This window comes from Sphingobium sp. LSP13-1-1.1 (assembly GCF_040676415.1).
GTDB lineage: Bacteria > Pseudomonadota > Alphaproteobacteria > Sphingomonadales > Sphingomonadaceae > Sphingobium.
On the sequence record NZ_JBEGHU010000023.1, the window covers coordinates 112,974 to 228,316 of the forward strand.

At 62.2% G+C, this 115,343-nt stretch carries 94 protein-coding genes, 2 tRNA genes and 1 pseudogene (2 of these 97 cut by a window edge); 54 read left to right on the top strand and 43 right to left on the bottom strand.

Going from position 1 to position 115,343, the window contains the following annotated elements:
* The 10 genes from tsaB to MRBLSP13_RS12575 all read left to right on the top strand — a co-directional run.
* Positions 1-131: the final stretch of a tRNA (adenosine(37)-N6)-threonylcarbamoyltransferase complex dimerization subunit type 1 TsaB gene (gene tsaB, locus MRBLSP13_RS12530; RefSeq protein ID WP_363734650.1), read on the top strand. 499 nt of this gene lie to the left of the window's left edge; only the last 131 of its 630 coding nucleotides appear in the window; the start codon falls outside the window, past its left edge; it ends in the stop codon at positions 129-131.
* Positions 128-607, top strand: a complete 480-nt coding sequence (gene rimI, locus MRBLSP13_RS12535) for a ribosomal protein S18-alanine N-acetyltransferase (RefSeq protein WP_363734649.1) — start codon at positions 128-130, stop codon at positions 605-607. Before tsaB ends, rimI begins: the two co-directional genes overlap by 4 nt.
* A 112-nt stretch (positions 608-719) precedes the next feature.
* Entirely contained in the window at positions 720-1,145 is a 426-nt protein-coding gene (locus tag MRBLSP13_RS12540; RefSeq protein ID WP_363734648.1) for a MucR family transcriptional regulator, read from the top strand.
* Positions 1,146-1,268: 123 nt separating this feature from the next.
* Positions 1,269-1,691, top strand: coding sequence for a Fur family transcriptional regulator (locus MRBLSP13_RS12545; RefSeq protein WP_133652157.1), 423 nt, complete (start codon positions 1,269-1,271; stop codon positions 1,689-1,691).
* A gap of 6 nt (positions 1,692-1,697) precedes the next feature.
* On the top strand, positions 1,698-2,438 hold the full coding sequence (locus tag MRBLSP13_RS12550; protein ID WP_363754739.1) for a lysophospholipid acyltransferase family protein: 741 nt from the start codon (positions 1,698-1,700) through the stop codon (positions 2,436-2,438).
* 27 nt (positions 2,439-2,465) lie between these two features.
* A complete protein-coding gene (gene miaB, locus MRBLSP13_RS12555) occupies positions 2,466-3,815 on the top strand; it encodes a tRNA (N6-isopentenyl adenosine(37)-C2)-methylthiotransferase MiaB (protein WP_363754741.1) in 1,350 nt (449 codons plus the stop codon).
* Positions 3,816-3,937: 122 nt separating this feature from the next.
* Positions 3,938-4,942, top strand: coding sequence for a PhoH family protein (locus MRBLSP13_RS12560; protein WP_363734645.1), 1,005 nt, complete (start codon positions 3,938-3,940; stop codon positions 4,940-4,942).
* Between the two features lie 26 nt (positions 4,943-4,968).
* Entirely contained in the window at positions 4,969-5,469 is a 501-nt protein-coding gene (gene ybeY / locus MRBLSP13_RS12565; RefSeq protein ID WP_363734644.1) for an rRNA maturation RNase YbeY, read from the top strand.
* Between the two features lie 99 nt (positions 5,470-5,568).
* The gene (locus MRBLSP13_RS12570) at positions 5,569-6,516 is read left to right on the top strand and encodes a hemolysin family protein (RefSeq protein ID WP_363734643.1); all 948 of its coding nucleotides are present in this window, start codon (positions 5,569-5,571) and stop codon (positions 6,514-6,516) included.
* Between the two features lie 104 nt (positions 6,517-6,620).
* Positions 6,621-8,108, top strand: a complete 1,488-nt coding sequence (locus MRBLSP13_RS12575; protein WP_414714712.1) for a DUF2142 domain-containing protein — start codon at positions 6,621-6,623, stop codon at positions 8,106-8,108.
* Positions 8,109-8,162: 54 nt separating this feature from the next.
* On the opposite strand, the pseudogene MRBLSP13_RS12580 reads toward MRBLSP13_RS12575, so the two are convergent.
* From MRBLSP13_RS12580 to MRBLSP13_RS12595, 4 genes and pseudogenes are all read right to left on the bottom strand, one after another.
* Positions 8,163-8,741 (bottom strand): annotated as a pseudogene (locus MRBLSP13_RS12580) (phosphatase PAP2 family protein); the annotation flags it as partial.
* Positions 8,698-10,095 (bottom strand): dihydrolipoyl dehydrogenase, encoded by a 1,398-nt coding sequence (gene lpdA, locus MRBLSP13_RS12585; RefSeq protein WP_363754745.1) that lies wholly within the window; start codon positions 10,093-10,095, stop codon positions 8,698-8,700. The gene lpdA and the pseudogene MRBLSP13_RS12580, both read right to left, overlap by 44 nt.
* Positions 10,096-10,123: 28 nt before the next feature.
* Positions 10,124-10,525 carry an acyl-CoA thioesterase gene (locus tag MRBLSP13_RS12590; RefSeq protein ID WP_363734640.1) on the bottom strand — a complete coding sequence of 134 codons (402 nt, stop codon included), beginning with the start codon at positions 10,523-10,525 and terminating at the stop codon, positions 10,124-10,126.
* On the bottom strand, positions 10,525-11,811 hold the full coding sequence (locus MRBLSP13_RS12595) for a pyruvate dehydrogenase complex dihydrolipoamide acetyltransferase (protein WP_363754747.1): 1,287 nt from the start codon (positions 11,809-11,811) through the stop codon (positions 10,525-10,527). The genes MRBLSP13_RS12590 and MRBLSP13_RS12595 overlap by 1 nt, the downstream gene beginning before the upstream one ends.
* 204 nt (positions 11,812-12,015) lie before the next feature.
* On the opposite strand from MRBLSP13_RS12595, the gene MRBLSP13_RS12600 reads away from it, so the two are divergent.
* Positions 12,016-12,471, top strand: a complete 456-nt coding sequence (locus MRBLSP13_RS12600; protein ID WP_363734638.1) for a universal stress protein — start codon at positions 12,016-12,018, stop codon at positions 12,469-12,471.
* Positions 12,472-12,531: 60 nt separating this feature from the next.
* On the opposite strand, the gene MRBLSP13_RS12605 is transcribed toward MRBLSP13_RS12600, so the two are convergent.
* The 4 genes from MRBLSP13_RS12605 to MRBLSP13_RS12620 form a co-directional block, all read right to left on the bottom strand.
* Positions 12,532-13,326: an ABC transporter permease gene (locus tag MRBLSP13_RS12605; protein ID WP_363754749.1), complete on the bottom strand. Its 795-nt coding sequence runs from the start codon at positions 13,324-13,326 to the stop codon at positions 12,532-12,534.
* Positions 13,323-14,255, bottom strand: a complete 933-nt coding sequence (locus MRBLSP13_RS12610; protein WP_363734636.1) for an ABC transporter ATP-binding protein — start codon at positions 14,253-14,255, stop codon at positions 13,323-13,325. Before MRBLSP13_RS12610 ends, MRBLSP13_RS12605 begins: the two co-directional genes overlap by 4 nt.
* A 68-nt stretch (positions 14,256-14,323) precedes the next feature.
* Positions 14,324-14,953, bottom strand: coding sequence for a class I SAM-dependent methyltransferase (locus MRBLSP13_RS12615; protein WP_363734635.1), 630 nt, complete (start codon positions 14,951-14,953; stop codon positions 14,324-14,326).
* Between the two features lie 95 nt (positions 14,954-15,048).
* A complete protein-coding gene (locus MRBLSP13_RS12620) occupies positions 15,049-15,927 on the bottom strand; it encodes a LysR family transcriptional regulator (RefSeq protein ID WP_363734634.1) in 879 nt (292 codons plus the stop codon).
* A 110-nt stretch (positions 15,928-16,037) separates the two neighbouring features.
* Between MRBLSP13_RS12620 and MRBLSP13_RS12625 the strand changes: the two genes are divergently transcribed.
* From MRBLSP13_RS12625 to mmsB, 3 genes are all read left to right on the top strand, one after another.
* Entirely contained in the window at positions 16,038-17,180 is a 1,143-nt protein-coding gene (locus tag MRBLSP13_RS12625; RefSeq protein ID WP_363734633.1) for an acyl-CoA dehydrogenase family protein, read from the top strand.
* Positions 17,181-17,194: 14 nt separating this feature from the next.
* The gene (locus MRBLSP13_RS12630; protein ID WP_363734632.1) at positions 17,195-18,277 is read left to right on the top strand and encodes an enoyl-CoA hydratase/isomerase family protein; all 1,083 of its coding nucleotides are present in this window, start codon (positions 17,195-17,197) and stop codon (positions 18,275-18,277) included.
* A gap of 107 nt (positions 18,278-18,384) precedes the next feature.
* Positions 18,385-19,347: a 3-hydroxyisobutyrate dehydrogenase gene (mmsB, locus tag MRBLSP13_RS12635; RefSeq protein WP_414714713.1), complete on the top strand. Its 963-nt coding sequence runs from the start codon at positions 18,385-18,387 to the stop codon at positions 19,345-19,347.
* Positions 19,348-19,512: 165 nt separating this feature from the next.
* Here the strand turns inward: mmsB and MRBLSP13_RS12640 are convergent, their stop codons facing one another.
* The 3 genes from MRBLSP13_RS12640 to folE all read right to left on the bottom strand — a co-directional run bounded on the left by MRBLSP13_RS12640 (position 19,513) and on the right by folE (position 21,827).
* The gene (locus tag MRBLSP13_RS12640) at positions 19,513-20,289 is read right to left on the bottom strand and encodes an enoyl-CoA hydratase-related protein (protein ID WP_363734630.1); all 777 of its coding nucleotides are present in this window, start codon (positions 20,287-20,289) and stop codon (positions 19,513-19,515) included.
* A 90-nt stretch (positions 20,290-20,379) separates the two neighbouring features.
* A complete protein-coding gene (locus tag MRBLSP13_RS12645) occupies positions 20,380-21,222 on the bottom strand; it encodes an SDR family oxidoreductase (RefSeq protein WP_363734629.1) in 843 nt (280 codons plus the stop codon).
* A complete protein-coding gene (folE, locus tag MRBLSP13_RS12650; protein ID WP_363734628.1) occupies positions 21,219-21,827 on the bottom strand; it encodes a GTP cyclohydrolase I FolE in 609 nt (202 codons plus the stop codon). The genes MRBLSP13_RS12645 and folE overlap by 4 nt, the downstream gene beginning before the upstream one ends.
* Before the next feature lie 154 nt (positions 21,828-21,981).
* Here folE and MRBLSP13_RS12655 point away from each other — a divergent pair, with 154 nt between their 5' ends.
* Positions 21,982-22,584, top strand: a complete 603-nt coding sequence (locus MRBLSP13_RS12655; protein ID WP_363734627.1) for a nucleotidyltransferase family protein — start codon at positions 21,982-21,984, stop codon at positions 22,582-22,584.
* Between the two features lies 1 nt (position 22,585).
* Here the strand turns inward: MRBLSP13_RS12655 and MRBLSP13_RS12660 are convergent, their stop codons facing one another.
* Positions 22,586-24,256 (bottom strand): MFS transporter, encoded by a 1,671-nt coding sequence (locus tag MRBLSP13_RS12660; RefSeq protein ID WP_363755246.1) that lies wholly within the window; start codon positions 24,254-24,256, stop codon positions 22,586-22,588.
* 194 nt (positions 24,257-24,450) lie between these two features.
* Between MRBLSP13_RS12660 and MRBLSP13_RS12665 the strand changes: the two genes are divergently transcribed.
* The 4 genes from MRBLSP13_RS12665 (at position 24,451) to pgl (ending at position 29,780) form a co-directional block, all read left to right on the top strand.
* On the top strand, positions 24,451-25,659 hold the full coding sequence (locus MRBLSP13_RS12665) for an acetyl-CoA C-acetyltransferase (RefSeq protein WP_363754751.1): 1,209 nt from the start codon (positions 24,451-24,453) through the stop codon (positions 25,657-25,659).
* Between the two features lie 135 nt (positions 25,660-25,794).
* Positions 25,795-27,972, top strand: a complete 2,178-nt coding sequence (locus MRBLSP13_RS12670; RefSeq protein WP_363754753.1) for a 3-hydroxyacyl-CoA dehydrogenase NAD-binding domain-containing protein — start codon at positions 25,795-25,797, stop codon at positions 27,970-27,972.
* A 67-nt stretch (positions 27,973-28,039) separates the two neighbouring features.
* Positions 28,040-29,044: a UDP-glucose 4-epimerase GalE gene (galE, locus tag MRBLSP13_RS12675; RefSeq protein ID WP_363754755.1), complete on the top strand. Its 1,005-nt coding sequence runs from the start codon at positions 28,040-28,042 to the stop codon at positions 29,042-29,044.
* 46 nt (positions 29,045-29,090) lie between these two features.
* Positions 29,091-29,780, top strand: coding sequence for a 6-phosphogluconolactonase (pgl, locus tag MRBLSP13_RS12680; RefSeq protein ID WP_363754757.1), 690 nt, complete (start codon positions 29,091-29,093; stop codon positions 29,778-29,780).
* Positions 29,781-29,783: 3 nt separating this feature from the next.
* Here pgl and MRBLSP13_RS12685 read toward each other — a convergent pair whose 3' ends face one another.
* A complete protein-coding gene (locus tag MRBLSP13_RS12685) occupies positions 29,784-30,047 on the bottom strand; it encodes a hypothetical protein (protein WP_133652184.1) in 264 nt (87 codons plus the stop codon).
* Between the two features lie 54 nt (positions 30,048-30,101).
* Here MRBLSP13_RS12685 and MRBLSP13_RS12690 point away from each other — a divergent pair, with 54 nt between their 5' ends.
* Positions 30,102-31,244 carry an aminotransferase class I/II-fold pyridoxal phosphate-dependent enzyme gene (locus tag MRBLSP13_RS12690; protein ID WP_363754759.1) on the top strand — a complete coding sequence of 381 codons (1,143 nt, stop codon included), beginning with the start codon at positions 30,102-30,104 and terminating at the stop codon, positions 31,242-31,244.
* Between the two features lie 87 nt (positions 31,245-31,331).
* Here MRBLSP13_RS12690 and MRBLSP13_RS12695 read toward each other — a convergent pair.
* A tRNA-Leu gene (locus MRBLSP13_RS12695) sits at positions 31,332-31,416 on the bottom strand.
* 231 nt (positions 31,417-31,647) lie between these two features.
* Here MRBLSP13_RS12695 and zwf point away from each other — a divergent pair.
* The 5 genes from zwf (at position 31,648) to MRBLSP13_RS12720 (ending at position 37,179) form a co-directional block, all read left to right on the top strand.
* Positions 31,648-33,108 (top strand): glucose-6-phosphate dehydrogenase, encoded by a 1,461-nt coding sequence (gene zwf / locus MRBLSP13_RS12700; RefSeq protein WP_363754761.1) that lies wholly within the window; start codon positions 31,648-31,650, stop codon positions 33,106-33,108.
* A complete protein-coding gene (gene edd / locus MRBLSP13_RS12705; RefSeq protein WP_363754763.1) occupies positions 33,101-34,942 on the top strand; it encodes a phosphogluconate dehydratase in 1,842 nt (613 codons plus the stop codon). The genes zwf and edd overlap by 8 nt, the downstream gene beginning before the upstream one ends.
* 104 nt (positions 34,943-35,046) lie before the next feature.
* Positions 35,047-36,012, top strand: a complete 966-nt coding sequence (gene glk / locus MRBLSP13_RS12710; RefSeq protein WP_363754765.1) for a glucokinase — start codon at positions 35,047-35,049, stop codon at positions 36,010-36,012.
* The gene (eda, locus tag MRBLSP13_RS12715; protein WP_363754767.1) at positions 36,012-36,629 is read left to right on the top strand and encodes a bifunctional 4-hydroxy-2-oxoglutarate aldolase/2-dehydro-3-deoxy-phosphogluconate aldolase; all 618 of its coding nucleotides are present in this window, start codon (positions 36,012-36,014) and stop codon (positions 36,627-36,629) included. The genes glk and eda overlap by 1 nt, the downstream gene beginning before the upstream one ends.
* Before the next feature lie 37 nt (positions 36,630-36,666).
* On the top strand, positions 36,667-37,179 hold the full coding sequence (locus tag MRBLSP13_RS12720) for a hypothetical protein (protein WP_363754769.1): 513 nt from the start codon (positions 36,667-36,669) through the stop codon (positions 37,177-37,179).
* A gap of 37 nt (positions 37,180-37,216) precedes the next feature.
* On the opposite strand, the gene MRBLSP13_RS12725 is transcribed toward MRBLSP13_RS12720, so the two are convergent.
* From MRBLSP13_RS12725 to MRBLSP13_RS12735, 3 genes are read right to left on the bottom strand one after another with little or no spacing between them, the layout of a single operon-like run.
* Entirely contained in the window at positions 37,217-37,816 is a 600-nt protein-coding gene (locus MRBLSP13_RS12725) for a gamma carbonic anhydrase family protein (protein WP_363734616.1), read from the bottom strand.
* A 1-nt stretch (position 37,817) separates the two neighbouring features.
* Complete coding sequence (hemB, locus tag MRBLSP13_RS12730; RefSeq protein WP_363734615.1) at positions 37,818-38,813, bottom strand: porphobilinogen synthase; 996 nt, start codon at positions 38,811-38,813, stop codon at positions 37,818-37,820.
* Between the two features lie 47 nt (positions 38,814-38,860).
* Positions 38,861-40,441 (bottom strand): M28 family metallopeptidase, encoded by a 1,581-nt coding sequence (locus MRBLSP13_RS12735; protein ID WP_363754771.1) that lies wholly within the window; start codon positions 40,439-40,441, stop codon positions 38,861-38,863.
* Between the two features lie 120 nt (positions 40,442-40,561).
* Between MRBLSP13_RS12735 and MRBLSP13_RS12740 the strand changes: the two genes are divergently transcribed.
* The 3 genes from MRBLSP13_RS12740 to MRBLSP13_RS12750 all read left to right on the top strand — a co-directional run bounded on the left by MRBLSP13_RS12740 (position 40,562) and on the right by MRBLSP13_RS12750 (position 43,492).
* Entirely contained in the window at positions 40,562-41,263 is a 702-nt protein-coding gene (locus MRBLSP13_RS12740; RefSeq protein ID WP_363754773.1) for a head GIN domain-containing protein, read from the top strand.
* A gap of 100 nt (positions 41,264-41,363) precedes the next feature.
* A complete protein-coding gene (locus tag MRBLSP13_RS12745) occupies positions 41,364-42,641 on the top strand; it encodes an ammonium transporter (RefSeq protein WP_363754775.1) in 1,278 nt (425 codons plus the stop codon).
* Complete coding sequence (locus MRBLSP13_RS12750) at positions 42,638-43,492, top strand: glycosyltransferase (RefSeq protein ID WP_363754777.1); 855 nt, start codon at positions 42,638-42,640, stop codon at positions 43,490-43,492. Before MRBLSP13_RS12745 ends, MRBLSP13_RS12750 begins: the two co-directional genes overlap by 4 nt.
* 126 nt (positions 43,493-43,618) lie before the next feature.
* On the opposite strand, the gene MRBLSP13_RS12755 is transcribed toward MRBLSP13_RS12750, so the two are convergent.
* Positions 43,619-44,950 (bottom strand): MFS transporter, encoded by a 1,332-nt coding sequence (locus MRBLSP13_RS12755; protein WP_133652197.1) that lies wholly within the window; start codon positions 44,948-44,950, stop codon positions 43,619-43,621.
* Positions 44,951-45,138: 188 nt separating this feature from the next.
* On the opposite strand from MRBLSP13_RS12755, the gene cyoA reads away from it, so the two are divergent.
* The 7 genes from cyoA to MRBLSP13_RS12790 are packed head-to-tail and all read left to right on the top strand — an operon-like array spanning position 45,139 to position 51,912.
* Positions 45,139-46,272: a ubiquinol oxidase subunit II gene (cyoA, locus tag MRBLSP13_RS12760; RefSeq protein WP_363734610.1), complete on the top strand. Its 1,134-nt coding sequence runs from the start codon at positions 45,139-45,141 to the stop codon at positions 46,270-46,272.
* A 5-nt stretch (positions 46,273-46,277) separates the two neighbouring features.
* Complete coding sequence (cyoB, locus tag MRBLSP13_RS12765) at positions 46,278-48,281, top strand: cytochrome o ubiquinol oxidase subunit I (protein WP_363754779.1); 2,004 nt, start codon at positions 46,278-46,280, stop codon at positions 48,279-48,281.
* A 5-nt stretch (positions 48,282-48,286) separates the two neighbouring features.
* Positions 48,287-48,910 (top strand): cytochrome o ubiquinol oxidase subunit III, encoded by a 624-nt coding sequence (gene cyoC / locus MRBLSP13_RS12770; protein WP_414714714.1) that lies wholly within the window; start codon positions 48,287-48,289, stop codon positions 48,908-48,910.
* On the top strand, positions 48,907-49,344 hold the full coding sequence (gene cyoD / locus MRBLSP13_RS12775; RefSeq protein WP_363754781.1) for a cytochrome o ubiquinol oxidase subunit IV: 438 nt from the start codon (positions 48,907-48,909) through the stop codon (positions 49,342-49,344). Before cyoC ends, cyoD begins: the two co-directional genes overlap by 4 nt.
* Positions 49,341-50,066, top strand: coding sequence for an SURF1 family protein (locus tag MRBLSP13_RS12780; protein WP_363754783.1), 726 nt, complete (start codon positions 49,341-49,343; stop codon positions 50,064-50,066). The genes cyoD and MRBLSP13_RS12780 overlap by 4 nt, the downstream gene beginning before the upstream one ends.
* On the top strand, positions 50,063-51,385 hold the full coding sequence (locus tag MRBLSP13_RS12785; RefSeq protein ID WP_363754785.1) for an ATP-binding protein: 1,323 nt from the start codon (positions 50,063-50,065) through the stop codon (positions 51,383-51,385). Before MRBLSP13_RS12780 ends, MRBLSP13_RS12785 begins: the two co-directional genes overlap by 4 nt.
* Positions 51,382-51,912 (top strand): response regulator transcription factor, encoded by a 531-nt coding sequence (locus tag MRBLSP13_RS12790; RefSeq protein ID WP_133652204.1) that lies wholly within the window; start codon positions 51,382-51,384, stop codon positions 51,910-51,912. The genes MRBLSP13_RS12785 and MRBLSP13_RS12790 overlap by 4 nt, the downstream gene beginning before the upstream one ends.
* Before the next feature lie 84 nt (positions 51,913-51,996).
* Here MRBLSP13_RS12790 and MRBLSP13_RS12795 read toward each other — a convergent pair whose 3' ends face one another.
* Together MRBLSP13_RS12795 and MRBLSP13_RS12800 are read right to left on the bottom strand one after the other, a co-directional pair.
* Positions 51,997-53,352, bottom strand: a complete 1,356-nt coding sequence (locus MRBLSP13_RS12795; RefSeq protein ID WP_363754787.1) for a DEAD/DEAH box helicase — start codon at positions 53,350-53,352, stop codon at positions 51,997-51,999.
* 110 nt (positions 53,353-53,462) lie between these two features.
* Positions 53,463-53,897 carry a hypothetical protein gene (locus tag MRBLSP13_RS12800; protein ID WP_363754789.1) on the bottom strand — a complete coding sequence of 145 codons (435 nt, stop codon included), beginning with the start codon at positions 53,895-53,897 and terminating at the stop codon, positions 53,463-53,465.
* Between the two features lie 78 nt (positions 53,898-53,975).
* Here MRBLSP13_RS12800 and MRBLSP13_RS12805 point away from each other — a divergent pair, with 78 nt between their 5' ends.
* The 6 genes from MRBLSP13_RS12805 to MRBLSP13_RS12830 all read left to right on the top strand — a co-directional run bounded on the left by MRBLSP13_RS12805 (position 53,976) and on the right by MRBLSP13_RS12830 (position 61,665).
* The gene (locus tag MRBLSP13_RS12805; protein ID WP_363754791.1) at positions 53,976-55,415 is read left to right on the top strand and encodes an FAD-binding oxidoreductase; all 1,440 of its coding nucleotides are present in this window, start codon (positions 53,976-53,978) and stop codon (positions 55,413-55,415) included.
* 139 nt (positions 55,416-55,554) lie between these two features.
* Positions 55,555-56,343: a SapC family protein gene (locus MRBLSP13_RS12810; RefSeq protein WP_363754793.1), complete on the top strand. Its 789-nt coding sequence runs from the start codon at positions 55,555-55,557 to the stop codon at positions 56,341-56,343.
* Between the two features lie 290 nt (positions 56,344-56,633).
* A tRNA-Glu gene (locus MRBLSP13_RS12815) sits at positions 56,634-56,708 on the top strand.
* A gap of 146 nt (positions 56,709-56,854) precedes the next feature.
* Positions 56,855-57,214, top strand: coding sequence for an Arm DNA-binding domain-containing protein (locus tag MRBLSP13_RS12820; protein ID WP_363735366.1), 360 nt, complete (start codon positions 56,855-56,857; stop codon positions 57,212-57,214).
* A 323-nt stretch (positions 57,215-57,537) separates the two neighbouring features.
* Positions 57,538-60,402 (top strand): TIM-barrel domain-containing protein, encoded by a 2,865-nt coding sequence (locus MRBLSP13_RS12825; RefSeq protein ID WP_363754795.1) that lies wholly within the window; start codon positions 57,538-57,540, stop codon positions 60,400-60,402.
* A 33-nt stretch (positions 60,403-60,435) separates the two neighbouring features.
* The gene (locus MRBLSP13_RS12830; protein ID WP_363754797.1) at positions 60,436-61,665 is read left to right on the top strand and encodes a glycoside hydrolase family 27 protein; all 1,230 of its coding nucleotides are present in this window, start codon (positions 60,436-60,438) and stop codon (positions 61,663-61,665) included.
* Between the two features lie 40 nt (positions 61,666-61,705).
* On the opposite strand, the gene MRBLSP13_RS12835 is transcribed toward MRBLSP13_RS12830, so the two are convergent.
* A complete protein-coding gene (locus MRBLSP13_RS12835; protein WP_363754799.1) occupies positions 61,706-62,503 on the bottom strand; it encodes a polysaccharide deacetylase family protein in 798 nt (265 codons plus the stop codon).
* A gap of 194 nt (positions 62,504-62,697) precedes the next feature.
* On the opposite strand from MRBLSP13_RS12835, the gene MRBLSP13_RS12840 reads away from it, so the two are divergent.
* A complete protein-coding gene (locus MRBLSP13_RS12840) occupies positions 62,698-63,651 on the top strand; it encodes an alpha/beta hydrolase (protein ID WP_363755250.1) in 954 nt (317 codons plus the stop codon).
* 53 nt (positions 63,652-63,704) lie between these two features.
* A complete protein-coding gene (galA, locus tag MRBLSP13_RS12845) occupies positions 63,705-66,599 on the top strand; it encodes a beta-galactosidase GalA (protein ID WP_363754801.1) in 2,895 nt (964 codons plus the stop codon).
* Positions 66,600-66,775: 176 nt separating this feature from the next.
* On the opposite strand, the gene MRBLSP13_RS12850 is transcribed toward galA, so the two are convergent.
* Together MRBLSP13_RS12850 and MRBLSP13_RS12855 are read right to left on the bottom strand one after the other, a co-directional pair.
* Complete coding sequence (locus MRBLSP13_RS12850) at positions 66,776-68,305, bottom strand: alpha-N-arabinofuranosidase (RefSeq protein WP_363734599.1); 1,530 nt, start codon at positions 68,303-68,305, stop codon at positions 66,776-66,778.
* A 284-nt stretch (positions 68,306-68,589) separates the two neighbouring features.
* Positions 68,590-69,330, bottom strand: coding sequence for a FadR/GntR family transcriptional regulator (locus tag MRBLSP13_RS12855; RefSeq protein ID WP_363734598.1), 741 nt, complete (start codon positions 69,328-69,330; stop codon positions 68,590-68,592).
* 406 nt (positions 69,331-69,736) lie between these two features.
* Here MRBLSP13_RS12855 and MRBLSP13_RS12860 point away from each other — a divergent pair, with 406 nt between their 5' ends.
* From MRBLSP13_RS12860 to MRBLSP13_RS12875, 4 genes are all read left to right on the top strand, one after another.
* The gene (locus MRBLSP13_RS12860; RefSeq protein WP_363754803.1) at positions 69,737-71,614 is read left to right on the top strand and encodes a glycoside hydrolase family 97 protein; all 1,878 of its coding nucleotides are present in this window, start codon (positions 69,737-69,739) and stop codon (positions 71,612-71,614) included.
* A gap of 232 nt (positions 71,615-71,846) precedes the next feature.
* The gene (locus MRBLSP13_RS12865) at positions 71,847-74,276 is read left to right on the top strand and encodes a glycoside hydrolase family 3 protein (RefSeq protein WP_363754805.1); all 2,430 of its coding nucleotides are present in this window, start codon (positions 71,847-71,849) and stop codon (positions 74,274-74,276) included.
* 24 nt (positions 74,277-74,300) lie between these two features.
* Positions 74,301-75,947 (top strand): DUF5597 domain-containing protein, encoded by a 1,647-nt coding sequence (locus MRBLSP13_RS12870; RefSeq protein ID WP_363754807.1) that lies wholly within the window; start codon positions 74,301-74,303, stop codon positions 75,945-75,947.
* Positions 75,948-75,967: 20 nt separating this feature from the next.
* Entirely contained in the window at positions 75,968-78,826 is a 2,859-nt protein-coding gene (locus MRBLSP13_RS12875) for a TIM-barrel domain-containing protein (protein WP_363754809.1), read from the top strand.
* Positions 78,827-78,901: 75 nt separating this feature from the next.
* Here MRBLSP13_RS12875 and MRBLSP13_RS12880 read toward each other — a convergent pair whose 3' ends face one another.
* Complete coding sequence (locus MRBLSP13_RS12880) at positions 78,902-80,476, bottom strand: alpha-L-fucosidase (RefSeq protein WP_414714626.1); 1,575 nt, start codon at positions 80,474-80,476, stop codon at positions 78,902-78,904.
* Positions 80,477-80,736: 260 nt separating this feature from the next.
* On the opposite strand from MRBLSP13_RS12880, the gene MRBLSP13_RS12885 reads away from it, so the two are divergent.
* Positions 80,737-82,641 carry a sialate O-acetylesterase gene (locus MRBLSP13_RS12885; protein WP_363754813.1) on the top strand — a complete coding sequence of 635 codons (1,905 nt, stop codon included), beginning with the start codon at positions 80,737-80,739 and terminating at the stop codon, positions 82,639-82,641.
* 30 nt (positions 82,642-82,671) lie between these two features.
* Positions 82,672-84,195: a carboxylesterase/lipase family protein gene (locus MRBLSP13_RS12890; RefSeq protein ID WP_363754815.1), complete on the top strand. Its 1,524-nt coding sequence runs from the start codon at positions 82,672-82,674 to the stop codon at positions 84,193-84,195.
* 10 nt (positions 84,196-84,205) lie between these two features.
* Here the strand turns inward: MRBLSP13_RS12890 and MRBLSP13_RS12895 are convergent, their stop codons facing one another.
* The 3 genes from MRBLSP13_RS12895 to MRBLSP13_RS12905 all read right to left on the bottom strand — a co-directional run bounded on the left by MRBLSP13_RS12895 (position 84,206) and on the right by MRBLSP13_RS12905 (position 89,417).
* Positions 84,206-85,783, bottom strand: a complete 1,578-nt coding sequence (locus tag MRBLSP13_RS12895; RefSeq protein ID WP_363754817.1) for a GH39 family glycosyl hydrolase — start codon at positions 85,781-85,783, stop codon at positions 84,206-84,208.
* 20 nt (positions 85,784-85,803) lie between these two features.
* Positions 85,804-88,374, bottom strand: coding sequence for a glycoside hydrolase family 2 protein (locus MRBLSP13_RS12900; protein ID WP_363754819.1), 2,571 nt, complete (start codon positions 88,372-88,374; stop codon positions 85,804-85,806).
* 359 nt (positions 88,375-88,733) lie between these two features.
* Positions 88,734-89,417 carry a hypothetical protein gene (locus MRBLSP13_RS12905; protein ID WP_363754821.1) on the bottom strand — a complete coding sequence of 228 codons (684 nt, stop codon included), beginning with the start codon at positions 89,415-89,417 and terminating at the stop codon, positions 88,734-88,736.
* A 146-nt stretch (positions 89,418-89,563) separates the two neighbouring features.
* On the opposite strand from MRBLSP13_RS12905, the gene MRBLSP13_RS12910 reads away from it, so the two are divergent.
* On the top strand, positions 89,564-90,286 hold the full coding sequence (locus MRBLSP13_RS12910; protein WP_363734586.1) for a hypothetical protein: 723 nt from the start codon (positions 89,564-89,566) through the stop codon (positions 90,284-90,286).
* Positions 90,287-90,504: 218 nt separating this feature from the next.
* On the opposite strand, the gene MRBLSP13_RS12915 is transcribed toward MRBLSP13_RS12910, so the two are convergent.
* From MRBLSP13_RS12915 to MRBLSP13_RS12935, 5 genes are all read right to left on the bottom strand, one after another.
* On the bottom strand, positions 90,505-92,022 hold the full coding sequence (locus MRBLSP13_RS12915; protein WP_363754823.1) for a tryptophan 7-halogenase: 1,518 nt from the start codon (positions 92,020-92,022) through the stop codon (positions 90,505-90,507).
* On the bottom strand, positions 92,019-93,548 hold the full coding sequence (locus MRBLSP13_RS12920; protein WP_363754825.1) for a tryptophan halogenase family protein: 1,530 nt from the start codon (positions 93,546-93,548) through the stop codon (positions 92,019-92,021). The genes MRBLSP13_RS12915 and MRBLSP13_RS12920 overlap by 4 nt, the downstream gene beginning before the upstream one ends.
* A 114-nt stretch (positions 93,549-93,662) precedes the next feature.
* A complete protein-coding gene (locus MRBLSP13_RS12925; RefSeq protein WP_363754827.1) occupies positions 93,663-97,064 on the bottom strand; it encodes a TonB-dependent receptor in 3,402 nt (1,133 codons plus the stop codon).
* Positions 97,065-97,328: 264 nt separating this feature from the next.
* Positions 97,329-98,339, bottom strand: coding sequence for a zinc-binding alcohol dehydrogenase family protein (locus MRBLSP13_RS12930; RefSeq protein ID WP_363754829.1), 1,011 nt, complete (start codon positions 98,337-98,339; stop codon positions 97,329-97,331).
* Positions 98,340-98,396: 57 nt separating this feature from the next.
* Positions 98,397-99,938 carry an alpha-L-fucosidase gene (locus MRBLSP13_RS12935; protein WP_363754831.1) on the bottom strand — a complete coding sequence of 514 codons (1,542 nt, stop codon included), beginning with the start codon at positions 99,936-99,938 and terminating at the stop codon, positions 98,397-98,399.
* A 147-nt stretch (positions 99,939-100,085) separates the two neighbouring features.
* On the opposite strand from MRBLSP13_RS12935, the gene MRBLSP13_RS12940 reads away from it, so the two are divergent.
* The gene (locus MRBLSP13_RS12940; protein ID WP_133652229.1) at positions 100,086-100,865 is read left to right on the top strand and encodes an IclR family transcriptional regulator; all 780 of its coding nucleotides are present in this window, start codon (positions 100,086-100,088) and stop codon (positions 100,863-100,865) included.
* Positions 100,866-101,045: 180 nt separating this feature from the next.
* Here the strand turns inward: MRBLSP13_RS12940 and MRBLSP13_RS12945 are convergent, their stop codons facing one another.
* The 7 genes from MRBLSP13_RS12945 to MRBLSP13_RS12975 are packed head-to-tail and all read right to left on the bottom strand — an operon-like array spanning position 101,046 to position 106,886.
* Positions 101,046-101,390, bottom strand: coding sequence for an L-rhamnose mutarotase (locus MRBLSP13_RS12945; protein ID WP_363734580.1), 345 nt, complete (start codon positions 101,388-101,390; stop codon positions 101,046-101,048).
* Positions 101,390-102,697 carry an L-fucose:H+ symporter permease gene (fucP, locus tag MRBLSP13_RS12950; RefSeq protein ID WP_363734579.1) on the bottom strand — a complete coding sequence of 436 codons (1,308 nt, stop codon included), beginning with the start codon at positions 102,695-102,697 and terminating at the stop codon, positions 101,390-101,392. The genes MRBLSP13_RS12945 and fucP overlap by 1 nt, the downstream gene beginning before the upstream one ends.
* A 51-nt stretch (positions 102,698-102,748) precedes the next feature.
* Complete coding sequence (locus MRBLSP13_RS12955) at positions 102,749-103,495, bottom strand: SDR family oxidoreductase (RefSeq protein ID WP_363734578.1); 747 nt, start codon at positions 103,493-103,495, stop codon at positions 102,749-102,751.
* Positions 103,492-104,715 carry a UxaA family hydrolase gene (locus MRBLSP13_RS12960; RefSeq protein WP_363734577.1) on the bottom strand — a complete coding sequence of 408 codons (1,224 nt, stop codon included), beginning with the start codon at positions 104,713-104,715 and terminating at the stop codon, positions 103,492-103,494. Before MRBLSP13_RS12960 ends, MRBLSP13_RS12955 begins: the two co-directional genes overlap by 4 nt.
* A complete protein-coding gene (locus MRBLSP13_RS12965; protein ID WP_363734576.1) occupies positions 104,712-105,023 on the bottom strand; it encodes a UxaA family hydrolase in 312 nt (103 codons plus the stop codon). Before MRBLSP13_RS12965 ends, MRBLSP13_RS12960 begins: the two co-directional genes overlap by 4 nt.
* Complete coding sequence (locus MRBLSP13_RS12970; RefSeq protein WP_363734575.1) at positions 105,016-105,846, bottom strand: amidohydrolase family protein; 831 nt, start codon at positions 105,844-105,846, stop codon at positions 105,016-105,018. Before MRBLSP13_RS12970 ends, MRBLSP13_RS12965 begins: the two co-directional genes overlap by 8 nt.
* 5 nt (positions 105,847-105,851) lie before the next feature.
* Positions 105,852-106,886: an aldo/keto reductase gene (locus MRBLSP13_RS12975; protein WP_363754833.1), complete on the bottom strand. Its 1,035-nt coding sequence runs from the start codon at positions 106,884-106,886 to the stop codon at positions 105,852-105,854.
* 684 nt (positions 106,887-107,570) lie between these two features.
* Here MRBLSP13_RS12975 and MRBLSP13_RS12980 point away from each other — a divergent pair.
* Positions 107,571-108,641 carry a glycoside hydrolase family 5 protein gene (locus MRBLSP13_RS12980; RefSeq protein WP_363734573.1) on the top strand — a complete coding sequence of 357 codons (1,071 nt, stop codon included), beginning with the start codon at positions 107,571-107,573 and terminating at the stop codon, positions 108,639-108,641.
* 200 nt (positions 108,642-108,841) lie between these two features.
* Here MRBLSP13_RS12980 and MRBLSP13_RS12985 read toward each other — a convergent pair whose 3' ends face one another.
* Complete coding sequence (locus MRBLSP13_RS12985; protein ID WP_363754835.1) at positions 108,842-110,734, bottom strand: NPCBM/NEW2 domain-containing protein; 1,893 nt, start codon at positions 110,732-110,734, stop codon at positions 108,842-108,844.
* 430 nt (positions 110,735-111,164) lie between these two features.
* Between MRBLSP13_RS12985 and MRBLSP13_RS12990 the strand changes: the two genes are divergently transcribed.
* Complete coding sequence (locus tag MRBLSP13_RS12990) at positions 111,165-112,289, top strand: mannitol dehydrogenase family protein (RefSeq protein WP_363754837.1); 1,125 nt, start codon at positions 111,165-111,167, stop codon at positions 112,287-112,289.
* A gap of 56 nt (positions 112,290-112,345) precedes the next feature.
* On the opposite strand, the gene MRBLSP13_RS12995 is transcribed toward MRBLSP13_RS12990, so the two are convergent.
* From MRBLSP13_RS12995 to ligK, 3 genes are read right to left on the bottom strand one after another with little or no spacing between them, the layout of a single operon-like run.
* The gene (locus tag MRBLSP13_RS12995; protein ID WP_363754839.1) at positions 112,346-113,233 is read right to left on the bottom strand and encodes an amidohydrolase family protein; all 888 of its coding nucleotides are present in this window, start codon (positions 113,231-113,233) and stop codon (positions 112,346-112,348) included.
* Positions 113,230-114,294: a 4-oxalomesaconate tautomerase gene (locus tag MRBLSP13_RS13000; RefSeq protein WP_363754841.1), complete on the bottom strand. Its 1,065-nt coding sequence runs from the start codon at positions 114,292-114,294 to the stop codon at positions 113,230-113,232. The genes MRBLSP13_RS12995 and MRBLSP13_RS13000 overlap by 4 nt, the downstream gene beginning before the upstream one ends.
* Complete coding sequence (gene ligK / locus MRBLSP13_RS13005; RefSeq protein WP_363734568.1) at positions 114,287-114,961, bottom strand: 4-carboxy-4-hydroxy-2-oxoadipate aldolase/oxaloacetate decarboxylase; 675 nt, start codon at positions 114,959-114,961, stop codon at positions 114,287-114,289. Before ligK ends, MRBLSP13_RS13000 begins: the two co-directional genes overlap by 8 nt.
* Positions 114,962-115,066: 105 nt before the next feature.
* On the opposite strand from ligK, the gene MRBLSP13_RS13010 reads away from it, so the two are divergent.
* Positions 115,067-115,343: the beginning of a LysR family transcriptional regulator gene (locus tag MRBLSP13_RS13010; protein WP_363754843.1), read on the top strand. The gene runs 875 nt beyond the window's last position; the window shows 277 of its 1,152 coding nt (coding positions 1-277); it begins with the start codon at positions 115,067-115,069; its stop codon lies off the right edge, out of view.

Consider the following 115,343-nt stretch of genomic DNA (forward strand, 5'->3'; position numbering starts at 1 on the left):
GCATGGCGGTCAGCCTTTATCCCGATGCCGCCGACTATCCATTGGTGGCAGGATTGGCTCCCCTGCCGCCCTCCCCCATTTACTGCCGTGGGGCCGATGCACGGCCTATGGCGGAACGGGCCGCACCATGACCCCAGGCCTGACGCTCCATTCCTATGAGGATGGCGAACGGAACGCCATGAGCGACGCCATGGAAATCATGGCGCGCGCCTTCGACCCGGCTTTTGGCGAAGCATGGACACTGCCGCAACTCGCCGGGGTGATGACGATGCCCGGAACATGGCTCACCATCGCCCGGATCGATGCCGCGCCGGTCGGCTTTGCCCTCGTGCGCTCGGTGCTCGACGAATGCGAATTATTGTTGCTGGCCGTCAGCCCGCTCTGGCGCGGAAGAGGCATTGGCGAGGCACTGCTGCGCGATAGCCTCAGAACGGCGCGCAAGCGGGGCATTACGTCGATGAATCTGGAAGTGCGCGCGTCGAATACGGCAATAAGCCTGTATGAAAAAGCCGGATTTGAATATGTACATCGCCGCCCCGGTTACTATCGCGGCAACGATGGACAACTTCATGATGCACTGAGCTTTCGTATCGATATGCTCAGGTGATTTTCATCCGCCCTTGCAAAACGTAAATCATCGGTATAGCTGACCCATACCGCTCCTGAAATGATTTTCCTCGGGCGGGTCGCGCAACCAATAGCCTTCGCAGGGAAAAGAAATGGAAATCGAATCAGCGCAGAGCGAACTGCTCATTACTTTGACGTCGGATATTGTCGCGGCCCATGTCTCGAACAACAGCGTCGCCGTCTCCGACGTATCTACCCTGATCCAGAATGTGCATGCTGCGCTTTCCGGCCTTGCTTCGCCGGCTGCGGTGCCTGAAGTGAAGCCGGAACCGGCGGTGTCGGTCCGATCTTCGATCAAGCCCGACTACATCATCTGCCTGGAAGACGGCAAGAAGCTCAAGATGCTGAAGCGCCACCTGATGACTCATTATCAAATGACGCCGGAAGATTATCGCGCGAAATGGAGCCTGCCGGCGGACTATCCGATGGTCGCTCCCAACTATGCCGAACAGCGCCGCAGCCTTGCCAAGAAAATCGGCCTCGGCACCAAGCGCCGTCGCGTCCGCGCACCCAAATAAGCGCGCAAACACAGGTAAAGCCCAAGGAAAAAGGGGAGCGCCCGATGGCGCGCCCCTTTTATAGTGGGAGGAAAGCCGCTAGGCTCTTTCCGGTCCACGTGAATTCCAGCCAAGTGAGCCTGCATGAACCGCAAGATCGACGTCGAAGCCCTTTGCCATGAAAAGGGCCTGCGCATCACCGAACAGCGCCGCGTCATTGCCCAGGTGCTGAGCGACGCGAGCGATCATCCGGATGTGGAGGAGTTGCACAGGCGCTCCGCAGCGATCGATCCGGGCATCTCCATCGCGACCGTCTATCGCACCGTCCGCCTGTTCGAGGAAGCGGGCATATTGGACCGGCACGATTTCGGGGATGGCCGCGCCCGCTATGAGGCTGCGCCCGAATCCCATCACGACCATCTGATCGATGTCGAAACCGGCAATGTCATCGAATTCGTCGATCCTGAACTGGAGCAGCTTCAGAAGCAGATCGCGGAAAAGCTCGGCTTTCGCCTGGTCGACCATCGGATGGAACTGTACGGCGTCGCGCTCGACCGCAAGAGCTGAGGCAGCTTGGCTGCATTCCGCCGCATCATGCGCCTGGCGGCCCTGGCCGCGAGCCTGCTGCTCTGCCTGATCCCACATCTGTTCTGGCGCGCGATCGGGCGCCGGTCACCCTGGCCGCCGCGCTTTCTGGCGTTGGCGGGCCGCGCCGTCGGAGCCCGCGTGCGGATCGATGGTCATCCCTTCCAGGGCGACAGCTTCATCATCGCCAATCATGTGAGTTGGGTGGACATATTGGTCCTGGGCGGCGCCACGGGCGCCGCCTTCGTCGCGCATGACGGCATAGCAGGCTGGCCGATCATCGGTTGGTTGGCAGCGCAGAACAATACGCTTTTTGTCGCCCGCGACAGGCGGGGAGCGCTTTCCTCCCAGCTCGACACCCTGCGGGCGGCCTTGGCCGGGCATCAACCGGTTGCGCTTTTCCCGGAAGGCACGACCAGCGACGGCAGCGGCCTCCTGCCGTTCAAGCCCGCCCTGCTGGCTGTACTCCTTCCCCCTCCGCGATCAGTCCGGATTCAGCCGGTCCATATCGACTATGGCCCGGCGACCGCCGAGATCAGCTGGCATGGCAACGAGCCGGCCGGGGCGAACGTCAAGAGACTACTGGAACGCAGCGGCAAGCTTGACGTCACACTGCGCTTCCTGGAGCCGTTCGATCCGGCAATCTGCCCCGATCGCAAGGCCTTGACTGCCATGGCACAGGAAAGAATAGCCAGCAGCATCATTGCGCACCTGGCGCCTTTTACTTGAGCCGCAGCCCTTGTATAGCTGGATCGCATGAATCGGTACGACGCCAAAAAGACTCCAGCGACATTCCACGTCAAATCCTTCGGCTGCCAGATGAACGTCTATGATGGCGAGCGCATGGCAGAAATGCTGGGAGAGCGCGGCATGACCGCAGCAGCCGAAGGCGTCGAAGCGGATCTGGTCATCCTCAACACCTGCCACATCCGCGAAAAGGCGGTGGACAAGGTCTATTCCGATATCGGCCGCATGACCCGCGAGGACGGCAGCCGCCCAATGATCGCCGTCGCCGGCTGCGTCGCGCAGGCGGAGGGCGGCGAAATCCAGCGTCGTGCCCGCAATGTCGACATCGTCGTTGGCCCCCAGGCCTATCATCGGCTGCCAGACCTGATCGACCAAGCGCGGCGCGGCGAGCAGGCCGTCGACACGGACATGCCGCTGGCGTCCAAGTTCGGCGCCCTCCCCGCACGCACCAAACAGGCGCGGCCCACCGCCTTCCTGACGATCATGGAGGGCTGCGACAAATTCTGCACCTATTGCGTGGTACCCTATACGCGTGGCGCGGAGATAAGCCGAAGCTGGTCGGCGATCCTGGACGAGGCGAAGGCGCTGGTTGACGGCGGCGTGCGGGAGATCACCTTGCTAGGCCAGAACGTCAACGCCTGGACCGGCGAGGACGACAAGGGACGGGCCCAGGGCATGGACGGCCTCGTCCGCGAACTGGCCAGGATCGATGCGCTGAAACGGATCCGCTACACCACCAGCCATCCCAACGACATGAGCGACGGACTGATCGCTGCCCATGGCGGCGAACCCAAGCTGATGCCCTTTCTCCACCTGCCCGTGCAGTCGGGCAACGACCGCGTGCTGAAGGCGATGAACCGCAGCCATAGCGCAGACAGCTATCTGCGCATCATCGATCGCGTGCGGGCGGCACGACCGGATATAGCGCTTTCCGGCGACTTCATCGTCGGCTTCCCCGGCGAGACCGAGGCCGAGTTCGAGGATACGCTGAGGATCGTGGAACAGGTCCGCTATGCGCAATGCTACAGCTTCAAATATAGTTCGCGCCCCGGTACGCCTGCCGCCGACATGGACGGGCAGATCCCGGCGGAGGTAATGGATGAACGGCTTGCCCGCCTTCAGGCGCTGATCAACCGTCATCAGGTCGAGTTCAATGCGGCCACGGTCGGCCGCCGCACCGACATCTTGCTGGAGCGCAAGGGCCGTCATCCGGGCCAGCTTATCGGCAAGACGCCCTGGCTTCAGTCCGTCCACGTCACTGCGCCGGAACTTTCCATCGGCGACATGGCGGAAGTCGATATCATCAGCGCCGGCCCGAACAGTCTGGCCGGACAACCCAGCAGGAGGAAGGCCGCTTGAACCTACTTACAGTCGTTCCCGTGACAACGGGAACCCATCTCCAGCCCTGTCCACCAGGCTTAGCCGACGGGAGATGGATACTCGCCTACGCGAGTGTGACTGATGAAAAGGGAGGCTGCTGAATGTCGAAAAAACCAAATCATACCCACCGGGCCGAAGTCGCCGAGCGCGCACGACTTGAAGTCACTTTCGACCGGCCGCACCTGCTGGGTGCTCTTTTCGGCCAATATGACCAGAATCTGGTAGCCATCGAAAACCGCCTGGGCGTCTACATCGCGGCCCGCGGCAACAAGCTCCAGATCGAGGGGGACGCCGAGGCTGCCGCGCGCGCGCGCGACGTGATGACCGGCCTGTACAACCGCATCGTCGCCGGCCAGGAAATCGATGCCGGTGCGGTGGAAGCCGTGATCGCCATGTCCGCCGAACCGACGCTGGACGGCATCATTCGGCATGACGTGGCCGAACCGCCCAAGGTCATGATCCGGACGCGCAAGAAGACCATCGTCCCGCGTTCTGCGACGCAGGTGACCTATATGGAAGCGCTCACCCGCAACGACATCATCTTCGCCCTGGGCCCGGCAGGCACGGGCAAGACCTATCTCGCGGTCGCGCAGGCGGTGAGCCAGCTCATTACCGGCAGCGTCGATCGCCTGATCCTCTCCCGCCCGGCCGTCGAAGCGGGTGAACGGCTCGGCTTCCTGCCTGGCGACATGAAGGAGAAGGTCGACCCCTATCTTCGCCCCATCTATGATGCTCTCTATGACACGCTGCCGGCCGAGCAGGTCGAACGCCGCATTGCATCGGGCGAGATCGAGATCGCGCCTCTCGCTTTCATGCGTGGCCGCACCCTGTCCAATGCATTCATCGTGCTGGACGAAGCGCAGAACACCACCGTCGCCCAGATGAAGATGTTCCTGACGCGTTTCGGCGAAGGCAGCCGCATGGTCATCTGCGGCGACCCCCGTCAGGTCGATCTGCCGCAGCCCGGCATTTCCGGCCTGGCGGACGCCGTTGCGCGACTGGAGGGGGTGGATGGCATCTCCGTCGTGCCTTTCGGCATCAGCGACGTGGTGCGCCACCCGGTCGTCGGCCGCATTGTCCAGGCCTATGAGGGCCCCGATGCCTGAAATCCGCATGGCGTGGAGTGCCCGAAATGATTGAAGTCGCCGTCCTGCACGAAGAGGGCTGGCCCGATACCGACTGGGAAATCCTGGCCCAGCGCGCTGTGACGGCTGCGATCGTCCACAGCCCCTATGCGTCCTTCGCGACGGACGAGGCCTTTTACGAGGTCGCGGTAAAGCTGACCGATGATGAAGAGGTGCATGGTCTCAATCGCGCCTATCGGGACAAGGACCGGCCGACCAACGTCCTGTCTTTCCCCATGGTTCAGGCCGACCTGCTGGAGGGCACGGCCAACACCGACGATGGCGAGGTGCTGCTGGGCGATATCGTGCTGGCGGAAGGAGTCTGCGCCAGGGAAGCCGCCGAGAAAGGTATCTCCATCGCCGATCATGCCGCGCATCTGATCGTCCATGGGACTTTTCATTTGCTGGGATATGATCATATGGAGGATGCCGAGGCCGAAGCGATGGAAGCGCTGGAAACCCAGTCGCTGATCAGTCTGGGCATTTCCGATCCCTATGGGGACCGTTGATATTGCACGGCATCGGCTTTAGCGGAAGGCCGTCTGCCCTTTGAGGGTCAGGGCAAGGTCTTTACACGCGATGCTTTGAACAAGGGAACAGGAAGTACAATGGCGGAAGGCGGTCCCAAGGACGGCAACGGTTCGAAGGAATCGGACAGTAGCAGCCACGAGGGCGGTTTATGGAGCGGCCTGAAGTCGCTGCTCTTTGGCGATGAGGAAAGCCACAGCCTCCGCCGCGAGCTGGAGGATGCGCTCGACGAATATGATGAGGAGGAGCAGGAGGAAGGCGCCGCCCCTCCTGCCAAGGGCGACCTGTCCGCCATCGAACGCCAGATGGTCCGCAACCTCCTGCATTTTTCCGAACATACGGTCGATGACGTGGCTGTCCCCCGCGCCGACATCGTCGCGATCGAGGAAAAGGCCAGTTTCACCGATCTCGCCGCGCTGTTCGCTGAAGCGGGACACAGCCGCATTCCGGTCTATCGCGAAAATCTGGACACCATCGTCGGCATGATCCACATTCGCGACGCCTTCGCCATATTGGCGGGCAAGGCGCCGGTGCCCGACACGCTCGAGCCGCTGATCCGCCAGCCGCTTTATGTCCCGGAAAGCATGGGCGCGCTCGATCTGCTCGCGGAAATGCGGGCCAAGCGCACCCATCTCGCCATCGTGCTCGACGAATATTCCGGCACGGAAGGGCTGCTCACCTTCGAGGATCTGGTCGAGGAAATCGTCGGCGAGGTGGAGGACGAGCATGATGAGGAACCCGAAGCGATGCTGGTTCCGCTGGAAGGCGGCCTCTGGGAAGCCGATGCGCGCGCCGAGCTGGAGGATGTCGCGAAGGAAATCGACGAAAGGCTGGCGGACATCGAGGAGGATGTCGATACGCTGGGCGGCCTTGCCTTCGTGATCGCCGGTCGCGTTCCCGAGCCGGGCGAAATCATCGAGCATGACCAAAGCGGCTGGAAGCTCGAAATCCTGGACAGCGACGGACGCCGCGTCAGCCGTCTGCGACTGCACCCGCCCGCAAAACGGGAAATCCGCGAAGAGGACTGATCCCGCCCTGACGCGGGCGCTACTCAAATTGTCGATGCAGATCAGCCATCGGCGCGAAATATTAAGGGCTTGCCGCTAGGCCACCCCGGGGCAGGGGGCAATCGATGCGACGGGACGGACGAATATCCAGCTTGGCAGGTCCGGTGACGGTGGACCACGCGCCATGGACCGGCCTGGAAAAGCGGCTCTATGCGTTGATCTGCATCTCGACGCTCTTCTTTGCCTGCGTCACGCCGCCCTTTCAGGCTCCTGATGAGAACCAGCATTATGTAAAGGCGCTGTTCCTTTCCGAGGGCGGCATACTGGCCCAAAGGCGTGGCGAGATGATCGGCGCGGACCTTCCTCGCTCGGCCATCGACCTGCACGATGTCCATTTTACGGCGCAAACCTCCCCCGGTGTTCGCCTGTTCCACCCTTCGATGCTGAAAACGGCATGGAATGAGGGGAAAACCCGTAGCGACGAGCGCAGCTTTGCCGATTTCCCCAATGTGGCAAATTATGCGCCCACCCTCTATCTGCCGGGCGCCATCGGGCTGACAATCGGTGAGGCTTTGGGCCTGCCACCTTTGGGTGCATTCTACAGCGGCCGGATCGTGAATGCGCTGTTTGCGCTGATCGCGCTTGCTGTTGCGCTCCGCCTCATGCCCTTCGGTCGCTTTGCCATGCTTGGTACGGCGTTGCTGCCGACCTTCTGTTATCAAAATGGTTCGCTCTCCCCCGATGCGGTCATCAACGGCACGGGCTTTCTGGGCCTCGCCCTGGCGCTGCGGGCGGGCTTTATGGGGTTTACGGCCAAGCGCGGCCTCGCCCTCCTTCTACTGGCGCCTTTGCTGGCGTTGGCGAAGGGCGTCTACTTGCCGTTGATGGCGGCTGGATTGCGCAGGCCAGAGAGCCGCCGTGATCTTCGCCCTTATTGCCTTCTTGCCGCGATGGTGGCCGGTGCGCTCGCCTTCCTTATGTGGATGAAGTTCTCCGGCGGGAGCCAGGCGCTCTACCATATTATGTCGCGCAAAACGGGGGAAATGGTCACGACAGCCCCGCTCGCCCGGCAATTTGCCGTGATCCTGCACGACCCGCTGGCCTATCTTCATGTCCTGGCGACCAGCGTGACAGAACGCGCGCCGGTCTATGCGTTTCAGATCGTGGGCCGCTTTGGCTGGAACGCTATCCTGCTGCCTTTGCTGGCCTATCCGCTGGCACTCGCGATGCTGGCCGGCGCGGTTTGCAGCGGGGCGGGCACAGGTCTTTCCTGGCGACAAAGGCTCTGGTGGCTCGCCGTCGCCGCCGGGGTTGCGCTGCTGATAGAAACAGCCATGTACCTCACGGGCACGCCGCTCGGCGCGGACTATATTCAGGGCACGCAGGGACGCTATTTCCTGCCCATCCTGCCTCTCGCGCTACTCGCCCTCATGCCCGCCGCGCCCTTTCGCGGTGCCGGCGTGCTGTTCGGCGGATCGGCGTTGCTGCTACTGTGCATTGCCGCCGCCACGGTGTTCGACAGCTTCTGGGTCCATGGCTTCGTCACCGCCGACGGAATGCCCCCGCATCATGACCCGATCCGCCAGCTCCTCCTGCCTTCCCCCCGCTGGTAGCCAGACGCGACACAGCGCCAGCCAGCCCAGCCCTTCGATCCATCCGGCCAGCACGTCGCTGGGCCAATGGACGCCCAGCCACACCCGGCTGATCCCGATCAGCGCGATTGCCGTCGCCATCAGGACATAGACAGAGCGCCGCCCGCCCAGCATCGCCAGTGCCCCGAAGAAGATCATATTCCCCGCCGCATGGCCGCTCGGAAAACTGTAGCTGTGCACAAGGTCGAGATGCGGCAACAGATCGGGCCGGGGCGCGGCAAATATCTGCTTGGCCGCAAGGTTGAGCAGCGTCCCGCCGACAACCGTGCAAAGCAACCACAGGGCGCGCGCCCGCGCCATGCGCCATAGCGCCACGCAGCAGGCAGCCAGCAATGCGAAGCGCCCGGCCGTTCCGCCCACGGCCGAAGCAAATTGCATGATCCAGGTGATCATGACGCCGACGCCACTGTCTCGCGCACGTCCCGCAGCGCCCATGAGTCCGAAGTTCAACCCATCCAGCCATCCCTGCCGCTGGAGAAGGGCAATCCCCAAAACGCAAAAAAGCGCGAGGGCCAAAGCCCCCGCGCCTTTCTCCACGGCTTTACGCCGATCAGATATGGAGCGCGCGCCCATAAGCGGCGAGCACGCTTTCATGCATCGATTCCGAGATCGTCGGGTGCGGGAAGACCGTATGCATCAGTTCCGCTTCCGTCGTCTCCAGCGTCTTGCCGATCGTGTAGCCCTGGATCATCTCGGTCACCTCGGCACCGACCATGTGCGCGCCCAGCAATTCGCCGGTCTTGGCGTCGAACACCGTCTTGGTGAAACCTTCGGCCTCGCCAAGCGCAATGGCCTTGCCATTGCCGATGAAGGGGAACATGCCGACCTTCACCTCATGGCCGGCTTCCTTGGCCTTCGCTTCGGTCAGGCCGACGCTGGCGATCTGCGGATGGCAATAGGTGCAGCCAGGGATGTTGCGGGGGTCCATGGCATGTGGATGCTTGCCGGCAATGGCTTCGGCCGTGATCACGCCCTCATGGCTCGCCTTGTGCGCCAGCCACGGCGGCGCGGTGATGTCGCCGATCGCCCACAATCCCTCGACATTGGTGCGGCACATTTCGTCGGTCTTCAGGAAACCGCGCTCGTCCATGGCGACGCCCAGTTCCTTGAGGCCGATATTCTCGGTATTGGGAACGATGCCGATGGCGACGATCATATGGCTGAATTCGGCAGCCGTCTCCTTGCCCGCCTTGTCCTTCAGCTTCGCCTTCACGCCGTTCGCGCTGACCTTGATATCGCTGACGCCGGCGCCGGTCAGGATGGTCATGCCCTGCCTCTTCAGCGCCTTTTCGAGGAAGGCTGACACATCGGCATCCTCTACCGGCACGATGCGGTCCATCATCTCGACCACGGTCACGTCAGCGCCCATGTCGTTGTAGAAGCTGGCGAATTCGATACCGATCGCGCCCGATCCGATGACCAGCAGCTTGCTGGGCATTTCCGGCGGCGTCATGGCATGGCGATAGGTCCAGACCCTCTTGCCGTCAGCAGGCGTACCGGGCAGGTCGCGCGCGCGCGCTCCGGTGGCGAGGATGATGTTCTTCGCCGTCAGTTCCTCGGTCTTGCCGTCGCGCGTGACGCTGAGCTTGCCTTTCCCGGTCAGCTTGCCCTCACCCATATGGACGGTGATCTTGTTCTTCTTCATCAGGTGCGTGACGCCCTGATTGAGCTGCTTGGCAACGCCGCGCGAACGCTTCACCACCGCTGCGATGTCGGCGCTGATCTTCTCCGCCGCCAGGCCATAGTCGCCAGCATGCTGCATATAGTGGAAGATTTCTGCCGACCGGAGCAAGGCCTTCGTCGGGATGCAGCCCCAGTTCAGACAGATGCCGCCCAGATTTTCGCGCTCGACGATCGCGGTCTTCAGGCCCAGCTGGGCGGCGCGAATGGCGGCGACATAGCCGCCGGGGCCGGAACCCAGAACGATAACATCATAATTTTCAGCCATGATCTATCTCGCTTTTGTTTTTTGTTTTTTACGCCGCCGGGAAGGCGGGCACGGAACGGGGCTGGCGATCTTCTCCGATCGCCACGAAGGTGAAGGTCGCCTTGGTCACGCGATAGGAACGGTCGTCATGACGGGTCCGTCGCCAGGCTTCGACCTCAATCTTCATGGAGGTACGCCCCACCGAAATAAGCTTTGCGAACACGGAAACCTCGTCGCCGACCACCACCGGACGCAGGAAGGTCATGCCCTCGACCGCGATGGTAACCGCGCGGCCATGGCTATGGCGGGCGGCGACGGAACCCGCCGCCGAGTCCATCAGGCTCATCAGCCAGCCGCCGAAAATATCCCCGTAGGGATTGGTATCGGCGGGCATGGCGATGACCCGCACCGCCGGACTTTCCGTCGGTGGCTGCTCATCTAGCGGGGACATCAGGCCAGCATACCGATCGGATTTTCGACCAACTCCTTGAACACCTGCATCAGGCGGGCGCCGTCGGCCCCGTCAATGGCGCGATGGTCGAAGCTGCCGGTGGCGGACATGACAGTCGCGATCTGCAGGGAGTCGTCGATGACGAAGGGCCGCTTTTCGCCGGCGCCGATGGCCAGGATCATGCCCTGCGGCGGATTGATCACGGCCTCGAACTGCTTGATGCCGAACATGCCCATATTGGAGAGCGAGGCGGTGCCGCCCTGATATTCCTCCGGCTTCAGCTTGCCGTCCTTGGCGCGGCTGGCAAGGTCCTTCATCGCGGTCGAGATGGCGGCAACACCCTTGCTGTCGGCCTCGGTCACGATCGGGGTAATCAGTCCGCCTGGGATGGACACGGCGACCGAAATGTCCGCCCGCTGGAATTGCAGCATCTGATCGCCGGCGAACTGCACATTGCATTCCGGCACCTGGATCAGCGCCACGCCAAGCGCCTTGATCAGAAGATCGTTGACCGACAGCTTGACGCCTCGCGAGGCCAGGCCGGCGTTGAGTTCGCCGCGCAACTTCAACAATTTGTCGAGCTGAACATCCACGGTCAGGTAAATATGGGGCACCTGCTGCTTGGATTCCGTCAGGCGCCGCGCGATCGTCTTGCGCATGCCGCTGAGCTTGATGACTTCATGCGGGATGCCGAAATCCTGCGCAGCGGCAGGAGCAGCCACAGATGCAGCCGCAGGCGCTGCGACGGATGCGGGAGCAGGCGTCTTTGCTGCAGGTGCAGCGCCTTCAAGGTCCGCCTTCACGATACGACCATTGGGGCCCGTACCGGTAAGGCCAGCAAGGTCGAGGCCCTTGGCTTCGGCCAGGCGGCGGGCCAGCGGGCTGGCCTTCACGCGGTCCTTCCCGGCCCCGGCTTGCGCCGGTTCCGCCTTTGGCGCGGGCGCAGGTGCCTGCGCGGCGACCGGCTGGGCCTGCGGGGCGGCACGCTCCGCGGGCGCCGCCTTGGGAGCGGCATTTCCTGCTGCTGCCTGAGACACATCCTCGCCCTCTTCCGCGATGATGGCGATGACGGTGCCGACCTTCACACCTTCAGATCCTTCGGCAACCAGTATCTTCGCAACGACGCCCTCATCGACCGCTTCGAATTCCATGGTCGCCTTGTCAGTCTCGATCTCCGCGAGCAGGTCGCCGGAGGATACCGTATCCCCTTCCTTCACCAGCCATTTCGCCAGCGTCCCTTCTTCCATCGTCGGGGAAAGGGCGGGCATCTGGATCGTCTTACTCATGGGTGGAAGGCCTCTCATCTTATCCGGCGTGGGGCTGATGGGCTTCGTTTCGGCGCTTTGGCCGGAACGGTCAAGGGCAAGCCTTGCGCAGCCGCCCATAATCCGCCACATTTCACCACACTGGTTCACAGCTAACCATATGGGTTCAGCGCGCGCCGGTTCTGAAGAAGACCAAATGGTCGTTACTCTGTAGGGACGCAGCAGATGCGGACATATCTGGTTGTGGTGGACGAATCACCAGAGGCGGAGACGGCGCTCCGTTTCGCCGCGCGACGGGCCGCCAAGACGGCCGGTGCGGTTCGCATCCTGGCCCTCATTCCCCCTGCCGAGTTCGTCCAGTGGGGCGGCGTGCAGGCAACCATGGAGGATGAGGCACTTCAGCGCGCCGAAGCCCTGGTGACAAGCGCCGCTGGCACGCTGACCGACGAATCCGGCATCCGTCCCAGCATCACCGTGCGCCAGGGGGATCCGGTGACGATCGTACGCCGCACGCTGGATGAAATGGACGATGTCGCGGCACTGGTGCTGGGCGCGGCCGCCAGTGGCCATCCGGGCGTCCTGGTCTCCCACTTCGCGGGTGCAGATGCGGGCAAGCTGCCCTGCCCGATCATGATCATTCCCGGCGGCCTGGATGCAGAGGCGATCGACCGGTTGAGCTGAACCGTCCTGCCATCGATCCCAAATCCGGGCAGCGGCGTCAGAGGGGAGCCTGCCCGCTCGCTATTTCTTGAGGCGATAGCCCGTCCGGAACATCCAGCCGATCGCGGCCAGGCACAACGCCAGCATGCCGGCGACGAACAGCAGGCTGAACTCGATGCCGACATCACCCCGTCCGAAGAAGGTCCAGCGGAAACCGGAGATGAGGTAGACGATCGGGTTGAACAGCGTGATCGTTCGCCACGGCTCCGCCAGCATATGGATAGAATAGAAGGCGCCGCCCAGGAAGGTCATCGGCATGATCAGCAGCAGGGGGATGACCTGCAACTGCTCGAAACTCTGCGCCCATATGCCCAGGATGAAACCGAACAGGCAGAAGCTGATGGCGATCAGCATCATGAAGGCGACCATCGCGACCGGGTGGGCGACATGGATGTCGACGAAAAGATGGGCCGTGACGAAGATGATGGTGCCGACGATCAGCGACTTGGTAGCCGCCGCGCCGACATAGGCGATGATCGTCTCCACCGCCGAAACGGGAGCCGACAACAGTTCATAGATGGTGCCAGTGAATTTCGGCATGTAGATGCCGAAGCTCGCGTTGAAGATGCTCTCGGTGAACATCGACATCATGATCAGACCGGGCACGATGAAAGCCGCGTAGGGAATGCCGTCGATCTGCGTCATGCGCGAACCGATCGCGCCGCCGAACACCACGAAATAGAGCGAGGTGGTGATCACCGGCACCAGCAGTCCGGTCAGCAATGTGCGGCGGAAACGGTGCAATTCGAACTTGTAGATCGCCCAGATGGCACGGTGGTTGAAACGGCTTGCGCCCTCGGAGTTGAAGCCACTCATGCCGCCTGCTCCTGATGGACCAGACTGACGAAGATATCCTCCAGGCTGCTCTGTTCGGTGTTGAGATCCTTGTAGCCCAGACCCAGGTCACCCAGCCTGCGCAAAAGGGACGACACGCCGGTTCGCTCCGCCTGGGTATCGAATATATATTCGATCTCATGGCCGTCCGCCTTCAGTGTGACCTGCCATTCGCCAAGCTCCGGCGGGACGACGGACAGCGGCTCCGCCAGCACGATCGTCAGCGTCTTCTTGCCGAGCTTCTTCATGAGAGCGGTCTTCTCCTCGACCAGAACCAGCTCCCCCTTGTTGATGACGCCGACGCGATCGGCCATCTCCTCCGCCTCCTCGATATAATGGGTGGTAAGGATGATGGTGACGCCGGTCTGGCGCAGTTCCCCGATCAACTTCCACATGTCCCGCCGCAATTCGACGTCGACACCCGCGGTCGGTTCATCCAGGAACAGCACGCGCGGTTCATGCGAGAGCGCCTTGGCGATCATCACGCGGCGCTTCATGCCGCCGGACAGTTCCAGGATCTTGCTGTGGCGCTTGTCCCAGAGCGAGAGGTCGCGCAGCACCTTCTCGATATAGGCGTCGTTGCGCGGCTTGCCGAACAGGCCGCGGGAGAAGGTGACGGTGTCGATCACCCGCTCAAAGGCATCGGTGTGCAGTTCCTGCGGCACCAGCCCGATGGCCGATCGCGAACCGCGATAGGCGCGGATGATGTCGTGCCCGGCTACGGTGACGGTGCCGCCGGTCGGCCTTACATTACCGCAGATGATGGAGATCATGGTCGTCTTGCCGGCGCCGTTCGGCCCAAGCAGCGCGAATATCTCGCCCTCCTCTATCTCCAGGTCGACGCCCTTGAGCGCCTGAAAACCCGAAGCATAGCTCTTGGTCAGGCCGGAAACGGTGATGATGGACGCCATGCGCGGCAATGCCCCCCTATTCTTTGAAGCGCAAAGATAGGGTGCCGCGCCCCGGGCGCAACCGCCGTCTATTCGCCTTTGCGGAAAAAGCGGAAAACGGTGGCGGGTGGGAAGTTGCGAACCGTCTGCCCGATCCGGACCACGTCCAGTCCGAGCGCATCCAGTATTTCCCGATGCACCGGCGGGCGCAAGGAATAGGTGAACTGGATGAAGGCCCCGCCCGGACGAAGCATGCGAAAACTTTCGGACAGGATGTCGGCGTGCATCTGGCGGTCCATGGCCAGCAACGGCAGGCCGCTGATCACCGACTGATATTCCCCCGCCTCTCCCGCGGTTGCCGTGGAAACGATCTGGGCGGGCGTTTCCAGCACCGAAACATGCGGAAAGTGACGCCTTAGCCCGCGTGCGAAGGCGGGATTGATCTCCACGACCTCCAGCTTTTCAGGCGGCAGGCCAGTGCCCAATATGGCGCGCGTGAAAACGCCCGTGCCGCCGCCCAGCTCGATCACGCGACCATCCTCCGGATCGATATGTTCCACCATCAATCTGGCGAGATATCGGCTGCTGGGAACGACGGAGGCGGTCTGGCGCGGTTTCTTCACCCAAGCGGCCAGGAAATCCAGATATTCGGCCGCCCGCGTGCGAAAGTCGCTGTTGGGCAGGGCAACTGCCCGACTCCACCTTGGTTTATGCTGCATGAGCGAAACGCGACCATGTTCGTATCATGGGACTCCCTTAGCGAGCCGGACAAGCGTCGTCGATGAATTTTAGGCAGCCGGTTGGCAAAGCGCCCTCATGCTTTCAAGGTTTCGATACGATCCTGCAACCATTGCGCGACGGCCGCAATGCGCGGCAGTTTCTTGAGGTCGCCATGGGTGACCAGCCAGAAACTGCGCATGATCTCCACCTGATCGGCGATGACCGGCGCCAGGGCGGAATCATGGGCGGCGATGAAATCGGGCAATACGCCGATGCCGGCGCCTTCGGCGATCATGCGATGCTGCATGTTGATGCTGGTGGCGCGCAGACTGGCCTCCAGCCCCGCCTCCACCTCATCCAGATAGTCGAGTTCGGGCGAAAAGATGAATTCAGGCACATAGCCGACCAGCACATGAGCGCGCAGGTCGGCGGGATTGCGCGGCGTTCCGGCCTTAGCCAGATAAGCGGGAGACGCATAGAGATGCAGGCGATAGTCGCCCATCCGCCGAACCGACAGCCGGCCACGCTGCGGACGCGCCAGCATGACCGCCATGTCGGCTTCGCGCTTCGAAGGATTGAGAAATCCCGATGCCGTGATGAGATCGAGCCGGATGCCCGGATGGCGCCGGTTGAAATCCGCAAGGCCCGGCGCCAGCACCCAGGTGCCAAACCCCTCCGCCACGGACAGGCGCACCTGGCCCCCCAGATGATGCCCTCGCCCCGTCGCCTCCTCCATGGCCGCGAGCGCCGCGCTTTCCACATTCTCGGCGTGGCGCAGCAGCGCCTGTCCGTGCGCGGTCAATATGCGCTCGCCCGCCCCCATTTCGAACAGTTCAGGCCCCAGAGCGCGCTCCAGACGGGCGAGCCGCCGGGCGATCGTCGTCGCATCAATGCCCAGGGACCGCGCTGCCGGCGCGATCTTGCGCGTACGCGCCACGGCCAGAAATACCCTGAGATCGTCCCAATCGAACATTCATCGCCCGCTAACTGCAAAATCGCGGGGATGCTATGCAAAACTGCGTTGTTGCGTGCAATTCCGCATCATATCTAGAGGGAAGTTCAAATCGCACGTCAGGAGAGTTTGTGAGCCAGTTCGATCTCACCGAGGACCAGTTGGCCATTCAGGAGATGGCGCGCAGGTTCACCGCTGATGCGATCACGCCCTTTGCGGCGGAGTGGGACGAAAAGCATATCTTTCCCCGCGACACCATCCGCGCTGCGGCGGAGCTGGGTTTTGGCGGCATTTATGTATCGGAAGAGTCCGGCGGCATCGGCCTTGGACGGTTGGAGGCGGCGCTGATCATGGAGGCGATGGCCTATGGCTGCCCGTCGACCAGCGCCTTCATTTCGATCCACAACATGGCTTCCTGGATGATCGACCGTTTCGGTAGCAAGGTGGTGAAGGACAAATATCTGCCTTCCATGGTACCGATGGAGCGGATCGGCAGCTATTGCCTGACCGAAGCGGGCTCGGGGTCCGACGCAGCGGCGCTCAAGACGCGGGCGGCAAGGGACGGCGATCATTATGTCGTCACCGGCTCCAAGCAGTTCATCTCCGGCGGCGGAGAAAATGAAATCTATGTCGTCATGGTCCGCACCGGCGACGAAGGGCCGAAGGGCATCAGTTGCCTCGTCATCGAAAAGGATATGCCCGGGGTCAGCTTCGGCGCGCTGGAGCGCAAGCTGGGCTGGCATTCGCAGCCGACCGCCCAGGTCAATTTCGATGGCGTGCGGGTGCCGGTGGAAAATCTGGTCGGTGGTGAGGGCGAAGGTTTCCGCATAGCGATGATGGGGCTGGACGGCGGCCGGCTCAACATCGGGGCCTGCTCGCTCGGCGGCGCCCAGCGCTGCATCGACGAAACCCTTGCCTACACCAAGGAGCGCAAGCAGTTCGGCCAGAGCATAGCCGATTTCCAGAACACCCAATTCATGCTGGCAGACATGGAAACGGAATTGCAGGCGGCGCGCACCCTGCTCTATGCAGCGGCCGTCAAGGTGACGGAGAATGCGCCGGACAAGACACGCTTCGCCGCCATGGCCAAGCGGCTGGCGACCGACACCGGATCCTCCGTGGTCGACCGGGCGCTGCAACTGCATGGCGGCTATGGCTATCTGATGGACTATCCCATTGAACGTTTCTGGCGTGACCTGCGCGTGCATTCGATCCTGGAAGGCACAAACCAGGTGATGCGCATGATCATCGCCCGCGACATGCTGCGACAATGAGCGCGGGAGATTTTATGACTGATGAAGTTCTGATTTCCGTCGACAATGGCGTGGGACGCATCAGGCTGAACCGGCCGAAGGCAATCCATGCGTTGAACACGCAGATGTGCAGCGCCATCATCGATGCCCTGTTGGCATGGAGAACGGATCATTCGGTCGTTGCCGTCATGCTCGACCATGCGCCTTCGCCCGATGGTGATCCCCGGCTCTCACGCGGTTTCTGTGCCGGGGGCGACATCGCCATGATCGCCAACAGCGCCAAGGGCGACTGTTCCGAAGCCGAGCGCTTCTTCTTCACCGAATATCGCATGAATCATCTGCTGTTCGTCTATGAAAAGCCGATCGTCGCCTTCATCGACGGTATTGTCATGGGCGGCGGCGTCGGGATTTCCGATCCGGCGCGCTATCGCGTTGCGACGGAGCGGACGACCTACGCCATGCCGGAAACGGGCATCGGCCTGTTCCCCGACGTGGGCGGCGGCTGGTTCCTGCCGCGCATGCCGGGACGGACCGGGGTCTGGCTTGCCACGACCGGTGCGCGGATCAAGGGCGCGGATTGCGCCGCCATCGGCATCGCCACCCACTATATGGCGTCGGATAAGCTGGAAGCAGTGAAGGCCCGGATCATTGCCAGCCCCCATGCATTGGCGGAAATCCTGGATGAGATGGCCGAGGTGCCACCACCCTCAGCCTGGGAAGCACATCGGGAAGAGATAGACCGCCTCTTCGCATCCGATCGGCTCGAGGACATATTGGCTGCGTTGGAAGCGGACGGATCGGATTGGGCGCGGGAGCAGGCGGCCACCCTCGCCACCAAGTCCCCACAGACGGTCAAGGTCGCGCTCCGGCAGATGGTGGAGGGCGCGGCCTTCACCGATTTTGCGGACAATATGCGCAATGAATATCGCATCGGCTATCATGTCATCCGCCGTCCTGATTTCATTGAAGGCGTGCGGGCCGTCATCTTCGACAAGGATAATGCGCCGAAATGGAGCCCGGCCCGGCCGCAGGATGTGACGGAAGAACTTGTCGACAGCCTGTTCGCGCCCCTGCCCCCGGAAAAGGAATGGACGCCGCTGCCGCAACTGGACGGTTAGAGGCGATGTGCAGGCGATTGCAATCGGTCGCTGATCAGGAAGTCGCGGAAACTTAGGAATCTGGCGCATCGCGCAGAATGGCGACGAAAGGCCCTCTGCAAGGTCGGATGCGGCAAGGAAGAACGGGAGCGCACAGTTGCGTCGGGCTTGACGCAGCGCGCTCCAAGACAGGAGGAGTGCCTGAAATGAGCCAGACAATCGCCTTTATCGGCCTGGGCAACATGGGCGGCGGCATGGCCGTCAACCTGCTGAAGAACGGCTTTGCCGTGCGGGCCTTCGACCTGTCGGAAGAGGCGCTGGCCAAGGCGGCCGAAGCCGGCGCGGTGCGCTGCGCCAGCGCGGCGGAGGCGGTTGCGGGCGCCGATGCCGTCGTGACCATGCTTCCCGCGGGCAAGCATGTGGAGGGCGTCTACACGGGCGACGTCTTCGACGCGGCGAAGGCGGATGCGCTGTTCCTCGACTGTTCGACCATCGATGTCGCGACGGCGCGGCGCGTGGAGGAGGCTGCCGCCAAGAAAGGGTTCGAAATGGTCGATGCCCCGGTTTCAGGCGGTATCGCGGCAGCCAATGGTGGCACGCTGACCTTCATGGTCGGTGGCACCGATCAGGCGTTCGGCCGAGCCAAGCCGATCCTGTCCGCCATGGGCAAGGCGGTGATCCACGCCGGCGGCGCCGGCAATGGCCAGGCCGCCAAGATCTGCAACAACATGCTGCTGGGCGCGACGATGGTCGCGACTTGCGAAACCTTTGCCATGGCGAAGAAGCTCGGCCTGGATCCGCAAACCTTCTACGATATCTCCAGCGTGTCGTCTGGGCAGAGCTGGTCGATGACCAGCTATTGCCCGGTGCCCGGTGTCGGGCCGCAAAGCCCGTCAGACAATGGCTATCAGGGCGGCTTCGCCGTCGGGCTGATGCTGAAGGATCTGAAGCTGGCTAGTGAAGCGGCCGCTTCGGTGGGGGCGAGCGTCCCGATGGGAAATGCCGCCGAGTCGCTCTATCAATTGCTCGCCAATCGCGGCGAAGCGGCGCGGGACTTTTCGCTGATGATCGAGATGCTGGAGGGGAAGTAAGCGGCCTACCCCTCCCTCAGCGATTTTAGAGCGGGTTTCGATCTGATTGAATCAGATCGCCGCTCTGATTCCTTGTTTTCCGCGATTTCTTAACCAGCGATCGGTTCCGATCGCTTGGAAATCGCTCTAGCGAAGGCGCGCTTCCAGGGCGCGCCCTCCCGCCGATCAGCGCCCCTTCCAGACGCCCGCGCGTTTTTCGACGAAGGCTTCCATGCCTTCCTTCTTGTCCTCGGTCGCGGTCAGGATCTGGAACAGGCGACGCTCGGTCAATATCCCCTGGGCCAGCCCGGTCTCAAATGTCAGATTGACCATTTCCTTGTTCACCATCGCGGCCATGGGCGGCATGCCGGCGATGGTCGCGGCGGTCTTGAGCGCATCGTCGAGCAGTTCGGCGGCGGGAACGATCCGGGCGAGCAGCCCGGCGCTTTCCGCCTCTTCCGCGCCCATCATGCGGCCCGTCAGGCACATTTCCATCGCCTTCGCCTTGCCCACGGCACGGGTCAGGCGCTGCGACCCGCCCATGCCCGGCGCTACGCCCAGCTTGATCTCGGGTTGACCGAATTTCGCCGTGTCGGCCGCCAGGATGAAGTCCGCCATCATCGCCAGTTCGCACCCGCCGCCCAGCGCGAAACCGGCAACAGCAGCAATCCACGGCTTGCGGGTCGCGACGACCTTGCTCTGCCAGCCGGAGAAGAAATCCTCCAGGAAGAAGTCCGCTGCTTCCTTCTCCACCATCTCCTTGATGTCGGCGCCCGCGGCGAAGGCCTTTTCGCTGCCGGTCAGGACAAGGCAACGCTGTGCCGGATCGGCATCATAGGCGGCAAAGGCTGCGCCAAGATCCTTCAGCACCTGGCTGTTCAGCGCGTTCAGCGCCTGCGGGCGGTTGAGCGTGACCAAAGTCACCGCATCCCGTTGTTCGACCAGGATCGTTTCGAATGCCATTGCAGTCTCCCTTCATTGACCCATTGCGATCCGCTCTATGCAGCGAGACGGCGCTTGGCCAGTCCTTGAGGAGCCGCATCTTCGCAGCCGCTATCGGCACAGATGCATGAAATCCCGGTCATAGCTTCGCAAATGCGCGCCACCGTCGATGTAGAGCGTCTGGCCCGTCACGGCGCTGGCACCCGCCAGATAGAGCACGGCCTGGGCGATCTCCTCCGCCTGCGGCAAACGCGCCAGCGGCATCAGGGTCGACAGTCTTTCCATCTGATCGTGGTCATAATCCGGCGTCGCGATGGTAAGACCCGGCGCGACGGCATTGACCCTGATCTGCGGCGCCAGTGTGGAGGCGGAGAGCCGCGTCAGTCCCGCCAGGGCCATTTTCGAAAGCGTATAGGCGAGTTGGTCACCATGCGGGTGGTCGATCCGCTGGTCGAGGATGTTGACGATGCACCGATCGCCCGTTCCCGCAGGAACCGTGGCAAAGGCTTTGGTGAGCAGCGTGGGCGCGGCGCAGTTGACGGCATAATGGCGCATCAGGTCGCCGGCATTGACACTGTCGAGCCGATCCTGTCCGAATATCGCCGCGCTGTTGACGAGCACGTCCGGCGGCCTGCCAAAGCGCTCAGCCACCAGCGCCACCAACTCCTCCGCCCCTTCCGGATCGGCGAAATCGACGGTGAAGCCGTCCCATTCAGTCGCATTATCTTCCAGCGTCAGCGCCAGATGGGAATCCAGCCGGGTATCGTGACTGCCGTGGATCGCCAGCGAATAGCCGGCCTGCGCGAATGCGGCGGAGATGATGCCACCCAGCCGCCGATGGCCGCCCGTCACCAGCACGAGCCGCTTTTGCGCCAGCGGACGCGCGCCGGCCTGTTCCTCGCGCTGCCGGGAGCCCCCAAGGGGCCGATAGGCAGGAACTTCCGGCTCGGTCACGATGCAATCAGCTTGAGCACTTCTTCACGGCTCTTCTCATCATCGCGGAACACGCCCAGCATGCGGCTGGTCTTCATGACGACGTTGGGCGTACGAACGCCCCGACCGGTCATGCAACCATGCGTCGCTTCGACCACAACGGCGACGCCCTGGGGCTTCAGATTCTCCCAGATACAATTGGCGACCTCCGAAGTCAGTCGCTCCTGCACCTGAAGGCGATGGGCGAACGCGTGCAGCACGCGCGCCAGCTTCGATATCCCCACGACATATTGGCCAGGCAGATAGGCGATATGCGCAACACCCACGATGGGCGCCATGTGATGCTCGCAATGCGACTGGAACGGAATGTCCTTCAACAGGACGACATCGTCATAACCGCCAACCTCATGGAAGATGCGCGAAAGATGATAGGCCGGATCATCTTCATAACCCCGGCAATATTCCTTCCACGCGCGTGCCACGCGTTCAGGCGTCTCGATCAGTCCTTCCCGCTCCGGATCGTCGCCAGACCAGCGGATCAATGTCCGGATAGCATCGGCCACGTTCGCGGGAACCGGGATCTTGACCGACTCGCCCGCAGTTTCCGCGTCGGGATCATATTCCATGGACGGCACCACTCCTCTGTTGCTCAGCGGCATATGGCGACTGATTCGCACGAACGCCAGCCCCCTTTGCCAAGCTGGACATGCCATGCCGTCGGTGGCACATGCTGACCAAACCGGGTGAACCGGGGTCGCAACACATCATCGCAGCGGAACCATGCGGACCGAACAGATCGCCGCCGTCCTCCTTGCAGCGGGCACTTCCTCCCGTTTCGGGGAAGAAGACAAGCTGATGGCCGACCTGCGCGGAAAGGCCGTCTTCGTCCATGCGCTGGAAACCATCGCCTCCATGATCTTTGGGGAATTGGTGGCGGTGGTGCGTCCCATAAGCCAGGCCCCGGTCCTGCATCGCCGGCTGGAACGGCGCGGCTATACCATCATCGTCAATGACCGTCCGGAAGACGGCATGTCGGGCAGCATCATCCGCGCCGTCGAACATGTCATGCCGATACGAAAATGCCGCGGCATATTGGTCTGCCTGGCGGACATGCCCGACGTGCCCCAGACGCATTACAACCGGATCTGCCTCGCGGCCGAGGACATCCGATCCGTCGTCGCGAGCACCGACGGCTTTTCATCCTCGCCCCCCGCATTCATCGGGCGCAAGCATTTTCCCGAACTTCTGGCCTTGCGCGGCGACCAGGGGGCAAGGGCGCTGCTCAGCCACGGTGTGCAGATCGAAACCATGGGTGCCAACCTGCGGGACATCGACACGCCCGAGGATCTGGATCCTGAGCCACGGACGGAGCCGAAATCGTAGATCAGCTGGAACGGGTGGGATCGGTCATGGGATCGCCCATTTCCCGCGGATCGGCCGAACGCCCAAGCGGTAGCGAACCCGTCTGACGTTCCAGCATGCGATGCACGATCGGCGGATTGGCCCCACAGTGTAGGGCGTGGATCGCTTCGCTGTTCGCCCTGTCGGCCACCGTCCGGCGACTGTTGTGGCGGACATAGTCCAGCCAGGTGGACACATGATAGCGCTCCAGCCACAGTTCCGGATCGCCCAGATCGCGCAGCAGCGACCATCCATGGGCGCCATCGCGACGGCGTATGCGGCGACGTTCGCTCATCGCTGCAAGGAAGGGCACCACCGATCCGGCAGCTATGCGATATTCTATGGTGACGACGACAGGACCGCTCCGGGGCTCGATCGGAACCATCGTCTGCGGTTCCCGCCACAGATTTTGAAGATCGAGATTCTGTTCGCCTATTTGCGCGAGCGGCCGGATATATCCGATCATGGCCGAGGCGAACTGGACAGCCGCCGCGCCGTAGAGCGCTACGAGCACGCCATGATCCTCCGCCAGCCTGCCGAACAGCCATGCGCCGCCGGCCATGCCGCCGAAGGCCACCATCTGATAGAGAGCCACGGCGCGCGCCACGACCCAGCGGGGCGCCGACATCTGGACGGAAACGTTGAAGGTCGAAAGGGCGACCACCCAGCCGGCACCCGCCAGCAGCAAACCCGCCAGCGCCAGGGCCAGCCAATGGCTGACGGCCATCAGCATCGTCCCGGCCGCCAGGGCGATGGCAGCCGAGCGGACAATGGCCTCGACCGAAAAACGGCGTCGCAACTGCCCCGTCGACAACGCCCCCAGCACCGCACCGATGCCGAAGGCCCCACTGAGCGCGCCGAAGGTCAATGCTCCACCACCCAGCAGGTCGCGCGCGACCAGCGGCATCATCGCCGACACCGCGCTTGCCCCGATGCCGAACGCCGCGCTTCGCAGCAGGACGATCTGGATATTGGGCGACATGGCGACATAGCGGACTCCGGCCCGCATCGCGAGACCGATGCGTTCGCGCGGAAGGAGCTGAGGTGGCCGTTCAGGACGCCAGCGGGCGAGCACCGCAACCAGACCCACATAGCTGATCGCGTTGACCAGGAAGGCCGCCGCCGCACCGGCCGCCGCCACGATCACCCCTCCCAGCGCCGGCCCGATGCTGCGCGCCATGTTGAAACCCATGGAATTGAGCGAAACGGCGTTGGGCAAGGCCGCCCTGGGCACCATGTCCCCCACTGACGCCTGCCAGGCCGGTCCGTTGATCGCGGTGGCGCAGCCGACAAGGAAAGTGAAGCCCAGCAACGCCCATGGGGTCACCCACCCCATCCAGGCGAACAGAGCCAGCAGGGCGGAAACGAGGAGCATGAAAAGCTGGCACAGCAGCATCACCACGCGCCGGTCACTATTGTCCGCCACGGCGCCTGCCCAAAGCGAGAGCAACATGATCGGCAGTGTCGTCGCGGCCGGAACCAGAGCTATCATCTGGGGCGAGGCGGACAATGAAGTCATCATCCACTGCGCGCCGACCGACTGGATCAGCCCGCCGAAGTTGGAAGCGAGGCTGGCCCACCAGATCGCCCGGAAGATCGGGATCGACAAGGGCGAAGGCGCTTGGGAAGGGTCCGATTCTGACACGCCCTCCATGAAGCGGAATAAGGCCAACGGGTCAAATCCGCGAATCGGTAAAATGACAAAGCGATCAGCCGGTTGATGCAGAGCAACCGTCGCAGCCCGATGACGTTACGGTCGGGCGGGGTGGCGATTGAGACTTGCACTTTACGTAAACGTAAATACATTCGCAGCGAACATCCGGCGCCCAGCGGAGAGGAACGAATAGCATGGAAGCCTATATCTATGATGCCGTCAGGACGCCCCGAGGCCGGGGCAAGGCCGACGGGTCGCTGCACGAAATCACCCCCATCCAGCTGGCGACGCAGATGCTGGAAGCAGTACGGGACCGAACGAAAATCGATACCGCGGATGTCGATGACGTCATCCTGGGCTGCGTCACCCCGGTGGGCGAGCAGGGCGCGGACATTGCCCGCGTCGCGGTGCTGAATGCCGATTATGCCCAGACCGTGCCGGGCGTGCAGATCAATCGCTTCTGCGCTTCGGGGCTGGAGGCCGTGAACATGGCGGCCGCGAAGGTCTATTCCGGCGAGGCAGGACTTGCCATCGGTGGCGGGGTGGAGTCGATGAGCCGAGTGCCGATGGCGTCGGATGGCGGCGCCTGGGCGATGGACCCCGCAGTCGCATACAAGACCTATTTCGCGCCGCAGGGCATCGGCGCAGACGTGATCGCGACCAAGTTCGGGATCAGCCGGGACGATGTCGACGCCTATGCCGTCGAAAGCCAGCGCCGCGCCAAGGCGGCCTGGGATGAGAAGCGCTTCGCCAGGTCGATCGTGCCGGTCAAGGACGTGATCGGCCAGGTCGTGCTCGACCATGACGAACATATGCGGCCGGACGCAACGATGCAGTCGCTGGCCGCACTCAAGCCCAGCTTTGCGGCACTGGGCGAGGAAATGCCCGGCTTCGACACCGTGGCGCTGCTCCGCTATCCGGAGCTGGAGAAGGTCAATCACGTCCACCATGCCGGCAACAGCAGCGGCATCGTCGACGGCGCGGCCGCGGTGCTGGTCGGCAACAAGGCGATGGGCGAGAAATATGGGCTGAAGGCCCGCGCCAGGATAAAGGCTATGGCCTCTATCGGCTCGGAACCACTGATCATGCTGACCGGGCCGGAATTCGTCGCGGGCAAGCTGCTGAACCGGGCGGGCATGAGCAAGTCCGACATCGATCTGTGGGAGTTGAACGAGGCCTTTGCCAGCGTGGTGTTGCGCTACATGCAGGCGATGGACCTCGATCATGGCCAGATCAACGTCAATGGCGGCGCGATCGCGATGGGCCATCCATTGGGCGCTACCGGAGCGATGGTGCTCGGCACGGCGCTGGATGAACTGGAGCGCAGCGGCAAGGGCACCGCGCTCATCAACCTGTGCGTCGGCGCAGGCATGGGCACCGGCATCATCATCGAACGCGTTTGAACATAGGAACCGTCCGTGCCGAGTGACCATCGAGCCTGTCGGAATGGCAGGTCGAAGGATTAAATGCTTCGATACCGGTCTTCGACAGGCCCGGCCTCCAAGCGGCACGAACGGAGATAGGAAAGGTTGCCTCCAATGCAGACGATCACTTTCGACATTGACGCGGATGGCATTGCCACCCTGACGATCGATGTTCCCGATCAGTCGATGAACGTCATCGGCCCGGAATTCCTAGCCGATCTGGAAGAGGCGATCACGCGCATCTCCTCTGAAGAGGCGATCAAGGGCGCCGTCATCGCATCCGGCAAGGACAGCGGCTTCATGGCGGGCATGGACCTGAAATATTTCGGGTCCATGCTGGTCAGCGAAAGCGGCAGACGCCCCTCTCCCGCTGAAATCTTCGACAAGGTCTTTGTCCTGAACCAGTTGTTCCGACGGCTGGAGACATGCGGCAAGCCGGTAGCCTGCGCCATTGAGGGCACATGCGTCGGCGGCGGGTTCGAACTGGCGCTCGCCTGCCATCGCCGTGTCGTGGGCGACAGTCCCAGGACGCAGCTTGGATTGCCGGAAATCCTGATCGGCCTGTTCCCGGGTGGTGGCGGGTCGCAGCGCTTGCCGCGCATCATGGGCGTGCAGGCGTCGCTGATGTACATGTTGCAGGGCAAGCTGTTCCGCCCGGCTGACGCCGCGATGATGAAGGTCGTCGATCAGGTCGTGCCGCAGGGCACGGCGGTGCAGGCCGCGCGCGAATGGGTGAAGGCCAATCCCAGCGCCTCGGTTCAGCCATGGGACGTCAAGGGATTCAAATTCCCCGGCGGCGCGGGCGGGTTCAATCCGGCCTTCGTGCAGACCATGGCGGGTGCCCTGCCGATGACGCTCAAGCAGACGCAGCGTAACATGAACGCGCCGATCGCGCTGCTCTCCGCCGTCTATGAAGGGGCCTTCCTGCCAATCGATCGGGCGATCCGGGTCGAAAGCAAATATTTCGCCAAGGTCGCCGCCGATCCGCAGGCGGCGAACATGATCCGCAGCCTGTTCGTCAACAAGCAGGCGTCCGAGCGTGGCGCGCGGCGCCCGAAGGACCAGCCCAAGGCGCCGACGAGGAAACTCGCCATGCTGGGCGCGGGCATGATGGGTGCAGGGATAGCCACCGTTGCCGCGCAGGCGGGCATCGAGGTCGTGCTGTTCGACCGTGATCAGGCCTTTGCGGAAAAGGGCAAGGCGCATGTCGAGGATGTGCTGAAGAAGCGCCTGGGCAAGGGCATGACGCCGGAAAAGATGGCGGAGACGCTGGCCCGCGTGACGCCCACGACAGACTATTCCGCGCTCGCGGGAGCGGACTTTGTGATTGAGGCGGTGTTCGAGGATGTCGCGATCAAGGCTGAAGTGACCAAGAAGGTCGAGGAGGTGCTGGGCGCGGATACGATCTTCGGCTCCAACACTTCCACCCTGCCGATCACCAGGCTGGCGAAGGCATGGTCGAAGCCGGAGAATTTCATCGGCATCCACTTCTTCTCACCGGTCGAGAAGATGCCGCTGGTGGAGATCATCCTTGGCAAGGAAACCGGGCCTGCCGCCATCGCCAAGGCGCTCGACTTCGTCGCCCAGATCAAGAAGACGCCGATTGTCGTCAATGACTCGCGCGGCTTCTACACCTCGCGCTGCTTCGGCACCTATGTGCAGGAAGGCGTGGAGATGGTGGCCGAGGGGATCAACCCCGCGCTGATCGAAAATGCCGGGCGGCAACTGGGCATGCCGGTGGGGCCGCTCGCGGTGGGGGACGAGGTTTCCATCGAGCTGGGCCACAAGATCGTGGTCGCCGCGCGGAAGGAACTGGGCGATGCCTATGTCGCGCAGCCGTCCGACGCAGTGATGGCGCGCATGGTCGAGCTCGGCCGACTGGGGCGGAAAAGCGCCAAGGGCTGGTATGACTATCCCGAAGGGCAGAAGAAGCATCTCTGGGCCGGTCTGGAGGATATGTTCCCCCGCGCCGCCGTGCAGCCCGATGTGGAGGCGGTGAAGGAGCGCCTGCTCTATCGCCAGCTGATCGAATGTGCGCGCTGCTTTGAGGAAGGCGTGCTGGAAACGCCGGAGGATGGTGATATCGGCGCGATCTTCGGCTGGGGCTTCGCGCCCTATACCGGCGGGCCATTCAGCCATATGGACACGGTCGGCATCGGCCATGTCGTGGCCGTTCTGGAGCGGCTGGCCGCCACGCATGGCGACCGCTTCGCGCCGACCGCGCAGTTGCTGGACATGGCGGCAAGCGGCGCGACCTTCTATCGCCCCGCTTCATCTCGCGCCGCAGCGTGAATGGGCTGTAAATCGTTGCCCCACTAGTTTAGGTCTTCCCGGATATCTCCGGGGAGACCTTATTTTTATGAGCGAAATGCCGACGGTTCTGGTCACGGGCGGAGCGGGCTATATCGGTAGCCATGCCGTATTGGCGCTGCGGGACGCTGGCTATGGCGTGGTCGTGATCGACAATCTGGTGACGGGATTCCGCTGGGCGGTGCCCGACGATGTGACCTTCGTCGAGGGCGACATTTCCGACCAGCCGCTGGTCCGGCAGACGCTGCGGGACCATGGCATAAAGGCGGTGATGCACTTTGCCGGATCGGTGGTGGTGCCTGAATCGGTCGAGAACCCGCTCAAATATTATCATAACAACAGCGCCAAGACCCGCGACCTGATCGAGAGCGTGGTCGCGGTGGGCGTGCCGCATTTCATCTTTTCCTCGACAGCGGCGACCTATGGCATTCCGGAAGAAAGCCCCGTCAAGGAAAGCACGCCGCAGCGACCGATCAACCCCTATGGCATGTCGAAGCTGATGACCGAATATATGCTGCGCGACGTCAGCGCGGCGCATGCGATGAACTTCTGCGCCCTGCGCTATTTCAATGTGGCCGGGGCCGATCCCGAAGGGCGCACCGGGCAATCGACCGCGGGGGCAACGCATCTGATCAAGGTGGCGGTCGAGGCCGCGCTGGGCAAGCGCAGCCATGTTTCGGTGTTCGGAACGGACTTTGATACACCCGACGGGACCGGCGTGCGCGACTATATCCATGTCACCGATCTGGCGGCGGCGCATGTCCTGGCATTGGAGGCGTTGATGGCCAGACCGGAGCAGAATTACCTGCTCAACTGCGGCTATGGGCGCGGCTTCTCGGTGCTGGAGGTGCTGGACGCGGTCGACCGGGTGACGAACCTCAAGATCGACCGGCGGATGGAAGGACGCCGGGCGGGCGACCCGGATGCGCTGATCTCCGACAATCGGGCGATCATGGCCGAGTTTCCCTGGACGCCCCGGTTCGCCGATCTCGACCAGATCGTCACCCACGCCCTCGCCTGGGAGCGCAAGCTGACCGAGATTCGCGGCGAGTGAACGCCAAGTTCTGCCTGCGCCTTCCTTTCCACCGAGATTGAACAACATGCCTACCGAACATCTTTTCATTGAAGGCGCGCTGGCTGCAACGGACATGGCGCGACGGATCGTCACGATTCTGGACGATGCCATAGCCAGGCGGGGCGTTGCGACCATCGCGCTGTCAGGCGGACGATCGCCCCGGCCCGTGCTGGAGGCACTTTCCGACACGACCCTGGATTGGGGCAAGGTGATCGTGACGCTGGTCGACGAACGCTGGGTCGCTCCTGACCATGCGGACAGCAATGAGCGGTTGATCCGCGAAACGCTGTTGCGGGGAAAGGCTGCGGCGGCGCGTGTCGTGCCGATGAAGAACAATGCGGCGGACGCCTATGCGGGACAGGCGGAATGCGCGGCCGCCTTTGCAAGCTTGCCCTGGCCGCTCGACATCGTACTGCTGGGCATGGGTGAGGATGGGCATACCGCTTCCTTGTTTCCCGATGCGAAGGAACTGGCGGAGGGGCTTTCCACCGACGCCCTGACGCTGGCGGTCACGCCGCCCGATGCCCCGCACCAGCGGATGTCGTTAAGCGCAAGAGCCATTCTCGCCAGCCGACATATCTTCCTCCAGATTGGCGGGCCGGCAAAGAGGGCGGTCTATGACCGGGCGCTGGCGGGCGGCCCCGTCGAGGAACTGCCGATCAGGCTCGCGCTATGCCAGCATGCCGTTTCGGTGGAGGTTTGGATTTCGGCCTGACATTCAGTCGCGCGGCTTGTGCCGGGAGATGAGATAACGCCAGACGCCGACGAGGTTGATCAGGAGCAGCGCTATATTCTGAAAGCCTATGCCTTCGCTGTCCTCCGAGAGAAAGCCCCAGCCGATCAGGGCGATGGAGGACGTCACGAACAGGACGAACGCCCAGCCCGTGACGCGGCGACCAAGATTGAGGGAGACGATGAAGGCGGCAATGGTGGCGGCGCCTGCGCCATAATATTGTAGCGCATCGAGCATGGTTTCATTCATCCATCGCCAACGCAACAATTGTGACAAGGTTGCCGAGCGGATAAGAGGCAGCGCATGATTGCCCAGGTCGACCCTTTCCACGCCATCGCCATCAGCCGCGAAGCCCACAGGCTGGAGGCCGAAGGGCGATCCATCCTGCACATGGAGTTCGGGCAGCCTTCCACGGGTGCGCCCTCGGCTGCCATTGCGGCAGCCCATGCCGTGCTCGACACCGATCCCATGGGCTATTGGGAAAGCCCGGCGCTGAAGGAGCGGATCGCACGGCACTATCGCGAATATTATGGCGTGGCGGTGGAAGCGGAACAGATCCTGCTGACGTGCGGAGCGTCGCCGGGGCTGGTGCTGGCGCTGACCAGCCTGTTCGCGCCCGGTGCGCGGGTCGCGACGGCCCGGCCCGGCTATGTCGCGTATCGCAACACGTTGAAGGCGCTCTACCTGGAGCCGCTGGAGATCGACTGCGGATCCGCCGAACGATATCAGATCAGCGCAGCGGCGCTGGAGGCGCTGGATTCGGGGGTGGACGGAACGATTATCGCCAGCCCTGCCAATCCCACCGGGACCATCATTCCTGCCGATGAAATGGCACGGATAGCCGAGATTTGCCGGGCGCGCGCTATTCGCATCATTTCGGACGAGATCTACCATGGGCTGAACTATGGCGAACCTGCACGCTCGATGCTGGAGTTCACGCCGGATGCGGTCATCGTGAACAGTTTTTCCAAATATTTTTCCATGGCCGGGTGGCGGCTGGGCTGGGTGGTCTTTCCTCCCGATCTGATAGAAACAGCGCGGGCGCGCATGGGAAATCTGTTCCTGACGCCCCCTTCCCTGGCCCAGCATGCCGGATTGAAGGCCTTTGACTGCATCGATGAACTGGAGGTGCATGTCGCGACCTACCGACGCAATCGCGAATTGCTGCTCGCTGCCCTGCCCGCCCTGGGACTGAAGGAGATCGCTCCCCCGGACGGCGCCTTCTACATTTATGCGGATGTCGGCCATCTCACGAACGACAGCCTGTCCTTCTGCCAGAAACTGCTGCACGAAACCGGGGTGGCGACGGCGCCGGGAATCGATTTCGACCCGGTCGACGGGCACCGGCACATCCGTTTCAGCTTCGCGGTATCCACAGACCGGGTCGAGGATGCCATCACCCGGATGATCCCCTGGTTCAGGGAACAGGGCGCAGCAAGGGATTGACCTGCCCGGTCAAGGCAGAAAATCAGCCAGCCATGACGAAGGCAACCTGCATCGGGCCGGCAGCCGGATGCCAGGATCCGAAAAAGATGGTGCGGGCGGTCGGAATCGAACCGACACTCCTTTCGGAACCGGATTTTGAGTCCGGCGCGTCTACCAGTTTCACCACGCCCGCATGCCCTTCAACCGCGTTCCGCGAGAAAGATGATCCATCTTCCTCGAAAACGCCAAGGGTGGAGCGCCAATGGCAAAATCGGCGGCCAGCGTCCAGCCAAAAAACACTCCCTCCATCCTCTCGCGGTTGCGAGATGACCCTTGCCGGGATAGCCTGCTTGCGTAACGAGGGCGGCCAAGTGTAAGGGCGCTTTCGTGCAGACCTGAAACACTAACGGAAAAGGGAAGACCTTTGACCGAACCGTCTGCCACATTCCTGTTGTTCGGAGCCACGGGCGACCTGGCGCACAGGATGATCTTCCCGTCGCTGTACAATCTGCTGGCCGACGCCCTGCTGCCGGAGGATTTCCTGATCATCGCGTCGGGCCGGTCAGAACTGACCGATGACCAGTTTCGCGACGATATCGACAAGGCGCTGCGGAAATTCCTTGCCGCTGACCGCTATGATGCGGAAGTCGCGAAGCAGTTGCGCGACATCATCGTCTATCAACCGGTGGAGGCGGGCAATGGCGCCCAGTTCAAGGCGTTGGCAGAGCGGCTCGACGGGCGGCTGGACAAGGGCCTGTCCGTTTATCTCTCGACGCCCCCGTCTCTCTTCGCGCCGACCGCCCTGGGACTGGCCGAAGCAGGCCTGATAACCCCCCGCACGCGAATCGCCATGGAAAAGCCGATCGGCAAGGATCTGGCATCATCCAAGCAAGTGAATGACGGCATCGGCGCCCTGTTCGCCGAGGAACAGATTTTCCGCGTCGACCACTATCTGGGCAAGGAAACGGTCCAGAACCTGCTCGCCTTGCGCTTCGGCAATGTGATGTTCGAACCGCTGTGGAACGCCACGGCCATCGACCATGTGCAGATTACCGTGGGTGAGACGGTGGGGCTGGAAGGCCGGGTTTCCTATTATGACGGCGTGGGCGCTTTGCGCGACATGGTGCAGAACCACGTCCTCCAGATCCTGTCGATCATCGCTATGGAACCGCCGGCGCGTATGGACCCCACGGCCGTGCGCGACGAAAAGGTGAAGGCGTTGCGTTCGCTCCGCCCCATGACCGCCGAGACGGTCAAGACCCATAGCGTGCGCGGCCAGTATACGCCGGGCGCGGTCGGCGGGCAGATCGTCACCGGCTATGCTGACGAATTGGGCAAGCCGTCCGACACGGAAACCTTCGTCGCGCTGAAGGCCTATATCGACAATTGGCGCTGGCAGGGCGTCCCCTTCTACCTGCGCACGGGCAAGCGCATGCCGACGCGCCAGTCGGAAATATTGATCCAGTTCAAGCCGGTGCGCCATTCCATTTTCGGGCGCAACGGCGGAACCGGCCTGGAACCGAACACGCTCATCATCCGCCTGCAGCCAGAGGAATATATCCGCCTGCTGATCATGAGCAAAAGACCGGGGCTGGAGCGCGACGTGCATCTGGAGGAGGTGACGCTGGACGTGTCGCTGACCGCCGCCTTTGCCGGGCAACGCCGCCGCATCGCCTATGAGCGGCTGATCCTGGACCTGTTGGTCGGCGACGCGACGCTGTTCGTGCGCCGGGACGAGGTCGAGGCGCAATGGACGTGGATCGATTCGATCATCGACGGGTGGAAGGAAGCGGGCGTGAAGCCCTCCCCGTATTCTTCCGGGAACTGGGGGCCATCCTCAGCCATTGCCCTAATCGAACGAGACGGAGCAAGTTGGAATGACTGATCTTCATCCGGTGATCGCCAAGGTCACCGAACGCATCACGCAGCGCAGCGCAGCATCGCGCCGGAAATATCTGGACCTGATCGAGCGCGGCCGTGACGCGGGCACCAATCGTGACCAACTATCCTGTGGAAACCTGGCGCACGGCTTTGCCGCAAGCGGCGAAGACAAGGCTGTCATCCGCACGGGCGGAGCGATGAACATCGGAATAGTCACCGCCTATAACGACATGCTCTCCGCGCATCAGCCCTATGGCCGCTACCCCGAGCAGATCAAGCTGGCGGCGCGGGAGGTCGGCTGCACCGCGCAGGTCGCAGGCGGCGTTCCGGCCATGTGCGACGGTGTGACGCAGGGGCAGGCAGGCATGGACCTGTCGCTCTTTTCCCGCGACACCATCGCGCTGGGAACCGCCATCGCCCTGTCCCATGCGATGTTCGAAGGCGCGCTGCTTCTGGGCATCTGCGACAAGATCGTGCCGGGCCTGCTGATCGGCGCGCTCCGCTTCGGGCACCTGCCGACCATTCTGGTTCCGGCGGGGCCGATGCCTTCCGGCCTCGCCAACAAGGAGAAAGTGCGCATCCGCCAGCTCTATGCCGAGGGCAAGGTCGGCAAGGAGGAATTGCTGGAATCCGAAAGCGCCAGCTATCATGGCGCGGGCACCTGCACCTTTTACGGTACGGCGAACAGTAACCAGATGATGATGGAGATGATGGGACTGCACATGCCCGCCGCATCCTTCATCCATCCGGGTACTAAGTTGCGACAGGAGCTGACGCGGGCGGCGGTGCATCAATTGTCGCGCATCGGTTGGACCAAGGAGGGACAGTCCAATGATGATTATCGACCATTGGGACACTGCGTCGACGAAAAGGCGATCGTCAACGCGATCATCGGCCTGATGGCTACCGGCGGATCGACCAATCACGCGATCCACCTGCCGGCCATCGCAAGGGCTGCGGGCATTGTCATCGACTGGACGGATTTCGCGGAGATTTCCGACGTCGTGCCGCTGCTGGCGCGGGTTTATCCCAACGGATCGGGCGATGTGAACAATTTCCATGCGGCGGGCGGCATCAGCTATGTGATCCGCGAACTGCTCGACAACGGACTGCTGCACGGCGACATCCTGACCGTAGCGCGGCAAGGCCTGGCGGATTACGGCAAGGAGCCGGTGCTGGAGAATGAAGCGCTGGTCTGGAAGGATGTGCCGGAATCGCGGGACCTGTCGATCCTCCGGCCGGTGTCCGATGCGTTCAATCCGGACGGCGGCATGCGGCTGCTGGCCGGCAATCTGGGGCGCTGCGTCATGAAGGTGAGCGCGGTCGACAAGGAGCGCTGGACCATCGAGGCTCCGGCGGCCGTCTTCCACGATCAGGACGATGTGCTGCGCGCCTTCAAGGCAGGTGAGTTGGAACGCGATGTGATCGTTGTAGTGCGGTTCCAGGGGCCAAGGGCAAACGGCATGCCGGAATTGCACAAGCTGACCCCTGCGCTGGGCGTGTTGCAGGATCGGGGTTTCCGCGTCGCCCTGGTGACGGACGGGCGCATGTCAGGCGCTTCGGGCAAGGTGCCCGCGGCGATCCATTTGTCGCCGGAGGCCTTGGGCGGTGGCCCCATCGCCAAACTGCGCGACGGCGATCTGGTGCGAGTCTGTGCCGAGAACGGCCAGATCGAGGCGCTGGTCGACACGGCCGAATGGGACAGTCGCGAAATGCCGACACCTCCCCCCGCCCCCTATGACACCGGCCGCGAATTGTTCGCGCTGTTCCGCCACCACAGCGATCTTGCCGAAGCGGGCGCATCGCCCATACTGGCAGCCATGGAAACCGAAGTTTAAACTGAATTATTCCCGTTCACCCGGAGCCTGTCGAAGGGCTGCTCATTTTCTTGAAGAGAAATGCAGGGCGCTGACATGTTCAGCCCGAACGGGAGGAGAGTGATATGACCGACATCATCGCCGCCGACATTGGCGGCACCAACGCCCGTTTCGCCCGCGCGCGGCTCGATGCCCGCAATGTGCCCACATTGGGAAAGGTGCGCAAATATAAGGTAGCCGACTATCCGAGCCTCCAGGCCTGCTGGGCGGCCTTCGTCAAGGACGAGGGCGGCAATCTGCCAAGCTCCGCTTCCATAGCCTTCGCGACCGCGATCGGGCGCGAGGTCATCAAGCTCACCAACAGCGCATGGGTCATCCGGCCCGATACGCTGGACGAGGAACTGGGCCTCCGGCATTTGCGGCTGGTCAACGATTTCGAGGCGGTCGCCCACGCCGTGGCGCGCCTGCCCAAGGAAAATCTGCCGCTGCTGTTCGGCGAAGACAGGCCCTTTCCACGCGATGGCGGAGTGACGATCCTTGGCCCCGGCACCGGGCTGGGCGTGGCGATGATCGCCTTTGACGATGGCGAGCCGCATGTCATCGCGACGGAGGGCGGACATCTGGACTTCGCCCCGCTCGACCCGCTGGAGGAAAAGATCCTCGCCTATCTGCGCGACAAGTTCCTGCGCGTATCGACCGAACGTATCGTGTCGGGACCGGGTCTCAACAACATCTACAAGGCGATGGCGACCATCGGCCACGACCGGGTCGTTCTGATGGAGGATGCCGAGCTGTGGCAGGCCGCCATTGAGGGAACCGACGAATTCGCGCGCAGGGCGCTGGAACGGTTCTGCATGTCCTACGGCTCGGTCGCGGGCGACCTGGCGCTGGCGCAGGGACCGCATACGGTGGTGCTGGCGGGTGGACTGACCCAGCGAATGAAGGACATATTGCCGCAATCCAGTTTCCATCAGCGCTTCACTGCCAAGGGGCGATTTGAAAGCCTGATGAAGTCGGTGCCGATCCGCCTCGCCCTGCATGACGAAATCGGGCTGTACGGTGCGGCTGCAGCCTTTCGGGAGAAGAAATAATGGCCTTGAGCGTTGAACAGGTGATGGAACTGGCGCCGGTGATCCCGGTGCTGGTGGTCGACCGGGTCGAGGATGCCCTGCCTATCGCACGGGCGCTGGTGAAGGGCGGACTGCCCGCGCTGGAAGTGACGCTGCGAACGCCAGCGGCGCTGGACGTGATTCGTGAAATGGCGCAGGTCGAGGGTGCCGTCGTCGGTGCGGGCACTGTCCTCAATCCGGCGCAACTGGATGAAGCAATGGAGGCGGGCGCGCGCTTCATCGTCAGCCCCGGCCTGACCGAACCCCTCGGGAAGGCGGCCATCGCGGCGGGCATTCCGTTCCTGCCCGGCACGGCGACGGCAGGCGATATCATGCGCGGCATGGACATGGGCTTGTCGCACTTCAAATTCTTTCCCGCGGAAACATCGGGCGGTTTGCCGGCCCTCAAGGCGCTGGCGGCGCCGCTGCATCAGGCGCGCTTCTGCCCGACCGGCGGCATCACGGCGGAAAGCGCGCCCAAATGGCTGGCAGAGCCCTTCATCAAATGCGTGGGCGGAAGCTGGGTCGTGCCCAAGGGGCCGGTCGATCCGGCGAAGATCGAGGCGCTTGCGCGGGAAGCCGCCGCCCTGCCTCGCTAAGCTTGCCTCCCGGCACGGCTCATCCTAGATGCGAAGCATGAATCTGCGTCGGCTGCTTCCATCCCTGGCACTGTTTCTCTCTGGTTGCGCCAGCAGCTTCCAGGGCTACCCCTCGCTCGCCAAGCGCGCCATAGAGGATGCGCCCATTGCTGAGGCGGCGGCGCAGCCCTCCCCGGTCGCGCCTGAACCGGAGCTTGTCCAGAGTGTCGACCGGCTGACCGCGCAGGCGCAGGCGGGCGGCACCGCATTCGACAAGGCCTGGCCAGCAGCGGACAAGGCAGCGCGGGCTGCTTCGGGATCGGCGGTTTCCAGCGAGGCCTGGGTGGCGGCACAGACCGCGCTCAGCGCATTGGAATCGGCGCGTAACGACAGCGTTTCGGCGCTTGCCAGCCTGGACGTGCTCTATGTCGAGCGCAGCAATGCGGCGGCGGAAGGGAAGGTCAGCGGCGGCATCGAAACGATCGATGCTGCGCGCGCATCGGCGCTGGCGATTGTCGACAGTCAGAATGACCGGCTCGATGCGCTCAAGGGGCGACTGGCTCAGCCGTAAATGCGCAAGGCAGGCCCGCCTCCGCGGCAGGCGCGCCTCATTCCCCCGAGAACGCTGCCTTCACCGCGCCCTTATGCGCCTTGCCATTATGCACATAATGTTCGACCCCTTCACGCATGTCGATCAGCACTTCGTCGGACAGGTCGCGCATATATTTGGCCGGGCGGCCGGCCCAAAGCTGGCGGTGAGGCACCGTCTTGCCCGGCGAGAGCAGCGCGCCCGCCGCGAGCATGGCGTCGCTCTCCACCGTACCGCCGCTCATGACGATGGCGCCCAGCCCCACAAAGGCGCGGTCCTTCAGTACGCAACCATGAACCATCGCCATATGGCCGATCAGCACATCCTCCCCGATGATCGTCGGCCAACCCTCGGACGGCCGCCCGTCGATATGATCGCCGGGGCTGTCGCAATGCACGACCGAACCGTCCTGGATATTGGTGCGGGCGCCGATATGGACGAAGTTCACATCCGCCCGGATCACGCAATTATACCAGATGCTGACGTCCGGGCCGATCTCCACGTCTCCGATGATCCGGCATCCCGGCGCGATGAAGGCGCTGGGGTGGATCCTGGGCGCCTTGCCGTTGAAGGGGATGATCGAAACTTCGGGATGTTCATGGCGGGGATGATCGGCCATGTCAGGCTCCCAGCAGCCGCGCCGCGTGGAGCGCATGATAGGTCAGGACGCCTGAGCAGCCGGCACGCTTGAACGCCAGCAAGGTTTCCAGCACCAGCGCATCGCGGTCCCCCGCCCCCACGGCGGCGGCGGCCTCCAGCATCGCATATTCACCCGACACCTGATAGGCGAAGACCGGCACTTCGAACCGATCCTTCACCTGGCGGATGATGTCCAGATAGGGCAGGCCCGGCTTCACCATCACGCTGTCGGCGCCTTCCGCAATGTCCAGCGCAACCTCGCGCAGCGCTTCCGCACTGTTGGCGGGGTCCATCTGGTAGGTCTTCTTGTTGCCCTTCAGCAGCCCGCCGGAGCCCACCGCATCGCGAAACGGACCGTAGAAGGCGCTCGCATATTTGGCGGCATAGGCCATGATCTGCACATTGGCGTGGCCTTCCTCCTCCAGAGCCTCGCGGATGGCGCCGACGCGGCCGTCCATCATGTCGCTGGGCGCGATGATGTCCGCGCCTGCCGCGGCCTGGTTCAGCGCCTGGCCGATCAGCACGTCGATGGTGGCGTCATTGACGACATAGCCCGCTTCGTCCAGCAGCCCGTCCTGCCCGTGCGCGGTATAGGGGTCGAGGGCCACGTCAGTAAGGACGCCGATGTCGGGCACCGCATCCTTTATGGCGCGAATGGCACGACACATCAGATTATCGGGATTGAGCGCCTCCTCCCCATCGTCGCTGCGACGCTCCGGCTGCGTATTGGGGAAAAGCGCGAGGCAGGGAATGCCCGCCGCCTGCGCGTCTCTCGCGCGCTCGACCATCAGGTCCACCGACCAGCGCGAAACGCCGGGAAGCGACCCGATCGGTTCCTCCACCCCCTGTCCCTCGGTGACGAACAGGGGCCAGATGAAGTCGCTGGGCGTCAGGCGGTTCTCGGCGTGCATTGCCCGGCTCCAGGCGGAGGCACGGGTGCGGCGCAGGCGAAGCGCCGGATAGGAGGCATGGGTCATGGCCCGGTGTTTAGGCCCCTGCCCTCCTCGGATCAAGCAGCAGCGCTCTATTTGCCGAAGCGGCGGAAGAAGCTGTCTTCGTTCCAGGCCGGTCGCCGATCAGCATTGGCGATACGCAGCGCGACGGCGGCGACATAATCGTTGAGCCTGGCCGCTTCGGCCGGCATCACCGGCTGGTTCGCATCGTCCCTGGGCGAATGGTAGATATTGGCGCGCCATGCCCGTTCGACCACCGCCTCGGGCGTGCCCGCCTTGAACCCATATTTGAAGAACAGCGCGGGGATACCCATCCGGATGAAGCTATATTGGTCGGAGCGGACGAAGACGTTCCGATCAGGGAAGGGATCGGGCGTGATTGGCAGGTTCATTGCCATGCTCACCGCTTCGGCGTCCTTGCCCAGACTGCTCTGGTCATAGCCGATCGGGGTCACGCTGGTGAGCGGGAAGATCGGCAGCGCCATGTCGAAATTCAGGTCAGCCACCATCGCCCTTTGCCGCACTGTCGGACGCCGCACGAAATAGCTGGAGCCGAGCAGGCCCTTCTCCTCGGCAGTGACGATCGCGAAAAGGATGGATCGGCGCGGCTTCACCTTCCCGCCGGCCAGCGTCCGCGCGATTTCCAGCAGGCTTGCCACGCCAGATGCATTGTCGAGCGCGCCATTGTAGATCGCATCCCCGTTGATCGGCGTGCCGATGCCATATCCGTCGAGATGGGCGGAAAGGACGACATATTCCTTTTTGAGCCGCGGGTCTGCGCCGGGCATGACCGCCAGGATATTGGGCGAGGAGAGATCCGTTCGCTTCGCCGCCACCCTGGCATCCAGATGCAGCGCAAGCGGGAAGGCCGGGACCGGACCGGAACTGTCGGCAGCCGCAGCGATCTGATCGAAATCATGGCCCGAACCGGCAAAGAGCATAGCGGATTTCGCCGGGTCGAGCTGAGCGACGAGGAAGGGCGTCACGGTCTCCCGCAAAGCCGCGTCGCGGAAATACAGGGCCGGTTGGCTGGCCAGCGCCACGCGCCTGTCCCAGGGAATCTCGACCTGCCTGGGCGTCACAAGCTGGACCAGCCCCAGCGCGCCCTGCTTTGCCAACCATGCCGCCCGCTCCGAACGCGCATGGGACTTGAGCGCACCGGAGATGCCGACCGGGCCGCCCGATATGACCACCACGATCTTGCCTTTGAGGTCCAGGCCCGCAAAATCATCATGCCCCACCTCCGGCAGGTGCAGGCCATAGCCGGCGAAGACCAGAGGCGCAGTCACGGTTTCCGGGACCGGGCCGCCTCCTCCGGAAAAAATGATGTCAGCCGGCACCGACAGCGCAGTCTCTCCACCTGCTCCCTTCAGCGAAGCGTGGCTCTCCTTCGACAGGATCACCTGCTCGGTAAAGGCAATGGGCTGTTTGTAACCGTGGGTTCCCGCAGGCTTCAGCCCCAGCGCCCGAAGCCGACCGATCACATAGTCGGCCGCCCTGTCATAGCCCGGCCTGCCAGTGCCCCGCCCCTCAAAGCCATCGTCGGCGAGGGTGCGGACATGGTTCCACCAGGCCTGGCCCCGATCATCCGGCGCGGCAACGCCCGCAGTGCTGATCAAACCCAGCAGAAGAACGGAAATCCACTTGCGCATCAGCCACATGCCCCTTTTCGAAACCCGGACGATCTTGCCTGATCCGGTGCGACGAACAAGGGGCTTGGAACCGCTACGGCCCGTCCCTATCAGAATCACCGCAAAGATTGGGAGATCGTCATGCCGCTGTCTCGCTTGCTGCTCCTGTCAGGCGCCATGATGGCATGGACCGCTCCGGCCATGGCCGCCACGCGCGGCTTCACCATCACCAGCTTTGACGCCATCCGCGTCGATGCACCGGTTGAGGTGGTGATCACGACTGGCGCGGGCGCTTCGGCCCGGGCGGAGGGCGATCAGGGAGTGTTGGACCGGCTGAAGGTGGACGTGTCCGGCCGCCTGCTCTCCGTCACCATGGAGCGGCCCCGGCCGGGCGAAAAATCCGGCGGGCGCGCGGTGTTGCGCCTATCGACGGGAGATCTCGGCCGCGTGGTGCTGACCGGCGGCGGATCGGTGTCGGTCAGCCGGATGAAAGGGCTGCGCGGGGAGATCGTGCTGGGCGGTAATGGGGACATCAGCGTCGCGGCGGTGGATCTTGATCAACTCAGCCTGGGCGTGGCCGGAGCCGGCCGGGCGACCCTCTCCGGTCGGACCGGCGTCGCGTCCATCCGGGTCACCGGTCCCGGAGCGGTGATGGCGGAAGGCCTGCGGGTCCGCCAGGCCACTGTGGCGAATGACGGCCCGGGAAATGTGGCGCTAACGGCGGAGGTATCGGCCAAGGTTTCGGCATCCGGATCAGGCGACGTGACGGTGGCCGGCAAAGCGGCCTGCAGCGTCGACAATCGCGGAACGGGCCGGATCAGTTGCGGCGGGGAGGCCTATTAGGCTTCATGAACTCCGGAACGTCCAGGAAATAGCCAAGGTTAGGCAAGTCTTTACCTCAGATGCAGTAGGGCGGGCAGGATATGGACCGCCGGATTTCCTTATGCATCGCCTGCCCGCCATTACCCTGTTCCTGATCATGGTGGCGCCCCAGCCCGCTTTTGCGCAAGTCGCCGTGGCGGACAGCGGCGATACGGCCTGGATGATGCTGTGCGCCCTGCTGGTGCTGCTGGCGGCACTGCCGGGACTGGCGCTGCGCCATGCGGGGCTGGCTCCCATGCGTAGCGCCCTGACGACAGGCGTGCAGGGATTGGTGGTTGCCGCCAGCGTTTCGCTGCTGTGGGCGCTTGTCGGCTACAGCCTGGCCTATGCGCCGGGCAGCGGATGGCTGGGCGGAAGGGCGCATCTGTTGCTGGCCAGTCTGGGCGCGCTCCGCGACGGGTTGACCGTGCCGGAATCGACCTTCGTGCTGTTCCAGATGGCGCTGGCGATGCTTGCCGCGGGCCTGCTACCCGGCGCGGTGGCCGGGCGGGTGCGGCTGGGATGGATGGCAATGTTCACGCTGCTGTGGCTGTTGCTGGTCTATGCGCCGGTGGTGCACTGGGTCTGGGGCGGCGGGTGGCTCGCCAATCTGGGCGTCATGGATTTCGCTGGTGCGCTCGTCGTTCATCTGACCGCCGGATTTTCCGCGCTTGCGCTGGCGCTGGTCGTCGGCAAACGGCGCGCCCCCTCTTCGGGACATGCCCCGGTGCTGGGCATTTCAGGCGGCCTGCTGTTGTGGATCGGCTGGGCCGGCATATTGGGCGGATGGTCGTTCGGCGCGACGGACAATGCGGCGACGGCTGTTTTGAACGGCCATTTCGCCGCTTGCGCGGGCCTCTTCGGATGGATGCTGGTAGAACGGATCGACAAGGGACGCGTCACCGCCAATGGGCTGGTTTCGGGCCTGTTGGCAGGGCTGGTGGCGATCTCCGCCTGCGCTCCCCTGGTCGGGCCGGGCGGGGCAATGGCGATCGGGATGATCGCCGCCATCATCTGCCGTCTGGCCAAGGCCTTGCTGGGCCGGCGCATCGACGATGCGGCCGACATTTTCGTGATCCACGGACTGGGCGGGCTGACGGGCGTGCTGCTGCTGCTCTTCTTCGTGCTGCCCGCTTTGGGCGGAGTCGGTTTCGCAACGGGCATCAGCCTTGGCGGCGCCTTCGTGGCTCAGTCGATCGGCATCTTGGCGGTGGCGCTTTGGGCAATGGCGGGCACGGCGATCATTGCGCTGATGCTGTCTGTGGTCAGTCCCGCCCGGATCAGCGCGCGCGAAGAGGCCGAGGGGCTGGACGTCACCCGGCATGGCCAGCCAAGCTGGGATTTCCGCCAGGAATCATGAACGTCGCGGTCGGCATCTTCGCGCATCAGGAGGAACGGCGGATTGGGCTCTGCCTCGCTTCCCTGCCGCTCGATCGGGCGGACATCGTGTTCCATGTGCTGGTGAACGGGTCGAGCGATCATACTGCGACGCGAGCGCGGGAAGCATCCGGCGGACGGGCCCATGTCATCGTTCACGATCTGGCGGCTGGGGGCAAGGCAAGAACCTGGAACCATTTCGTCCATCACCTGCTGGGCGGCGGAGAGGATGCAGTCGTCTTCATGGACGGCGATGCGGAGATCGAGGCCGGATCGATCGACGCGCTGGTGTCCGATCTCGCCGCGCAGCCTGAGGCGAATGCGGCCGCTGGAATGCCGATGAACGGGCGTTCCGCACAATCCTATCGCCAGCGGTTGCGCGAGGAACGGGGATTGTTCGGCGATCTCTACGCCCTGTCGGGGCGTTTCGTCGCGGCGATCCGTTCGACGCGGCTGCGGCTGCCCGAGGACCTGATCGGCGACGACGGTCTGGTGGCGGCATGGGCACACACCAATCTGGGATATGATGCCGATTGGCGGCGGGAGCGCATCCTGGCCTGCGAGGAGGCGGGTTTCCGCTGCGAGCCTGTCAGCCTGATGAGGCCTTCCACCCTGCGCATGCAATATCGACGGATGATCAATTATTCGGTTCGTTTTTATCAGAACCGGATCGTTTCGGACATCATGGCCCGCGAAGGCATTTCGGGACTGCCGGGGCGTATGGACAGCCTATATGCCCAATGGTTGCCGCAGTTCCGGCCCCGCTCCCTTCCGACAGGCTGGTTCGACCGGAAGGCGTTGGCACGCATGCGGGATTCCGTCCGAAACATGTGAATGCGCGCCGATGGAAATGTCGGCGCCCTTGAACAGGACCGCTGCCTCTGCGCAATTCCGGCGAATATGAAAAGGGCCAGAGAAAGCTTCCTTTCCTGGCCCCTTTTCATGGATGGCGTCGCCGTCTTAGCGATCGCGCCCCGCCAGTTCCTTATTGATGTAAAGGGCTACCATCGTCGCCACCGCGCCGGACAGCAGGTAGATGCCCGATGCGGCCAGCCCGAATTTCACCGATAGCAGCAAGGCCACCAAAGGCGCGAAACCGGCGCCGACCAGCCAGGCCAGGTCGGACGTCAGCGCCGATCCGGTATAGCGCGCCTCCGTTGCGAAATTGGACGCGACCACGCCGGACGACTGGCCGAAAGCGAGGCCGAGCAGCATGAAGCCCAGGATCATGAAGGCTACCTCACCCAGGTCGCCGCCGTTCAGCAGCAGCGGCGCCATGACGCTGAAGATCGCGATCCCAAGCGCCGACCATGCCAGCAGCGAGCGGCGGCCGATCTGGTCGGCGATGAAGCCGGACACGACGATCGCCAGCAAGCCCACGGACGCGCCAATCATCTCGATGATCAGGAACCGTTCCAGCGGCTGGTTGGTGAAGAGCGCGACCCAGCTCAACGGGAACACCGTCACCATGTGGAAAAGGGCGAAACTGGCCAGCGGAGCGAAGGCGCCGATGATGATGTTGCGCCCTTCCGCCTTGACAGTCGGCAGGATTTCCGACGGTTGAAGGTCCTTCTGCTCGAACAGGCGCTCGAATTCATGCGTCACCACGATGCGCAGCCGGGCGAACAGCGCGACGACGTTGATGGCAAAGGCGACAAAGAAAGGATAGCGCCAGCCCCAATCAAGGAAATCCGCGCGCGTCAGGGTAAGCAGGAAGAAGGCGAACAGCCCGCTCGCCACCAGCAGGGCCAGAGGCGCGCCGAGTTGGGGCACCATCGCGTACCAGCCGCGCTGATGCTGCGGCGCGTTCAGCGACAGCAGCGAAGCCAGACCATCCCAGGTGCCGCCAAGCGCAATGCCCTGCGCGGCTCGCAAGATGATCAGCACTAGCGCAGCATAATGGCCAATGGTCGCATAACCCGGCATGAACGCGATGGACGCGGTCGAACCGCCGAGCAGGAACAGCGCGACGGTCAGCTTCGTTCCACGGCCGTAGCGGCGATCGATCGCCATGAAGATCAGCGAACCGATCGGCCGCGTGATGAAGGCGACGGCAAAGATCGCGAAGGAATAGAGGGTGCCGGTCAGGGCATCCACATAGGGGAACACCAGGCTCGGAAACACGATGACCGAGGCGATGGCGTAAACGAAGAAATCGAAAAATTCGGAGGTGCGACCAATGATCACACCAATGGAAATATCACCCGGCGCGATCTTGTGGTCCCGCGCATTGATCAGGCGCGCATCATCCTCCAGCGATCGGGAGGTGAAGGTCATGGCCTGTGAACTCATCGGCATCCGCTCCTTGGCTAAGCCACCGGAACCATCTTTTGTTCTGCCGGCGGCTACGGATAGGCAACATAGCAGAAAACCCACGGAATCTAAGCAGTATCCCATGCTTCAAGCATTTTTTGCATCTGCGCACTATGGGACAAATTGCCCACTGTTCGACTCCTTGCGGAAACGATAGGCGCCCGATCATGTCAAACCCCCTCCCCTTTGATCGGGCCTGGATTTTCCGTTGGCCCGCTCCGATTCTGGCGCTGCCGCTCACGGGCTGCAACTGGGTCGTCATGAACCCGTCGGGCGATATTGCGGTGCAGCAGCGCGATCTGATCCTGATTTCGACCGCGCTGATGCTGCTGATCGTCGTCCCTGTCATGGCGCTGGTCGTCTTCTTCGCTTGGCGCTACCGCGCAGCGAACCAGGCGGCGGACAAGGATTATGATCCGGATTGGGACCATTCCACCAAGCTGGAACTGCTGATCTGGTCGGCGCCCCTGCTGATCATCATCTGCCTGGGCGCGTTGACCTGGGTCAGCACGCACAAGCTCGACCCCTATCGGCCGCTGGAGCGCATCGACGCCAGGACGGCGATCGACCCCAAGGTGAAGCCGCTGACGGTCGAGGTCGTCGCTCTCGATTGGAAATGGCTGTTCATCTACCCCGAACTGGGCATCGCCACGGTCAACGAGCTGGCGCTGCCCGTGAATGTGCCGGTGCGGTTCGACATCACCGCCTCCACCGTGATGAACAGCTTCTACGTGCCTGAACTCGCGGGCCAGATCTATGCCATGCCCGGCATGAAGACGCAGTTGCACGCGGTTGCAAACCGTCCGGTCGCGGGCACCGGCATATCCGCCAACTATTCGGGCGCCGGTTTCACCCACATGCGCTTCGCCTACAGGGCGCTGGACAGGGCCGCATTCGACGCCTGGGCCGCCAGGGTAAAGGCAAGCCGTGCCAGCCTTGACCGCAACGTCTATCTGACCCTGGCCAAGCCCAGCGAGAAGGCGCCGGTCGCCTATTTCTCGGCCGTCGATCCCAAGCTGTTCGACGCCGTGGTCAATCTTTGCCCGCGCCCCGGCCAGCGCTGCATGAGCGAGTTGATGCACGTCAACATGATGGGCGGCGCAGGCAAGGAATCGGCGCGCGACACCAACGGCCTGCGCTACGACTTTCCCGACAGCCATGTGATCGAACAGTCGGACCAGAACAAGGGGCAGGAGACGGCTCCCGACGCTCCGGCTGCCGATGGCGCAAGGGGCGCATCTCGGATTCCGGGCGATCACTCTTCCCACAGCGGCGCTGATGCGCACGCGCAGCATCGGTAAGGCCCATGACTGGCACAATGACAACAGCACAGATGATCTTCGGTCGTCTGACATGGGACAGCTTCCCATGGCATGAGCCCATCGTCGTCGCGACTTTCGTCGCGGTGGTGCTGGGCGGCGCGGCGCTGGTCGCGGCGCTCACCTATTTCAGGCTCTGGGGCTATCTCTGGAAGGAATGGTTCACCAGCGTCGATCACAAGAAGATCGGCATCATGTACATGGTGCTGGGCCTCGTCATGTTCCTGCGCGGCTTTGCCGATGCGATCATGATGCGCATCCAGCAGGCCTGGGCCTTCAACGGCTCCGAAGGCTATCTGAATGCCCATCACTACGACCAGGTGTTCACCGCCCACGGCGTGATCATGATCTTCTTCGTGGCGATGCCGTTCATCACCGGCCTCATGAACTATATCGTCCCGCTTCAGATCGGCGCGCGCGACGTCAGCTTCCCCTTCCTCAACAATTTTTCCTTCTGGATGACGACAGGCGGCGCGGTGCTGGTCATGATGTCGCTGTTCCTGGGCGAATTCGCGCAGACCGGTTGGCTTGCCTATCCGCCGCTGTCGGGCATCGCATACAGTCCGGCGACCGGCGTCGACTATTATATCTGGGCGCTGCAGGTGGCGGGCGTCGGCACGACATTATCGGGCATCAACCTGATCGCGACCATCGTCAAGATGCGCGCGCCGGGCATGTCGCTCATGAAGATGCCGGTGTTCACCTGGACCTCGCTCTGCGCCAACGTCCTGATCGTCGCCTCTTTCCCGATCCTGACCGCCACGCTCGTCCTGCTATCGCTGGACCGCTATGCCGGCACCGCCTTCTTCACCAATGATTTTGGCGGCAATCCGATGATGTACGTCAACCTCATCTGGATCTGGGGCCATCCGGAAGTCTACATCCTCATCCTGCCGCTGTTCGGCGTCTTCTCCGAAGTGGTCTCGACCTTCTGCGGCAAGCGGCTCTTCGGCTACACCTCCATGGTCTATGCGACCTGCACTATCATGGTGCTGTCCTATCTGGTGTGGCTGCACCACTTCTTCACCATGGGTTCGGGTGCCAGCGTCAACAGCTTCTTCGGCATCACGACGATGATCATCTCGATCCCGACGGGCGCCAAGCTGTTCAACTGGCTGTTCACCATGTACCGCGGCAAGATCCGTTTCGAACTGCCGATGATGTGGGCCGTCGCATTCATGCTGACCTTCACGGTCGGCGGCATGACCGGCGTGCTGCTGGCGGTTCCGCCCGCGGACTTCGTGCTCCACAACTCGCTGTTCCTGATCGCGCATTTCCACAATGTGATCATCGGCGGCGTGTTGTTCGGCCTGTTCGCGGCGATCAACTACTGGTGGCCCAAGGCCTTCGGGTTCAAGTTGAACGTCTTCTGGGGCAAGGTCAGCTTCTGGTGCTGGAACATCGGCTTCTGGCTGGCTTTCGGCCCGCTTTACGTGCTGGGCCTGATGGGCGTCACGCGCCGTCTGCGCGTGCTGGACGACCCCTCGCTGCAGCCCTGGTTCGTCATCGCCGCGATCGGCGCCGGCATCATCGCGATGGGCATCGGCGCCATGCTGATCCAGTTCGCCGTGTCCATCTGGAAACGCGAGGAGCTTCGCGATCCGACCGGCGATCCCTGGGACGGCCGTACCCTTGAATGGGCGACCAGCTCACCCCCGCCGGAGTATAATTTCGCCTTCACGCCCGTCGTGTATGACGGCGACACATGGGCGGACATGAAGAAGAACGGCTATCAGCGCCCGCTGAGCGGCTACAAGCCGATCCACATGCCGAGCAGCACGGGTGCAGGCGTGATCCTGGCCGGGCTGGCGACGCTGTGCGGCTTCGCCCTCATCTGGTACATCTGGTGGCTCGCGGCACTGAGTTTCATCGGGATCGTCGCGGTCGCCATCGGCCACACCTTCAACTACAAGCGCGACTTCTACATCCCGGGGGAGGATGTGACGCGCACCGAGGAAGAGCGCACGCAAATCCTCGCGGCGGGAGTCTGACACGCATGAGCAGCGCCACTGCAACGATGGAACCACGGGCCTATCACCTGCCTGAGGAACCGCACCTCCATGAAGGCCACAGCACCATGCTGGGCTTCTGGATGTATCTGATGAGCGACTGTCTCATCTTCGCCATCCTCTTCGCCACCTATGCGGTGCTGGGCGGCAGCTTTGCCGGCGGACCGGGACCAAAGGACCTGTTCGACCTTCCGCTCGTCGCGCTCAACACCGCGATGCTGCTCTTTTCCTCGATCACCTACGGCTTTGCCATGCTGGCCATGGAGAAGAACCGGGTCAGCGCGACGCAGGGCTGGCTGTTCGTCACACTGCTGTTCGGCGGGGCGTTCCTGTTCATCGAACTCTACGAATTCTCGCACCTCATCCATGAGGGCGCGGGGCCGTGGCGTTCGGCGTTCCTGTCCTCCTTCTTCACGCTGGTCGGCACCCATGGACTGCACGTCACCTTCGGTTCGGTCTGGCTGATCACGCTGATGGTGCAGGTCGCGAGGAAGGGCCTGATCCCGGCCAACAAGCGGCGGCTGATGTGCCTGTCGATGTTCTGGCACTTTCTCGACGTCATCTGGATCGGCGTCTTCACCTTTGTCTATCTGATGGGAGTGCTCCGGTGAACGACGCCGTCCATCCGCACGGTGGCCATGACCACCATCATGACGATCATCATGACGCCCATTCGCACGGCAGCTTCGGCAGCTACATGATCGGGTTCGGCCTGTCGGTGATCCTGACGGCCATTCCATTCTGGCTGGTGATGAGCGGCGCACTGCACGATCCGCAACTGACCGGCATCGTCATCATGGGCTTCGCCGCGGTACAGGTCGTCGTCCACATGATCTACTTCCTGCACATGAACACCCGCGTCGAAGGGGGCTGGTCGTTCATGGCCATGATGTTGACCGTGGTGCTGGTCGTCATCGTCCTGTCGGGATCCTTGTGGGTCATGTATCATCTGAACGCGAACATGATGCCACATGCGCAGATGGAGATGGACATGGGTCCGACTCAGGAAATGCGCGTCATGCAGAATATGAGCGAGATGCCGTGACAACGGCCCAAGACGGGGAGCGCTCCAGGCGCTCCCCGGCCTTTCTGATCGGCCTGACGCTGATCGCCCTTTTCTTTTTTGCAGGATTTTGTGCCCTCGGCGCCTGGCAGGTTCAGCGCCTCGCCTGGAAGCGTGACCTGATCGCCCGTGTCGACGCGCGCATTCATGCCCCCGCCATCCCCGCTCCCCGCACGGCCGCAAGGGTCGACGAATATCGCCGGGTACGGATTTCCGGCCACTTCGTGCACGACAGCGTTGCCCTGGTGCAGGCCGTCACGGTGCGGGGGGCGGGTTTCTGGGTGTTGACGCCCCTCATCACCGATGAGGGGTTCACGGTCATCATCAATCGCGGATTCGTGCCGCCCGACCGCCAACGCGACTATATGCGTCCTTCAGGAGAAGTGACGGTTTCCGGCCTGCTGCGGCTCAGCGAGCCGGGCGGCGGTTTCCTGCGCTCCAACGACCCGGCAAGCGACCGCTGGTTTTCCCGCGACGTCGCGGCCATCGCTGCGGCACGCGGGATCAGGGGACCATTGGCCAATTATTTCATCGACGCCGATGCCGCCGCCGATCCCGACGCCTTCCCTGTCGGCGGCCTGACCGTCGTCGCATTTCCGAACAATCATCTGCAATATGCGATCACATGGTTCGCGCTGGCGGCGATGGTCGCGGGCGCGTACATCTTCGTTATGCGCCAGGAGCGAAAAGACCGTCGGGAATGAACCGGAACCTGCCGATCAGCACCCTCTGGCAGCCCAGCCAGTGGCCCGCCCACGCGGCGGGTCGCAAGAATCTGGCGCTGCTGGTGCAATTGCGATGGCTGGCTATTGCGGGGCAGTTGATCACCATCCTCGCCGTGCATTTTGTCATGGACATCCGCCTGCCGATCGCACCGATGCTGCTGATCGCCGGCATGGCGATATTGATGAATGGCCTCAGTTTCGGCGCGCTGCGCAAGCGGACGGACGTTTCCCACGCAGAACTGTTCCTGTCGCTGCTGTTCGACGTGCTGCTGCTGACGGCGCAGCTCTATCTTTCGGGGGGCGCGACCAACCCGTTCATCTCGCTTTATCTGGTGCAGGTAGCACTGGGCGCGGTGCTGCTGGACCGCTGGAGCATCTGGGGCATCGTCTTCGTATCGGCACTATGCGCAGGGCTGCTGGCGCTGCATTATCGACCGCTTGACCTGCACGGCGCGCTGGAAGGGCATTTGTTCGACCTGCATATCGTCGGCACCTGGGTCTGTTTGACGATGATCGCGGTGCTGCTGGTGCTCTTCGTGCTGCCGGTAACCCGCAATCTCCAGGCGCGGGACGCCTATCTCGCCCGTCTGAGGCAACAGGCGGCGGAGGAGGAGCATATCGTTCGCATGGGCCTGCTTGCATCCGGTGCGGCGCATGAGCTGGGCACCCCCCTCTCCCAGCTTGCGGTCGTGCTGGGCGACTGGAAGCATATGCCGGAGATCACGGTCCATCCCTCGCTGATCGAAGAGATCGAGGAAATGCAGGCGGCGGTCCAGCGCTGCAAGGAAATCGTTACGGGCATACTCCTTTCCTCGGGCGAGGCGCGGGGCGAGGCGCCGGCGGTGACCAATGTGCCCGATTTCATCGAAGGCATCGCCACGGAATGGCGCAGGGCCAATCCCGGCATGCCCCTGCGCTGCGATTTCGGACCGCATGACTATCCGCGGATCATCGCTGATCCGGTCATCCGCCAGGCCATCGGCAACCTGCTTGACAATGCGCGGGAGGCTGGGGCGAGCTATATCGACCTGCTGATCGGACGGGACAGCAGCTCGCTCAATATCGCGGTGCGCGACAATGGCGGCGGCTTTTCCGACGCCATGCTGGAAGATTTCGGCAAACCCTATCGGTCGAGCAAGGGCAAGCAGGGCCATGGCCTGGGCCTCTTCCTTGTGGTCAATGTCGTACGCAAGCTCGGCGGAAGCGTCAGCGCGAGCAACGGCGCGGATGGCGGTGCACTCATCCTGCTGCGGCTGCCGCTAGGTACAGTGGCGCTGGAGGAGGAGACGGCACCATGACGGATCGCCTGCTGGTGATTGTCGAAGATGATGCGGCGTTCGCCAAGACTCTGAAACGTTCCTTCGAACGGCGGGGCTATGGCGTGCTGACGGCGGACAGCCATGCGGCGCTGGAAACGATATTGGCTGGCAGCAGACCTGGCTTCGCGGTGGTTGACCTGAAGCTGGGCGCGGAGTCCGGCCTCCTATGCGTGCAAACATTGCATGCCCATGATCCGGCGATGGTGATTGTTGTACTGACCGGCTTTGCCAGCATCGCGACGGCGGTAGAGGCGATCAAGCTGGGCGCGTCCAACTATCTCGCCAAACCCTCCAACACCGACGATATAGAGGCGGCCTTCGCCCGCTCTGCCGGCGATCCATCCACACCGCTGGCGCCGCGCCCGACATCGATCAAGACGCTGGAATGGGAACATATCCACGAAGTCTTGAAGGACAGCGACTTCAATATCTCCGAAGCGGCAAGGCGCCTGGGTATGCATCGGCGAACGCTGGCAAGGAAGTTGGCGAAACGCCAGGTGGGTTAAAGGGGCCTGCTAAAATACCCGTCGATGGGCCGAGATCCGCAGATGAAAGCAGTATGCAGTTCGAGCCAGCCCGCAATGGCGCCCTTAAATGCCGAATCCCACTGAAAGAAATTCCGGGACCGGTCCGTTCCAGCCCTCGTCGGGGCCATCGTCCACGGGTTCGGGCCGCCGCGGCCGGGCGCCATTATCGACAGACCTTGCGGCACGATCGACAGACCTTGCGGCACGCGGTTCCTCCCGACGGTCGTCGCGGCGCTTGTCTGGCCTGCGATCATTTTCGGGACGGCGCGGCTCTTCCTTCGCCTTTGCGGCAGGAGCAGCGGCGGCAGGCGCGTCGATCGTCTCGATCTTCTGCTTGATCAGCTTCTGGATGTTGTCGATCGCCTCTGCATCATCCGACGTCACGAAGGTGTAGGCGACGCCCTTCGCCCCCGCACGCCCGGTGCGTCCGATGCGGTGGACATAATCGTCCGGATGCCAGGGCGCATCGAAGTTGAACACATGGCTCACGCCCTTAATGTCCAGCCCGCGGGCCGCCACGTCCGACGCCACCAGGATGTTGACTGTCCCGGCCCGGAATCGCTCCAGTTCAGCGATGCGCGCCGACTGGTCGATGTCGCCATGGATCTCGCCCGATTTGTAGCCGTGGCGCTGAAGGCTCTTGTTGAGTTCCCGCACCGTCGTCTTGCGGTTGCAGAAGATCACCGCGCTCAGCACGTCCTCTGCATCCAGCATCGCGCGCAGGGCCTCGCGCTTCTTACGCGAATCCACCTTCACCAGCCGCTGGGTGATGTTGGTGGAGGCGGTGGCGGGCCGCGCCACCTCAATCGACTTGGGATTGCTGAGGAAGCGATCGGCCAGCTTCTTGATCGGCGCCGGCATTGTCGCGGAAAACAGCAGCGTCTGCCGCTGCGCCGGCAGCTTGGTACAGATTTCCTCGATATCGGGAATGAAGCCCATGTCGAGCATCCGGTCGGCTTCGTCGATCACCAGCATGCTGCAACCGTTGAGCAGGATCTTGCCGCGCTGGAACAGGTCCATCAGGCGGCCGGGCGTCGCGATCAGGACATCCACGCCCTTTTCCAGTGCCTTGACCTGGTCCCCCATCTGCACGCCGCCGATCAGCAGCGCCATGGAGAGCTTGTGATATTTGCCGTATTTCTCGAAATTCTCCGCCACCTGTGCCGCGAGTTCCCGCGTCGGCTCCAGGATCAACGATCGCGGCATCAGCGCCCGGGCACGGCCATGGGCAAGGATGTCGATCATCGGCAGCACGAAACTGGCCGTCTTGCCCGTCCCCGTCTGCGCGATGCCGATGATGTCCTTCATCATCAGCACGGGAGGGATCGCTTGGGCCTGGATGGGCGTGGGCGTGTCATATCCGGCCTCGATAACGGCCTTCAATAATTCGTCGGAAAGGCCGAGATCGGCAAAGGTCATTCAGGGGTCCGGGACAGGAGGCTCTCCACCCGCGCGAAAAGCGCAGGGGAAATCGGGCGCGCCTTGCGAAAATATCGGCCTCTTGTCAAGAAAATCGCGAAGATATGGCGTTAATCGTCGGGATCGGCCTGCTCCAGCCTGCGGAAACTGTCGATCGCGCAACTCGCCCCGCTACGCGCCTGCAACTCGTCCCGTCCGGAACAGAGCGAGCCGTCCTCATCGGGCTCGACATAGAAGCCGGAATAGAAACCCATGCTGTTGCACCCCCGCTCCAGCCTTGCGCGATAGCGGTGGTTGTCCGCCAGCAGGAGGTCTATGGCGTTGTCCATCAATATGCTTGCCGACCGAATCGAGCGCAGCGCGATGCACCGCGGCCCCTTCTTCTCCTTCCAGTCGTTCCTCGCCTGCGGCGCGGGACGAGCGGGCGCCCTGCCCCTCTTCGCCATCGGCACTCGGATGATGACGCGTTGCTCGATCGTCAGTTGCGCCCATTGCACGGGCTCGGCGGCCGGCGCCGTCAACAGCAGCAGGACAGAATGAAACAAGTCGAACCCCTTTTGGGACGGAGACGCTATGTGCCAGAGGTTGAACCGCCGATGAATTCCAAGGCATAGGACGGTCCCATGATAGGACAAGATGTTATCGCGCAATTCACGACCCTGTTGGGGGAAAAGCGTGTCGTGACCGATGCGGACGATATCGCCCCGTGGCTCAGCGACTGGCGCGGTCGCTATCATGGCGCAGCGGCCGCCATTCTTCAGCCTGAAACGACACGGCAGGTCGCGGCCGCCGTCCAGCTTGCCGCCAATCTTTCCGTGCCCCTTGTCCCGCAAGGCGGCAACACTTCCATGGTGGGCGGCGCCACGCCTCCGCCAGACGGTTCCGCCCTGGTCCTGTCGCTGCGCCGGATGAACCATATCCGCAGCCTGTCCCCGCAAGACAATCTGGCTGTCTGCGAAGCGGGCGTCATCCTCTCGAACCTCCACGATGCCGCCGCCGCGGCTGGTCGCCGCTTTCCCCTGAGCCTTGGGGCCAAGGGTTCGGCCACGATCGGCGGCCTCATTTCCACCAACGCCGGCGGCACGCAGGTGCTGCGCCACGGCACCATGCGCGCTCTGGTGGAAGGATTGGAGGCTGTCCTGCCTGACGGCAGCATCTTCCATGGCCTGGACGCGCTCAAGAAGGACAATCGCGGCTATGACATCAAGCAATTGCTGATCGGCGCCGAGGGGACCCTGGGGATCATCACTGCCGCTTCGCTGCGCCTCGTGCCCGCGATCGCCGCGCGCGCCGTAGCCTGGATCGGAGTCCCCTCGCCCACTGACGCACTGGCTCTGCTCCGGCTTTGCGAAGCGCATCTGGGCGACAGCGTCGAGGGGTTCGAGGTGATTGCCGACGACGGACTGGGCCATGTCCTCTCGCACATTCCCGGCACCCGTTGCCCGATCGCGACGCGCACGCCCTGGCATGTATTGATCGAGATAGACCATGGCGATCTGCGTGATCCCGGCCCAGCCGAACGATTGGAAGGCGCTCTGGCCACCGCGCTGGAACAGGGCATTGCCGTCGATGCAGCGATTGCCGCCAATGAAGCGCAGGCGGACGCCTTCTGGCGTATTCGCGAATCGCTATCGGAATCGGAACGGGCGCAGGGACCGGCACTTCAATATGACATCAGCGTCCCGGTCGCCCGCATGCCCGCCTTCATGGTGGATGCGGCGGCGGCGGCGGAAAGGGCTTTTCCGGGCACGACAGCTTCCTCCTTCGGGCATCTGGGCGATGGCAACATCCATTTCCACGTCCGCGCGCCAAGGGGCACGGCCGACGGGCCGGCCTGGATCGCGGCTCAGGGGCTGGCGATCAACGCTTTCGTCCACGACGCGGTCGTCGCCGCGGGCGGCTCCATATCCGCCGAGCACGGCATCGGCCAGATGAAGCGCGCGGAACTGGGCCGCCTTGCCAGTCCCGCGCGCCTGCACGCGCTACGGGCGATCAAGGCTGCTTTCGACCCGCAGGGCATCATGAACCCGGACAAGCTGATCCCTCGACCGGACGAAGGCTGAAGACGCCTCCGCCAGAGCACGGGGCATCGACAAAGCGATTGCCTCCCACGCTCAACGGCTTTATCCCACTCGGCCCAGTATCAAGCTCGCGGCGCAAGGAAATATGCGCCGCTTTTTGTTGGAAATGGACTAGCACATCATGGCAAGCGCGCCCGCGAACGGTCTTCCCGTCTTCTACAACGACCTCATTCCGCTGAGCAGCGTCGATCACGTCGCCTGGCGCAGCCGCACGGTCGATTCGGCGCCGTTCCTGACGACGCAGCATGCCATCCCGCTGACTGTCGACGAATTTGTCGCCGCCCAACGCTTCGTGCCAATCATTTTTTCCGCCGGTGACGAGTCGATTCCACTGGCGCTGATGGGCCTCAGCGAAGGCGTCAACACCTTCCTCGACGACGAAGGCAAGCTGCGCGGACCGGCCTATGTGCCCGCTTATGTCCGCCGCTATCCCTGGATGCTGGCCAAGCTGCGCCCCGACAGCGACGAACTCTCGCTCTGCTTCGATCCGACGAGCGACGCGCTGGGCACATTCGAGGAGGGCCAGCCCCTGTTCGAAGACGGCAAGCCCAGCGAACTCACACAGGGCGTGCTGAAATTCTGCGAGGATTTCGAGCAAGCTGCGGCGCGCACCGGTCAGTTCATTAAGGACCTCAAGGATCTCGACCTGCTAATGGACGGCGAAGTCGCCATTCAGGTGCCCGGCAATGAGCAGCCCTTCGTTTATCGCGGTTTTCGCATGGTAAACGAGGAAAAGCTGCGCGACATGCGGGGCGACCAGCTTCGCAAGATCAGTCAGAACGGTATGTTGCCGCTGATCTATGCGCACCTCTTTTCGCTTCAGCTCATGCGTGAACTGTTCGAGGCGCAGGTCGCGCAGGGGAAGGGCCCGATTGCCGTGCCCTCCGCGCCGGAAGCAGCGAACGCTTAAGCAAATTACGCATTTGTGACAGATATTTAAGGAAAAAGGTTGCACGGTGCCACTTGAAACACCGCGCGACTTTCTCTATTTACTGAACATACGGCGCACCTGCCCCCCTTTCGGGTGTGTCGTATGGGCGCCTCCCCCTTTGGAGGCGTCTCCTCCCTGAACCTTGGCCACCCCGTGCGAATCGCATGGGGTGGTTTTTTATGTGCCGCAATAAGTCGTGCGAGTTTCCCTTGACGGCGTCGGCACGCGATCCTAAACGCGGCACCTCACTCGCTGCCTGAGCGGCTTGTGGCCCCTTCGTCTAGCGGTCAGGACGCGGCCCTCTCACGGCTGAAACACGGGTTCGATTCCCGTAGGGGTCACCATATTCCCTTCTCGGAAGGTGCCATTGCGTCTCGTAAATGGCTGTTTATGCGGGTTTTCTGTGACATACTCCGATCATACGGAGTAGCTGGATATCACCGCATACCAATAATCCGATGGTACATTTGACGGTGTCCACCGCTCCTTGATGGGGAGACACCATCATAGCGCTTTCGGCGGTGCTATCAAAGCCGCCAAGGGGCGTGACAAGCTCACCGACGGCGACGGGTTGTTCCTCTATGTGACGCCCAAGGGTGGGCGCTACTGGCGGATGAACTACCGCTATCTCGGCAAGCAGAAGACCCTCGCCTTCGGCGTGTGGCCTGACACGGGGGCCCGCGATGCACGCGAACGACGCGACGCCGCCCGCAAGCTGCTGACGCGAGGCGAACGCCCGGCCGAGCGGGTCAAGCTGGACCGGATCGCGGCGACGGTGGCGGCGTCCAACAACTTCAAGGCGGTCGCTTACGAATGGCTGGCCCACGCCGAACGAGGCCATTCGGGGTGAACTGACCTCAGCCGAGTTGGCGGCGAAGCACGGCATTCACCACAGGATGATCGGGGCGTGGATACCCCCCGCCATGCGCATCCTTTAAGCCGTTCAGGGCGTGTTTGCGATCGCTTCGAACGCCTGGCCGAAAGAGACCGGATGTCCCGCGCCAGCCTATATTGATCGACGACGATATGGGGGAGATCGCGTGATGCTTGAATAACGTCTCGCGACGTGGCACAGGCGATCTACTCAGACAATTTCCGAGGGCGAGGATGAACATCATACCCTATTTCGGCCCTGCGGCCTTGGCGTTGACAGCGCTTCAAGCGGTGCCCGCCATGGCAGATACGCCCCGCAGCGGGCTTTCCGCGACCGGCCAGATTGCGGACTCCGTCGTTTCTGCCCAGCCGGGTTTTCGGTTCGTCCGACTGACGAACGGTGTGCAATATCAGCTCGACGGGACCGTGAAGACGGTCCTGTTCTATGCCCCCGACATTGTCCGCGTGAACGCCAGCCTGGGACATTCCTACTGGAACCAGCCCAGTCTCGTCGTGCTTGGCCCGCCCGCAACAACAGGATTTTCGATCAAGGAAACTGCCGCCGCGCTGACGATGAGCGGCGAAAAGCTGCGCGTGATGATCGACAAGAGCGATGGCGCCATCAGCTTCTTCGATGCCTCCGGCAAACTGCTGACGCGGGAAAAGGCCGGCGCGCCGCAGTCAGTGAGCCCCAGGACCATTTCCGGCGCACCGACCTATGAAGTGGAGAACCGCTTCACGCTGAAGCCCGATGAGGCGATTTACGGGTTCGGTTTCACCGACGATGAACAGGTCAACCGGCGGGGCAAGGACCTGCTGCTGGTCCAGACCAATATCGGCATCATCATTCCGGTCATGATGTCGACAGAAGGCTATGGCGTTTTGTGGGACACCTATTCGCAGATGCGCTTTTCCGACGGTGCCGACGGCGCGAAGCTGTGGGCCGAGGACGCGCCAGGCGGCGTCGATTATTATCTGATGGCGGGCGGCAACATGGATGCGGTGGTCGGCGCCTATCGCCGCCTGACCGGGAAGGCTCCGATGTATCCCAAGCAGGCTTTCGGCCTGTTCATGTCGAAGGAACGCTATCCCACCCAGGACCGGCTGATCGAAGTGGCGCGCAACTTTCGACGCGAGGGGTTCCCGCTCGACTACATCGTCCAGGACTGGCAATATTGGGGCAGTGACAAGGATGGCAGCTGGTCGGGCATGATCTGGGATCGCGAGCGCTATCCCGATCCGCAGGCGATGACCAAGACGTTGCACGACCTCAACCTGAAGCTGATGATCTCCATCTGGCCATCGGTGGGCAACGACACCGCCCTGGCCCATGAACTCGACCAGTCGGGCCTGCGCTTCGCCCCGCTGCACTGGATATCCAAGAAGGCGCGGGTCTACGACGCCTACAGCGCCAAGGGCCGCGAGATCTATTTCAAATATGTGAAGTCGGGTCTGCTCGACAAGGGCGTGGATGCGCTGTGGATGGACGGCACCGAGGTCGAGGTGACATCGGCGATGTGGGATCCCCAGGAGAATGTGCGGGATATCAAGGCACTTGGCCGCAACGCGATGGGAGATTTTTCGCGCTACCTGAACCCCTACACATTGCTGACCACCGAGGGGGTGTATGACGGCCAGCGCGCGACGAGCAACAAGCGCGTGCTTACGCTGACCCGGTCCGCCTGGGCAGGCGCGCAACGGACGGGCGCCTCATCCTGGTCGGGCGACACGATCGCGAGCTGGGCAACGTTCAGGAAGCAGATCGCGGGCGGCGTCAACGTGACGGTTACCGGCAACCCTTACTGGACGCAGGATACCGGCGGCTTCTTCGTGGACGACTTTCCCGGTGGGGAGAATAATCCGGCCTATCGCGAACTGTTCGCCCGATGGTTCCAATATGCGGCGTTCAATCCGCTGATGCGGGTCCACGGCACCAGCATCGAGCGCGAGCCCTATATCTTCAAGGACAAGGATCCGGCGATGTATCAGTCGCTGCTGAACGCCGTCCATCTGCGCTATCGACTGCTGCCCTACATCTACAGCCTGAGCGCGAAGGTCACCTCCGACGGCTATACCCTGATGCGTCCGCTCCAGATGGATTTCGCCGCGGACAAGGCCACCTACGACATCAACGACAGTTTCATGTTCGGCTCGTCGATGCTTGTCCATCCGGTCAGCCGGCCAATGTACAATCTGGTGCAACCGCCAGCTGAAACCGTGCCGGCCACTGTCCTGCGCACGGCCGATGGCCGGCCGGGCCTTTCGGTGCAATATTTCCAGGGCCGCGATCTTGCCACGCCGGCGGGACCGAAGCTGGTCGACACGAAGATGGATTATAACTGGCCGGGACCGCCGCTGGCGGACATGCCGGCCGGGCTGAAATCGCTCAACGACTTTTCGGCGCGCTGGGAGGGGGAACTGATCGCCCCCGAAGAGGGCGAATATGAAATCGGCGTGGCGGGCGACGATGGCTACCGCCTGTTCCTGGACGGCGAGAAGGTCGTCGAGGACTGGAAGGAATCGGGCGCCCGCTATGCCTCGACCAGGCGCACGCTGCACAAGGGGCAACGGGTGGCGGTGCGGATCGAATATTACCAGGCCGGCGGCGGCCGGAGCCTGCGCTTCGGCTGGCGCACGCCGACCGAGCTCAAGGCGCTTGCTGCGGCCACGCCGTCGCACGACCTGAAGATGACGACCTACCTGCCCCAGGGCGGGGATTGGTATGATTTCTGGAACAACCAGCGCCTGCAAGGCGGGCGGACCGTTGAACGCGACGCGTCGCTGGACATTCTGCCGCTCTACGTCAGGGCCGGTTCGATCATCCCCATGGGCCCGGTCGTGCAATATGCCACGGAGAAACCCGACGCACCGCTGGAAATCCGGGTCTATCCCGGCGCCGACGGCACGTTCACGATATACGAAGACGACAACCAGACCTACGCCTATGAACGCGGCCAGTCCGCGCGCTATAAGCTGCGGTGGGACGATGCCCGACGCACGCTGTCGATCGGTGCGCGGCAGGGCAGCTTCCCGGGCATGGTCCGGCAGCGCCAGCTGAACGTCGTGGTCATCGACAACGGGCATGGCGGCGGCATCACCGCCGCTCCGGCAACGCGCTCGATCAGCTATGACGGCCGCGCCACGGTGCTGCGCTTCGACAACTGACAACTGATCCGTGTTTCAACGGGATGAATGGACATGACCCTCAAGAAGCTGATGGCGACCTTCGGCGGGCTGGCGCTCGCCGCGAGCCCGGCCCTGGCGCAGAAGTTTCCTGATCTGGCCCCTACGCCACCGATGGGATGGAACAGTTGGAACCACCATGGCTGCAACATCGATGAAACCCTGATCCGCAGGACCGCCGACGCCATGGTCGCCAACGGAATGCGCGATGCCGGCTATGTCTATGTGAACATCGACGATTGCTGGCAAGGTGAACGGGACAGGGACGGCTTCATCCAGGCCGATCCTGTGCGTTTCCCCTCCGGCATGAAGGCTCTGGCGGATTATGTCCACGCCCGCGGCCTGAAGTTCGGCCTTTATTCCGACGCCGGAGCGAAGACCTGCGGCGGCCGCCCCGGCAGTCAGGGGCATGAATATCAGGACGCTCTGCAATATGCCCGCTGGGGGGTCGATTATCTGAAATATGACTGGTGCAACACCGGTGCCGGTCCTGATCAGCGCAACCCGCGCGAGGCCTATGCCACGATGCGCGATGCCCTGTACCGCGCCGGTCGCCCGGTGGTTTTCTCGATCTGCGAATGGGGCGACAACAAGCCGTGGGAATGGGCGCAGAATGTCGGCCACCTTTGGCGCACCACCGGCGACATCACCAATTGCTGGTCGTGCCAGGTCAGTCATGGCAGTTGGAGCAGCCTTGGCGTGCTCGAGATTCTCGACAAGCAGGCGGCACTGCGCAAGGCCGCTGGCCCCGGACACTGGAACGACCCCGACATGATGGAGGTCGGCAATCTTCCCAGCCTGCCGGAAAACCGATCGCATTTCGCGCTGTGGGCGATGCTGGCAGCGCCCCTGATCGCAGGAACCGATATTGTCGGGATGAAGCCCGAGATCGCCAAGATCCTGACCAATCCGCGCATCGTCGCCATCGATCAGGACGCGCTGGGCATTCAGGGCTTCCCCTGGTTCAAGACGCCGGAAGTTGAAATCTGGGCCCGCCCGCTTTCGGGCGATCGTTGGGCGGTGGCCATTCTCAATCGCACGTCTACGGCGCGTAGCCATGCCATCGACTGGAAGGCGGAACCATTGGCCGACGACCATTCGCAGCGTTCGGCCAATCTTGGCGGACGGACGATGCGGATCTTCGATGCCTGGACCGGCGCGGTGCGCGGCGACACTGCGGCTGAACTGAAAGTCACATTGGCGCCGCGTGACACTGCGATATTCATTCTCGAACCGTCCAGCTAGCTCCAAGGACGGCGCTGGACAGGATCTTGCCTATTCTTCCTCAGCGGGCGGCATATTCCATGACCGTCATGAGCGGCGCGACCCATATGGTTTTCGAATTTGCCTTCAGATAGGCGAGGAGCTGCGCATGCGCTTCGGCGTTCACCTTGAGATAATCGCCGCCCACACCGTGAAATCCGATTATCAGCAGCCCCCCTGTGCGCTCGGCCTGGTGGACCGCGGCGATCATGTCGGTGCCGCTGGCCTTTTCATCGAACCAGATGCACGGCAGGTCCATCGGGTCCAGTTCCCTTTTGTCCGACGACCCAGCGCTGCGGGTATAGCGGACGAGGCCGCTGGCACGAAGCGCGGGAAGATAGTCCACGCCCCCCGCCAGATGTTGTCCGCAGGGCGTTGCCAGGCCGTGCCGGAGCTTTCCGTCGATCGCCGTCAGCATGCTGTTCATCGTGCGGATTTCGGCGATCATCATTTCCACGTCATAGGAGTCGCTGGTGTCGAGCCTGCGCGCGGGGGGATAGCTGGCCTGCGGACAGGCATGGCGAACCGTATGGTTGCCAAGCTCGTGCCCTTCGGCAGCGGCAGCCCGCCATCGTTCGACCTGCTCCGGACGGATCTGGCTGCCGATCAGAAAGAATGTGCCCTTCAGAGCCACCGCATCCAGCGCGGGCAAGGCGATTTCAAGTTGCGAGGCAAGCGAGTCGTCGTAGGTCAGGACCACGGCGGTCTTCCTGCCGCCGGGCCAGGGGCCGGCGTCAACCTGCGCCTGAGCCTGCGCAGCGAAAAGGCACGCGCCTGCCAGAAACGACCCGACCCGCAAAAGAGCCTGTCCTGTCCGCATTGAAATCCTCCCAACAGATCACTCTCGGCGATAACGAACCTTGTCCGGCCCCAGCGCTGCGGAGCGCGTTGACCGCTACGGCGCTTACCTTATACTCATACAAAATTGAACAGCCAGGGAGGAATTATGACCGACACCATCGCCATGACCAATGCCCGAAAGATCGACGCGTGAAGCTGGGCCGCCGTACATTCATGGGCGCCGGCGCTGCCCTTGCAATGGCCCCGACCCTTGCACAGGCCGCCAAGTCCCGCACGTCCGAAGCGGTGAAACTCTGGCCCGACCTGCCCCCCGGTTACAACCCCGCAATGCCCATCGAGCACCGGATCGACGATCAGGCGCGTAATCCAGCCAAACCCGATCGCTGGATACGCGGCATCGCCCGACCGACCATAGAGATATGGCGTCCATCCCGGCCAAATGGCGCCGCGGTGCTGCTGGTGCCGGGCGGCTCATATGCTTTCCTGTCCTATGACAATGAAGGCGTCAGCCAGGCGGAATGGCTCAACGCCCTGGGCGTTACCGCTTTCATCCTCTCCTACCGCCTTCCGGGCGAAGGCTGGCATGATCGGGGCCTGGTGCCTTTGCAGGATGCGCAGCGCGCCATGCGCATCATCCGCCACAATGCAAGCCGCTTCGGTATTGATCCAGGCCGCGTCGGCGTGCTGGGTTTTTCCGCCGGCGGTCACCTTGCAGGCTCGCTGGCGACCCGGTTCGACGAGGCCATCTATGCCCCCGTCGATGCCGCCGACAGGTTGCCGGCGCGACCAGATGTGGCCGGACTGATCTATCCCGTCATCAACCTCGATTCCGATTTCACCCACGCCGGCTCGCGCGACAACCTTTTGGGCGCGGGGGCGTCCCCCGCAGCTTTGGCCGCGGCCTCCGTCAACCGGCGCGTGACAGCCGATACGCCGCCCGTTTTCCTGCTCAGCACGATCGACGACGACGCCGTTCCCTCGGCGAACAGTCTGGCCATGTATGACGCGATGCGGGCCGCCAGGCGGCCCGTGACGCTACATGTCTTCGAAGCAGGTGGGCATGGTTTCGGCATCCGCCTGCCCCCCTCCCAGCCAGCCTCCATCTGGCCCAAGCTGTTCACGGCTTTTGCCGCCAGCCACGGCCTGATCCCAGCATCTTCGACATAACCCTGCCCGGAAAAGGCAGGCCAGCCCACAATCGACAAGGGAACTATCGCCCGATGGAACGTCGTGAATTTCTGGCCTCGATCGGCTGCGTGGCTGCCTCGGCCCCGCTCGCGAAGGCCGGTGCGCGGATCCCCGCCGAGCCGGCCGGTCTCCAACTGCCGATGCCGCCCCCGCGCGCCACGATGTCCCTGCCCCCTGAGCCGGAAGAACCCGGACGCCTGCTGCTGGACCGGGCCTGGCAGTTTCACCAGAGCGATATCCCCTTTCCCGCGATAAAAGGCCATGGCTGGAGCTATGCCAATGCCAAGGCGGGTCAGGCTCAGGGCGCCGCAGCGGTCAATTTCGACGATTCGGACTGGCCGCTTGTCAACCTGCCACACGACTGGGCCGTCGACATGCCGTTCGACCGCGATGCCAACCCCTCGCAAGGCTATCGCCAGCGCGGCTATGCCTGGTACCGGCGGGCGGTGCGGCTCGACCCGGCGGATCGCGGCAAATATCTTGAACTGCAATTTGGCGCAATCGCGACAAATGCCACGATCTGGATCAACGGATCGGTCGCAGCCCACAATTGGAGCGGGTATAATTCCATCTATATCGACCTGACCCCGACCGCGCGTTTCGGCGATGATCTCAATATCATCGCGATCCGGGTCGACGCGGAAAAGATGGAAGGCTGGTGGTATGAAGGGGCGGGCCTTTACCGCCACGCCTGGCTTGCCACGCGACCGCCGGTCCATATCCGGACCGACGGCGTCCATGCCGATCCCCGGCGCGGCATCGATGGCCGATGGACCGTGCCAGTCACCGCTTCGCTGGCCAGCATTCTCAAGACCGAGGCCATGGCGACGCTTAACGCGGTGCTGAGCGATGCCGAGGGTCGCACCGTCGCCAAGGGCACGGTCGAAGCCAAGGTCCCTCCGCTAGGCAGCGCCCAGGCGAAACTCGAACTGGCGGTCCCCTCCCCTCGCCTCTGGTCCGTCGATGATCCCAATCTCTACACCCTGCGGCTTTCCCTTGCGGGTCCGACGGATGCGGAGGACCAGCGCGTGCTGCGGATCGGATTCCGCACCTTCCGTTTCGATGCCGACAAGGGCTTCTTCCTGAATGACCAGCCGTTCAAGATCAAGGGAAGCTGCAATCACCAGGACCATGCCGGGGTCGGGGTCGCGATGCCCGATGCGCTGTGGGAATGGAGGATCCGCAGGCTGAAGGACATGGGTTCCAATGCGATCCGTTGTTCGCACAATGCACCGCCGGTCGAACTGCTCGACGCCTGCGACCGGCTTGGCATGCTGGTCATGAACGAGAACCGCAATTTCAACACCAGCCCGGACTATATCGAACAGTTGCGATGGCTGGTGCGACGCGATCGCAACCGGCCCAGCGTGATCATGTGGTCGGTGTTCAACGAAGAGCCGATGCAGGGCAGCGAGGCCGGATATGAAATGGTCCGCCGGATGGCCAGCGAGGTCAAGGCGCTCGACCCCAGCCGTCCGGTTACCGCGGCCATGAACGCCGGCCTGTTCACACCGCATAATGTCAGCCAAGCGGTCGACGTGGTGGGCTTCAATTACCAGCCCGGCCTGTATGACCGTTTCCATGCGGCGCATCCGGACCTACCGATCACCAGCTCGGAAGACACCAGCGCCTTCATGACGCGCGGCGCCTTCCAGAATAATCCTGACCATCATGTCTTCGCATCCTATGACGATGAGCGTTCCAGCTGGGGCAATACGCATCGCGAGGCATGGAAGGCGGTCGCGACGAGGCCGTTCGTGGCGGGAGCTTTCGTCTGGACCGGCTTCGATTATCGGGGCGAGCCCACCCCCTATGAATGGCCTTCAGCGTCCTCTTTTTTCGGGATCATGGATCTGTGCGGCTTTCCCAAGACCGCATATTGGCTGCACAGGGCCCAATGGGTCGACGACCGGCCGCTGCTCGACCTTGCCCCCCACTGGAACTGGGCCGGGCGCGAAGGCGAGCCGATCACAGTAATGGCCATGACCAATGTCGAACGCGTCGCCCTGTTCCTCAATGCGCGGCCGCTCGGCGAAAAGGTGGTCGATCGCTTCGAAATGCCGCGCTGGCAGGTTCCCTGGGCGCCAGGCCGCCTTGAAGCGGTGGGCTATCGCGGCGGAAGGCGGGTAGCCCACGCCCTTGTCGAGACCACCGGCGCACCCGTTGCCCTGCGCCTTACGCCGGACCGAACCGTCATGTCGGGCGACGGCGAGGATGCGCAGCCGATCACCGTCGATGCGGTCGATGCCCGCGGCCGCCATGTTCCGACGGCGCAACTTCCTGTCCAATTCGCGATCTCGGGCGGCGCGATCATCGGTCTGGGCAATGGCGATCCGAACAGCCACGAGCCCGAAAAGGGTGATAACCGCAAGCTGTTCAACGGGCTTGCACAGGTCATCGTGCGCGCCGATTCCGGAGCGGGCCCGCTTCGCCTGACTGCCCAGGCGGAGGACCTCAGAACCGGACAGGTGAGCATCGCGCGCGTCGCAACCACCCCGCGCGCACAAGTTGCCCCAACCCCTTCGGTGCAGACGCTTGAAGGCTGGCGGCAATCCCCGGCATCCTCGGACAAGCCGGATCCGATGCGGAAACCGATAGATTCCGACATGAACAGCTGGCTATGGCTCGGCACGGGCCAGATCGAAGCAGCGCAGGGCGAAGGCAACTGGATCTCGCTGCGCGCCACCTTCGTCCCCCGACGCCGCGTACAGGCCAATGGCGGAATATTGCGCTTCGGCGGGATCGTCGGGCGTGCGGAGATCTGGCTGGACGGGCGCAAGGTCGCGGAGAAGCTTGGCTTCGTGGAGGCTCCGCTGGACGTGACAGTGCCCGCCGGCAGCGAGGAACATGTCGTCACGCTGCTGGTGGAAAGTCGACCGGGTCTGATCGGTGGCCTGTCGCAACCGGCGACAGTTGGCGCGCGATGAGGCCGCCTGCGCGATGGCGGACTTGGAATATGTTCAAATTTGCCGTTTACGGTCAACGGCTCCGATAATGCGGCATCAGAAGACCAGAGCATTTCCACTCATAGTGGAAATGCTCCAGGCCGATGGTCGGCGCTCGCCCCCGCTGGACGAACGCCGACCGCCGTGCATGGGCGAGTTCAGTCGATCGCGACCACCGCAACAGCCTTTGCAGGCAGATCGAAGACAAGTTTGCCGTTCACCATGCGCCCGGAATAGGCGACCGGCTTTACGGTTTCAGGCTTGTCGAAGCTGTTGTGCGAATCCATTGCCGCGCCCTTCAACACCCGGCCCTGCCCCTTGCCGGTGAGATTGGTGGTGACCCGTGCCGACTTGTTGGGATCGAGATTGACCAGCGCCAGCCACATCTTGCCGTTTGCATCCTTCGCCGCGGAAGCGTCGACCATCGGCAGATCGACATTACCCAGCACATAATGGGGGCCGCTTACCGTCGCAGGGAACGGTGTCGCTCCCTGGAATGGAAGATAAAGGTCGAACAGATGATAGGTCGGCGTCAGGGTCATCCGGCCCTTGTCTGTCAGGATCATCGCCTGCAACACGTTCACCATCTGGGCGATATTGGCCATCTTCACACGTTCGGTATGACGATGGAAGATGTTGAGCGTCAGCGCCGCCACCTCAGCATCGCGAATCGTGTTCTGCTGGTAGAGGAAGCCCGGCGTCGATCCCGGCTCCTGATCGTACCAGGTGCCCCACTCGTCAACCACCAGGGCAACGCGCTTCTTCGGATCATGCTTGTCCATGATGGCTTCGTGCTTCGCAATCATGCCATCCAGAGCCATGGCGTTGCGCAAGGTCACGGCCCATTCCCGTTCGGTAAAGCCGGTCGCCTGACCCTTCTTCGCCCAGTCTCCCGGGATCGTATAATAATGGAGGCCGATCCCATCGAAGATCTTGCCGGCCCGTTCCATCATGACATCGGTCCAGTTGAAATCATCAGCGCTACCGCCACTCGCCACGCGGAAGGTTCCGGGTGCGTGAAGGCGCGCATAGGAACCGAACTGGCGGCTCAGGTCTGCGGCAAATTCGGCACGCATTTCCCCTCCGCAGCCCCAGCTTTCATTGCCGACGCCGATATACTTCACTGTCCAGGGCTTGTCCCGGCCATTGGCGCGGCGCTCCCTGGCAAGAGTGGAGGTTCCGCCGGCGGTCATATATTCCATCCACTGCGCGGTGTCGCGCGGCGTGGCAGAACCCATGTTCGCGGCAACATAGGCATCCGCGCCGATCAATTCGGAAAAGTTCATGAACTCGTGCGTGCCGAACGTATTGCTCTCCGGCACACCGCCCCAAAACTTGTTCATCCGCTCAGGCCGCTGCGCGGTCGGCCCGATGCCGTCGCGCCAGTCATAATCATCCGCAAAGCAACCGCCGGGCCAACGGATCACGGGCACCTTGATCCTGCGCAGGGCGTCAACCACATCCTTGCGGTAACCGTTGATATTGGGAATGCTCGAGTCAGGGCCGACCCAGATGCCTTCATAGATCCCCCGGCCCAGATGCTCTGCAAACTGACCGTAAACCGCGCGCTCGATCTTCGGTCCGGCTTTGGTCGTATCCACCGACACGTTAACCGCAACCTGTGCGCCGACGCCCGAGGCAACCATCAAGGCAGCGGCCCCCATCGTCACGCGATGCAACCACTTCATTCCCATTCTCCCATCGTCCATTTTCTTGCATGGCGGCAGGCTGCGGCCTTCGGGGAAGCAGAGGCCATCGCCGCGACGCTCCGCAGCAGCCATGAACCAGATTATGCAGCCGAGCTGGCTGGAACGAAATCCGGCTTCCCCCCACAGGTTGACAGCGTCACTCGCCCATCATTTGAAGGATTAAGTCAGACAAGTCAATCTGACTGCGATGATGTCGCAAAAGGGCATGGCTTTGCTGCCGGCTGACAGCAAATTTCCAACGCCGGTTCCGGCCGCGTAGTGACTTATCGGGTTTGGGTCGCTACTGGCTTGGTATCCAGCAGGGCCAGATGAACCAGATCAGCCATGGCCTTACGTGCAGCGTCCGGATCACCGGCCTTGACGCATTCGAAAACCCGGCGGTGATCGGGAATGGCATCGCGGCGCAGCGGCGCCACTCGATGCTTGAAAACCGTCGTCCAGGCAACGGCCGCGCTGACTCCGCCAGTAAGCGTCATGATGAACGGATTTCCGGTGGCCTCGAGCAAGGCAGAATGGAAATCCTTGTCCGCCTCACGACCCGCCTCCGTTCCAAGAGTGTGCTTGGCCATGTTGTTGATCGCCGTCTCCATCCGAGCGACCTGTTCGCTGTTCCGCCGTATGGCGGCCAAGGCTGCAGCCTCAGGTTCGACAAAGCGGCGCAGTTCGAAAAGGCTCTCAAGCAAGAAATCGCTCGGTTCGAACTCGAACATCCATTGCAGCACATCGGGGTCCAGCAAGTGCCATTTGTCGTGCGCACAGACCTTGGTTCCGGTCTTCGGGCGCGATTCGACCAGGCCCTTAGCCGACAGGATCCGCAGTGATTCGCGATAGGCCGTCCGCGAAATCTTCAATCGCTCGCTGGCATCGACTTCGCCGAGCAACAATTCTCCCGGCTTATAGCGGCCCGATACAATAGCGATGCCGATGTCGCGCGCGATCGTACCATGTATGCGTAATCTCTTGCCGTCATTGACGGCATCCTTCCGGGCGGCGATTTTTTTCATTAATTACCTTTCCACCGCACAGAACACAACGTCCACAGAAGCCCTGCTGACCAGCCGGTTACGCGCTTTCACCCAATAATGGAATAACTCTTAGAACATTCGCTATTCTATGCAAGGGATCGACAGAATCCCCCTTCAATCAGACAATTATGATTCGTCTGATGAAAATGAATTTTTATATGTGATAGACCGGTTAGATATGCGATCCACTGGCCCCATGATTGCGCGGTCGAACGGGTCATGCGGCCAGAATAGCCCGACTGCCTTAAAGGCCGTAAGAAAAATTCACGATTGCCTGAATTTTATGTCTGACATATCCACGGACAGATGGATTGCGACGGAGCCGCTGGTGCGGCGCGCAGCAAATCCATCCCGATAAGAATGAATCGTAAATGGAGATCAGACAGTGCTCGCTCTCGCCCTCGCAGCCACATCGGCGATCGCCATCACCTCGCCCGACAGATCCGTTGAAATGCGTATCGCTACGGACGGCACGACCTATTCGGTCACGCGCAACGGCGAAACCATCGCCAACGAGGCCCCGCTCGGCATTGTCCTGGCCGACGCGCCACCATACCGAGCCCTTGAATCGATGAAGGTTCAACGTCGCTCGGTCAATCGCACCTTGCCATTGATTGCGACCAAGGCCAGCCAGGCGACCGATCACTACAATGGTGCGACCATCCGCTTCCAGGAAACCGGCGCAGGCGGACGCGTCCTCGAAATAGAGGCGCGCGCCTATAATGACGGCGTTGCGTTTCGCTATGTCATCCCCACCGGCAGACCGGTCGCCATCGCCGGCGAGCGAACCGGCTATCGCCTGCCCGCCGGTACGCATTGTCTTTTCACCGAAACCAGCGGCTCGCATGAGCGGGAATGGCAAGACATCCCGGTCTCCGCACTCGACCCCAACAAGCTCTATGACCATCTGGCAACCTGCGCCACGCCTTCGGGCCGCAATCATTTCGCCATTCTGCAGTCGGGGATAGAAGGATATACCGGTTCAACCCTGCGCCGTTCCGGAGATAGGCTGCAAGTGGAGTTGACCCCGCGCAAGGACCGTCCTTCGGTTGCCGTTCAGTCAAGCAATGGCGTTGAAACGGCCTGGCGGGTGATGATGCTGGGCGACCGGGCCGGCGACCTCATATCCTCTGAGCTCGTCGGCAACCTGGCGCACCAGCCGAGCGGAGATTTCTCCTGGGTGAAGCCCGGCAAGGCCGCCTGGGACTGGTGGTCAGGCCCAACGCAAAGCGAAAAGCCCACCATGGAACGCTATCGCAAGTTCATCGACTTCGCTGCCGATTCCGGGCTGCCTTATTTCCTGATCGACGCCGGCTGGGCCCTGAATTCCGGCGGCTGCTGCGCCGCCAACAAGGACACCGACATCCTGCGCGCCGAATTCGGGATCGATATACCAGCGCTCGTCAAATATGCCGAGGGCAAGGGCGTCGACCTCCTGCTGTGGGTTCACTGGGAACATCTCGAACCGCGGATGGAAGAGGTGCTCGACCACTACAGGAATTGGGGCATAAAGGGGATCAAGGTCGACTTCATGGACCGGCAGGATCAGCAGATGGTCGAATTCTACACGCGCGCGGCGCGCGAGACCGCCAAGCGCAGACTCCTGCTCGACATGCATGCCGCTTTCCTGCCTGCAGGGATGCAGCGGACCTATCCCAACTATATCACCCAGGAAGGGGTGATGGGTGCGGAGTATGACAAGATTGGCTGGGGCGCCGTCACGCCGGCGCACAATGTCAAGCTGGCCTATACGCGCATGCTCGCGGGTCCCATGGACTACACCCCCGGCGGCTTCCGCAACGGCGGGAAAGCCGCCGGACCCAGCGACGGATCAATGCCGGTAAGCCAGAACAGCCGGAGTCAGGCGCTCGCCATGTATGTGGTCTACGACAGCCCGCTCCAGATGGTGTCCGACGCACCGGAAGCCTACGCCAATGCGAGCGGGTTCGACTTCATCAGGATCGTCCCGACGGCCTGGGACGAGACCCGCTTCATCGACGGCACGCCCGACAGCCACATCGTTCTCGCGCGACGCAAGGGGCGTGATTGGTTCATCGGCGCGATGAACGCCGGCGGTGCACGAAACGTGATCGTCCCGCTCACTCTGCTCGGCATGGGCCGGTTCGAGGCGCAAATCTGGCAGGACGGCGCGACGCCCAACGAAGTGACTGCGAAATCCATCACCGTCACCAGCCGCGATTCCCTGACCATCGCAATGACCGACGGTGGTGGTGCGGCAATTCGGATCCGTCCAATCGACTGATCCCGCCCCAAAGCTTGGGCAGGTGCGCCCGTCCTGGCTGCAGCGTCGGGCTATTTCGTTGATGGTGCCTCCGGATCAAGGGGCAAATTGCCGCATTGCGCAACGCGCGAGCAAAATCTTCATCCTGCTTGCGACCCGATCTTGATAGGCGGGCATCTATTTTGTATGACAAATAGAAATGGTTGTTTGGGAGGAATTGTCTGAAATGAGAGTTAGCCACAAGCGGGCCGCAATGTCAGGCCTGACGCTGCCACTTTTGTTGGCGGCGACTAACGCTCTGCCTGCCCAAGCCGAAACACGGGGCGTGGCCGATCCTGCCAAATGGCCGCAGGCACGCAGCGCGGGCCTGATAGACGACCGGACGGAAGCGAAGATTACCGCACTGCTGGCCAAGCTGTCGCTGGAAGAAAAAGTCGGACAGATGATCCAGGCCGATACGTCGGCGATCAAGCCGGAGGATCTTGCCAAATACCCGCTCGGTTCGATCCTTGCCGGCGGCAGTTCGCCGCCGATCGGCGCGCCCGACCGTTCTCCTGCCGGGCCGTGGATCGCGACTGTGCACGCCTTCAACCAGATCGCAATGCAGAAGCGTCCGGGTCACGTGCCCATCCCGATCATGTTCGGGATCGACGCGGTGCATGGCAACAACAATGTGGTCGGGGCAACGCTGTTTCCCCACAATATAGCGCTGGGCGCCGCGAACGACCCTGACCTGATCCGTCGCATCGGGGACGCCACTGCAAAGGAGATCACGGCGGCCGGGATCGACTGGGCCTTTGCTCCAACGCTGGCGGTCGCGCAGAATGATCGCTGGGGCCGAACCTACGAAAGCTATTCGGAGGATCCTTCTCTCGTCGCCGCCTATGCGGGTCGCATGATCGAGGGACTGCAAGGCAAGCCGGGAACGGGCTCCATCCAGACCGGAAATGTCTCCGCCAGCGCCAAGCATTTTCTGGGCGACGGCGGTACCACCAACGGTATCGACCAGGGCGACACCGATATCCCTGAAGGCCAGCTGATCGCCATTCATGCGGCGGGCTATCCTCCGGCAATCAACGCCGGAACGCACACCATCATGGCGAGCTTCAACAGCTGGCAAGGCGTCAAGATGCACGGCAACAAGTCCCTGCTGACCGATGTTCTCAAGAAACGGATGGGCTTTGACGGTTTCATAGTCGGAGATTGGAACGGACATGCCCAGATTCCCGGCTGTACCGCGACAGACTGCCCGGCCTCCTTCAATGCCGGGCTCGACATGGCAATGGCACCCGATAGCTGGAAGGGGCTGTTCGATAATACCGTGAAGCAGGTGCGCGCAGGGGTGATCCCGATGGCCCGGATCGACGATGCCGTCAGGCGGATCCTGCGCGTCAAGTTCAAGGCCGGACTCTTCAACCCGGCCCGACCGTTCGAACAACGCAGCGATATGATCGGGTCGCCGGAACACCGGGCACTGGCGCGGGAAGCGGTCCGCAAATCGCTCGTTCTCCTGAAGAATGATGGCGTGCTGCCGGTGAAAGCAGCCGCGAATATCCTGGTCGCGGGAAGCGCCGGGAACGACATTGGCCAGCAATCCGGGGGCTGGACGCTTTCCTGGCAGGGGGACGGCAACACCAATGCCGATATCCCCAATGCCCAGTCGATCTTTTCCGGGATCGCGGAAGCCATGAAATCGAGCGGCGGCAGCGCGACCTTCAGCGCGGACGGAAGCTATGCCACCAGGCCCGACCTGGCGATCGTGGTGTTCGGCGAGAAGCCCTATGCCGAGGGCAGCGGCGATATCCGCTCCCTGGAATTCGAGCCTGGCGACAAGAAAGCCCTCGCGCTGCTCAAGAAGTTGAAGGCTGCCGGTATCCCGGTTGTCTCCGTATTCCTTTCCGGCCGTCCGATGTGGGTCAATCCGGAACTGAACCAGTCAGACGCCTTTGTTGCCGCCTGGCTGCCCGGAAGCGAGGGGGGCGGGATAGCCGATGTGCTGGTCGGCGATGCCGAGGGTCGGCCACGCCAGGACTTTACCGGCCGGCTTTCCTTCAGCTGGCCCAGGACAGCAGCGCAGTTTCTCCTCAACCGGGGCCAACCGGGCTACGACCCGCTGTTCCCCTTCGGATATGGGCTGAGTTACGCGAAGCCGGGCAAGGTGGGATCGCTCGACGAGGTTCCCGGAATCGATGGCACCCCGATCAACAAGAGCCGCTATTATATCGATGGGCACGTCCAAAAGCCATTTACGCTGCAGATCGATCCCGCGATCACCCGCACAGCGGTGGATTCGGCGATGCGCCAGGAGGGCGCGATGCAATTGGGCTGGCGATCGGCGGCCAATGGGAAGGCGACGATCGACGGCGAGGATATCGACCTTGGCTTTGAAACCAATGCCGAGATGATGTTGCAGATGGTCTACCGGGTCGATCGCCCCGCAAGCGGTCCGGTCACGCTCACAATGGGTTGGGGCACGATCAATGCAACCGACCTGTTCCGCACGGTCGGGGGATGGAAAACGGTGCGCATCCCGCTCAAATGCTTCGCCCAGCGCGGCGGCGGCGACATGGCGCATGTCCACCCCGCATGGAGCCTGTCCGCGACCGGCCCGCTGACTGTATCGATCGCCAATGTGGAATTGACGACACAGGCGCCCGGCGGCTTCTGCCCGCCGCGAAACTGACGACGCCTGGAAAGGGAAAATGTCATGCAAAGCGTGAAGAAATGCCTTGCGCTGCTGCTTGCGCTGCTCGCGGCGCCGGTCGCGGCCCAGACAGAGCATCCGATCCCGCGCCTGGAAAGCAGGGGCGGCAATCATGCGCTCATTGTGGACGGCAAGCCATTCCTGATGCTGGGAGCACAGGTCAACAATTCGGCCAACTACCCCGACATGCTTCCCGAGGTCTGGCCTGCGATCCGAAAGATGCACGCCAATACGGTCGAAGTCCCGGTCGGATGGGAACAGATCGAACCTGTGGAGGGGAAATTCGACTTCTCCTTTCTCGACGCCCTCCTGCCCCAGGCCAGGGCAAACAATGTTCGGCTCGTCCTGCTGTGGTTCGGAACCTGGAAGAACACCGCGCCGGCTTACGCGCCGGCCTGGGTCAAGCTCGACCAGAAGCGCTTCCCGCACATGATCAATGCCAAAGGCGAGGTCCATTACGCCCTCTCGCCGCACTATCGATCGACGCTGGAGGCCGACAAGCGGGCCTTCGTGAAGCTGATGGAATATCTCAAGAAGAACGACCCGCAGAACACCGTGATTATGGTTCAGCCGGAAAATGAGGTCGGTTCCTATGGATCGGTCCGCGATTTTTCCCCGATCGCGCAAAAGCTCTTTGATGGGCAGGTGCCCGCCCCACTACTCAAGCAGATGAAGAAGCAGTCGGGCACATGGCGTCAGGTTTTCGGCGGCGATGCCGACGAATTCTTCCATGCCTGGTCGATCGCCAGCTACATCGACGAGATCGCCGCTGCCGGCAAGGCCGTGAAGCCCCTGCCGATGTACGTGAACGCGGCGCTGGCCGGCGCCTTCGGCCGCCAGCCTGCGACCACCTATTCGAGCGGAGGCCCGGTGCACTTTGTCATCGACGTGTACAAGGCCGCCGCTCCGGCGATCGATATCGTGGCGCCGGATATCTACACTCGCGACCACGCGGCCTACATGGCGTATCTCGACTATTACGACCGGCCTGACAACGCGCTGATCGTCCCGGAAACCGGGAACGACCGGGATTTTGCGAGGTTTTTCTTCCCGGTCGTCGGCCGCGGTTCGATTGGCTTCGCCCCGTTCGGCATGGACTACACAGGCTATTATAATTATCCGCTCGGCGCCAAGGATCTCGACGACGCGACGATGGAATTATTCGCCCGTAACTATCGGCTGTTCGCGCCGATGCAGCGGGAATGGGCCGCCTGGGCAGCGCAGGGCAAGACCTGGGGCGTGGCTGAACCGACCGACCCGAAAGCCGAGCACAGCCAGAAGGTCGACATGGGCAAGTACAACATGACCGTTACCTTCGGTCAGTGGCAGTTCGGCACGGACAAGCCCACCGGCAATGCCGAGCCGGTCGGCGGTCTCGCAGTTGCCCAGATCGCCGAAAACGAGTTCCTCGTCACCGGCTTCAAGGCGCGCGTCTATTTCGGCCTTTCCAAACCGGCGCCGTTTGAATCGATGATGATGCTGCGCGTCGAAGAAGGTCGTTACGACAACGGCAAATGGATTTTCCGTCGCGTCTGGAACGGCGATTCGATCGATTACGGCCTCAACTTCACCGATCGCGAGCAGGTGCTGCGCATCACATTCGCCGCCGTCAAAGGCACGCCGCCGATACCCGTCGGCAATCCCAACTGATCAGCCGGAGCAATACAGCCATGTCCCTTTCCCGTATCGCGCTGTTTGCGCTGCTCGCCACCGCGAGCACCTCGGCCATCGCCGGCAGCTATCAACCCATCGACAACGGCGTTGTGGTCACTCCTGACGCCGGTGCCGCCAAGCGGGTCCGCGTGATCGCCTATGGCGATGATAGCTTCCGCGTCACTGCGGTACCCACCGGCGATTTCAACGAGGTCCCCGAAAGCCTCATGGTCAATGCCAAACCAGCGGGAAAGCCGGTGGTCACCCAGTCCAAAGGCAGCGTCACGCTGAAGCTGCCCGGCGCGAGCGCGGTGATCAATCTGGCCAGTGGACAGGTCAGCTTTCTGGATCGCGCGGGCAAAGCTGTCCTGACGGAATCGGGGCGTAGTGCGTTTCGCCCGCGTGACGTGGAAGGCAAGCGCTGGTTCACCGTGTCCCAGCAGTTCAATCCCGGTACCGACGAGGGCTTTTATGGCCTGGGCCAGCACCAGAACGGCCAGATGAACTATAATGGCGAGGACGTGGAACTCGCCCAGCACAATATGGCGATAGCCGTGCCTTATGTCGTTTCGACGCGGGGATACGGCCTGCTGTGGGACAATGACGGCATCACCCGCTTCGGCAATCCACGCCCCTATGAATTCGTCGGCAAGGATCTGAAGGTCACGAGCGACGGCAAGCCGGGCTGGAAGGCCGAATATTTCCTGGGCAAGTCGCGCGCCGCGCTGCGTCAGGAAGATGTCATCGACTATCAATATATCGAGGACCAGGCGAAATGGCCGACGGCGGCAAAGGCCACGACCAAGGCGTCAGCCGACAGCGGGCAGAACACCGCAGGCGTCGTGACCCAGGAACAGCAGGTGGTCTGGACAGGCGACGTGACGGCGGACACGACCGGCGAGCACCGATTCCAGATATATGGATCAAGCTATTTCAAGGTCTATGCCGACGGCAAGCTGGTCATGGATCACTGGCGTCAGAACTGGAACCCCTGGTATCATAATTTCAAACTGCCGATGACTGCCGGAAAGCCGGTCAAGATCCGCATCGAATGGACCCCCAACGCCGGATATATGGCGTTCCTGCACAACAATCCCCTGCCCCGGAAGGATCGGCATTCGCTGTGGATGACATCGGATACCGGAAAGGCGGTGGACTATTATTTCGTTGGTGGCGGCACGATCGACAAGTCCATTGCAGGCTACCGGAAGCTGACCGGCAAGGCGACGCTGCTGCCCCAATGGGCCTATGGCTTCTGGCAAAGCCGGCAGCGTTACGAAACCCAGGAAGAACTGCTTGGCGTGCTGCGTGAATATCGCAAACGCGAGATCCCGATCGACAATATCGTGCAGGACTGGTTCTACTGGCCGCAGGACCAATGGGGCAGCCACAGGTTCGATCCCAAGCGATTCCCCGATCCCAAGGGCATGGTCGATGAAATCCACGCGCTCGATGCGCGGGTCATGATTTCAGTCTGGCCCAAATTCTATCCCAACACCGAAAACGCCAAGGAGCTGGACAAGAACGGCTGGCTCTATCACGGCAATCTTGAAATGAAGAATCTCGACTGGGTCGGGCCGGGATATCTCAACACCGACTACGATGCCTATTCGCCCGGCGCGCGCAAGATGTACTTCGACCAGATCAAGCGCGAACTGGTATCGAAGGGCTTCGACGCCTGGTGGCTCGACGCGACCGAACCGGATATCCACTCCAACCTGTCGATCGAACAGCGCATCAAGACCATGGGGCCGACGGCGATCGGCGCTGCGGAACCGCTGTTCAACAGCTATCCGCTTGTCCATGTCGACGGCGTTGCCGAGGGGCTGCGCGAGGCACGGCCGGACGTTCGCCCCTTCATCCTGACCCGTTCGGGTTTTGGTGGCCTGCAACGCGCCAGCGCGGCGATCTGGTCGGGCGATGTGGCCGCGCGGTGGGACAATCTGCGCGAGCAGATTTCGGCTGGCGTTAACGTCTCGATGTCCGGCCTGCCCAACTGGACGCATGATATTGGCGGCTTTGCGGTTGAAGATCGCTATACCAACCAGGACCCCGCGCATCTGGCGGAATGGCGCGAACTCAACCTGCGCTGGTTCCAGTTCGGCGCCTTCTCGCCATTGTTCCGCAGCCACGGGGAAACGCCGTTCCGGGAAATCTACCTGATCTCGGACAAGGATCCGGCGATGCAGGAATCGATGATCTGGTACGACAAGCTGCGCTACCGGCTGCTGCCCTACATCTACACCACCGCAGCCGATACCTGGTTCAAGGATGGATCGATAATGCGCGGTCTGGTCCAGGATTTCGGCTCCGACCGCAAGGTCTGGAACATCGACGATCAATATATGTTCGGCCCGGCATTCCTCGTCGCTCCGGTCACCGATTTCAAGGCGCGTAGCCGCAAGGTCTACCTGCCCGCCGGTTCGGGCTGGTACGACTTCAATAGCGGTGCCTTCCATACCGGCGGGCAAGAGATCGACGCCGCTGCGCCCTATGAGCGCATGCCTTTGTTCGTTCGTGCCGGATCCATCGTGCCGACCGGGCCGGCGATCCAACACACGGGCGAAGAGCCGGATGGCCCCATCGTGCTGCACGTCTTTACAGGTGCGGACGGGAGCTATTCGCTCTACGAAGACGATGGGACCAGCGAAGGCTACCGCAAGGGCGCTTTCTCGCGCGTCGCGATCCAGTGGAACGACGCCGCGCACAGCCTGACCATCGGCAAGCGCGAAGGCGAATTCTCCGGCATGCCGGGGAAGCGCGCAATCTCGGTCCGCTTCTACGACAAGGCGACGCGGCAGCCGATCGACTTCGCGGAGAACGGCAAATATTCAATCGTCTACGACGGCAATCCGGTCACCATCACCATGCGGTGAGGCGACCGGGCAAATCTCCGTCGACATGCAAAAGGCCGGCCCTGATCCTGTCAGGGCCGGCCTTTTTCATTGCGGTCAGGATGCAGAGAGCAGCCCCGCCCCTTGCAGCTTCACCACCGGCGCCATCTGCCCCGGCGCTGGCTTGGGGAAGTTGATCTCCAGCGCATCGTCGTTCTGCTTCCAAGCCAGCTTTCCGCCGCCCACCAGTTCGGCCTTCGCTATGGTCGCACCACCCAGCGCGCGCCTGCCAAGGGACTCGATCCGCGCCGTGCCGGTCGGCCACAGCAGCATGATGGCATAAAGCGCGCCCTTGTTGGTGGTGAAGCGCACGTCCCGCTCGGTGAAGTCGCTCGCGCTGCCTTCATCCATCCGTCCGCCGGGTACGCTGGTCGGCCCTTCGCCGAAGCTGCGCCAGGGACGGCTGCCGAAGATCGCCGCGTCGCCATTGACCTTCAGCCAGGCGGCAATGCCGTCGAGGATCTTCTCCTCCTCGCTGTCGATCGTTCCGTCACCGCGCACAGGCACAGACAGCAGCAGGTTGCCGTTCTTCGACACGATGTCGCTCAGGCGTTGGATGACCTTTTGCGCCGGTACGTAGCTCTTATGGTCGAACCGTCCGCGGTTGTAATGCCAGTCACCGATGCAGGTGCAGGTCTGCCAGGGCTGCTCGCGCATGACCGGAGAGAAGCCGCGTTCGACATCGTTCATCAGGCCGCCCTGCATATAGTCGGTCAGAATCTTCGACGTCAGCACTACGTTCGGGCTGCCATGCCATTCGATCGCACGATTATAGTAATGAGCCACGGCTTCCAGGCCCACTGAACCGAAAGGTATCCGCGTGTTGTCGAAATAGACCATGTCGGGCTTGTACCGATCGACCAGTTCGTTCTGGCGCAGCAGCCAGTTGCGGACGAAGGCGGGGTTCTTTGCCGCCGCCTGTTCCAGCCAGCGCCCGTCATGGACGTCGTGCCAGGATTCCATCGCCTTGTTGCTGGCAATGCCGTCCGGAGCGACGAAAGCTGGCCCGACATAAAGCTCCTGCGGGTCGAGCCCTTCCCACCACTTGCCCTGGCCGTCCTCCTTGCGCAGGCGGAAAGCATCATAGCGCTGTCCCGCGCGCGGGCCTTCGGGATCATAGCCATAGGCGGGCTGATACCAGTGCCAGGCATGGGCGATATGATTGCTGACACCAAAGGGCAGGCCTTCGGCGCGGGCCGCCTTTTCCCACCCGGCTACAATATCCCGCTTCGGCCCCACGCGCGTCGCGTTCCACGAGTGATGACTGCTGTCGTAAAGGTCGAAATTGTCGTGGTGGCCGGCCATCGCCATGAAGTATCTGGCGCCCACCTGCTTGTAGCGCTTCAGAAGAGCGGCCGGATCCCAGGCCTCCGCCTTCCAGCGATTGATGATCTCCATGAATCCGGTGTCGGCAGGATGGCCGTAATTGGAGAGGTGATGCTGGTAGGCGCCGCTGCCAGGAAGATACATCAACCGGCCGTACCAGTCGCCCGCCTCCGGCTGGCATTGCGGTCCCCAATGAGCCCATATGCCGAACTTGGCATCACGGAACCATTGCGGGGTTTCCCAGCCATCTACCAGCGACGTCCAGTTCGGCTGGAAGGTTGCCGCCGGGGCCGAAGCCGACATCATGGCGCCAAGGCCGAGGCCTCCGGCAAGCAGGTTGCGCCGTTCAAGACTGAACAAGTCATCTCTCCCTCGAATCTCTATTGTCTGATTTATTATCCTTCGTTAGCCATGACATCAACCGAGAGGAAGGGGGCATCGATCCGGAAAATGCATGGGGCGATCCAGCTGTCAGGGCGTGCTGCCATGTCGCGGCGGCGGAGGACGGCCAGACGAGAGAGCCGATCTGCCTTCCGGAACCTCCGCCCGAACTTGAAAGGCCCGAAATGAAGCTGATCCCTGCCCTGTTCCTGCTGTCTGCATCTGCAATGCCTGCAATCGCATCCGCACAGACGTTGGAACTCGATACGCCCCTTTCCTCCCACGCGGTCATTCAGCGCGATCGTCCGATCCCTATCAGCGGCCAGGCCGCGCCTGGCAGTAAGGTGACGGTTGCGATCGGAGCCGAAAACTATTCGGCCAATGCCGATCCGCAAGGGCGTTGGCGCATCACCCTTCCACCGCGCGGGGCTGGTGGTCCCTATGCCGTCACGCTGCGCAGCGGCACCGAGGTCATCAGCCTGGACGACATCATGGTCGGTGATGTCTGGCTCTGCTCGGGCCAGTCGAACATGGAATTCACGCTGCGCCACGTGACCAATTCGGACGCCGAAGTGGCCAGCGCAGGCAACACGATGCTGCGCCTGCTGAACGTTCCGCGGCAATCCAGCCCGCGGCCGCAGGACCGGTTTACCGCCCCCACCCCCTGGCAGGTCTCAACACCCGCCTCAGCTGCCGATTTCTCGGCCGCCTGCTTCATCATGGGGCGCGAATTGCAGCTTCACCAGCAAATACCGATCGGCCTTGTCGCCGCCAGTTGGGGCGGATCGCCGATCGAGGAGTGGATCAGCCGTGAGGCCTTGCAGACGATCCCTCGCTACACCGGCGAACTTGCGCTGCTCGATACCTACGCCCGCGATCCGCAGGCGGCATCAGTACAGTGGACTAGCATGACCCGCAATGCGCTGGGCGAAAGGGAGACCGCGCCCGCCGACGCGAAATGGCAGGATGTGCCGGGCCTGCGCTTGTGGGAAAGCTGGGGGGTGCCGTCGCTCGCGAACTTCGACGGGATTGGCTATTATCGCGCCACGATCACCCTGACCGCGGCGCAGGCGAAGCAAGGCGCGAAACTTTCGCTCGGCGCCATAGACGACGCGGATTTCACGCGGGTCAACGGCAAAAGCGTGGGAGTGGAGCGCGGATGGACGACCCTACGCAACTACCCCGTTCCGCGCGGCTCACTTAAGTCGGGCAAAAATCTGATCGACATCACGGTGGTCGACAGCGGCGGCGGCGGCGGTCTGTGGGGCGATGGTCCACGCAATCTCACTCTGGCGGATGGAACCAGCATCCCGCTGGAAAAATGGAGTTTTGCAGCCGGCGCTCCGATAAACCAGATTGGCACGCTCCCCTCTGCGCCGTGGACGGGCGGCGCCGGACGAACCACGCTGTTCAACGGCATGATCGCCCCGCTCCACAACTACCCGGTCAAGGGCTTCGCATGGTATCAGGGGGAGGCCAATGCTGGCGATGCCAAGGGCTATGCCAAGCTCATGCCGCTGATGATTGCCGATTGGCGCAAGCGATTTGGCGCGACGCCCTTCATCATGGTTCAACTCGCCAATTGGGGGCCGCTGGTTTCCACACCGACGGACGACCCATGGGGCCAATTGCGCGACGTTCAGCGTCAGGTTGCCGACGCCGATCCCCAGGTCGGCATGGCCAGCGCGGTCGATATCGGCCAGGTCGCGGATATCCATCCGACCAACAAGCAGGACGTCGGGCGCAGGCTTGCCTTGGCTGCACGCCATCTGGCGCTTGGCGAAGCGGTCGAGGATCGGGGGCCTTCGCCGACAGGCATATCGCGCACCGCCAAGGGCATCGAGGTGCGCTTTGGCCATGGACCTCTGGTCGCCATGGCCGGAGCCGGCGCGATCGGTTTCGAACTGTGTAATGCCGCCGCGCAGTGCCGCTTCGTCCACGGCGAGGTTGCGGGCGACACGGTGACCCTGCCCGCCGACCCGGAGGCGGTCGAGGTGCGCTACCTCTGGCAGGCCAGTCCTATCGTCAACCTCTATAACCCCGCAGGTCTCCCGGCCTCGGGTTTCTCGCTGAAGATCGACCAGAAATAGTCCGGAACGCCAGATCAGGGGAGCAGCGCCATGCGCAAATTGAAGGCCCTGCTGGTGGCGGGACTGCTTGTGCCGGCCTGGCCCGGCTCCGCTCTCGCGCAAACCGCAACCCCGCCGCTTGAGGTCAGCGGCGGGGCCATTGTCGGAACGCGGCAGGCGGGTGTTGACGAATATCTGGGCGTGCCCTTCGCCGCGCCTCCCGTGGGCGACTTGCGCTGGCGAAGGCCCCAACCGGTCGTGTCATGGACAGGCCAGCGTGAGACGCGCGCCTTTTCACCCGCCTGTGCACAGACCGTGACCTGGGTTTCCAACCCCAAGAGCGAAGACTGCCTTTACCTGAACGTCTGGGCGCCGCGTGAGGCGAAAGACCTGCCTGTCATCGTGTGGATCCACGGTGGCGCCATGAAAGGCGGCACACCCACCCAGCCCAACCAGCATGGCGCCAATCTGGCAAAGCGCGGTGCCATCGTGGTCAGCCTGAATTATCGGGTCGGCGTTTTCGGTTTCTTTGCCCACCCTGAGCTCAGGCGCGAAACGCCAGATAATGTCTCGGGCAATCAGGGCATCCACGATCAGATCGCCGCCTTGCGCTGGGTGAAGGACAATATCGCTGCCTTTGGCGGCGATCCGGGCCGGGTGACGATCATGGGCAGTTCGTCCGGCGGAGAATCGGTCGCCGTGCTGGTCGCTTCGCCGCTTGCCAAAGGCCTATTCCACAGGGCCATCGCCCAAAGCGGGAACGATGCACTGCCGATCAACCCGGAGGACAGTCATCGCTTTACCGACAATCGTACCGCCGAAGCAAATGGCGAGGTGTTCGCCAGGACGGCTGGGGCCACCAATCTGACAGCCTTGCGCGCGATGAGCGTGGAACAGTTGCAACAGCACATCTGGCAACCGAACGTCCACATTGACGGGCACCTGCTCCGTTCCGACATGACCACGACCTACCGCGACGGTGTGCAGAACGACGTGCCGCTCCTGGTCGGTTGGAATGCGGAAGAAAGCAAAGACCTGACCGGCGGAACCACTTTCGACGCCAGGAATAGCGCCGGGTTGATGGGCGAGCTTTTGCCCCAGTCCCCTTCACCCGCGATGCTGGCCGCCTACCCCGCCACGACCGATGCGCAGGCGCGGGAATCGATGGTCCGGTTCGTCAATGACTGGTGGGGTTGGCGGATGGTGCACTGGGCGCGGTTGCAGGCCCGGTACGGACGCTCCGCACCCTATGTCTACTATTTCGCGCACCAGCCAACCAAAGCGGCTGGCCCATGCTATTATGCTTGCGGTGCGGGGCACGGCACCGAAATCCAGTATCTGTTCGACAACCTCTCGGTCGATCCGCGCGCGTGGAGCGAGAAGGATCGAAAACTTGCGGACCAGCTCGCCGAAACCGTCATTGCCTTTGCCAGCACCGGCAAGCCGGGCCGCAAGGGACTCCCTAAATGGCCTGCGTTCGATGGCTCGAACGCATCGATCCATGCGATTGGCGATGCGCCGGAACTGAAGGCGCATCCCCTGCCAGACTTTTCTCTGTTTGCCCCTTTGCCTTAAGCCAGGGCGGTTACTGCCGGTCGAGTTTCACCAGCAACATGTCGTTCGTCCGGATATCAAGCTTTTGCTCGAACCGACCATCGACGCCGACCTTGACGGTCCGGTCCAATTCCGGCGTGTCTCGAGTCTGAGCTTGCAGGCGGGCCAGTTGCTGGTCGGTCAGCTTGTCCGGCCGTCCCCATTCCATATAGGTGGTGTAGGCGTCGTTAGCCCGGTATCCGGTTCGGTACACGCGCAAGCGATAGGAGCCCGGCTTTACTGCTGCCAGCGACAGGCGCACCGGCTCCAGCTTCTGCGCAGGATGAATCCGCGTATAGTAAGGCCGGTTGGACAGCTTTTGATCGGGGATCGTGTAGTTCCAGATCAGTCCGGAGAAATTGTCGCCATCACGGGTCAGCCAGCTTTCCTCATCGCCGTTCCGCAACTCGGATTTGCCCAGCTGCGAAAGGTAGCGATAGGCGAAGTAGGAGGGCTTGCGCACACCCTCGCGCGTGAGCAATCCGAAGCCCCCATGAAAGGGTGTCGGCGGCGGCCCTGCTTCCTCGAACAGGTCGCTATAGACCCAATAGCTCATCGACTGCGCCGTCTTCTCGGTGCCCTTCAGCTTGTTGAGAATGAACGCCGCGTTGAGATAGGTATCGTGTATCGGGTCACGCGGATTGTAGCTGGTGCTCCATTCGGTGATGTAGAGAGGCAAGCCGGGAAAGGGCGAACGGTCGATCTCCCCGCGCACCTTGTCGACATCGTTGATGACCGCACGGCGATCGAGCACGAGCCGGTTGTCGCCCTCACCCTTCTCATCGAAGAAGCCCCCGGCAACGCCATAGGTATGGGTCGTCACGAAATCGACGGGTGAACCGACCTGCCTGGCGTGCGCAAGGAACTCAGGAACCCAGACTGCCCCGGCAGTCGCCGGGCCGCCCACCTTCAATTCGGGATCGACGCCTTTGATCGCGCGGACGGTCGTATCGTAGAGTTTGAAATAACTGGCCTGATCCCCTTTGGTCCAGAAGCCATCGAGGTTCGGCTCATTCCACACCTCAAAACGCCAGCTGCGCACTTCCTCGCGGCCGAACCGTGCTTCCATGTCCCTGGTGAATGCGGTGATGAAATCCGACCACTTCTGCCAGTCCTTGGGCGGCGAACCGTTGCCCTTCCAGTGAAAGATCGTGCGGCTGTCGCTGGCGAGGTCGGTCGGCATGAAGCCGACCTCGACGAACGGCTTGATCCCCGCTTTGAGCGCGTTGGCATAGACCTGTGCCACCCGGTCGAAATTATAATAGGGTCGTCCATCGATCTCGCGATAGGGATCGGTGTCATGCAGGAAGATCGCGTGGAAGCGGATATAGCGGAATCCGATCTCGCGCTGAGTCAGTTCCAACTGATCGACATTTTCACGCCGCAACAACAGTCCGCCATGGTCCGCGCCCACGCTGTCGCGCCACATCTGGTTGGTGTCGCCCGCGATTGCGCTCATATCGGCCGCCACTCGCCGGTCCGCCTGTGCCGGCGTGCCGGCAAGCAGCGCCGCGGCCAAAGCCAGAGCCAGAGACGGCTGCAGCGCGCGCCGGTTGACCATTTTCATCATCCACATTCCCCTTGTTCTTGTCAGTTCTGCAGGGCGCCAGTGACCCGCAATTCAGAGATCCCGACTATCGCGTCCTTGGGCGGCCAGAAGCGGATGCGCACACGCCGTCCGATCACCGGATCGGTTTCGAGCTTCCGCGTGATCGCGTCTTCCATGCCCGGGAAATTCTCGGCAAGCTTGCGCCACTGCCCCTGCTCATCGAGAATTTCAGCCATGAAGCCATAGGGCGCCGATTGCGGGAAGGTGATGGTCAGTGAATGCACCTCAACCACCCGTTCCAGGTCGATAGCGAGGGTCATTTCGCCATCGCCCGGTGCCGGACTCCAATAGGTTGACGGATCGCCGTCATTTGCCAGGCGCGAGCTGTGGGCCGGCGCACTGCTGCTGGCGAAGGTCGGGTTGTTGAGCCCGAATTCGCCATCTCCTGGGCGTTCGCTCTGCTGCCTGACAAAGGCCGTGTAGGGGCGCGGCGCGGCAAGCGCGGTCTTTCCGGGCACGAATGGCGGGCCCTTCAGCGTTCGCACTGTCGCCAGGCCGTCCTTGAGCCCCGGCGAAGTTGCGCGCAGCCGGGTAATCCCGGCCTGCCAGCTGCGCAAGGCGATCGCCGCCTCGCCATCGCGGATCTCGATGTCGCTATCGGGAGCAAAGTCGATGCTGCGCCCGGTGGGCAACTCGCCCGGCCCGGCCTCTATGCTCAGCCGGACCGGCGGGCTGTTGCTCAGCCGGCGTCCCTGGCTGTCGACCACGCTGACGATCACCTGCACGTCGTCGGTGCCGTCGCCGCGCGTGATGGTGGGGGCGCTGGTCGTGATCCGCAAGGCCGCCGGTTCCCCGGCAACGGGCCAGACCGGCGGTGGCACTCCGGCATAGGCGTTGCGATACCAGTAATATTGCCGCTTGGGCAGGCGGAAATAATCGATCATCCCCATGCCGCCGAACCGTTTGCCCGCGATCGAGCCATGATCGAAACCCGCCCAAATCACCTCGCCCGACCGCCAGGGCAGCCGCCACGAACCTTCCTTGGTCTTGTCCGCGCCGCGGGTATTGACCAGATCGTCCCAGCCCGGTTCATATTTGCCCGGCCGATTGGTCATGGTGGTGCCATATTCGGCGACGAAATTGGGAATGCCGGGATCGGCGAACAGGCTGGCGCCGTCGCCATTATAGCCGGCAATGTCGCCCAGCTTGTCGATGTCGCCGCGCTGCGCGCCATCGATCGCGGCAGGGCGGGTCGGATCAAGCTGATGCGTCAGCGCGACCATTTCCGAAAGCAGCCGCCGCACGTCCGGCATGGTTTCGGGCGCAGTGAAGAACGCTTCATTGTCCATCCCCCAAACCACGATCGAAGGCCGATTGCGGTTGATGCGGATCATCTCGGTCAATTGCTGCTTGGCGTTCGCGTCGAACTCTGCCCGATGAGCGGGATCGGTCGGATAGGCCGAAGCACCCCATGGATTGCGGAACCCCGCGGTTCCCCAGAAATTCATTTCCGACAGGAACATCACGCCAAGGCGATCGGTGGCCTCAGCAAAATGGGGATCGTGCGGATAATGTGAGCCGCGGATAAAATCGAACCCCGCATCCTTGATCATTTTGACATCGCGTTCGATCGCACCGTTGGTGACCGCATCCCCCCAGCCCGCCTGATCCTGATGAACGTTGGCGCCGCGGAAGTAACGGTGCTTGCCGTTCAGGAAGAAGCCGCGATCCGCGGTCCATTCAAACCATCGGAAGCCGAATTCGGTGTCGAACCGATCCCGCTCGCGGCCATTCACGATCAGGCTGGTGATCGCCCGGTACAGCACGGGACTTTCCGGGCTCCACAAGCCAGGCCGCGCTATGGGCGCGGACAATTGCCGAGCGATCGCCGTGCTGCCCGGGGCTACCGTCAACCGCTGGTCGGGCAATGTCGATATGGCTCGACCATGGCCGTCGACCACGCTCGTCCGCACCGTGACGTCGGCAGACGTCGATCCAGCATTGCGAACCTCGGTCTCGGCCGCGACCCGGCCGGACGACTCCGACAGTTCCGGTGTGGTGATCCTCGTTCCGGTCCAGGGCACATGCACTTCGTCGGTCGTGACTAGCCAGACGTCGCGATAGAGGCCGCCGCTGAACACATGCTCACCCGCCCTGGGCGGTAATGTTGGCTGCCATTCGTTGTTGACCAATACCGCGATTACATTGCGTCCTGGGCGCACCGCCTTGGTGATGTCTACCGGAAAACCGGTATAGCCGCCCTTGTGTCGCGCGATTTCGACGCCGTTCACATAAATCCGCGCGTCCTGAAAGGCGCCCTCGAACTCCAATTCCAGGCGCCGTCCCACGGGAATCTTGGCGAGGTGGAAGGATTTGCGGTACCATCCGTCGCCGGTGTAGAAGTCGGGCGCCCGAAAATAAGGCATGCTGAAGCTGTGCGGCAATCCAATCCGTGCCCATGCTGCATCATCGAAATTGGCCGCCTCTGCCCCCCAGTGCGATCCCAAAGCGAAATGCCAATCGGCATTAAAGATGGTCCGTGTCCGTCCTTCCGGAATGGCGATTACCGTCTTCGCTTCCTTGGCAAAGGCCATCGGACATACGAACGACATGGTTGCAGCGACAACGCAAAGCAGCAGCCTCAAACTTCGTAACATGGTTGAAACTCTTGCTCCCTGCTTCGCCCGCGACGGTCGCCGCCATCGCCTGACCAAACACCTTATTTCGAACGCAAAAACTTTCGCCGCCCGATGGCAACTGAGCGACGCACAACTTGTCCTGACGCTGATTTTCGGTGCCGCGTCCGCCCCACCTTCGCCTGTCCATCCGACAAACGAAAATGGTCCAGGGTCATCAGCAAATCCCATAAGGCAGTCGCCGCCGCCACGGATTGGAGGCGCAACCACAACGCCAGGGCAATACCCCTCCAAATCCATCGTTCCAATTTGGGCAACGCTGCCGGCGAGTGATGCTATTTGTTGATGGCCGCCTTCAGTTCGCTGGCCGTAATGCCGATCATCAAGCCCTTCTCGTCCTTCGCGAAGGAGTTGAGCGCCATTTTGACCTTCTTCCCATCGGTGACCACGACAACGCCGGTGTCGAGCACTTTTTCGACCGTGCCAATCGGCACGCCCTCGCTGTCACGAATGACGGCACCCGGCGTCATGTCTGCGGCCGTTGCGTCGACGATCTTGGATTCCTGCACAGCGGGAACCGAGGTATTTGCAATGGCGGCCCGGAATTCGTCGGCCGAGATGCCGATCATCAACCCGGCGGAATCCTTGCCAAAAGAATTGATGGGCAGCTTGGCCAACCTGTTATCGGCGCTGACAACAGCGCCATCCTCATCGAGTTCCTTGATGGTTGCGACCTGGACGCCATTTTTGTCCCGCACGGCGGCCCCAGGGACGAAATCGGCCGGAGTAGCGAGAATCGGGCCGTTTTTCCTCTTTGCCGCGCGACGGTCGCCTGGACTGGAAACCTTTACGCCTTCATTGACGATCCGGTTATATCCTTCGACCTGAGCCCTGTCGTTGCGGGCGGCCGCAGTGCTGTCCACCGTTCCCGGCAACGGCCCCGTAGGTATGGTCTGGGCGATCGCTGGTTCAACCATTGCCGCCGCGAAGGTTGCTGCGGTAAGGATTTTCCATGTCATCGGTTCTGTTTCCTCTCTCATTTTCTCAGCGGTCCAGGCAGATTTTTCGGCAGTTCCACTGGCGAGCCGGATCATTGACGCAATTGTCTGATTTTTGTACCTGTAACAGCAGCACCCCATATTGCACAACCGAAGGAAGCAAGTTCATGCGTTTGCGAAAACTCTTTTTGGCTGCGGCGGCACTTTCGGTTTCTGGCGCGGCGCTGGCCAATGGCTACATGGTGAACCTGCAGCCTGCGAATGGCGCTACGGTGAAGGGCCACGCCGGCCTCCACGCGGTGGATGACAAGACCGATCGCGCCCTTGTACGAATTGTCGCCCCCGGCCTTGCAGCCGACAAACGGGGAACCATCCGGGTTCTCGTCATGAACCTCGGAACCGAGCCGTTTGAATTCGGCCCGGACGATGTGACTCTCACCCTGGCCGATGGTTCCGAACTCAAGAAGGTCCCGCTCGCGGAGTTTGATCGTGGCTATGGCCTCATCAAGCGGGAGCAGAACCGCGCAGCAGCCGTCACCGCACAGAACAACAGCACGCTGTCGTCGCTGATGGGACAAACCCAATCGGGGATGCCCGGCAACTCTCCCGCGGCGGCTCCAAATATCGGAACGCGCCAGACCGATTTCGAATCGCTCAGGCGCAATCTCGATGACGAATATCTGCAACCCGGCGGCAAGACACTGGACGCCCTTTATCAGCTGCTGATGCCAGACCAGGTGGCTCCTCAGGCTGCTTCGGGAGGATATTTGGTGTTCGAGATGCCGAAACGGAACAAGAAGTCCACGGCCGATGCCGATCTTCCGATCACGATTACCGTTCGCACCGGCGACAGCATCCATCACTTCACAGGTGTACTCAAGCGGAGCTGATCGGCTACGATCAACCGCAACCCCGAAGCCCGCATGCGATCTGGTCGGTCCGACCAGATCGCATGCGGAGGACTTGGATCGAGTGCCTTCGGGCAAAGCACCTCGCCTCCACCCCTTTCTATGATCCGCTCGTCGGGGAGCATCAAGCCGGCGCACGCCCGAACACTTTGACGCACCGGGGCGACGAACGACTTCGAAGGCGGACACGCTGCGGATGTTCACAACTGTTCCTGTCGCAAAGGAGCAGCTCGCGCCTGACCTTGCTGTTGTGTCGGTGCGATAAAATCTTCCACTGATGGAAAAGCTTCGACCTGGCTGATGACAGCTTTCATTCGCAGGTGCACTTCGGCAATCTGCTCGCGCTCTTCGATTGCATCAAGCCGGGGATCGAAGCTTTGCGGCATCAACCCGTGACCGATGAACGAACTGGCCCAGCTACTCGTCTGAAACGTCTCGAAATCATTGAGCGGAACATGCCCTCGCGCGGCGAAGATATCGAGTTTGCGTTGCAAAGTTTCAGGTACGGCCGTTTCGCGACAACGGTCCCAGAACAACTCTCCAATCCGGTGATTGAGCTTGTAATGCAAGATCTGGAAATCGCGCAGATTGGAAGCGACACAACGAATGATGTCGTCATAGGTCTGCGCTTCGGGAAACTGCCCCGCTTCGACTGGAAACAGCGCCATCAGTTGCGAGATGCAATTATGAGTCATATGCAACTGCACGGCATCAAGCGGCTCAAGTGAAAAGGCGGCTTCGCCGATGGCTACGCAGTTCCCTACCCAACAGCGACGACGAATGCCCTGGTTGAGCGGCGACACTGCCACCTCGCTGTTAACCGGCGCCCGCGCGAGGCTTGGCAGGCTTTGCGCCATTTCCTGGTCGGATATTTGGCGGCTGTCATATACGGCAACGACGCTCGTGCGATTCTGCATCGGAAAGAGCCCGATCCACCCCTGCGCGAATGCCGAAATCTGGCTGAACGAGGGTAGCGGCTGAAGTGTTCTGGCCGACGCGACCATGACACGGTCGCATGGCAGCCATTCACGCCAGGACTCCAGTTCGGTGCCCGGCAAGCGACCGATCAGCCGCCCTTCCGGTCCGGAGGCATCGACAAACAGGTCGGCCTCCACCCGTTCACCGTCATCAAGCACGACAGCCGCGATCCGGTCCCCGTCGACCTCGACGTCCGCAAGCGTGGCCTCCTTCGCTGCAATGCCCAGCCCGAGCGTGCAATGCCGCAGCAGCACGGCATAGGAGCGGGCATCGATGTTATAGCCGAATGTCGCGCGGAGGGAGGCGCCGTCCTGCGGGACAGGGACACGGCCAGCCCGCGCTGCCATGGCAGCGAGCGAGAAAGCCTCGAACTCGGACCGCAGTCCATCCTGGCGGGCCTTGGTCCAGAAATGCGTAAACTCGAGGGGCGCATCAGCGATTTCACGATCATAGCCGTGGAGAAACGGGGCGCCAGCGCCGCCCCAGCCATTGAAACGCTGGCCCGCCACAGGCACGGCCTTGCACGTTGTCCACACGAGCCGATCGTTCAGGCCGACACGCAAATGATAGCCGTCCAGAGCGGGAAGCGCGGAATAGCAATCGGTCGCTTTCAACAGGCTGGGCAGTTCGATCACCCGCACCTTGACCCCTGCGGCGCCCAGCGAGCGAACAATTGCCGCGGCAGCCATCCAGACGGGAGCATCGCGGCCGATCACCACCACATCGTTTACCGGCCTCACGGTCTGACCTCCTCGGTAACCGCAGCCAGCGGGGATTCCGGCGCGCAATAATCGGCGATGAAATCATCGTGGCTGGGCATTTGCCCGACCTTGTCACGGATCATGGTGCGCAAGGCATCCAGACCGGCGATCATGTCATCCTCCGGCTCTGTATCTGCCAGCCGGCTATAGCCCTCAGGAACAAGACCCTGACCAACGAACACGCTCAGCCAACTCGGCGGCGAAAACAGCCCATGATAGCGCTTTATGATCCCGCTGTGGCGGAAGATCTCGATCTTGTGGTTTAGGCTGTCAGGAACCTCCATGGCGGCGCAATAACGCCAGATTTCGGCGTCATCGCGCGTGTTGAGCTTATAGTGCAGGATCAGGAAATCCCGGATCCGTTCATACTCCATGTCGATCAGGCGGTTGAATTCATCCCGCAGCCGCGGGTCGATCCGCTTTATCGGGAGTAATGGCAGAAGCTGGAGGACCGCGACCTGAATAAGGTAGATGCTGGTGGATTCCAACGGTTCCAGGAATCCGCTGGCAAGGCCGATGGCAACGCAGTTCTTTTCCCAGCTGACGACGCGCCTGCCCGCCTGGAACCTGAGCATGCGCGGCTCTGCCAGAGGTTTGGCGTCCAGGCTGCGTAGCAGCGAAGCGGCCGCGTCCTCCTCCTTGATGAAGGACGATGAGCAGACATAACCATTGCCGGTACGATGCTGCAAGGGGATGCGCCAGCGCCAGCCGGCCTCCATTGCCGTGGAACGCGTGAACGGAGTAAACTCGCCGCGCTCGCTGGGAACGGCAAAGGCACGATCGCATGGCAACCACTTGGACCAGTCTTCCCACGCCACTCCAAGAGTCTTGTCCAGCAGCAGTGAACGAAAGCCGGAACAATCGATAAACAGGTCGCCAGTAATCGACTCTCCGGATTCTAGTGTCAGCGAACGGACATCGCCGCTTTGCGGATCGCGAACGATTTCCCGGACCTTGCCTTCGGTGCGGATTACCCCGCGCTGTTCGGCAAGTCCACGAAGAAACACGGAATAAAGACTGGCGTCGAAATGGTAGGCGTAGGAAAAGGTCGAATCGATCGCCGCCTGATCCGTGCTCGGAAAGTTGAATCGGCGCATTCGCGCTGCTTGCACGGCGAACGAATATTCCTGAATATCGGATTCCCAGCCGCTGCGCAGGGCTCTTACCCATCGATGATGAAAGACGTGGGCCGTATCGGCCGTTCCGTGCGTGCCAAAGGGATGGATATAACGCGAACCCTTCGTACCCCAGTCGACAAATTCGATGCCAAGTTTGAACGCGCCCTTGGTGGCCCGCATCATTTCCGCTTCATTGACGCCAATCGCGTCGTTGAAATTCTTCATTTGCGGCAGCGTCGCCTCGCCGACGCCAACAATTCCGATTTCCTCCGATTCAACCAAACGCACGCGGCAACGGGACGAAGGCAGAAATGTCACGAGAGCGGTTGCCGCCATCCAACCAGCCGTCCCACCGCCCAAAATCACGATATCCAGAGGTTCGCCCATCCTAAACCATCCGTCCGCATGAGGCCGTTGTGAAATCTCTGGCTACAAATTCATGGCCAAAAAAGAAAGGGGGCCTCACCCGCAGGAGCGCCCCCTATTCCCGCTCCGCTTGTCTTAGCCGCCCATCTTCCACCGCACGCCGAAGGTGAACCTGCGATCCTGCCGGAACCAGCTATTCTGCATCAGGATCATCTTGCCCTCAGGGCTCTGGGAATCGGACATCTGCTGCTCGGTTACAGTCTTGGTATTGAGCAGATTGCTACCTTCGATGCTCAGTTCGATATTCTTGTTCACGCTGTAGCGGATCGATCCGTCGAGATAGCCCAAGGCCTTCGACCAGACCGGCAAGCCAACGCAGCAGTCGGCGGCGGTGATAAGATATCGACTCCGCCAGTTGTACGCGAGCCTTGCGCCGAACGGCCCCTTCTCAAACAGGCCGACGAGGTTGAAGGAATGCTTCGATAGCCCTTCGAGCGATCCCGGATTGATCGTGCTGGGCGTGTAAACCCCCGGCCACATGGACGCCAGGTTCGAATTCGGCACACCCTTGTTACGGATGAAGGTGTAGTTGGCCTGTATGCCGAAGTGATTGAACGGTTCGGGCAAGAAGTCGAAGAAGCGGTTATAAGCGACCTCGGCGCCCTGGATCTTCGCACCCTTGCCGTTTGCAGGGCCACTGACCTGAACCGTCCGGGTCACGCCGTTATTGGTAACTTCCGCAAAGAAGCGCCCGAACTGGATATAGTCGTAAAACTGCTTGTGGAACAGCGCGAGACTGAACATGCCGGCATTGGCAAAATAATGCTCAAGCGACACGTCGAATTGCCATGCAGTCGTTGGCTTCAGACGCGCATTGAACGCGCTGGCCATATATTCAGGCGCCGCGCCTATGATATTGCCCTGCGCGTCCTTGATCCACCGCGGATCATCAGGCGAAGTGCCCGGCAAGTTCTGACTGACACTCAGATAGCTTCTCAACAGTCCCATATCGGGTCGTGACATTGCCTTCGACGCGGCAAGACGCATCACCCATTTGGGCGAGAAATCAAAGCGCAGGTTGAAGCTGGGCAGGATATGATTCTGCGACACCTTGATGTTGATGGGCTTGCCTGTCCCGTCACCCATGGCAAACTGGACATCTTCAGGAGACATATAGCAGATGGAGCTATAGGGTACCTGGACAGGCTGGCCTGGTTGCGGCAGCGGCGGCGGCGACGCATTGCCCGTCAACCCGCCCGGAACGAGCGGAGTGGACGGACAGGCAGTTTCCGGGCTGGCCTGAAGCCGCGGATACTGTTCAAAGCCCAAGCTCTTTACACGCGTGTTGATGTAACGCACGCCGATATTGCCGCTAACCCTTACCCCACCAATGTGCAAGGTGTCGTTTCCGCCAAACTTCACCATCAGATAAGCAGAGCGGGTCGTTTCCGACACGTCGGCGATTTCGTTTTGCGCGAAACAGCTGTTGGGCATTTCCGTCGGAACGCCAGTGCCTGGCTGACCATTACGGCTACAGACCGGGATAAAGGAACCGATACCACCCGCGCCGGTAACTGGATCAGGATTTGAAATCTTGTCGCGGCTGAACAGGTCAAGCTGGTGATTGGCAAGGAACGAGAAAGGAACATGTGGGAACATGCCAAGCGAGCCGCCGAAGAACGGATTGCCAAACTCTCCCACCTTGTAGAAATTCGCGGGGTAGCCGTTGAACGTCGTCGTAACGCCATTGCTGGTGCACGATCCCGGCTTCGAATCCGCGTTGAAGTAGATGTACTGGCAGCCTTGCGTCCAGGTATTGGCAATGTTGGCCCAGTTATAGGAGCTGCCTTGCACCCGCTGATCGCGATCGGCATAGCGTACGCCGAACTTGACGGTATCTGCCCAGTCGAACGGAGTATTCCATTCGCCGTCGAAGCGCATGGCCACTTCCTGACCCGAACTGTCCTGAACATTGTCCGCAAGGTCGTGGATATAATAGTTGTTTGGATTCGAAAGTCCGCCCGGAGATTGGGCGATGTTCGTCGGCGCGTTGAATGCCAAAATACGCGGGTGCGTACCGAGGTTGTCAAGTTCGACATCTGCCCATGACGATAAAGTCAGTGCAGCATCGTACAACTTGATAGTCGAATCGACATATTGTGCGTCGAAATTGAACCGAAGATTATCGGTCGCCTCATATTTGAGGTTGAACCCGCCTTCCTGGGTCATATTCTGACCTTTGGAATAGCGGTTGCTTGCATTGACGCCTACACCGTGCTGGTCAGATGCCGAGCAATAGCCCTCAGGGTAGGTGTTCCACCCATAACAGCTACGGATCATGGCGGTGCCATCCGAGTTGAGTGCCATGTTGGCTTCATCCGCCGGAGGACCCCACCAGCCGCCAGCCATGTTGAATGTGCCGCGATCAATGAAGCCATCCTGCCCGAAGGTAAACGGGTCGGTCCCCGGGGCTGGCACTGGAATGTCGCTGTAGCCCGGCTGGAAACGGTAATTCGGATCGGAGCTGGGAATTCCGAACATGTTGACGCCAACGCCATGCTCGCGCATTACATTGTTATAGTTCGAGCGAATATACTGGAAAGTCGCTAGCCATTTCTGGTCGTTGCTTCGCCATTGCGCGGCCGCAGCAACACCCGTCCGCTTACGCTCATATGTGGTGTCCAGCATATTTACGCCAGTCGGAATGACGACAGCACCTGGTCCAAACTGGGCGTTGACGTCCTGGCTGCCGGAAATCATACCTCCAGTAAAAACGCCCGCGCGGTAGGACTGCAGACCCAGAGATGCAGTATTGACGTGCGAGTAGGCGACATGCCCCATAATACCGATTTCACCGATTCCGGTGTTCCAGCGATTGCTGTAATATGCGTTGAGATCCGGTGACCATTTCTTGGCCGCGTCTCCATAATTGGCCTTGGCACCGATCTGTATCAGTTCCCCCTTCGCGTCGAAGGGAACGCGCGTACGCAAGTTGACCGAACCGGCGATACCGCCCTCGATCAGGTCCGCCGTCTGGTTCTTGTAGATGTCGACGCCGCCCAGCAACTCCGCCGGAACGTCACTCCACGACAGGCCTCGACTACTGTTCGCAGAGAAGGTGTCGCGGCCGTTGAACTCGTTGCGGACCTGCGGGAGGCCGCGGATGATCACGCCGTTAGGTTCGGCAGAGAAGTGCGCGGTGTCACTGCTCACTGCGAAACGGTTGACCGTGATGCCGGGCACGCGCTGCAAAGCCTCCGCAACCGACTTGTCGGGGAAGGCACCGATATCCGTCGCCGTGATGGAGTCCATCACGGTGTCCGCATTCTTCTTGCGCACGGCAGCCGTCTGCAACGCTCCGCGCAAGCCGGTCACGATGATCGTGGAATCCGAGCCCGAATCTTCGGCTTTTTTGCTGGTTGCCGCGTCCGTGCTTTGCGCGAATGCCGGCGTACTTGTCGCACAAATGGCCAGCGCGAGCGACGACGCGCCCGCAAACAGCATCCCATTTGAATGCATGGAAACTTTTCCCATCATGCCCCCTCCACGAGGTTGGCCCCCAACCGAGCCATCAGTTATAAAATCCGTTAGACAATCGCGCATCGGATCAAGCCGATATCACGCCAGACGAACCCTCGAATCATTTTGTCCGAGTAATTGAATAGGTAACCAAATTGGTCGTTTAGCGCAAGGCTCTGCAAGAAAAATAATCCTCAGACATTTCTACCCTCCTGGCGTTTAAAGCGTTGTAGTTCGAACCATCAGACTGATTAAATTGTCGATAAATCAAATATTTATGACTCACATGACCACAATTGCCTTGAGGACGGAATCAGCCTGATCGATCAGGTTGGGCAGATCGCGCGGCAGGTCGTTCATCGCCACGCTGTGCGTATGAAGAGCACGCATCGGCAACTTTCCACTGCATATGGCAGCTATTACTCTGTCAAAATCACCCGCAGTGGCGTTTCGGCTGCTCAGCAAGGTCGTTTCACGCTTGTGAAATTCGGGATCCGGGAAAATCAGGTCATCCTTGACGACGCTCACCAGCACATAAGTGCCGCCGTGCGCAACATAGGCAAGTCCTGCGGACATCGCCTGGATGTTACCCGTCGCATCGAAAACGCAGTCAAAGAATTCTCCGTCCGTTGCCGCCGCCAGATCAGCTTTCAACTGATCGGAAACCAACAATGTGTGAGCAATGCCAACCTTCTCGCGCGCATGATCAAGCCGGGCCTGCCGCGTGTCGATCAAGGTCACATCCGCACCGTCGAGCTTCGCGAACAGCGCCACTGCGACGCCGATCGGTCCTGCCCCGACAACCAGCACACGATCGTCGCGGCGCACAGCCGCGCGAGACACTGCATGAGCGCCAATCGCGAGGAACTCAACCATCGCAGCGTGGTCGGGCGACAGCCCGGTAGCGTCTATCAGTGCCCTTTCCGGCACAAGCACATATTCGCTCATTGCACCGTCCTGGTGCACGCCAAGAACGGAGATGTTGCTGCAGCAATTGGGCTTGCCGCGGCGGCAGGCACGGCATTCGCCGCAGGCCAGATAGGGATTGACGGTCACCAACTGACCAATGCCGAAGGCGGAATCTTCCCCGGTCGCGGCAACCGTGCCTGAAATCTCGTGCCCCATCACCCGCGGGTAGGAGAGGTAAGGCTGGGTCCCCGAATAAATATGATAATCGGTACCGCACAAACCGACCCGCGCGATCTTCAGCAGAACTTCACCCGGACCGGGCTGAGGCCGGGCTCGTTCTATCACCGAAAGCGCGAATGGCGCGTCGCACAGAATCGCCTTCAATGGCCGCGTCCCGGACAAGACCCTTCACCACCCATCTTCACTGAACTTTCCTTCCTATCATGCGAAATCGATCCGCAGGGCGCTTGCCAGGCGGCTCGGCAGTCGGTCCGGCAGCGTCACCGTCAGGGCCGCGCTGTCCTGTTGGAAATGGAGTTGCGCAGGATTGCCCAGCAATGTGACGCGCCTGATCCGACGCTGGTCATGGGGATTGCCGGCGGCCAGCGACGCGATCGAAACGCGACCGCGCGGTTCGCCCAGAGTGATCGCATAGAGGGCCCCACCACCTGTGGTGAACCGTATGTCCTGCGCCGTATAGGCCACGTCTTCCCGAAACATCCCGTCCTGCGTTTCGGTCGGCCCCTCGCCGTGGATCTTCCACGGGCGCGTGCCATGGATAGCGGCGGCGTTGACCTTCATCCATGCGGCCAGTTCGACCAGCAACTGGTCGGATTCCGGCGGCAGGCTGCCATCGGGATAGAGCGTGACGTTCAGCAAGAGATTGCCGTTCTTGCTGACGATGTCAGCCAGCAGGCCGATGACCGTCGCTGTCGATTTATGGGGAAAGTTCTCGCTGAAGAACCAGTCCGCGTTGGACGTATCGGTCTGCCAGGGCCGATCCTGAATGCCCTTGAGCACCCCGCGCTCTACGTCCTGCACCACCGCGTTGCGATGGAATTCACCGGAGCCGGTCTGCTTGCAATTATAGACCGCTTCAAGCTTGTCGGTCCGCGCTATGCTGCTGTTATAGAAATGGGCGAGCAGGCTGCGCCCGGTCTCCCCGAACGGCAGGCCGCCGTCGCTGTACAACAGGTCGGGCTGGTAGCTGTCGATCAGATCGCTGATCCGGTCGAACCAGTGGCGGTGAAAGGCCGGATTCTTGGTATACCAGGACTCCGGGGTATTGATGAACGGTTCACCCCGGTTGTCGTGGTAGAGGTCGGCAAAGCGGGCGTCGCTACCGTCATAGGATCGGCCGAGCATAGGCCAGAACTGATCATATAGGTGGCTGGGATGCCACCAGGTATAGCTTGCCCCCAGATGCTCGGACACGCCAAAGCGCAGCCCCTGGCGCTTTGCCGCCGCCTGCCACGCACCGACAATGTCGCGTTTCGGCCCCATCTCCGCCGCATTCCAGCGGTGATGGCGCGAGCGCCACAGGTCGAAATTGTCGTGATGAACACCCATGGAGACGAAATATTTGGCTCCCGCCGCCTTGTATTTCGTCATCAGCGCATCGGGATCGAACCTCTCCGCCATCCAGAGCGGAATGATGTCCTTATAGCCCTTTTCCGAAGGATGACCGTAGGCCTTGAGGTGATGGTCGTAATGCGGATGGCCGGGAACATACATGAAGCGCGCATACCAGTCGCCCTGCCCCGGAACCGCCTGGGGACCCCAATGTGCCCAGATCCCGAATTTGGCGTCGGCGAACCAGGAAGGGACTTCATAATTGTTCAGACTTGCGACCGACGAATCAAAACGGCCGCCGGCGATCCTGGCCACGCCCTGCCGCGCACTGGCGCTCGCAGGAGCGAGCGCCGAACTCAAGGCAGCCGCCAACGGTGCCCCAAGTAATTGGCGCTTGGTAAAGCCCGACATCCGATTCTCCCCTGATGCGCACCTCTATGAGGTGATCGTCTGCACTTGTTTGCATATTTACAAACATATTTTCAAGTTGCAATTGAGCCTTCGATTGACGAAATCGGATGACGGTGCCGCCATCGAATGCCAGGGGGATGAACGAACGTGCCGCGATCCGAACTCAAGCGCGCCTACGCGGCACCAGCAGTCGAAAAGACCTTTGAGGTTCTCGAATACCTCGCCACCCACCCCAAAGGGGCGCTGGTCAGCGAAATCGCCGCCGATCTGGGGCGAACGGTGGGCGAGCTTTTCCGGATCATCGTCGTGATGGAGAATCTGGGATATTTGCGTAAGTCCCAGACAACAGACCGATACACGGTGAGCTACAAGCTTCTGGACGTTGCGTTCCGGGCCACGCCATCGCAGGATCTGGTGCGGGCCGCTTTACCCGAAATGCAGGGGCTGGCGCTGGAAACGGGCCAATCCTGCCATCTGGTGGTGCCCGCCACGGGCCACGGGATGGTCGTCGCGCGTGAGGAGCAGCCTGGCACGCGGGGATTTTCCCTGAAGGTCGGTACTATCGTCGACATCCTCAAAAGTTGTTCGGGCCAGGTGATCCTGGCCTATTCCAACCAGGCACGGGTCGACCGGATCGTGCGCGAGGTTGAGGAAGAACGGCATGTGACGGTCGACCGCGAATGGCTGGCGGAGCGGCGGGAGGCGATCCGCCTGGCCGGTTTCGACAGTCGTCCCAGCCCGATAACCTACGGCGTCACCGACATCAGCTTCCCCATCTTCGGTTTCGACAAGGATGTGGTTGCGGCCCTGACCATTCCGTTCCTCTCATTGATCGACGGGTCGCAGAAGGTCGAAATGGACGCGGCGCGCGACATGCTGCGCCGCACGACGGAGCGGATTTCCGATCGGCTGGGCTACCAGCCCTAGGACGGATCGACATTCAGCCCTGACGGCCTGCAAATGTTGGCCTTTCGTGCTTCCGGTGCTCACCTACTGAAAGTAGGCTGCGCGCCGGGTCACGAAAAACCACCATTTTCGGCTCGTCATCATCTGAATGTCGATCCGTCCTAACCGTGCTTGCGCGCTTCCCCAGCGGAAACCATCGCGTCAAACATCCTTCCGCAGATGTTCAGCCAGCATGAAAATGCGTTCGGCAGGCTGCCATTTCACGCCACTGCCGGCTGACGGCACCGGCTTCTGGAACCGGTCCATCTGCGCCTCCCAGGCCTGGGATTCCGCGCTGCCAGTCCGATCTTGAGGCTCCACGTCGCCCGCAGTCTCCGTAATCATCACCAGCCTGTCGCCGGTACGATAAATCTCCATCAGCGTATTGCCGGCATCAAGGATGTCCTGCAACACCCGCGCGGGCACGTTGCCCGGTCGATGCCACCGCTCATATTCTTCCGCCAGCGCCTCGTCGCTGAGATCGAGCACATAGACCTGCCGTGCCATCAGGCTCCTCCCATCGCCATGTTACGGGTGACCCGGCGGCCGAACCAGGCGATCACTAGGAAACAGACCAGCGGCACGAACATCGCCATTGCCAGCGAATGAAGCCGCTCCGCCATAAGGCCGGTCAGCGGCGGGAAGATGGCTCCGCCGATAATCGCCATGACGATCAGCGAAGAGGCAATTCGCTTGCTCGGCCCCAGTCCGGCAAGGCCGAGCGTGAAGATGGTCGGGAACATGATCGACATGAACAGGCTGGTCAGTCCCAACGCGACGACCGCGATCATTCCTCCCGCGCTCATCGCGACGCCGCACAGCACCGCCGCGATTAATGCATAGCCCGTCAGCAGTCGCGGTGCGGGGACATAGCGCATGAGCCCCGCGCCGGCGAACCGCCCGACCATGAACAGAAACAGACTGATGCCCAGCCATTGCGCGGCCAGTTTCTCACCAATGTCGGTCTGGTCCTGAGCGAAATTGATGAAATAGCTCCACACCGTCACCTGTGCGCCGACATAGAAGAACTGGGCCAGGATCGCCGCCCGCAGGCGTGGGCGGCGCAGCGCAGCACCCAGTCCGCCACCGGATTGATCGATACCCTGCCCTTCGGCGATCACGGGAAAACGCGTCAGCGCCACGATCGCGGCAAGGGTGAGGACAACGGCAGCCAGCGCAAGATAGGGCAGCCGTACCGCAAGGGCTTCGGCCGCACGATAGGCTTCGATCTGCGCGGGTTGCATGGCCGACAATTCGGCGGCGCTGTGCTCGATGCCCGAAAAGATCAGGGCGCCGCCCAGAAAGGGCGCGATCACGCCGCCAAGCCCGTTGAAGCTTTGCGCAAAAGTCAGGCGCTGCGCCGCGCTCTCCTCCCGACCCATGGCAGCGATCAGCGGATTGGCCGCGGTTTCCAGAAAGGCGAGACCCGCGGCAATGATGTAGAGCGCCACAAGGAAAAAGCCGAAGGCGCGCACTCCGGCCGCCGGCCAGAACAGCAGCGCGCCGGCCGCGTAAAGGCCAAGCCCCGCGATGATGCCTGCCTTGTAGCCGTGCCGGGCAATGAACCATCCGGCAGGAAGGGCGAAGGTGAAATAGCCGAAGTAGAAGGCCGTCTGGACCAGGCCCGACTCCATCCGCGACAGTTCCAGCGCCTTCTGGAACTGCTTGATCAGGATATCATTGAAATTATTGGCTATTGCCCACATGAAGAACAGGCTGGTAACCACCGCGAAAGCCACCAGGAAGCGGCGCTCTACCAGGGTCGCCCGGCCATCGGCATGGCTCTTTGACGGCTCTGCTGCTTCGTAATGCATGGATGACACTGCGCACCCTCCCCTTTTTGCTTTTCCTTTGATCACCTGCCGTCAGGCGTTGGACCAGCCTCCGTCGATGACATGGCATTGCCCGGTCACGAAAGCCGCCGCATCGCTGGCCAGCCACAGGACGACCGCCGCCACTTCCTCCGGCTTGCCCAATCGCCCAACTGGCTGCCGCGCTGAAAACCGGGCAAGCGCCGCGTCGAAATCACCCGTCACGCGCAGCCGCTCCTCCAGCGAGGGCGAACGGACCGTGCCTGGACAAACCGCATTGCAGCGAATGCCCTCGGCAACATGGTCCACGGCGATGGCTTTGGTCAGGCCGACGACGGCGGCCTTCGTCGTGTTGTAAACGAAGCGATCGGGCACGCCGATGATCGCGCCGGCGACCGAGGCGATATTGACGATCGAACCACCCCCCGCACCGATCATGCCAGGCAGGACGGCGCGGATCACCTGGACCATCGCCGCCACGTTGATCGCATAGGCTTCGTCAAGATCGGCCTCGGTACTGTCAAGCAGCGTGCCGCCATGAACCTTGCCGACGCAATTGACCAGAATGTCCCAGGCCGCACCCTCCTGCGCGAAAAGCGCGGCGATTGATTCAGGGTCGGTCACATCGACAAGGCGGGTGCGGCATCCCGCCAGCGCCGCCAATGTTTCGGCATTGCGGTCGATCGCCAGGACATCCGCGCCCTGCGTTGCCAGCAATTCGGCGCAGGCTTTGCCGATCCCCTGCCCGGCGCCCGTCACCAGCGCCCTCTTGCCAGTGAGGCCGAAGGGACTGGGGGTCATGTTCGACTCCTGTTCGGCAGGCAGGCCGGACCTGCCGCCTCGAACTGCTTGTAGGTCAGGATGAATTCCTGGTGGCCGAGTTCTTCTGAAAGGCTTTGCCTGCCTCCTGCGACATCGACCACAGCGTCGTAGATCTCGTCGGCGACCTGATCCAGATCGGCCGCACCCGCCAGGATGCGCCCTGCGTCCACATCCATGTCGCTCGACATGCGGGCATAGGTTTCGGGGTTGGCGCAGATCTTGATGACCGGACTGATCGCCGATCCGACCACGGAACCGCGCCCGGTGGTGAACAGGACCAGATGGCAACCGCAGGCAATCAGTTCGACGATTTCGGCATTGTCCGAAATATTGGGAAAGCCGAAACGGACTTCGCCATCAGGCACCACGTCCAGCAGGTAAAGCCCAGGTCCGGAAGGATGGTCGCCGGGTTTGAGCAAGCCCGAAATCGGGCTGTTTCCGGATTTAGAATAGGCTCCGAGCGACTTTTCCTCCTGCGTCGTCAGCCCGCCTTCGGCGTTGCCGGGCGAAAAGCTGCCATAACCAAGGACGGTATAATAGCGCTCGGCCTTTTCCACTACCTGTTCGATCAAGACGCCAAGTTCGGGCGTGATCGCTCGTTCGGCCATGATCTGCTCGCAACCGATGAGTTCACCGGTTTCCTCGAAGATGCAGGTTCCCTGTTCCGCGATCAGCCGGTCGAAGGTTCGACCAACGGCCGGATTGGCGGTGATGCCACTGGTCCCGTCGGACCCGCCGCAAATCGTCCCGACGACGAGGTCGGCAATCCCCATTTGCACCCGTGGCGTGCTTTCGGCGCTGACGGCGAGCAGTTCGCGTGCCTTGGCCACGCCGGCCTCGATCGTCTTGCGCGTGCCGCCCTGCTGCTGGATGACCAGCGTCTCCACCGGGCGGCCGGATCGGGCAATCCGTTCCGCCAACCCTTCGCGGTCGAACCCCTCGCAGCCCAGCGAGAGCAACAAGACCCCGCCCACATTGGGATGGGTCGCCAGTCGGGTCATCATCGTATCGGCATAGGCATTGGGGAAGCAGCCGGGAAAACCGATCAGCTGGACATTATCGTCCGCCACCTCCGTCACGATCCGGCGCGCGACATGATGCGCGCACTCGACCAGATAAGCGACCAGCACGACGTTGCGAATGCCTTTGCGCCCGTCGGGCCGAAGATAGCCATTCCAAAGGACAGGAGCATCGTTCATGTCGGATCTCCGTCCCGCAGCACGTCGCGTTCGTGCGACGGAATATAGTCGCTGCGCAGGTTGTGCCGGTGCACATGTTCTCCTCTTGCTGCAGGGCTGGTCATGGTGCCGATCGGGATGCCATAGCGCATCACCTTGTCGCCGCTCGCCAAATCGCGGCGCGCCAGCTTGTGCCCCAGGCCGACCGCGCCTGCCGCGATCACTGGTGCCCCATCGATTTCCACCTGCTCCCCTGCATCGATGGGAGCGACGCAGATAACCACATTGTCGGCGGGGTGCAGGGCAATGACCCGGACGCGATCAGTCATAAGAAAATCCATAGAAGCGTGCCGCGTTGCCGCCGAACACGGCGGCGCGTTCGCCAGGGTCGAGATCATCGAACAGGGCCAGGGCCTGGTCGAGCCAGTCCCGATATCCCCCGGCCAGATTCAATACCGGCCAGTCGCTGCCCCACATCAGCCGCTGCGTACCGAAGGCGGCGCGAACCGCCTCGACATAAGGGGCAATCGTCGCCGCCGACCAATCATCGCCTGCCTCGGTCCACAGGCCCGAAACCTTGCAATAGACGTTCGGTTGCGCCGCCAGCCGCGCGATGGAATTCCGCCATGCAGCGCTGTCGCCGGAAGCGATGGCCGGTTTGCCGCAATGATCGAGCACGATAAGCAAATCGGGATGCTGCGCGGCGAGCGCGACAATATCGTCGATCTGGTGCTGAAGCACCAGCGCATCGAAGCGCAGCCCGGCGACGGCCATCGCCTCCAGCAAGGGGCCGAACGCCGACTGTAATATCCAGCCCGGTTCAGGCTCGCCCTGGATCATCGGGCGCAATCCCTTGAGCAGGGGACGGCGAACCAGCGCGGATAGCTGTTCCAGTGCATCCGTCGCGGCAAAGTCGATCCAGCCGACCACCGCTTTGACATGGGCGGCCCGCTCGGCAAGTTTCAGGATGAAGCGGGTTTCCTCGACCGCCGGAGCCGCCTGGACGAGAACGGTTCCGGTCACGCCGGCATCAGCCAGCAGCGGCGCGAGGTCGGCAGGAAGGAAATCCCGGTGGATCAACGCCAGGTCGGGGGTTGGCCAGTCAGTGAACGGATTGGCCAACTGCCAGAAGTGCTGATGCGCATCGATCATCCGCGTCAGCCTTGCAACTCTTGGACCACCGGGACCGGCGCGTTGTCCGGAATAACTCCTTCATCCTTCAGCGCCGTCCAGAAAGATGACGGGATCGGGGTGCTCGCGAGGGCCAGCGTGCGGTCGACCAGATCGGCTCTGCCAAGCCCGACCAGAACCGACGCGATAACAGGATGCGCGCGGGTGAATTGCAGCGCCGCGGCGGCCAGGGGCACTCCGGCCTCATAGCAGAGCGCCTCGATCCGGCCGACCCGCGCGATTATCTCGGGCGGCGCAGGCGCATAGTCGAAATAGACGGGTTGGCCCGAGCGCGTTCCAGTCGCCAGAATACCGCTGTTGTAGACGCCGCCGGCCACGATCCGCGCCCCATGGGCTGCGACACGATCGAAAAATCCGTTCAGCGGTTCCTGTTCCAGCAAGGTGTAACGCCCGGCCAGCAGGAAGCAATCGAAGCGTCCGACCGCCATGGCCTGGTCGATCACCGCGGTCTCATTGACGCCAAGCCCGATCGCGTCCACCGCCCCGCTGGCGCGCAGTTCGTCCATGGCCCGGTAACCACCCTCCGCGAACTGCGCAAAATGGTGCGAATGCATCGCTCCGTGCGTCAACGATCCCAGATCATGCGCGTAGAGCAGCTCAATGCGATCCAACCCCAGCCGGCGCAGGCTCTCTTCAAACGAGCGCATCACCCCATCATAGCTGTAGTCGAAGTGCACCTTGTTCGGCAGCGGGTCGGCAAATCCGTCGCGCATGGGGTGCAGGCTTTCGCTTGTCGGGTCGAGCAGGCGTCCGACCTTGGTCGAAATGACGAACTGATCGCGCGGCAGATCGCAAAGGGCCACTCTTAGACGCTGCTCCGACAAACCCATGCCGTAATAGGGCGCCGTGTCGAAATACCGAACACCGCTTCGCCACGCACGGTGCACCGCGTGGACCGAGTCAATGTCGCGCACAGCCCGGTAGAGATTGCCGATGACCGCCCCACCAAAGCCGATTGGCGCAAGCCGTGCATTGCCCCACAAATTCTTATCCTTTCCCATGATTCACAACTAGGGAAGGTTTTTGCATATATGCAAGTTGATTTTTAAAATTTGCACTGCTGTGCAGCAATCGCGCTGGATCCCAAGATCGATAGCGACCACGATGTTCGTCACAATGCTCCACTCGGCACCCTTCTCTCCACCCGGCTAATCGCGGCGATCACCCATCCCTGCAATTTGCGATCCCACCAATGGCGAGCCGGGAAATTCTGGCGGCAACGCGAATTGCACATGCTCCTCGGCCGGATTCGCATTATTGTCTGAGTAATCATTGCAGATCGCGAGAAATGTAGCAATGCATCTTTCGGTATCCCGCTGGCATCGCGATGCGAGGACCTCCGCAATCATCCTCCAAAGCATAATTTGTATGAGTTTCTTTTGCAATTGTGAACTATTATTTTTATATGCGCAAAATCCCCGCTCTGACGGTCTTGGAGCGATAGGGCATAAAATCGGGACGCCATCAACCGAACAGGCGGCGTTCCATCATGAGCTAAACCATGGAGAGAGCGTGTGAAACTGCGGCGTCGTGAGCTAGTCGTGTCAGCCCTTGCCTTGGCAACCGCGGGTTGCGGCGGCGGCAGCGAATCAGGATTAGCCCCGCCCCCACCACCGCCGCCGTCGCCACCTCCTCCGCCGCCTCCTCCACCACCCCCTCCGCCCAGCCTCTACCCCAGCTACAATGTGAACCCGATCTCCGCGATCTCGACCGGCATGGGAACCGCCGAAGAGGTTGCCGCAAAGTTCAAGCTCGGGCTGAACATCGGCAACACGCTGGAAGCCACGGGCGGGGAAACCTTCTGGGGCAATCCGATGATCACCCAGGCATTTGTCGACAAGGCCAAGGCATCCGGCTTCGATGCGATCCGCCTGCCCTGCGCGTGGGATCAATATGCAGACCAGGCCACGGCGAAGATCAAGGCGAGCTGGCTCGATCGCGTCAGGGAAGTGGTGCAATATTGCATCAACGCCGACTTGTACGTCATGCTCAACATCCACTGGGACGGCGGCTGGCTCGAAAACAACGTCACGGTTGAAAAGAAGGATGCCGTCAACGCGAAACAAAAGGCGTTCTGGGAGCAGATCGCCACGCATATGCGTGACTTTGACGAGCGGCTGATCTTCGCCAGCGCGAACGAGCCGAACTGCGACACGACCACGCAGATGGACGTTCTATACAGCTATCACCAAAGCTTCATCGACGCGGTCCGCTCCACCGGCGGAAGGAACGCCTATCGCGTGCTGGTACTACAGCTTCCCAACGTCAACATGGACCTGTCCAAGACCTTGTGGACGCATATGCCGACCGACACTGTGAGCGACCGGTTGATGGTGGAACCCCATTTCTACAGTCCTCCCAATTTCTGCATCCTGTCCGAGGACGCGTCATGGGGTCGGATGTTCTATTATTGGGGTAAGGACTTCCATTCGACGATCGAGCCGGATCGCAACGCCACCTGGGGTGAAGAGCCCACTGTCGACGACCATATGGCGCTTGCCAACCAGATGTTCGTAAGCAAGGGCATACAGGTCATGCTGGGCGAATATGGCGCGCCACGGCGCACGACGCCGCTGGATCTGGAAAAGCACCTGGCCTCGCGGGCACATTGGATGAAATATGTGACCCAAAAGGCATTGGAGAACGGCCTTTGTCCCTTCCTGTGGGATACAGGTGACCTCATCAACCGCTGGACGACCGAGATCAAGGACCAGCAAGGTCTCGACGCCCTGCTGGAGGGTGCCGGCAAGAAGTGATCCATCCGGCCTCGTGATCGAAATCATTCCCGGCGGATGGCCTAATTGGCTGTCCGCCTCCTCCCTCTATCGGTCTACGGGAACGCCCCGTTCATTGATGTAAGGCGGGAGCTGCTGAAATCGGGATGGGCGCATATCACGCCTGCCGGTTCAGAGATGACGACCAACCCTGAACCGGCAGGACGCGGCTATGCCATCCCTCAGTCGGTCAGTGCCGCGTTGCCCCAGCTTACCGGGAAATCACCACCGCCGGGCCGGTCAGTCCGGGCAACCAGTTCAATGATGCGATAACCGGCAACCGATGCCTCAATCGATGCTGGAGCTGTTCCCGCAGCCTGCCATGCTGATTGGGACAGGAGCTTTCGGTCACCATAAATTTCAAACCGAACCCGGCGCCCGCCGGCATCACCTGAATCGTCGATCCCTACCTGTGCAACCAGCTTTCGCTTGCCCGGATTGCGCACCTCGATCCGAGAATTGGCCATGATTCCGATACCGTACGGAAATTTGGTGCCGTAAATGCTCAGTTCCTGGCCCAATGGAGCGCGATCGGCGCGAGCGCCGCCCCAACCGGCGTAACGCGGCGGTTCGCCCCCGCCCCGCGTGCCCGTCCACGGCCCCAGCCCGCGATGAATCATGGGATCGAGCTGGCGCGCCGTGACGCCATCGACCGCCGGATAGACATTGCCGGGCAGCTCTGACAGATAAGATCCATTGGGCAGCAAATGCCGGCCCGAGACGCGATAGACCAGCGTCTCGCGGGGGCCCACCGGCAGCTTGGTCTCCCCGACGAACTGCATGGTCTTGCCGCTCCACAGATCGGTCATGCCGATCTGCGCGTCGGAGGCCAGCTTAAGCTGTGCAGCCGTCAGGTCCGCTTCGATCGGGGCGCTGGTCCGATTGAGGAGGGCAACCGCCTTGTCTCCGTTCGCCAGCGTCTTGACGTAGATTTGCAGATCGTTGGAATCATAAGCCAGGACGGCCTGATGCCCGCCAGGATCCTGGTTGAGCGCAATGATCGCGCTGTTGCCCAGGACGGCAAGCTGTTCGGCATTGGCCTTGCGAAGATCGAAGCCGATGATCAGCGGTGCGTTGAGCATGGCCCACATGCTGAAATGGCTGCGCGCTTCGGTCATATGGGCGGCGTCGAACTCGCCGCTGCCGATAAACAGCATGTCGGGATCGTTCCACGACCCAGGGTGCGCATAAAGCTCGCGCCGCGCCGCCGTGTCCATGTTGTGAAGCATCCGGCTCCACTGCGGGGTGATATCCTCGCTCGTTCGCGACAGGTTGCCGACCTTGGCGGCCCAGCTGCGGACGTCCGCCGATCCCCAGATGCACAGCGAGAAGGTATATTGCCCGTCCGGATTATGCCGGTCCAGCGCCTGCGCAACCTCCTCGAACAACCCGCGGACCGCCTTGACATCGGTGCGCTGGATGGAATCGAAGTCGATCAAGGGCGAAAAGGCGCGATAGGTGCCGTTCTTCACCAACGGACTGGAAGCCGGCAGGGCGCGGATGCCGCAACCATCGACCTTGATGTAGTCGAAACCCCATTCCTTGAAGAAGATCCCGATGTCCTGATCCACATGGCCGTAAAGCCCGACTTCGCGCTCGGCCACAGACCCCTCCGGGTTCGTGCTCGAACCGTTGCCAAAGACCTGCCCGCAGGTGTTGCGCCCGATATCCGAATAAATCCCCGCCCGAAGTCCCATTGCGTGCAGCCGGTCGGTCAACGGCCTGAAGCTGGTGGAGCCGTCCGGCATCGCCGCCGACGGGAATGTCTTTGTGCGGATTATCACGCGACCTGTCGCCATATCGCGCTTCAACCACCAGCCGTCGTCGATATTGATGCTCTTGAAGCCCTTGGCGGCAAGTCCGCTGTTAACGATGACGTTCGCCGATGCGAGAACCTTTTCCTCGTCAATGTCGCCATGAAAAGCGTTCCAGCTGTTCCAGCCCATCGGTGGGGTTGCAGCCTGACCCTTGGTATTGGCGCTCCATCCGCCGGTTGCGGCAAGATCGTCCGCGAATGCCGGCCCTGCGGCGATCATGGCCAATCCGGCACTGGCCCAATAAAGCGAACGCAGCATTCCTTCACCCCTTTTGATTATCGATCGTCGCGCGACGGAATCCGTTGCCAGAACAATGCCGATGGCTGGCTTCCACCGCGCTGCCCATTCAAGCGCGATCCAAAGACCGCGTTCGATCAAGGCATGCCTATTAGTCATACAATATTGAAGAAGGCAAGCGCTCGATGACCTTGCGCTGGCGCCGGGTTCGGATTTTCCATGGATGCGCTCACCTTAACCGACACAAGGTTTATCCTGTCTTGTCGGAGCGATAATGCGTAAGCCAGATTCACAAGCCGCCCTGGTCAAAGGCGTGATAATTCGCCGAGGAACAATTTTATGTATGAGTAGTTATGTATGACGTCTTTCCATTCCCCTCCTTTTCAGGCTGAAGAATCTCACGTCTATTTTTATATATGTTATTTCATTTTCTTTCATGCAATGAGACGGCGTGATCATCCAGTTTGGAACAAGCCGATTCCTGCAGGCGCATGTCGACCTGTTCGCGCATGAAGCGCGCCTCGCCGGCGCGGACGTGCCCCCCATTGTCGTGGTCAAGACCACGCGCGACGCTGCCCGCACCAGCCGCGTCACGGCCTTTGGCGACCCGGCCGGTTTCGACGTGATCATACGCGGGCTGATCGACGGTAACCCGGTCGAGGGTACGACGCGGGTGCGCAGTGTGGTTGCGGGCTATGCAGTTGCGACGGATTGGACGAAAATCCGCGACCTTTTCACAACCAAAGCGACACATGTAGTCTCGAACACCGGTGACAGCGGCTATGTCGTGCCGGGCGACACCGAAACCGCTGCGGCCGCCCTGGTGGGCGATGAACCGCCTCGCGGCGGTTTTGCCCTGCTGCTGCTGGCGCTGCTGTACCGCCGCTGGGCCGCTGCGAAGGGGGGCATCACCATCCTGCCTTGCGAACTGGTTCCATCGAATGGCCAGGCGCTGCATCGCTCTGTGGCCGAACTGGCCCGCGCATCGGCTTTGCCTGCCGATTTTCTTCGGTGGCTCGATGCAGATTGCCTTTGGCCCGATACGCTCGTCGACCGCATCGTCAGCGAGCCGCTGGAACCGCTGGGCGCGATTGCCGAACCCTATGCACTATGGGCGATCGGGAGCCGGCCTGGCCTTGCCCTGCCCTTCAGCCATCCCGCAATCGTGATCACCGATGAACTGGAACGGTTCGAACGCCTGAAGTTACACATTCTGAATCTCGGCCATAGCTGGCTTGCCGACCGTTGGGCGCGAGCAGGCGCCCGGCGGGAGATGACGGTTCTCGATGCCATGCACGACCCGGACGAAGCCGCTGCGCTAAGCGATGTTTTCAACGACGAAGTGATCCCCGGCTTCGCACGGCACGGAATGGGCGATGAGGCCAGGGACTATGTCGCAACGACGCTTGATCGCTTTTCCAACCCATATCTGGCCCATCGGCTTGCCGATATTCACCAGGGCCACGGCGCAAAGGTCGCGAAACGCATCGGCGGGTTCATCGACTGGATATCGCAAACAGCCGATGGCGATCTTCCCATGCCGCGATTACGAGCCGTAAGAGCCGCGAACATCTGATCCTCCGCAAGCCGAGACCGCAATCAAACCACCCGGCCTGACCGGGAAAATCGCCGTCAGCCTTCCGGCCAGTAAAGGCGCATGGGATTGTCGACGAGCAGCTTGCGCTGCAACTCTACGGTCGGGGCTATGCGGGGGATCATGTCGACCAGCGCGCCATCGTCGGGAATGGCCTTTTCCATATTGGGATGCGGCCAGTCGGTGCCCCACAGCACCCGATCCTGATAGTCCGCCACCAGCGGCGCGACGGAGCAGGCAAAATCGTCCCAGGGCGCGCCCTTGGGATCGAGCCGGTCAGGGCAGGTCACCTTGGTCCATATATCATCACGACTGTCGAGCAGGCGGCGGAACGCCTTCATGTCCATGCCGTCCGGGCCCTGGCTGACGTCGGGCCGTCCCATATGATCGATCACGATCAGGGTCGGAATCGCGTCCAGGAAAGGACGCATTTCCTCCAATATGTCCGCTTCGAAATAGACCACCACATGCCAGCCGAGCGACTGGATACGCTTTGCGATTTCCAGGAACTTGTCCTTGGGCGCGTCGTCGACCAGCCGCTTGAGGAAATTGAAGCGCACGCCCCGCATACCGCCTTCGTGCAGTCGTTCGAGTTCGGCGTCGGTGATGGCGGGATCGACCACGGCGACGCCGCGCGCCATGCCGGCCGACCTTGCGATGCCGTTCAGGGTCGCGCTGTTGTCGGTTCCATGGCAGCTTGCCTGTACGATGACGTTGCGCGCGAAACCCAGCCGGTCGCGCAGCGCGAACAGCATGTCCGGGCCGGCATCTTCAGGAAGATATTTGGCCTTGGGACTGAAGGGGAACTGCGCCATCGGGCCGAAGACATGGCAATGCGCGTCGACCGCCCCCGCCGGCGGGATGAAGCTGGGGACAGAGGGGTTTGCGTGCCAGGAAACGATCCGGTTGCTTTCTGGGGCGCTCATGCGAAAACTTCTCCATCCATCAACTTGCGAGCGGTGCGCAGCATGGCCGCGCTGGTGACGGCGCCGCTTTCGTCCAGTTCCATCACGCAGGTGGTTTCGCCGGTCGGATGTTCGACCGACAATATCTTGCGCGGGCCGGAAGGAACGCTTGCAACCTCGGCGGCAGGAGAACCCTCTATCAGGCAGGCCGTGGCAACGCTGACCGCGCCCAACACGCCGATCGAGGCATGGGCGCGATGCGGGATGAAGCTGCGTACCGTGACCGCGCCACCGCTGCGGGGCGGCGCGACGAGCATCATCTTGGGGACCGATTTTTCCCGGACGTCGCCCAGGTTCATCCGTTCGCCCACGGCCAGGCGGATCGCCTCTATCCGTGATTTGAGCGCGGCGTCATTGTCCAGTGTCTCGCGGTCCTCATAGCCGCTGATGCCGACGTCCTGCGCCTTCATCACGACGCAGGGCATGCCGTTGTCGATCAATGTGACGCGCACGCCCTCCACCACATCGAAGGCATTGCCGGTAGGTAGCAGCACGCCGCAGGATGAGCCGGCCGTGTCGCGAAACTCCAGCGGGACGGGCGCTGCGGAGCCGGGCACACCGTCGATCCTGGCTGCACCGTCATAGCACGGCTTGCCGCCGGGCGTGCTCACCGTGGCAATGGCGATCTGCCCCGTATTCTCCATGAATATGGCGACGCGGGTTTCATCGTCCAGCGCGTCGACGAGACCGCGCTCGATGGCGAAGGGGCCGACGCCCGCAAGGATGTTGCCGCAATTCTGCGCGTCGCTGACGATGGCCTGGTCCACGAAGACCTGAAGGAAGAGGTAATCGACGTCGACACCCTCCCGCTCCGACTTCTTCACCACCGCAACCTTGCTGGTCAGCGGATCGGCGCCGCCCATGCCGTCGATCTGGCGCGGGTCGGGCGAACCCATGATCCGCAACAGGAAGGCGTCGCGCGCGGCGACGTCGGTGGGCAGGTCTTCGCTCAGGAAATAGCCGCCCTTGGACGTGCCGCCGCGCATCCACATCACGCGGGCGGACCGATGGGGATCAGACATATTTCAGCCCCATTTCTTCCAGGCGCGGCCGCATGTTGTAGATGTCGAGACCCAGTTCCCCGGCCGCCAGCCGCACGCGCTTCGCCTCCTCCGCCGCCTCGCGCGCCTGCGCCTTTTCCAGCACCGCTGCGGCATTCGCGCGCGGCACGATGCAGACGCCGTCATCGTCCGCGATCACGACATCGCCCGGATTGACCAGGGCGTTGGCGCAGACGACGGGCACGTTCACGCTGCCGAGCGTCGCCTTGATCGTGCCCTGGGCGTGTACCGCCTTCGACCAGACGGGAAAGTCCATCTGCTTCAGATCGCGCACGTCACGCACCCCGGCGTCGATGATCAGCCCGCGGCAACCCCGCGCCAGTGCCGAGGTTGCGAGGAGATCGCCGAAATAGCCGTCGGTGCAGGGGCTGGTGGGCGCGAGGAGGAGGACGTCGCCTTCCTTCAACTGCTCGATGGCGACATGGACCATCCAGTTGTCGCCCGGCGGTGCCGAAATGGTGACCGCGCTGCCCGCGATCCGCGCGCCGGGGTAGATGGGGCGCATATAGGGCGCCAGCAGGCCGGTGCGGCCCTGCGCCTCGTGCACGGTGGCGACGCCGCATCGGGCGAGGCCGTCAATGACGGAGAGGTCCGCCCGCTCGATATTCTGGACAACGACGCCGGACATGATCCTGCTCCCCATGCAATGCAATTCGCATTTCCATGAACGAGGCGGTGAATGGGGACAAATCCGATCTATGCGCCGGCCATAAATTTTTGCTAATTATCCACCATGGCTCCTGACCAGTTCAATATCCGTCATCTTGCGGCCATGGCCGCCGTCGTCGAGCGGGGGAGCGTCTCGCTGGGCGCCCGCGCGGTCAATCTGACGCAGCCCGCCGTGACCCAGGGCATCGCGAAGCTGGAGGCGCAACTGGGACTGCCGCTGTTCGAACGGCAGCCGGGCGGCATGGCCCCGACCGAGGCGGCGCTGGCGCTGGCGCCGCGCGTGGACGCGGCGTTGCGCCTGATCGGCAGCAGCCGGGTCACGGCGGCGCAGATCCGCGCAT

Coding starts and splice junctions, on each gene's coding strand:
- glk (WP_363754765.1), top strand. CDS start 35,047: ATGACCGACATCATCGCCGCCGACATTGGCGGCACCAACGCCCGTTTC.
- galA (WP_363754801.1), top strand. CDS start 63,705: ATGGAACGTCGTGAATTTCTGGCCTCGATCGGCTGCGTGGCTGCCTCG.
- MRBLSP13_RS12985 (WP_363754835.1), bottom strand. CDS start 110,734: ATGCTGCGTTCGCTTTATTGGGCCAGTGCCGGATTGGCCATGATCGCC.
- MRBLSP13_RS12865 (WP_363754805.1), top strand. CDS start 71,847: ATGTCAGGCCTGACGCTGCCACTTTTGTTGGCGGCGACTAACGCTCTG.
- MRBLSP13_RS12910 (WP_363734586.1), top strand. CDS start 89,564: ATGCGTTTGCGAAAACTCTTTTTGGCTGCGGCGGCACTTTCGGTTTCT.
- cyoB (WP_363754779.1), top strand. CDS start 46,278: ATGACTGGCACAATGACAACAGCACAGATGATCTTCGGTCGTCTGACA.
- eda (WP_363754767.1), top strand. CDS start 36,012: ATGGCCTTGAGCGTTGAACAGGTGATGGAACTGGCGCCGGTGATCCCG.
- MRBLSP13_RS12975 (WP_363754833.1), bottom strand. CDS start 106,886: ATGGGAAAGGATAAGAATTTGTGGGGCAATGCACGGCTTGCGCCAATC.
- MRBLSP13_RS12820 (WP_363735366.1), top strand. CDS start 56,855: ATGGGGAGACACCATCATAGCGCTTTCGGCGGTGCTATCAAAGCCGCC.
- MRBLSP13_RS12890 (WP_363754815.1), top strand. CDS start 82,672: ATGCGCAAATTGAAGGCCCTGCTGGTGGCGGGACTGCTTGTGCCGGCC.
- MRBLSP13_RS12825 (WP_363754795.1), top strand. CDS start 57,538: ATGGCAGATACGCCCCGCAGCGGGCTTTCCGCGACCGGCCAGATTGCG.
- MRBLSP13_RS12740 (WP_363754773.1), top strand. CDS start 40,562: ATGCCGCTGTCTCGCTTGCTGCTCCTGTCAGGCGCCATGATGGCATGG.
- MRBLSP13_RS12735 (WP_363754771.1), bottom strand. CDS start 40,441: ATGCGCAAGTGGATTTCCGTTCTTCTGCTGGGTTTGATCAGCACTGCG.
- pgl (WP_363754757.1), top strand. CDS start 29,091: ATGCCTACCGAACATCTTTTCATTGAAGGCGCGCTGGCTGCAACGGAC.
- MRBLSP13_RS12755 (WP_133652197.1), bottom strand. CDS start 44,950: ATGAGTTCACAGGCCATGACCTTCACCTCCCGATCGCTGGAGGATGAT.
- MRBLSP13_RS12745 (WP_363754775.1), top strand. CDS start 41,364: ATGCATCGCCTGCCCGCCATTACCCTGTTCCTGATCATGGTGGCGCCC.
- MRBLSP13_RS12790 (WP_133652204.1), top strand. CDS start 51,382: ATGACGGATCGCCTGCTGGTGATTGTCGAAGATGATGCGGCGTTCGCC.
- MRBLSP13_RS12575 (WP_414714712.1), top strand. CDS start 6,621: ATGCGACGGGACGGACGAATATCCAGCTTGGCAGGTCCGGTGACGGTG.
- MRBLSP13_RS12945 (WP_363734580.1), bottom strand. CDS start 101,390: ATGGCACGGCAGGTCTATGTGCTCGATCTCAGCGACGAGGCGCTGGCG.
- ybeY (WP_363734644.1), top strand. CDS start 4,969: ATGATTGAAGTCGCCGTCCTGCACGAAGAGGGCTGGCCCGATACCGAC.
- MRBLSP13_RS12830 (WP_363754797.1), top strand. CDS start 60,436: ATGACCCTCAAGAAGCTGATGGCGACCTTCGGCGGGCTGGCGCTCGCC.
- MRBLSP13_RS12595 (WP_363754747.1), bottom strand. CDS start 11,811: ATGAGTAAGACGATCCAGATGCCCGCCCTTTCCCCGACGATGGAAGAA.
- MRBLSP13_RS12605 (WP_363754749.1), bottom strand. CDS start 13,326: ATGAGTGGCTTCAACTCCGAGGGCGCAAGCCGTTTCAACCACCGTGCC.
- MRBLSP13_RS12880 (WP_414714626.1), bottom strand. CDS start 80,476: ATGATGTCGGCTTCGGCCCCGGCGGCAACCTTCCAGCCGAACTGGACG.
- MRBLSP13_RS12995 (WP_363754839.1), bottom strand. CDS start 113,233: ATGAGCGCCCCAGAAAGCAACCGGATCGTTTCCTGGCACGCAAACCCC.
- MRBLSP13_RS12570 (WP_363734643.1), top strand. CDS start 5,569: ATGGCGGAAGGCGGTCCCAAGGACGGCAACGGTTCGAAGGAATCGGAC.
- galE (WP_363754755.1), top strand. CDS start 28,040: ATGAGCGAAATGCCGACGGTTCTGGTCACGGGCGGAGCGGGCTATATC.
- rimI (WP_363734649.1), top strand. CDS start 128: ATGACCCCAGGCCTGACGCTCCATTCCTATGAGGATGGCGAACGGAAC.
- MRBLSP13_RS12560 (WP_363734645.1), top strand. CDS start 3,938: ATGTCGAAAAAACCAAATCATACCCACCGGGCCGAAGTCGCCGAGCGC.
- MRBLSP13_RS12620 (WP_363734634.1), bottom strand. CDS start 15,927: ATGTTCGATTGGGACGATCTCAGGGTATTTCTGGCCGTGGCGCGTACG.
- MRBLSP13_RS12900 (WP_363754819.1), bottom strand. CDS start 88,374: ATGTCGTTCGTATGTCCGATGGCCTTTGCCAAGGAAGCGAAGACGGTA.
- MRBLSP13_RS12965 (WP_363734576.1), bottom strand. CDS start 105,023: ATGACTGATCGCGTCCGGGTCATTGCCCTGCACCCCGCCGACAATGTG.
- MRBLSP13_RS13000 (WP_363754841.1), bottom strand. CDS start 114,294: ATGTCTGATCCCCATCGGTCCGCCCGCGTGATGTGGATGCGCGGCGGC.
- mmsB (WP_414714713.1), top strand. CDS start 18,385: ATGCGGCAAGGAAGAACGGGAGCGCACAGTTGCGTCGGGCTTGACGCA.
- MRBLSP13_RS12725 (WP_363734616.1), bottom strand. CDS start 37,816: ATGGCCGATCATCCCCGCCATGAACATCCCGAAGTTTCGATCATCCCC.
- hemB (WP_363734615.1), bottom strand. CDS start 38,813: ATGACCCATGCCTCCTATCCGGCGCTTCGCCTGCGCCGCACCCGTGCC.
- MRBLSP13_RS12660 (WP_363755246.1), bottom strand. CDS start 24,256: ATGGAGGGCGTGTCAGAATCGGACCCTTCCCAAGCGCCTTCGCCCTTG.
- MRBLSP13_RS12935 (WP_363754831.1), bottom strand. CDS start 99,938: ATGTCGGGCTTTACCAAGCGCCAATTACTTGGGGCACCGTTGGCGGCT.
- MRBLSP13_RS12955 (WP_363734578.1), bottom strand. CDS start 103,495: ATGACCCCCAGTCCCTTCGGCCTCACTGGCAAGAGGGCGCTGGTGACG.
- MRBLSP13_RS12545 (WP_133652157.1), top strand. CDS start 1,269: ATGAACCGCAAGATCGACGTCGAAGCCCTTTGCCATGAAAAGGGCCTG.
- MRBLSP13_RS12970 (WP_363734575.1), bottom strand. CDS start 105,846: ATGATCGATGCGCATCAGCACTTCTGGCAGTTGGCCAATCCGTTCACT.
- MRBLSP13_RS12785 (WP_363754785.1), top strand. CDS start 50,063: ATGAACCGGAACCTGCCGATCAGCACCCTCTGGCAGCCCAGCCAGTGG.
- folE (WP_363734628.1), bottom strand. CDS start 21,827: ATGGAATATGATCCCGACGCGGAAACTGCGGGCGAGTCGGTCAAGATC.
- MRBLSP13_RS12895 (WP_363754817.1), bottom strand. CDS start 85,783: ATGATGAAAATGGTCAACCGGCGCGCGCTGCAGCCGTCTCTGGCTCTG.
- MRBLSP13_RS12850 (WP_363734599.1), bottom strand. CDS start 68,305: ATGAAGTGGTTGCATCGCGTGACGATGGGGGCCGCTGCCTTGATGGTT.
- MRBLSP13_RS12540 (WP_363734648.1), top strand. CDS start 720: ATGGAAATCGAATCAGCGCAGAGCGAACTGCTCATTACTTTGACGTCG.
- MRBLSP13_RS12670 (WP_363754753.1), top strand. CDS start 25,795: ATGCAGACGATCACTTTCGACATTGACGCGGATGGCATTGCCACCCTG.
- miaB (WP_363754741.1), top strand. CDS start 2,466: ATGAATCGGTACGACGCCAAAAAGACTCCAGCGACATTCCACGTCAAA.
- MRBLSP13_RS12795 (WP_363754787.1), bottom strand. CDS start 53,352: ATGACCTTTGCCGATCTCGGCCTTTCCGACGAATTATTGAAGGCCGTT.
- MRBLSP13_RS12805 (WP_363754791.1), top strand. CDS start 53,976: ATGATAGGACAAGATGTTATCGCGCAATTCACGACCCTGTTGGGGGAA.
- ligK (WP_363734568.1), bottom strand. CDS start 114,961: ATGTCCGGCGTCGTTGTCCAGAATATCGAGCGGGCGGACCTCTCCGTC.
- fucP (WP_363734579.1), bottom strand. CDS start 102,697: ATGCATTACGAAGCAGCAGAGCCGTCAAAGAGCCATGCCGATGGCCGG.
- MRBLSP13_RS12835 (WP_363754799.1), bottom strand. CDS start 62,503: ATGCGGACAGGACAGGCTCTTTTGCGGGTCGGGTCGTTTCTGGCAGGC.
- MRBLSP13_RS12855 (WP_363734598.1), bottom strand. CDS start 69,330: ATGAAAAAAATCGCCGCCCGGAAGGATGCCGTCAATGACGGCAAGAGA.
- MRBLSP13_RS12600 (WP_363734638.1), top strand. CDS start 12,016: ATGCGGACATATCTGGTTGTGGTGGACGAATCACCAGAGGCGGAGACG.
- MRBLSP13_RS12610 (WP_363734636.1), bottom strand. CDS start 14,255: ATGGCGTCCATCATCACCGTTTCCGGCCTGACCAAGAGCTATGCTTCG.
- cyoA (WP_363734610.1), top strand. CDS start 45,139: ATGTCAAACCCCCTCCCCTTTGATCGGGCCTGGATTTTCCGTTGGCCC.
- MRBLSP13_RS12960 (WP_363734577.1), bottom strand. CDS start 104,715: ATGAACGATGCTCCTGTCCTTTGGAATGGCTATCTTCGGCCCGACGGG.
- edd (WP_363754763.1), top strand. CDS start 33,101: ATGACTGATCTTCATCCGGTGATCGCCAAGGTCACCGAACGCATCACG.
- lpdA (WP_363754745.1), bottom strand. CDS start 10,095: ATGGCTGAAAATTATGATGTTATCGTTCTGGGTTCCGGCCCCGGCGGC.
- MRBLSP13_RS12590 (WP_363734640.1), bottom strand. CDS start 10,525: ATGTCCCCGCTAGATGAGCAGCCACCGACGGAAAGTCCGGCGGTGCGG.
- MRBLSP13_RS12665 (WP_363754751.1), top strand. CDS start 24,451: ATGGAAGCCTATATCTATGATGCCGTCAGGACGCCCCGAGGCCGGGGC.
- MRBLSP13_RS12870 (WP_363754807.1), top strand. CDS start 74,301: ATGCAAAGCGTGAAGAAATGCCTTGCGCTGCTGCTTGCGCTGCTCGCG.
- MRBLSP13_RS12905 (WP_363754821.1), bottom strand. CDS start 89,417: ATGACATGGAAAATCCTTACCGCAGCAACCTTCGCGGCGGCAATGGTT.
- cyoC (WP_414714714.1), top strand. CDS start 48,287: ATGAGCAGCGCCACTGCAACGATGGAACCACGGGCCTATCACCTGCCT.
- MRBLSP13_RS12875 (WP_363754809.1), top strand. CDS start 75,968: ATGTCCCTTTCCCGTATCGCGCTGTTTGCGCTGCTCGCCACCGCGAGC.
- MRBLSP13_RS12925 (WP_363754827.1), bottom strand. CDS start 97,064: ATGATGGGAAAAGTTTCCATGCATTCAAATGGGATGCTGTTTGCGGGC.
- MRBLSP13_RS12640 (WP_363734630.1), bottom strand. CDS start 20,289: ATGGCATTCGAAACGATCCTGGTCGAACAACGGGATGCGGTGACTTTG.
- MRBLSP13_RS12750 (WP_363754777.1), top strand. CDS start 42,638: ATGAACGTCGCGGTCGGCATCTTCGCGCATCAGGAGGAACGGCGGATT.
- MRBLSP13_RS12630 (WP_363734632.1), top strand. CDS start 17,195: ATGACTGATGAAGTTCTGATTTCCGTCGACAATGGCGTGGGACGCATC.
- MRBLSP13_RS12920 (WP_363754825.1), bottom strand. CDS start 93,548: ATGGGCGAACCTCTGGATATCGTGATTTTGGGCGGTGGGACGGCTGGT.
- MRBLSP13_RS12615 (WP_363734635.1), bottom strand. CDS start 14,953: ATGCAGCATAAACCAAGGTGGAGTCGGGCAGTTGCCCTGCCCAACAGC.
- MRBLSP13_RS12810 (WP_363754793.1), top strand. CDS start 55,555: ATGGCAAGCGCGCCCGCGAACGGTCTTCCCGTCTTCTACAACGACCTC.
- MRBLSP13_RS12840 (WP_363755250.1), top strand. CDS start 62,698: ATGGGCGCCGGCGCTGCCCTTGCAATGGCCCCGACCCTTGCACAGGCC.
- MRBLSP13_RS12720 (WP_363754769.1), top strand. CDS start 36,667: ATGAATCTGCGTCGGCTGCTTCCATCCCTGGCACTGTTTCTCTCTGGT.
- MRBLSP13_RS12885 (WP_363754813.1), top strand. CDS start 80,737: ATGAAGCTGATCCCTGCCCTGTTCCTGCTGTCTGCATCTGCAATGCCT.
- MRBLSP13_RS12655 (WP_363734627.1), top strand. CDS start 21,982: ATGCGGACCGAACAGATCGCCGCCGTCCTCCTTGCAGCGGGCACTTCC.
- MRBLSP13_RS12690 (WP_363754759.1), top strand. CDS start 30,102: ATGATTGCCCAGGTCGACCCTTTCCACGCCATCGCCATCAGCCGCGAA.
- MRBLSP13_RS12685 (WP_133652184.1), bottom strand. CDS start 30,047: ATGAATGAAACCATGCTCGATGCGCTACAATATTATGGCGCAGGCGCC.